The organism is Pseudoxanthomonas sp., assembly GCF_051953815.1.
Taxonomy (GTDB): Bacteria; Pseudomonadota; Gammaproteobacteria; order Xanthomonadales; family Xanthomonadaceae; genus Pseudoxanthomonas_A.
The window spans coordinates 1-111,784 of the sequence record NZ_JBQCIJ010000033.1 but is presented as its reverse complement, the minus strand read 5'-3'; the positions used below and the strand labels follow the sequence as shown (position 1 = coordinate 111,784).

The following is a 111,784-nucleotide window of genomic DNA, read 5'->3' as shown; positions in this document are numbered from 1 at the left end:
CGACAACCCCAAGCACCAGCAAGGGGAGCAGGAAGTAAATCAGGTAATCCGAGAAATAGGCGGCCATGCGGCTGATTCTAGCGCCTATTTTGCCTCCGCGTGGATTCGCTGCGCCACCGCCCTCCGCGCCTGCGGGGGTGCGAAGTGAGCGCGCACACGCCGGGGCCGTGGATGGCCGAAGGGGTGCTCGTATACGGAAAGCACGACGTCTGCACGATGCTGCCAGACAACGGGCGCACATCGCGAGTCAAGGAAGCCAACGCCCGCCTAATCGCAGCCGCGCCGGAAATGTTCGAAGCCCTGGACCACATAAGTGGTCTGTGTCGAGCGCTTCGCTCTGGCGGTCCCGACCCGATGGACTTGCAGGAATTGTCGGATGCGCTCCACGAAGCGGTCGATATGGCGAACGCCGCCATCTCCCGCGCAACCGGGGAGGGGGAGTGATGGACGCAAAGTTTCTGGGCAGCCAGTACGCAAATCCCATTCCTGCGGATGGCGTGTTCGACAGCGACAGCGCTGGCCTCACGAAGCGCGAACTGTTCGCCGCGATGGCGATGCAGGGAATCTGGGCAAATTCTGATGAGGTCCTCGTCAAGGAATGGAGCACCACTGACATCGCTCGCAATGCGGTGGAAGCAGCGGACGCTCTCCTTGCCGAACTGGCGAAGGAGCAGTCATGAGGCAAATCCCCTCCCTCCGCCCCCGCGAATCCACCGGCCCGAGCCTGTATGCGCCGGATGAGCCGAAGTCGGTTTACGACGACATCAACGACGTGGAGTCGATTCTGGCCGACAAGGCAGAGGACTTCATTCGTGAACGTGCAACCGAGGCCATCAGCGAGTACCTGTGTGGGCCGCGAGATAGCTACTCCAACGGAAAGCTGACGCGTCGGATGCTCGATGTCATCGGCCGGTGCGAAACCATCATCAACGAGGCCGTGGAGTTCCGCCGACTCCCGCCTGCGGATTTGGAGGATGCGGCGTGAACCCGAATCGCTATTACCTGCGAACCAATCCCATTACAGGAAACCGGTACATGGCCAGCGCTGCTGATGGGGCACTTAATCGTGACGCGCCCCTGTGGGTCCCGGACGGTGACTACAGGGCCCTCTGGGAACAGGTGACAGAGCTTGTCGATGCGGTTGAGAAAATTGCATGTGACTTTGTTCCCGATTGTGAAGCGGAGGCGCTGCTTGCACTCGAAGAAATGCGCGAGGCGCTTGTTGGCCTTGTCAACATCGCCCGCCTCGGAGGCGAGAAGGTATGAATGAGCTTGACGCATACGTCAGAGCGATGGTGTCCGGCACCCTGCATGAGTGTGTCCGCATCGAAAGAAAACACGGGCTTTACGGCCTTTCACCAGAAGCGGTCAGCGTCGGGCTCAAGGCTTTTGATGAAGGCCGCAATGTTGACGATGCGGTTGACCGCTATCTCAGCGGCGAGGGGAGCGACGATGCTGGCTAATCCCACCTTCACCCGCCGCCGCTTCACCGACCACGCACCCCTGCCGAAGCCGGTGAATCCGCTCCTGGCCTGCACGCACCGGACCAGCTACTGCTCGCAGTGCCTTACCGAAGGCACGGTCATCCACAACAGCCACGGCATCGAATTCAGCTCGTGGACGGACGCGGAGCCGACGCCGCAGACGGCAACGCTACAGGCGTTCTTCATCGCCGGCCTGTTCGCCTTCGGACTTGGCGTCCATGCCAAGCACGAATCCAACCCAAACCACTTCACCACCGACCGCATTGCCGCGAGTTCGGCTTCGAGGGATTGAACATGAAGTTCGAAATCAAGAACCGTTATACCGATGCCGTCATCTACACCTGGGAGACGGATGAGGAAGTCACTGGTTTGACGTACGGCGAGAAGCTGGGTCGTGCGGTGCAAGAGGCGATCAAAGCCCGTGCCAACCTGGCCGATGCCAACCTGGCCGATGCCAACCTGGCCGATGCCAACCTGGCCGGTGCCTACCTGGCCGGTGCCTACCTGGCCGATGCCTACCTGGCCGATGCCAACCTGGCCGGTGCCTACCTGGCCCGTGCCAACCTGGCCGATGCCAACCTGGCCGATGCCAACCTGGCCGGTGCCAACCTGGCCGGTGCCTACCTGGCCGATGCCAAGAACGCAGAGCTTGTGATCGCTCGGACTCGCATCATTCCCGAAGGCGACATCATCGGCTGGAAGAAATGCAACGCCAACGTCATCGTCAAACTGCGTATCCCGGCCGAGGCAAAGCGCAGCCACGCCTTTGGCCGGAAGTGCCGGGCTGAGTACGCCGATGTACTGGAAGTGTTCGGCGCCAATGAGGGCGTGACCAACAATCACGGCCCCGAGACGGTGTATCGCCCCGGCGAGCGCGCCATGCCGGATTCGTTCTGTGAGAACTGGCAGAACGAGTGCAGCAACGGAATCCACTTCTTCATCACCCGAGAAGAAGCGGAGGCGTACTGAGATGACCCTCTCCCACCTATCTCTCCAGCACGTCCCGCATCGGCAGCAGCCGGTGGCTTGGACGAATGAGGAACGCGCACGCCGGTTCCGCGCGACGTTCCCCGCGCCCCAATCGAACGGCTATCCGTGGCCGTTCAAATCCCATCTCCGCAGCCTGTCCGGCAACTCTCCCCTTCGTGCTGGGCAGGCTGCGGAACCTTCTGACTATGTGGCCGAGATGGCCGAAGTTTCTGGGTGGTGATATGAATGCAGTTGTTCAATTTCAGCCTGCCGTTGACAACTACGGCCAGCGCTCCCTGACCGCAGCCGACGTGCGCGCCCAGGTCAACCTCATGCAGGACGTGATGCAGGAGGTGATGAAGGACGGCACCCACTACGGGAAGATTCCCGGCACGCAATCCAGGAGCCTATATAAGGCCGGCGCCGAGAAGCTGATGGCGACCTTCCGCTTGGCGGCCAAGCCGGAAGTGGAGGACCTTTCCGAGGGCGGTGAAGTGGCCTACCGGGTCACGGTCAATCTGCTCACCGCTGGCGGCGTGTTCGTTGGCGCCGGCATCGGTGAGTGCAGCAGCGCCGAGGAAAAGTACAGCTGGCGCGCGGCCGTCCACAAGAAGGAGTGGGAGGCGACTCCGGAGAATCGCCGCCGCATCAAGTACTACCGCGACGGCAAGGAAGTGCAGCAGGTCCGCACGAATCCGGCCGACGTGGCGAACACCATCCTCAAGATGGCGAAGAAGCGCGCCCAGGTGGATGCGGTCATCACCGCCACGGCAGCTTCCGACATCTTCACGCAGGATATCGAGGATTTGCCTGACGAGGTGGTGGCGGAGATTGTTGGGCAGCGCGTGTCGCGCGGAACCGAAGCCGCACAGACCGCCGTTCGCCAGACCATTCCGGATGACAGCCCCGAGCGCGATTCCGCCATCAAGGAGGCGACCGATGTCGCGAGCCTGGGCGTGGACGCCTTCCGGGCCATGTGGGCTGGCTGGCCCAAAGATAAGCGGGCGCTCGTGGCGGACCGGCTGGGGGATTTCCAGCGAATCGCCGAGTCTGCTGACGCGGAGGATGTTCCGTGATTGAGCAGCGCTCTGCCGAATGGTTCGATGCCCGAGCGGGCCGTATCACAGCCTCCATGATGAACGTCGTCATGCTTGAGCGAGACCGCGCACCGTTCAAGACTGGCCCTCGCAAGGGGCAGCCGAAGCCGCCGCCGAAAGCGCTGAGCGATTACGCGCACCAACTGGCCGCCGAACGTCTCACCGGAAAGCCGCGCAAGCAGGCGCGCGGAGCGGCGCTGGATTGGGGGCGCGAGATGGAAGTGGCCGCCGTTGCTGCATATCAAGCGGAAACCGGCTACATCGTGACCCCGGCTGAGTTCATGCGGCATCCGGCATACGAGTTCATTGGCGCATCCCCTGATTTCCTTGTTGGGGATGATGGCGGCGGCGAGGTGAAGTGCCCGGAGTCGTCAGAAGTCCATCTGGAAACTCTGCTCACCGGACTGCCGTCCGAACACATCGAGCAGATTCAAGGCGGCCTGTGGGTCACGCATCGCAAGTGGTGGGACTTCATCTCGTTCCACCCCGACTTCTCGCCCGCCCTGCGCCTGTACGTGCAGCGGGTGCCGCGCGATGACGAGTACATCGCCCGTCTTGAAGCCGCCTGCCTCGAAATGGAGGCGGACGTGCAAGCCATTCTCACCGCAGTCAAACAAAGGGAAATCCAATGAGCAGCCCCAAGAAGCGTTACGACATTTGCGCCGGTCGCCCGTATGGCGATGACAAGAAGCACTGGATTCAGGTTGGCCGCCTGACCGAATGGGATGACGGTGGTATGAGCATCGAATTGCACACCGTCCCGGTAGGTTCGTGGTTCGACGGAAAGTTGTCCGTGTTCGAACAGAAGGAACGCGAACAGACCCAGCAACGCCGCCCCCAGCGCCAGGCGCCGCAGGATGACTTTCAACAGGACCCTGAGATTCCATTCTGACGAATACGGGGCGGAATGCGCAGTGGTGATGCGTACCCGGACAGAACCGGGCGCGGGTAATAGGTAGCAGCGGGTCTCTGATTCGCTGCATGAAATAACCGCAAGCCGGACTGACCACCGGCCCGCCCCACCCCAACAAACAAGGACAGAGATGGGCGCCTCAACCGTATACGCAGAAATCGAATCGGCCCGGAACGTGTGGGAGCTGTTCGTCGCACTGGAGAAGGTCCGACTCCTTCCCGAGTCGGGGCGCGAGTCTCTGGCCGAACTGATTTACCAACGGATGGCTGAGTTTTCTGAGGTGGAGCTGTGAACATCAAGCCAGAACAAATACCCGACGAGGTTGTGGAGGCGGCGGCCCGTGAATTGGCGCGCAGGCATGAGTTCGACCCTGATGAGACGTGGCAGGAGTTCGACCGAAATGCGCACCACTCATACGCGGCAATCGGCGAGACCTACGAGGACCCCACCGTTGTTCGCTGGCACCTCTACAAGGACAGTGCAAGAGCAGCCCTAGCCGCCGCGCTGCCGGTGCTGTTGGGGGAGCCGGTGGCTTGGGGAGTCCAATTCGTTTGGGAGGGCATGGGCAAATCGGAGATTCGCATGCTCGCGCTGTATCGCGACGAGGCGGAAGGCGTCGCGTACCTGGAGCAACAGAAGATTTCTCCCGGTATTCCGGTTTCCGTCAATGCCATTCCCCTCTACACCCCCCCCACCCCGGAGATCCCCAATGACCACCCCTGACCCGATTGCGCTGCCTGATTGTCCGCCCCTCCCTGCTTGGCTGGTCGATTCCTGCCAGAGCAAGGTCTGGGCTGCTGCGTGGGAGACGCTGAGTCGTCATATCACCGCCCTCACCCCCGCGCCGCAGGTTCCGGGTGACATGGCGGTGCTTCGCACCATCGAAAGCGTCACCTATAGGAAGGATGGCTCGTCCACCCCTCCCCTGAACGAACCCTTCGGAAGCGCCGAACAGTTGGCCTCGCTGGAGCAACGGGCGCGGGAGTTGCTTAAGGCCCAGTACCTTCGCAGTGGCATGGCCGATGCGACGGCGGAAACGCTGACGGCGCATGTAGAACGCACGCAGCCGGAAGCCCTCCGCGCCATCACCGCCGCCCTCTCCGCGCAGCCGCGTGGGGATGACTTCCCGGCCGGGGCAATTGAGAACGGACGCACTTTCGCCGACAGGCTCGAAAGCTATCCGTTTGAGTCGCTCGGCGGCGACCTTCGCCACTGTAGCGACTGGCAGGAGTTCCGCCGATGCTTTGAGTTTCTGGCGGATTGGGCGGTTGGAATGAATGCAGCACCCCAGCCGCGCGAGGTGCGGGCTATCCCCTCGCAAGAGCAATTGATTGAGTGGGCGGTGGGCTGGCGCGGCTCTGATTCCCGAGAAGGGTTGACGGGCGAAGCCGACATGATCGAGCGCATCACCTACGCGATTCGGGCCGGCCTGCTCGCCACCACCCCGCAGGACGCCGCCGGGGTGGTGCCGGAACAGCCTATTGGCAGCATTGACCCGCGACATTTGGTGTTGATGAAGGGCCGGAACGGAACGTTTAGCGGAAACATCATCCGTGTAGGCGATGCCATGCAACCCGGCGACACGCTGCTCTACACCACCCCTCCGCCGGGCGTCGATGTCGGGAAGTTGCGGGAGTTCGTGGTTGACCTGCGTGCAGCGGCCGCACTTGGCCGTGCAGTGACGCCATCGGAAGTTGAGCAACTGGCCGCCATCATCGACGCCGCCGCGCCGGGGGTGGGCAATGGCTGACGCAGTGGACAAGCCAATCCTGGACCCGTGTTGCGGAACCCGCATGTTCTGGTTCGACAAGGACGATGACCGCGTGGTGTTCGGTGACATCCGGCGCGAGACCGTCACCGTGACCGACCGGACGCATCGAGAGGACGGCACGCGCACGCTCGTGATTGACCCTGACCGCGCCATGGATTTCCGTGCTCTGCCGTTCCCGGACGCCTCGTTCAAGCTCGTGGTGTTCGACCCGCCTCATCTGCTCCGGGCCGGTGCCGATAGCTGGCTCCGGGCCAAGTATGGCGCTCTGGAGGTGGCCACCTGGCGCGACGACCTGCGTGCCGGTTTCGCCGAATGCTTCCGCGTCCTGGGGCCGCACGGAATCCTCATCTTCAAGTGGAACGAGGTGCAGGTGAAAGTCGGGGAAATCCTCGCGCTGACGCCAGCCAAGCCGCTGTTCGGGCACAAGTCCGGCAAGCGGGCTGACACCCACTGGATCACCTTCATGAAAGAAGCCAACCCACCCGACGGCACGAAGGGGGAGCGGTGATGGGCTGGTCAATCGGCAACAGCGAGCGTTACAAGCGCGATATCGGCTACGGGGTTCCGGCGTACTGCGACCATCCCGGATGCCGCGAGGAAATCGACCGTGGGCTGGGCTACAAGTGCGAAGAAGAGGAGTGCGGCTGCGAGAAGTTCTATTGCTTCGCTCACCGCTATGACACCGACGCGCACACGCATCAGCAGCCCACGTCCGGCGAACACCCGGACTGGATGAAGTGGAAACTGACCGATGAGAGCTGGCAGGTATGGAGAGATGAGAATCCAGACCTCGTTGAAGCCTACCGCGTTCAACTAAAAGGAATGGACCTGACATGACCACCCCCGACAGCCAGGCGGCGAGGCTGCCGGCCTGGGCGATTGCGCAGGCGTTCCAAGAGCTGGACGACTGCGGTACGCACTCATCTGCGGAATGCAAGGTTTACAACCGAATCTTCAATCGCGCACTTGAACTGTCGCGGTCTGAGAAGAGATTCCACTCAGTTGAGTCCGTGGCAGAGCACTACAAGCTGAAAGAGCCCGCCCACCCCCGCAAGCACGGCGCCCACATCGCCGAAACCTTCCCGGACGGCGTGGTGGATGAGTGGAGGCCGATTGAGACGGCCCCGAGGGATGGCACCAAGATCATCGGCTGCGCGATTCGCCAATCAGGCACGCCTGAACACGTTGGACTGTATTGGGCGAGCCACCCCACGCAGAAACGATGGACCGACGGTGAATGGAGCGTGTTCCTGACGCACTGGATTCCTGCACCGCCCGCCCTCGCCGCGGCGCTGGGGAGGTCGAATGGATAAGTTAAGTGAGAGGTTGGAGGCGCACGCCAAGAGAGCAGCCTCCCGCGCCCATTGGGCCGAAGTAGACGGCGAAGACAGCAACTCGTTCTGGAAGGCGTTCGCCGCCGACCTGGATGCCGCCGCCAAGCTCGCTCGGAGGGTGGAGGAGGCGCAGGCGTGTGAGGTGGTCAGCGTCCGTCCGACAAGCTCCCTGCCCATCTACGAGCTGGCGGCGCTGGATGGTCGTGGCCTGCCCGGAAAGTGCGGACAGCGCGTCCGGCTGGTGAGGGAGGCCTGAGATGAGTGCTGCTGAAAAGATACCGTGGGAGTTTCGCGCGATCGGCGCAGAGGAAGTCGGCGAGCTGCTGGGGCTGGCCCCACGGACGGTCCTGGAGAAGGTGGCCTGCCGGCCGGACTTCCCCGTCCGTCTGACCATGCGGCCCGCCACGTGGGTTGCTCGGGAGATCCTGGAGTGGCGTGACGCCAACCGAGTTGGCATCCCGAGGGGGCGATCCCGGGCCAAATAGCGCCGGGATTACGCCGATCTGGCCGGAAAGACCGCCAGACAAAGGGATTTGGTGCCGGAAATAGGAATCGAACCTACGACCTACGCATTACGAATGCGCCGCTCTACCAACTGAGCTATTCCGGCGGAACCGCGAATTTTAGGGAGAGGCCGGCACCCGGTCAATCAGCCCCCTGCAAGTGCTTGATGTGAAAGGGCTGAGGCTCCGAAGGCCCCCGACTGGACACAGCACGGCCCTGCCCATCGTCGCGGATTCCAAACCTTTCGCTGGCATCGATCGAGAAAGTATCGCGGTACAAACTCCCCGGTCCGACGGCGTCCCCGCTCTGCTCGCCCGTCATCGCAGTCAGGAAAGCGGCTCAGCCATTTGCGCCCACCGCGACCGCACCGCACCGCACTGAAACGATATACGAGCTTTGAATTGACCAAACACGTGTCGCGGGGACTTGCATATCCCCGCGACGATACGCAAAGGCTTGCGACGTTCAGAGCCCGCAGGGCGACGGCAGCACCGGGTTCTGTTCCTTCACGTTGTCGATGTGCGCCACTTTCCTGGCGCGCATGTCGGCGACCTGGGCTTCCACGTCCGCGGTGGACAGGGCCACGCCTTCCTGGAAGAACACCCAGTCGATGTCTTCCTGGTACTCGCGCATTTCCGGAGAGTCGACCGGACCCAGTGAACCGTCCGCGCCCTTGGGCATGAACCACAGGTTGAAGTTGATCGACATGAAATCTTCCGGATACACCTCGCTGCTGTGTTCGGAGAACAACTGGCCGTCGACGTAATAGGTGACCTTGTTGTCGGCGACGGTCAGCACCAGCGTGCGCCAGCCGGCGTAGCTGCCTTCCTTGCGGGAGAACTCGTTCACCTTGGTCCAGGGCTCCAGCTGGAAGGTTTCCCAGGTGGTGGTCCACATCGCCGGCTTGGTGTTCTCGCCCCAGCCGCCGTTAGGCAGGTATTCGAAGTCGGTCTCGCTATAGTCCTTGTCCATCGGCGCCTTCAGCGGGCTGATGGCGTAGAAGGTCTGGATGACTTCATCGCCGTCCGGGCCGTAGCTCGGTTCGTCGCGGAAGAAGATGCGCGCGGCATAGGTGCCTTCACGATACTTGCGGGAATGACAGAACTGGGTCTGGCGGGTTTTTTCGGGCGTGCCGTTGGTGACCGAACTCATTCGCACCGCACCGCCTTCGGTGCCAGGAATATCCGAATGGAAGGACAGTCCATCGCCCGACCAGGTAGCGCCCTTGATGCCGGGATGGCCGGTTTCGGTTCTGACCTTCCATCCGTTTTTCTGGAACGCGGCGAAATCCGCATAGCTGAAATCATCGAAGAAAACCGGCGCCGTGATGGCGGCCGGAGCAGCTGCGTTCGCCTCGGAATCCCCGGGCGCGGATGATTGCCCGGCAGCCGCGTCGGTTTTCGGATCACAGCCGACAATGGCGATCGATGCAGCCAGAACGCCTACGATGAAAATACGATTCCGCGCCATGTTCCCTACCCTCTCCTGGATGATGCGTGATTGATTGAAGGGGGCGAATCTCTCGCATCACGGACAACGTTGTCAAATGACCTCCGCAGTCTTGCATCACGCGTTGGAAGCAGCGCTTTCGCCCGCAAGTTCACTGGCACGATCCAAATTTCGCTCCGGCTCCGTGCATGCGGATCAACTTCGCAATCCAGATGTCTTTTCGTTTCCCGAATTGTCCATCCAATGGAAACGACATGACTCTTCTTGTCGCCAAGGCACGCATTCACCTGACTTTCGAGACAACCGACGGGCCAAGGCAGGAAACCGTTCGGGACGCCCTGCCGGCGGTCGGACCAGGGATCTTCGTGCAGGCGGACAAATGCCTCCGGAATCCTGCCGAACGCAGGCATCATGGATATCGGCCCAGGCAAAGGGAGCGCTGGCCGGCCACCACAGCGACCGCAAGCGTCGGGAAACGATTGCCGGAACTGCCCTCTCCCGCCTTCCGCAGCGGAGAAAGCCGGGATGAGGACAAGCAGAAAAATCGGCGAGCGCTGCGGGCGATCTCCGGAATACGAAATGCCCATGACGAATCCCTATGCCCCGCCTCGGTCCACCCATTCACCTCGCCGGGGCGCGGGCTGGCGCAGCGCGCTGCTGGTGCCGTTTCTGTCGTCGCTGCTCATGGTGCCTGCCAGCCTGGCGCTGTTGGGGGTGCTCAGGCGAGTGCCCGACCTGTTCACCCGCCTTGAATTCCTGCTACCCCTGATTGCCGGCTCGACCGTGGCGGCGGCCGTGCTCCATTGCTACCGCAGCGCCACTGGCCTCGTCCGCGCCCTTCTGGCGCCGCCTATTGGCTTTGTCGCCTACCTCATTATCCTGACCGTCCTGCGCCTGGCATTGGCCTGAAAACAAGAAAGGACACCCATACGTGAGCACCCGCCCCACCCTGATGCGCAGGCTCGGCCTGGGCAAGATGTCGACCGGCGAGTACGAGGCCAACCTCAACGGATTGAACATGTTTTTCGGCGCGGTGCTCGGACTGGTGCTGACCGGCACGGAAAAGCTGGATGCGTGGCAGTTCGGCGTCATGTTGTTCTGCCTGGCCGGAAACGTCATCACGATCCTGTTCATCTCGTCGAGCCGGAACCGGGTGAGCTACGCGATTTTCGCGCTGGTCAACGCACTCCTTTTCCCGTACGTGATGGGCTTTCTCCTGCATGGGCGCGATCTGGTACCGGACAAGGTCCAACCGACCCTGCTGGTCTGGACCGTGATGACGATCGTGGTGGAATTCTGGGCGCGGCAGAAAGCGCCGGAGGCAGCCGCGCAGGAAACCTGAGCGGCGGTCAGCTGACCAGTTGCAGCCGCAGTTCCTTGGGCAGGGCGAACACCATGTTCTCCGGCTCGCCGTCGAGTTCACCGACACTGGCGGCGCCCAGATCGCGCAGGCGCTGGATGACGCCATCGATCAGGATGTCCGGCGCGGAAGCGCCGGCGGTGACCCCGATGCGCTGCTTGCCCTGCACCCAGGCCGGGTTGATCTCGTGGGCGCCATCGATGAGGTAGGACTCGACGCCGTCGCGCTCGGCCAGTTCGCGCAGACGGTTGGAGTTGGAACTGTTGGGCGAACCGACCACCAGCACCAGATCGCACTGCTTGGCCAGATCACGCACGGCGTCCTGGCGGTTCTGGGTGGCGTAGCAGATGTCGTCGTTCTTCGGCCCCTGGATGGCCGGGAAGCGCGCCTGCAGGGCCTGGATAATGCCGATGGTGTCGTCCACCGACAGCGTGGTCTGGGTGGTGTAGAACAGGTTGTCGGGCTGGCCGACTTCCAGTTCCGCGACATCGTCGATGTCTTCGACCAGATAGATGCGGCCGGTACTGCCTTCGCGGTTCCACTGGCCCATGGTGCCTTCCACCTCGGGGTGGCCGGCGTGGCCGATCAGCACCACGTCGCGACCGGCGCGGCAGTGACGGGCCACTTCCAGATGGACCTTGGTCACCAGCGGGCAGGTCGCGTCGAACACCTTCAGGCCGCGGCGGTCGGCCTCGGCGCGTACCGCCTGCGAGACGCCATGCGCGCTGAAGATGACCGTGGCGTTGTCCGGCACTTCGTCCAGCTCCTCCACGAACACCGCGCCACGATTGCGCAGGTCGTCCACGACGAAACGGTTGTGCACGACTTCGTGGCGCACATAGATCGGCGCGCCGAGGGTCTCGATGGCGCGCTTGACGATTTCGATGGCGCGGTCGACGCCGGCGCAGAAGCCGCGGGGATTGGCGAGCAGGACATCCATGGCGGCGATTTTACCGGAGCCGGCGGCAGGAACGGTGAACCGGCGCATCCTGGCGTCGCAACGCCGCCACCCGGCCCTGGCTCACGCCTTGGCCGGCTTGTTGCGTTTGCCTTCGAACAGGCCGAACAGGGCGATGCCGACCGCGCCGGCGACAATCGCCGAGTCGGCCAGGTTGAATGCCGGCCAATAGTGGTCGCGCCAGTACCACTGGACGAAGTCGATGACATGGCCGTGGATCAGGCGGTCGACCACGTTGCCCAGCGCGCCGCCGATGACCAGCGAGTACGGCAGCGCCTGGCGCCAGTCACCGCGCGGGGTGCGGCCGAGCCAGAACGTCAGCAGGCCGCAGATGCCGATGGCCAGGGCGGTGAAGAACCAGATCTGCCAGCCGCCGGCGCCACTGAGGAAACTGAAGGCCGCGCCGGTGTTGTAGGTGCGGAACCAGTTCCAGAAGCCTTCGATGACCGGCACGGCGGTGTACTCGGGCAGCGAGGCCAGCACCCAGGCCTTGGTCCACTGGTCCAGGCCGATGACGATGGCCGACAGCAGCAGCCAGATCAGGGCATTGGGTTTGGCGGTGGTTGGGCTCATGGGATGGGTCGGTTTCCGGATGGGAGGAGTATGCGGGTAAAGCGGCTGGCTTCTGGCGTTTCAGGCCGCCGTGCCCGTGGGTGGAGATGGGTCGAGGAGCATTTCTGGTGGGAGCGGGTCGCCCGGCGGGCCAGGCTGATCGGCGGCAGGCATTCTGGAAAGGCGTAGCTTGAGGTGGGCTGACTGCATCGGTTGGCCTATGGAGGGACTTTCCGGGCCGCTGCCCGGTCCGGTCTTCCAGCCAGCCCGCTTCGATCGGCTTGCCCATCCGGCGCTGCGCGCCACCTCTCACCTTCCCCCGCGGGCGGGGGAAGGGCGCGAGCTGGCGTCAGAACCAGCGGCGGTCTTCGCCGGGGCCGTCGACGTTGCTGGCGCAGCGACCGCACAGCTCCGGGTGGGCCGGATTGGCGCCGATGTCGGCCCGATGGTGCCAGCAGCGCACGCATTTCTGCTTTTGGGTCGGCTGGGCCAGCACGAACACCTCGTCCGCCTCCACCGCGCCGACGGTCACGTCGCCGCTGATGAAGAAGAACCGCAGTTCATCGGCCAGCGGCCGCCACCTGGCGGCGATGGCGGCGTTCACCGACACCGCGATCTCCGCTTCCAGCGCCGCGCCGATCTGGCCATTGGCCCGCATCGGTTCCAGCACCTTGGCGACCTGCTCGCGCAGGGCCAGCAGCTGATCGAAATCGGCCGCCGACAGCACGGCGTCTTCCGGCAGCGGCGCCAGGCCGTCGTACCAGGTGGCGAACAGCACGTTGCCGGCATGCTCGCCGGGCAGGTAACCCCACATCTCGTCGGCGGTGAAGCTGAGCACCGGCGCGATCCAGCGCACGAAGGCCTCGGCGATGCGGTACATCGCGCTCTGCGCCGAACGGCGGCCGCGCGAGTCCTCGCGCATCGTGTACAGGCGGTCCTTGGTGACGTCCAGGTACAGCGAGCCCAGATCGACACTGCAGAAGTTCAGCAGCGCCTGCACGATCTCGGCGAAGTCATAACGCTCGTAGGCGGCCTTGATCTTCTCCTGCACTTCCCAGGCGCGATGCACGATCCAGCGATCCAGCGCGACCATGTCCTCCAGGGGGCGCAGGTCGCGCGCCGGATCGAAACCGTGCAGGTTGCCGAGCAGGAAGCGCGCGGTGTTGCGCAGGCGGCGGTAGGCGTCGGCGTTGCGCTTGAGGATCTCCTGCGACAGCGACATCTCGTTGCTGTAGTCGGCCGAGGCGATCCACAGGCGCAGGATGTCCGCACCCAGGTTCTTCATGATGTCCTGCGGTTCGATGCCGTTGCCCAGCGACTTGGACATCTTGCGGCCATGCTCGTCCACGGTGAAGCCGTGGGTCAGGCACTGCCGGTACGGCGCATGCCTGTCGATGGCCACGCCGGTGAGCAGCGAGGACTGGAACCAGCCGCGATGCTGATCCGACCCTTCCAGGTACAGATCCGCCGGCTTGCCCAGGCCACGCTCCAGCAGCACGCCCTCGTGGGTCACGCCGGAGTCGAACCAGACATCGAGGATATCGGTGATCTTCTCGTAGTCGCCCGCCTCGTCGCCCAGCAGCTCGGCCATGTCCAGGGTGTACCAGACATCCACGCCGCCCTGCTCGACGCGATCGGCGACCGCCCGCATCAGCTCGACGGTGCGCGGGTGCGGTTCGCCGGTTTCGCGATGCACGAACAGCGCGATCGGCACGCCCCAGGTGCGCTGGCGCGAGATGGTCCAGTCCGGACGACCTTCGACCATGCCGGCGATGCGGGCCTCGCCCCACTGCGGGAACCAACCGACCTGCGTGATCGCCGCCAGCGCGTCCCGGCGCAGATGCGCCTGATCCATCGAGATGAACCACTGCGGAGTGGCGCGGAAGGCGATCGGCGTTTTGTGTCGCCAGCAATGCGGATAGCTGTGGCTCAGTTTGGCGAAGGCCAGCAATGCCCCGCTGTCGCGCAGCACTTCGACCAGCGCGTCGTTTGCCTTCCAGATGTGCAGGCCGGCCAGCACGGTGTCGCCGGCCGGCGGCGTCGACGGCAGGTACACGCCGCGGCCATCGACCGGATTGAGTTGGGCGCTGGTGTACTTGTCGATCAGGCCATAGCGCTGGCCGACCACGAAGTCTTCCTGGCCGTGGCCGGGCGCGGTGTGCACGGCGCCGGTGCCGTCCTCGGCCGACACGTGATCACCCAGCAGCACCGGAATCTCGCGTTCGGCATAGAACGGATGCGACAGCAGCAGGCCTTCCAGCGAGGCGCCGGCGGTGCGTGCGTGCACGGTCAGATCGTTCACGCCATAGCGTTGCAGCGCGCGCGCGGCCAGCGCGTCGGCCAGCACCAGCCAGCGGCGTTTGCCGTCACGGGCCGGCCCCTCGACCAGCGCGTATTCCAGATCCGGTCCCAGCGACACGGCCAGCGAAGCCGGCAGCGTCCACGGCGTGGTGGTCCAGATCGGCAGCGCGACTTCCACGTCGTCGGGAACGTCGATGCCGAACGCCGCCGCGAGCGCCTTGCGATCGCGCACGGTGTAGGCCACGTCGATGGCCGGGGACTCCTTCTCCTGGTACTCGATTTCCGCTTCGGCCAGCGCCGAGCCGCAGTCGAAGCACCAGTGCACCGGCTTCACGCCACGGGTCAGGTGGCCGTTGGCGACGATCTTGGCCAGCGCGCGGATCTCGTTGGCCTCGAAGCGGAAATCCAGGGTCTTGTACGGATTGTCCCAGTCACCGATCACGCCCAGGCGCTTGAAGTCCTTGCGCTGCAGATCGATCTGCGATTCGGCGTACTCGCGGCACTTCTGCCGGAATTCGACCGCGTCCAGCTTCACCCCGACCTTGCCGTACTTTTTCTCGATGGCGATTTCGATCGGCAGGCCGTGGCAATCCCAACCCGGGATGTAGGGCGCGTCGAAACCGGCCAGGTACTTCGACTTGACGATGATGTCCTTGAGGATCTTGTTGACCGCATGGCCCAGGTGAATCGCGCCGTTGGCGTACGGGGGGCCGTCATGCAGCACGAACAGCGGGCGGCCTTTGGCGTTGGCGCGCAGCTGCGCGTACAGGCCGTCGGCTTCCCAGCGCGCCAGGGTGTCCGGCTCGCGCTTGGGCAGGTCGCCGCGCATCGGGAAATCCGTGGCCGGCAGATGGAGGGTGGCTTTGTAGTCCTGGCTCACGCCGTTGCTCGTTGGTTGTCGTTTGAAAGGAGGACGCGCGCCTGCTCGGCGTCGCGGTGCATCTGCTCGGTCAGGCTGGGCAGATCGGGGAATTTCAGTTCATCGCGCAGCTTGGCGACGAATTCGACTTCGATGTGGCGTCCGTACAGATCGCCGGCGAAGTCGAACAGGTGTGCTTCCAGCAGCGGCTCGACGCCGTCAACGGTGGGACGCGTGCCGAAGCTGGACACGGACGGCCACGGGTCCCCGGTCACGCCATGCACCCAGGTCGCATAGATGCCGGACAGCGCGGGCGTCTTCGGGAAGCGCAGGTTGGCGGTCGGGAAACCGAGCGTGCGGCCGAGCTGCTGCCCGCGCACCACCCGCCCGCCGATCGCGTAGGGACGGCCGAGCAGGCGCGCGGCGTCGGCGAAATCGCCCTGCTTCAAGGCTTCGCGGATGCGGGTGCTGGAAACGCGTTCCCCCTGCACCCGCACCGCTTCGATTTCGTTGGCGACGAAACCCAGTTCGGCGCCCATCGCCTGCAACAGCGCCAGGTCGCCACCGCGCCTGTGGCCGAAACGGAACTCCGGTCCGATCCAGACCTCGCGCGCGGACAGGCGCCCCACCAGCATCCGGCGAACGAAATCCTCCGCGCTCATCGCGGCCATCGCCGCATCGAACCGCAGCAGGCCGACCGCATCGGCCCCCAGATCGCGCAGCCCTTCGACCTTGGCGCGGGCCAGGGTCAATCGCGGCGGCGGGTTTTCGCGGGCGAAGAACTCGCGCGGCAGCGGCTCGAAAGTCAGCGCCACCGCGTCCACGCCCAGAACCCGGGCGCGCGCGGCCGTGTGGCGCACCAGCGCCCGGTGACCGCCGTGCAGGCCGTCGAAAGCGCCGATGCAGACCACGCTTCCCCGGGGACTCACCGGTCCGCCGTCGACGTCACGAAACAGCCTGCTCATAAATTCCTGGTTGGGGCGGCCACCCGGCACGGGCGGCCCGGCGCGAAACGCGCGAATTCCGAAGTATAGCCGCCCCGCTCCATCTCAATGTCCCCGCAGATCGCGGGGCCGGATGCCCTGCAGCCACAGCAGCGCCGCGTACAGCGTTCCGCCGCTGCCGACCAGCACCGCCAGCCGCCAGCCGCGCTCCCACCAGGCCCAGTGGGACCAGTCCGGCCAGACCCATCGCAGCGCCAGCACCACCACAGTCATCGCCAGCGAGGCCAGGCCAATCTGGCGCAGGAACCGCCCCCAGCCCGGCTGGCGCCGGTAGACGCCGGCCCGGCGCAGGTACCAGGCCAACTGCACGGCGTTGGTCCAGCCGGCAATGGCGATCGCCAGCGCCAGCAGCGCGTGCGCGCCGGGGACGTGGGCCAGCGCGTCCAGGTACTTGCCGTCGGCCTTGGCCAACGCAGCCTGGCCCACGTCGGTGAACATCAACAGGCCGGCGAACAACAGAATCGTGGCGCTCGCGTTCACCAGCACCGATACCACCGCCGACTTGACCGGCGTGCGGGTGTCCTGGCGCGAGTAGAACGCCGGCGCCAGCACCTTCACCAGCAGGAAGGCCGGCACCGCGGTGGACTGGGCCATCAGGCTCCAACTGCTCATCTGCGCATGGAAGGCGGTGAAGTTGTGGTACTGGAACAGCGTCGCCATCAACGGACCGGCGCACAGGACCAGGCCGATGCAGGCCGGCACGCCGATCAGCAGGCACAGGCGGAAGCCCCAATCCAGCCCCTTGGAGAAACCTTCCGGATCGGTCGCGGCGTGACGGCTGGACAGGTGCGGCAGGATGACCGTACCGATGGCCACGCCGAACATGCCCAGCGGAAACTCCAGCAGGCGATCGCTGTAATACAGCCAGCTCACGCTGCCGCTCACCAGGAACGCCGCGGCCCAGGTGTTGAACAGCAGGTTGAACTGCACCACCGAGGAACCGAACAGGGTCGGCACCATCAGTTTCATGATCTTGCGGACGCCCGCGTGGGCCAGCCCCAGCTTCGGGCGCGGCATCAGCCCGAGTTTCGCCAGCGCGGGCAGTTGGAAGACCAGTTGCAGGATGCCCGCGACGAACACCCCCCAGGCCAGCGCCATCACTGAGGCGCCGCTGACGAAGGCAAGCCAGGCCGCCGCGATCATCGACAGGTTCAGCAGGATCGGCGACAGCGCGGGAATCGCGAAACGCTGGTAGCTATTGAGCACACTGCCCACCAGCGATGCCAACGAGATGAACAGCGCATACGGGAAGGTGATGCGCAGCATTTCGGCGAGCATGTCGTGATGCTCGCCGGTGTACTTGGAGGCAATCAGGAAGGCCAGTTGCGGCGCCAGCAGCAGGACCAGCGCGGTCACCACCAGCAGGGCCGCCGCCAGGGTGCCGGTGACCCGATCGATCAGTTCCTTGACGGCCTCCTGTCCATGCTTTTCCTTGTACTCGGCCAGGACCGGCACGAAGGCCATCGAGAACGAGCCCTCGGCCGAAAGCCGGCGCATGAAATTCGGAATCCTGAACGCGATGAAGAAGATGTCCATTGCGGCGGTGGCGCCGAACACCGCCGCATAGACCTGGTCCCGGACCAGCCCCGAGAGGCGGGACAGGAAGGTCATGGCGCTGAAAACGGCGGTGGAACGCAGGAGCCGATTGCCGCTCATCGGGCGGTCTCCCCTGCCGGTTGACCCAGGTTGACGCAAGCCTCTGAATAGTCCATACTTTTTTGTCTATTTTCCCGTAACCCCATTATCCCAGCTTTCAGGAACCCATCGTGGCCAATATCAAGTCCGCCAAGAAGCGCGCCAAGCAGACCGTCGTGCGCAATGCGCGCAACTCTGCCCAGCGCTCCATGCTGCGCACCGCCGTCAAGAAAGTGCTCAAGGCGCTTGACGCCAACGACGCCCCCGGCGCGCAGGCCGCTTTCGCCGTGGCCCAGCCGATCCTGGACCGCTACAGCTCGCGCGGCCTGATCCACAAGAACAAGGCTGCCCGTCACAAGAGCCGCCTGACCGCCCGCATCAAGGCGCTCCAGGCCGCCTGAACAGGCGACCACGGGAAAGCAAAAAAACCCGGCTCCGGCCGGGTTTTTTGTTGCCCGGAATCCAGCCTGCTCCCCTGCTTGCGGGGCAGGATGGGGGTGGGGGCGGAACGGAATCGATTGGTTGGCTACCGACGGGGAACTACGAACGTCCGACGCCGGCTTCACTGGATAGCGTCTGCCCTGTGGGCCCACCCCGGATTCCGGCTTGCCCCCATCCCGGCCTTCCCCCGCATGCGGGGGAAGGAGCAAAGCGGCTAGCGTCGGCTCTGCCGCCTCAGCCGGCATTCCGGGCCTCTTCGGCCTCTTCGCGCTCGCGGTCGAAGAACGCCATCACGTCCTGCATGATCGGCCAGGTGCCTTCGCGGGAAATCGCGGAAATCTGGTACCAGGGATGCATCCAGTCCAGTTCGGCGACGATCTGTTCGGCGCGCTCGCGGGCCTCGTCCTCGAACATCAGATCGGCCTTGTTGAGCACCAGCCAGCGCGGCTTCTCCAGCAGCGCAGGATCGTGCTTCATCAGTTCCTGCTCGATGGCGCGGACCTGATCCGCCGGGGCGATGCCCTCGACGCCACCTTCCATCGGCGCCATGTCCACCAGGTGCAGCAGCAGGCGGGTGCGCTGCAGGTGACGCAGGAACTGCGCGCCCAGGCCGGCGCCGTCGGCGGCGCCCTCGATCAGGCCGGGAATGTCGGCGATGACGAAACTGCGGTGCGCCTCGACGCTGACCACGCCCAGGTTGGGATACAGGGTGGTGAACGGATAGTCGGCGACCTTCGGCGTGGCCGCCGAAACCGCGCGAATCAGGGTGCTCTTGCCTGCGTTGGGGAAGCCCAGCAGGCCGACGTCGGCCAGCAGTTTCAGTTCCAGCTTGAGCAGGCGCTGTTCGCCTTCCTCGCCCGGCGTGGCCTTGCGCGGCGCGCGGGTCACCGAGCTCTTGAAATGCATGTTGCCCAGGCCGCCCTTGCCGCCCTTGGCGACCAGCAGGCGATCCCCGTGGCGGGTCAGGTCGCCGATGACCTCATCGGTCTCGACGTTGGTGATGACGGTGCCGACCGGCACGGTGATGGTCAGATCCTCACCGGCCTTGCCGTACATCTGCCGGCCCATGCCGTTCTCGCCGCGCTGGGCGCGGAACGTCTTCTCATGGCGGAAGTCGACCAGGGTGTTGAGGTTTTCGTCGGCGACCAGCCAGACGCTGCCGCCGTTGCCACCGTCACCGCCGTCCGGTCCGCCCAGCGGAATGAACTTCTCGCGCCGGAAGCCGATGCAACCGTTGCCGCCGTTGCCGGCGATGACCTGGATTTCCGCTTCGTCTACGAGTTTCATGGGAATCGGGATTGGGAATCGGGATTGGAGATTCGGACAGGCGGCATCGCCGGTCCGGACAGGCCGCAAAGGGAACCACGGGAAGGAATCCGCTTTTTCACGAATCCCGAATCACCCCTCCCAATCCGGCCCCCAAACGAAAAGCCCCGCACGCGGCGGGGCCCTTCGCTACGTGTGTGCGGCGCCTCAGGCTTCCGCGACCACGCTCACGGTGCGGCGCTTCTTCGGGCCCTTGATCGAGAACTCGACCTTGCCGTCGACCAGCGCGAACAGGGTGTGATCGCGACCCAGGCCGACGCCAGAACCCGGATGGAACTGGGTGCCACGCTGACGGACGATGATGTTGCCGGCGTCGATCGCCTGGCCACCATAGACCTTCACGCCCAGCATCTTCGGATTGGAGTCGCGGCCGTTGCGCGAGGAGCCTACGCCCTTTTTATGTGCCATGACTGATTCTCCTTACTTGTTGATGCCGGTGATTTCGATTTCGGTGTAATGCTGCCGGTGACCCTGACGCTTCATGTGGTGCTTGCGGCGGCGGAACTTGATGATGCGGACCTTGTCGGCGCGGCCGTGGCCGACGATCTTGGCCGAGACGCTCGCGCTCTTCAGCGCGTCGCCCAGGGTGACGCTTTCGCCGTCGCCCAGCATCAGGATGTTGTCGAACGTGACTTCCTTACCGGCTTCCGCATCGAGCTTCTCGACGCGCAGAGTCTCGCCCTTCATCACGCGGTATTGCTTACCGCCAGTGACCAGAACTGCGTACATTGGTGAATCCTCTTCTGTAGTTATTCTCTTGACCCGACCACCATCGAGGGCGGTCAGAAGCGGAATTGTAGGGCTTTCAGCAGGTTAGGGTCAAGTCACCCCTCCCCTTCGTCCCGGGAGGCGCCCGCCGTTCCCCTCCTGCCGGCCCCTCCCGTGCCAGTCGCAGCGGCTGAGACAGCGATCAGGTCTGCTCGGCGGCGGTGGCAGAGGCCGGAAACCGGGTGAACGGTACCGGAGCGATGCCCGCGGGACAGCCCCGGCGGGCCTTTGCTCAAGGCGATTTGCCCCCAAATAACGGAATCGCTACGCTGGGCGATTCGCTGGCGCGACCGGGTCGCACCGGCGGATCCGGAGCCCTTCCCTCCCCCTTTTCTGAACAGGCCACCCCACGGCATGGACAGCATCCGCATCCGCGGCGCACGCACCCACAACCTCAAGAACATCGACCTCGACCTGCCCCGGGACAAGCTGATTGTCATCACCGGGTTGTCCGGCTCGGGCAAGTCCTCGCTGGCGTTCGACACCATCTACGCCGAGGGCCAGCGCCGCTATGTCGAGTCGCTGTCGGCCTACGCCCGGCAGTTCCTGTCGGTGATGGAAAAGCCGGACGTGGACCATATCGAGGGTCTGTCGCCGGCCATCTCGATCGAGCAGAAGTCGACCTCGCACAATCCGCGTTCGACGGTCGGCACGATCACCGAGATCTACGACTACCTGCGCCTGCTGTACGCCCGCGTCGGCACCCCGCGCTGCCCCGACCACGGCTATCCGCTGGAAGCACAGACGGTCAGCCAGATGGTCGACCAGGTACTCGGCCTGGACGGCGAACAGCGCTACATGCTGCTGGCGCCGGTCATCCGCGAGCGCAAGGGCGAGCATGCCCAGGTGTTCGACCAGTTGCGGGCGCAGGGTTTCGTGCGCGTGCGCGTGGACGGCCAACTGCACGAAATCGATTCGGTGCCGCCGCTGGCGCTGCGCCAGAAGCACACCATCGAAGCGGTCATCGACCGCTTCCGCCCGCGCGAGGACATCAAGCAGCGCCTGGCCGAGAGCTTCGAGACCGCGCTGAAGCTGGGCGACGGCATGGCCTCGGTGATGTCGCTGGACAAGCCGGAAACCGATCCGCTGCTGTTCTCCTCCAAGTATTCCTGTCCGGTCTGCGACTATTCGCTGCCGGAACTGGAACCGCGTCTGTTCTCGTTCAATTCGCCGGTTGGCGCCTGCCCGACCTGCGACGGCCTGGGCGTGGCGCAGTTCTTCGACCCGGCGCGTGTCGTGGTGCATCCGGAACTGTCGCTGGCCGCCGGCGCGGTGCGCGGCTGGGATCGCCGCAACGCGTATTACTTCCAGTTGATCGCGTCGCTCGCCAAGCACTACCGCTTCGATGTCGACGCGCCCTGGCAGTCGCTGCCGGAGAAGGCCCGCCAGGCCGTGCTGTACGGCAGCGGCGAGGATGTCATCACCTTCACCTACCTCACCGAATCGGGCGGCCGCACCCAGCGCAAGCACCGTTTCGAAGGGATCGTGCCGAACCTCGAACGCCGCTACCGCGAGACCGAATCGCCGGCAGTGCGCGAGGAGCTGGCCAAGTACATCAGCGAGCAGCCCTGCCCCGATTGCGGCGGCGCGCGCCTGAACAAGGCCGCGCGCAACGTGTTCGTCGCCGACCGGCCGCTGCCGGCGCTGGTGGTGATGCCGGTGGACGAGGCGCTGTCGTTCTTCCGCAGCCTGGTCCTGCCCGGCTGGCGTGGCGAAATCGCCGCCAAGATCGTCAAGGAAATCGGCGAACGGCTGGGCTTCCTGGTCGACGTCGGCCTGGATTACCTGACCCTGGAACGCAAGGCCGACACGCTGTCCGGCGGCGAGGCGCAACGCATCCGCCTGGCCTCGCAGATCGGCGCCGGCCTGGTCGGCGTGATGTACGTGCTGGACGAACCCAGCATCGGCCTGCACCAGCGCGACAACGAGCGCCTGCTCGGCACGCTCACCCGCCTGCGCGATCTGGGCAACACCGTGATCGTGGTCGAGCATGACGAGGATGCCATCCGCGCCGCCGACTACGTGCTGGACATCGGTCCCGGCGCGGGCGTGCACGGCGGCGAGATCGTCGGCGAAGGCAGCCTGCAGGACATCCTGAAGGCGCCGCGCTCGCTGACCGGCCAGTACCTGTCCGGCAAGCGCCGCATCGAGGTGCCCAAGGCGCGCCACAAGGCCAACCCGAAGATGATGCTGCATCTGCGCGGCGCCAGCGGGAACAACCTGAAGGACGTCGACCTGGACATCGCCTCCGGGCTGTTCACCTGCATCACCGGCGTGTCCGGATCGGGCAAGTCGACGCTGATCAACGACACCCTGTTCGCGCTGGCCGCCAACGAGATCAACGGGGCTTCGCACAAACCGGCGCCGTACCGCGAAGTGGTCGGCCTGGATCTGTTCGACAAGGTGGTCGACATCGACCAATCGCCGATCGGCCGTACGCCGCGCTCCAATCCGGCCACCTACACCGGCCTGTTCACGCCGCTGCGCGAACTGTTCGCGCAGGTGCCCGAGGCGCGCGCGCGCGGTTACTCGCCTGGCCGCTTCAGCTTCAACGTGCGCGGCGGCCGCTGCGAGGCCTGCCAGGGCGACGGCCTGATCAAGGTGGAGATGCACTTCCTGCCGGACGTGTACGTGCCCTGCGATGTCTGCCACGGCAAACGCTACAACCGCGAGACGCTGGAGATCCTGTACAAGGGTTTCAACATCAACGACGTGCTGGAAATGACCGTCGAGGATGCGCTGAAGCTGTTCGAGCCGGTGCCGGCCATCGCCCGCAAGCTGGAAACGCTGATGGACGTCGGCCTGAGCTACATCAAGCTCGGCCAGAGCGCGACCACCCTGTCCGGCGGCGAGGCGCAGCGCGTCAAGCTGTCGAAGGAACTGTCGCGCCGCGACACCGGCCGCACCCTGTATATCCTGGACGAGCCCACCACCGGCCTGCACTTCCACGACATCGAGCATCTGCTGGCCGTGCTGCACAAGCTGCGTGACGAAGGCAACACCATCGTCGTCATCGAGCACAACCTGGACGTGATCAAGACCGCGGACTGGGTGGTGGATCTGGGGCCGGAAGGCGGTCATCGCGGCGGGCGCATCCTTGCCGCCGGTACCCCCGAAGACATCGCCGCGCATCCGGAATCCCACACCGGACACTTCCTGGCCAAGCTGCTGCCCGCTAGCAAGACGCCCAAGGCGAGCAAGCCGGCCGCGGTCGCCAAGCCCGACGTGCTGCCGCCGCGCAAGTCCGACAAGAAGAAGGCCGCGAAAGCCAAATGAGCACGACGTCCGAGACCTCTTCTGAACGCAAGCGGCTGGCGGCGATTCCGATCAGCGTGCGCTGGCGCGACATGGACAGCATGGGCCATGTCAACAACGCCAAATACGTGTCCTACCTGGAAGAAGCGCGCGTGCGCTGGATACTGGATATCCCGGGCGTCTCGATGACCGATCGCATCGCGCCCGTGGTCGCCGCCAACAACATCAACTACCGGCGGCCGCTGACCTGGCCGAACGACATCCTGGTCGAACTGTACGTGGATCGCCTGGGCACCAGCAGCGTCACCATCGGCCATCGCATCGTCGACCAGGACGGCGTGTTGTACTGCGACGGCAACGTGGTGGTGGTGTGGATGGATACCCACACCGGCAAGAGCGCACCGCTGCCGGACGCGGTGCGCAACGCGTCTGTCTAGAAATCCGCAGGAGCGGCGCGGGTCGCGGCCGGAATCAGATCATCGATGGTCGCGACTCACGTCGCGCCTGCACACACCGTCATGCGATGTCATGGCGCTACGGCGCCGCCCTGCGCACCTCGAAGGTCACGGGAACGCTGCGGCCATCCTTCAATTTGAGCGTGATCACCGGCTTGTCGCCTTCCTTCACCGGCGTGTAGGGCTTGTACAGCATCAGGTGCAGGCCGCCGGGTTTGAACTCGACCGACTTGCCGGCGGCAATCGGCAAGGTTTCCAGTTCGCGCATCTTGTTGACGCCGTCGACCTGGCGGGATTCATGCAGTGAAACCTCGGAGAACGCCAGGCTGTCGGCCCCGGTGATTTCCACGGCCTTGGCGCAGGCGTTCTCGATGCGGAGAAAACCGGCCATCATCGGCATGGCCGGCGATGGCGGCAGGCGTATCCATGCCTGGCGGGCCGTGGGCAGGCATTCGGCGGCATGGACGGACGCGCTGCCGGCCAGCAGCAGCGCGACGGATACAAGGGCGGATACATGGCGGCGATTCATGGGCCTATCATAGGCCCACACGCCCTTGGAGCAGATGAATGTCCTCGCTGATCGAAACCCGGGACCATGGCAACGTCCGCGAGATCCGGCTGGCCAGGCCTCCGGTCAACGCCCTCAACACCGAGTTGTGCCGCGCGCTGATCCACGCGATCGATACCGCCATCGGTGAAGGCGCCCACGGCATCGTGCTGGCCGGCAACCCGAAGATCTTCTCCGCCGGCATGGACGTGCCCTATCTGCTTTCGCTGGGCGGGAACCGGCATGCGCTGATGGATGCCTGGCAGGCGTTCTTCGGCGCGGCGCGAGCGCTGGCGGACTCGCGGATACCGGTGGTCGCCGCCATTGGCGGCCACGCGCCGGCCGGTGGCTGCGTGCTGGCACTGTGTTGCGATTACCGGGTGATGGCGCGCAGCCCCGACCCGGCGCGGCCCTTCGGCATCGGCCTGAATGAAACCCAGGTGGGCCTGGTCGCTCCCGAGGGCATCCAGCGGCTGATGCGCCGGCTGGTCGGTCCGCACCGGGCCGAACGCCTGTTGGTGGCCGGCGAAATGGTGCCGTCCGAACGTGCGCTGGAACTGGGCCTGGTCGACGAACTGGCCGACCAGGATCAGGTCGATGCGCGCGCGCTGGCCTGGCTGGAGAACCTGCTGCGCCTGCCCCATCACCCGATGCTGCAGACCCGCGCGATCGCCCGCCGCGACGTGGTGGAGGCGATGTCGCCCGAGTTCATCCAACTGGATCGCTTCATCGACGCCTGGGATGCCCCCGACACCCAGGCCGCGTTGAAGGCGCTGGTGGACAAGCTCAAGAAATAACCTGCATCGGCGGCCATGCCGGTCGCCGCATGCACGCCATCTCAACGCACCCACACCTCCACCCGTTCGTTGCGGTAGCGCGCATCGGCATCATTGCCCTGCAGCAGCGGACGACTGGCGCCCATGCCGATGGAGCGTTGCACCGCGATGCCCTGCTTGACCAGTTGATCGGCCACCGCGTCGGCGCGCTGGTTGCTGCGCACGGTGGCGATCAGGCGATTGCTGCCGTCGTCGTGCGAGAAACCGACCACGGTCACCTGGCGGCCCCGATTCTGCGGCAGCCGCAGGTAGGCGGCCAGGCGGTCCATGTCGTTGGCGCCGCGGCTGTCGAAGAACGTCGTCAATGACGCTGGATTGAAACGCAGGCTCAGCGGCAGGCGCGCGGTGCCAGCCACCGCCTGTCCATACGGCTGCGCGGGATCCGGCGACCGCGCCTGCATCGCCGGACGCAGGGTCACCGCCAGGAACCCCGCCTGCGCCACCGCCCGCTGCGCATCGCGGCCGACCGCGTACTGGGCAAAGCTGCGGCCCAGCGCCGACATCAGCGGGCCGCCGTAGAGCCGGTAGCGCCGCACCAGCGGATAGTCCTCGCTCATCACGTTGATGCGGGTGGGCAGGACCGCGATGCCGCCATCGGCGATGGCGAGCGTGCGGGTGCCGCGCGGGATGGCGCTGGCCACGCCGACCACCGCGATCGCATCCGGATCCTCGGCCACCGCGCGCGCGGCCTGCGCGAGCGTCGCGTGGGTCCGCGCGGTGGCGGCCGCCGGCGCGGTTCCGAGCACGCGTTCGCGCAGGAAATCGCGGTTCCCGCTGGGCGCGCGGCCCAGATGCAGATGGATGGGCGCATTGCGCCCGCCGATCCCGGCCCAATCGCCGATGCGGCCGCTGACCAGATCGCGCAGTTGCGCGACCGTCAGCCCGCGGACCGGGTTGCGCTCGTTGACCACCACCGCCAACCCATCGACCGCGACCACGAATTCCTGTTCCGGCGACGCCAGATCACCCAACTGCCACGCCGCTTCGCGCTCCGCCGCCAGTGGCGCGCGCGACAGCATCGCGATCTCGGCATTGCCCTCGATCAGATCGTTGAATCCGGCGGCCGAGCCACGCTTGTCGACCTCGACGATCAGCGGCACGCCATCGCGCACCGCGCGGATGTCGGTGCGCAGCGGCGAAACCGTCTGCCGGCGGATGCCGGTGTAGCCGATATGGCGAAGCCAGGTTTCGACCAGCGCCGGCACCAGCGCGTCACCCAGCGTGTTGGAACCATGGATGCGCAGGCGCTCGGCGGAAGCATCGTCCTGCGCGGACGCCGGCAGGCAGGCCGGCAACAACAGGCACATCGCCAGCGCGAGGTGCGGCAAACGGTGCAGCATCGGTCATCCCCCTGTGAAGCGCGGGAGAGTGACCGGGGAGCGTTACAAGGCGATGACGAAGCGGGCCCGTGCGCGGATCAGGGTGCGCCGCGCTCGACCGGTCGCGCGGGATCGGTGATCCAGCCGCTCCAGGAACCCGCATAGACGCGCGCACCGGGCAAGCCCGCATGTTCGAACGCCAACAGCAGGTGGCAGGCGGTCACGCCCGAGCCACACATCAGCACCAGGTCGTCCGGCCGGCGTCCGGCCAGCATCGGCGCGAGTTCGGCATGCAGTTCGGCGGGCGGCTTGAAACGGCCGTCGCGCAGGTTGGCGCCGAACGGGCGATTGAGCGCGCCCGGCACGTGGCCGGCCACCGGATCGATGGGTTCCACCTCGCCGCGGAAGCGCTCGGGGGCGCGCGCATCGAATAGCCAGCCACTGTCTTCATCGAGCCGTTGGCGGACTTCCTCGGCGTCGGCGATGAGCCGCGCGTCGAACCTGGCCGGATATGCCGGCAGAGGAACGACCTGCGGTGTTTCGACCGCTTCCGGCAGGCCATGTGCGCGCCATGCCGCCAAGCCGCCGTCGAGCACCGCCACCCGCCGATGGCCCAGCAGCTTCAGCATCCACCAGAAACGCGCGGCGGCCATGCTGCCGTCGCCGGCGTCATAGACGACCACCTGGTGCTCCGGCCCGATGCCCCACTCGCCAAGCCGGCGTGCGAACGCCGCTTCATCGGGCAATGGATGGCGGCCAAGACCCGCGCGGGAAAGATCGGACAGATCCTGGTTGAGATCCGCATGCACCGCACCCGGCAGATGCGATTGCGAATGGGCCTGCCGGCCGGCCGAGGGATCCATCAAGGCGAACCGCGCATCGACGATCCGCAGTTCCGGATCGCCCAGCGCCCCGGCCAGCGCCTCCACGTCCACCAGCGTCGTCCAGTGCATCACGCGCCCTCCAGCCGTTGCCTCAGGTTGAACAGGATGGACGCGGTGGCTCCCCAGATGCGCTGGCCGGGCCAGCCGTATTCCAGCACCGCGCGACGGCGACCGCGGTAGTCGACTTCTACCCGGCGCAGATTGGCGGGCGCCATCAGGTAGTCCAGCGGAACTTCGAAAACATCGGCCACCTCGCCCGGCTCGGGCGTGGCGACGTAGGTCGGGTCGATCACCGCCACCACCGGCACCACCCGGAAACCACTGATGGTGGTGAACGGATCCAGGAAACCCAGCGGCGCGATCTGTCCGGCGGGAATGGCCAGTTCTTCCCAGGTCTCGCGCAGCGCGGCGGCGACCACGCCCGCGTCGGCCATCTCGATGCGGCCGCCCGGAAAGCTCACCTGCCCGGCATGATGGCGCAGGCCATCGGTGCGCTTGGTGAGGATGACCTGGGTTCCCTGCGGGCGCGGCACCAGTCCGGCCAGCACGGCGGCCTCGGCCGGTTCGCCCGGCGGCAGCAGGTCGACCAGTTCCTCATGGTTCCAGCCGCGCGCGGTGGGAATCCGATCCAGCGGATGCAGCACGTGCCGCAGGCGCGTGGCCTCGGGCAGGCGCTGTTCGAACGGCAGTCGGCCCTGCTCGCGCGCGGGCAGCACCGATTCCATCAGACGCAGGCGTTCGTCATCGTTCATTTGCGACCAGCGGGCGATCTCGGCGGTCGTTCGCAGACAGCCTTCGCACAGCCCGTCATCACCCAGGGTACAGACGCCGATGCACGGGCTAAGCACGGCGCGGAATGCGGAATTCATGAACCTTCATACCTGCGCAGCCTAGCGCGAAAATCGCGCCGGCGCCGCGCAAAACGCACTACGCCGGCCCAGGGGCCGGCGTAGCGGGACTGCGGGAAAAGCGAATTACTTGGTGCTGAGCAGCTTGATTTCGAACACCACCGCCACGTTCGGCGGGAAGCCAGTGCGCGGATCCGCGCCATAGGCCTTGTCCGGCGGCAGCGCGACTTCCCACTTGGCGCCCGACGGCATCTGCAGCAGCACTTCGCGCATGGCCTGCATTTCGATCTCGCTGACCTTCACGTTCGGCATCTGCTGCGCCGGACGGGCTTCGGCCGGCTTCTGGCCGAACGGATACGGACCGGCCACTTCCAGGCTCACGGTGCTGGCCTGGGTCGGCTTGGCGCCGGCGCCGGCTTCGATCACGCGGTACTGCACGCCGCTGGGCAGCGTCTGCACGCCGGCCTTGGCCTTGTTCTGGGCCAGGAACTGATCGCTCTTGGTCTTGTTTTCCGCGGCGACCTTGTCGTACTCGGCCTTGGCCTGCTGGGCGCGCGCCTGCTCACGCTTCTGGAAAGCTTCCAGCGCGGGCTTGAGCTGGTCGGCGGTCAGCGCCGGCTGCTTCTTGGCGTACGCATCCTGGAGGCCCTTGATGACGGTGTTGATGTCGAGCTGCTCGCCACGACCGGTCAGTTCCGCCAGGTTGTTGCCGTAGTCGTAGCCGAAGTAATAGCTCAACTTGCCCTTCTCGGACGTGGTGTCCTGAGCCAGGGCGCTACCGGCCATGGCGAATGCCGCGACAGCGACCACTAACGAACGCAACTTCATCAACGATTTCTCCAGGGTGGTGGTACACGGCGGACGTACCGCCTCGAATGGACGCGCTAGGATAGCGGTCAGGGCGCTTAACCGCCACTGACAACCGCCGGGTACGACCCAAGGGTCGGCCCAAGAGTTCAATTTCACTTAAAATTCACGAATTTACCGGGATCCCGCGCATGTCCGACACCCCCGTTTCCGTCACCCACCAGGGTGCCGTCCGACGCATCACGGTCAATCGCCCGGACAAGCTGAATGCCCTCAACGCGGCCACCCTAGACGCCCTGTTCGCCGCCTTCGAAGCGGCCGCCGGCGACCCGGCCGTGCGCGTGGTGGTGTTGACCGGGGCCGGTCCCAAGGCGTTCGTGGCCGGCGCGGACATCGCCGAGATGTCGTCCCTGTCCGCGACCCAGGGGCGCGATTTCTCCCTGCGGGGCCAGCGCCTGATGCGACGCATCGAAACCCTGCCCAAGCCGGTCATCGCGATGATCAATGGATTCGCCCTGGGCGGCGGTCTGGAACTGGCGATGGCCTGCCACCTGCGCATCGCCTCGGAGAACGCGAAGGTCGGCCAGCCGGAAATCAACCTGGGACTGATCCCGGGCTTCGGCGGCAGCCAGCGGCTGCTGCGCCTGGCCGGGCGCGCGGCGGCGCTGGAACTGTGCCTGCTCGGCGCGCCCATCGGCGCCGAGCGCGCGTATCAACTCGGCATCGTCAACAAGGTCGTCGCCGCCGACGCGCTCGAAGCCGAGACCGCGCAGTGGGCCGAACAGCTCGCGCAGGCCGCGCCGCTGGCCCTGCGCGGCAACCTGGACGTCATCCACATCGGTGGCGAGTGCGCGATCGAGGAAGGCCTGCAGTACGAATCGGCGCAGTTCGGCCTGATGTTCTCGACCGAGGACATGCGCGAAGGCACGCAGGCGTTCCTGGAGCGCCGCAAGCCGCAGTTCACGGGCCGCTGAACGCACCATGGGCGAAACGCCGCGCGCCGGTTGTCCCCAGGCCGCACGCATCGACGCCGTGCTGGCGTCGCTCGCACGCGACGATGTGGATGCGGCCATCGAGGCGGGGCTGATGGATCTCCTGCCTTGCCCGCCGGGCCACGCGTGCGAATGCGCGGCGCGCTGGACGACGATCCGGGAAACCCAGCAACGCCTGCGGGCGGCCTGGAACGCGCGTGATCGCCATCGCGCCCGCCAGCTCCGGTTGGCGCGGCGGGCCGCCGAACGCGATGCCCGGCGCGCTCCCGCGGTGGCCGCGCAACCGACCGCCCGCCCCGCGCTTCCTGCTTCCGCGGCCGCCATCCTGGCGCGCGTCAAGGCGCGCGCGGCCGGCCACAAGGCCTCCGAATAGACATCGCATGACCGAACGCCGCAAACGCCGCAGCCGCACCCTCAGCAAGGCCGAAGTGCACGAACTGTTCTCGCGCCTGCGCGAACTGAACCCCAAGCCCAGGACCGAACTGGAGTACAGCAGCCCGTTCGAGCTGCTGGTGGCGGTGACGTTGTCGGCGCAGGCCACCGATGTCGGCGTCAACAAGGCCACCCGGCGCCTGTTCCCGGTAGCCAACACGGCGGAGAGGATCCTCGCCCTCGGCGAGGAAGGGCTGAAGAAGTACATCGCCACCATCGGCCTGTTCAACGCCAAGGCGAAGAACGTGATCGCCACCTGCAGGATTCTCGTGGATCAGTACGGCGGCGAGGTCCCGCGCTCGCGCGAGGCGTTGGAGGCGCTGCCGGGCGTGGGCCGCAAGACCGCCAACGTGGTGCTGAACACCGCCTTCGGCGAGCCGACCATGGCGGTGGACACCCATATCTTCCGCGTCGCCAACCGCACGGGGCTGGCACCGGGCAAGAACGTGCGCGAAGTCGAGGACGGCCTGCTGAAGGCCGTGCCGCCCGAATTCCTGCTCGACGCCCATCACTGGCTGATCCTGCACGGCCGCTACGTCTGCAAGGCGCGCAAGCCGGATTGCCCGCAGTGCGTGATCCGGGATCTGTGCCGCTACCCGGACAAGACCGTGGCGGACTGAGTCGGCCGGGAACCGGGATCGTGAGGGTGCCGGTTTCCGCGACCCGGCGGACTACGGGGTGGCTGGCGGGAAAGGACGTGCGCTTCGGGCGCCACTGATCGCCTGATGTCAGCGCCAACAGCAAATCCCCCCTCGGTCCCCTTTAAAAAGGGGAGGCAAGGCGGGGATCTCGCGAGTTCCGGCGTTCAATGGCCGCGTGACCAATCATTCCGAATTCCGGCTTTCAACGGCCGCATGGCCGGTCATGCCGAATCCCCAATCCCCGTCCCTCTGCCATCGAACTGTCATCCCGACGAAATAAGACAGCGCTGTAACAATAACGCAACTTTCACCAATTAGCCTGCGCAGCGTCTTCCACACCTGCCCCAAGGGCTAACCCATGAAACTCTCCCGCAGCACCCTGACGCTCGCTCTGCTGGCCGCCGTCGCCGCGCCCGCCGCCCAGGCCGAGATTCCGATCGATGTGATTGGCGGTTCCGAAGTGTCGTTCGAAGGCCTGGTCCAGGCCGACTTCTACAAGTTCGATACCGACACCATCGATTACGGTGCCGATTCGGCCTCCGATCTGGATGGCAAGGACTATCTGAACGAGCTGCGCCGCGCCGAGCTGGTGCTCAAGGGCAAGGGCCCGGGCAACATCGAGTGGGTGCTGGGCTACGACGCCAAGGACGACAAGTTCCTGGACGCCAACGTCAAGTACAAGATCGGCGGCAACGCCAACCACTTCCTGCAGATCGGCCAGTTCAAGCAGCCGGGCGCCACCCTGGAAGAGCTGTCCAGCACCAAGAACAACGACTTCATCTCCAAGTCGTCGATCACCAACTCGCTGGGCACGCCGCGCCGCGTCGGCCTGCAGTACAACATCGGCGACGTCAACTGGGGCGTGACCGCCAGCTTCTTCGGTCGCGAGCTGACCCGCAACCGCGAGCACGGTGGCGGCTATTCGGCGCGCGGTTACTGGGCGCCGATCAACGAGACCGGCAACATCCTGCACCTGGGCGTGTCGTACACCGACAAGGACACCGATGGCGACGTGATCCGCCTGCGTGCCCGTCCGATGGCCGACATGGTCCCGACCCGCTTCATCGACACCGGCAGCAGCGGCCTGCGCGCCAGCGACCGCAACAGCGTGATCGGCGCCGAGGCCATGTGGGTCCACGGTCCGGTCAAGCTGCAGGGCGAATACATGAAGACGGACGTGAAGCGCTATGGCAGCTTCGACGACTTCAGCGGTGACGGCTTCTATGTGTCGGGCCTGTGGAACATCACCGGCGAGACCTGGGGCTACAAGGGCGGCGTGCCGACCACCGGCCTGCCCTCCGATCCGGTCAAGGGTCTGTGGCAGGTGGGCCTGCGCTACGACACGATCGATCTGACCGACGGCGCCGTCGTCGGTGGCGAGATGGACAGCTGGACCGCCGGCGTGAACTGGTACTGGCGTTCCAACTTCAAGTTCATGCTGAACTACGTCGCGGTCAAGCAGGAAAAGGGCCGCCTGAAGGACGACCCGAACGTGGTCGAAGCCCGCCTGCAGTTCTACTGGTAAGCGGGACGATCCATTCGTCCGGCGAGGGCGCGGCGCAAGCCGCGCCCTTCGCTTTTTTTGCATGCGGGAAAGACCCGCGCGTGGGCCGGCCCGCAGGCCCGCCCGCCTCCGGCCCGGCGCCGCCGGGGCCCCGCCAGGTCGCGGGACGCCCGGTCATCCGATTCCCTTCGGCCCCTGTCATCCGACTGTCATTAAGGCGACATGGGGCTGTCACGCAAACGTCGTGAAATGCACGCCGACGGCACACCGTGCCGCTACACCACTCCCAGGAGCCATCCGTGTTCAACTCGTTCAAGACCCGCGTCGCCGTGCTGGCCATCGCCGGCGCGATCTCGGCCCACGCCGCCGCCGCCGACGTCACCGGCGCCGGTGCGTCGTTCGTCTACCCGGTCATGACCAAGTGGTCGGCCGACTACGCCAAGGCCACCCAGAAGAAGGTCAACTACCAGTCCATCGGTTCCGGTGGCGGCATCGCCCAGATCAAGGCCGGCACGGTCGACTTCGGTTCGTCCGACGCCCCGTTGAAGCCGGACGAGCTGGCCAAGTTCAACCTCGCCCAGTTCCCGTCCGTGATCGGCGGCGTGGTGCCGGTGATCAATGTGCCGGGCGTGGCCTCGGGCGCGCTGAAGCTGGACGGCGACCTGCTGGCCGACATCTTCCTGGGCAAGGTCACCACCTGGAACGACCCGCGCATCGTCGCGCTCAACGGCGGCGTGCAGCTGCCCGCGCAGAAGATCACCGTGGTCCACCGCTCCGACGGTTCGGGCACCACCTTCAACTTCGTCAACTACCTGTCCAAGGTCAGCCCGGAGTGGAAGAGCAAGGTCGGTGAAGGCACCAGCGTGCAGTGGCCGACCGGCATCGGCGGCAAGGGCAACGAAGGCGTCGCCGCCTACGTGAAGCAGATCAAGGGCGGCATCGGCTACGTCGAACTGTCCTACGCGCTGCAGAACAAGATGGCCTATTCGCGCCTGAAGAACGCCGCCGGCAACTACGTGCTGCCCAGCGACGAGACCTTCTCGGCCGCCGCAGCCAGCGCCGAATGGGGCACCGCCAAGGATTTCTACCTGGTGATGACCAATGCTCCGGGCGCCAACTCGTGGCCGATCACCGCCACCAACTTCATCCTGGTCAGCAAGCAGCCGAAGAACCCGGCCGGCACCAAGTCGACCCAGGAGTTCTTCCGCTGGGTCTACGCCAACGGTGACGGCCAGGCCAAGGCGCTGGACTACGTGCCGCTGCCGGATCCGCTGGTCAAGCAGATCGAGACCTACTGGACCCAGAACCTGAAGTAACCCTCTCCCCGATCCCGACCGCGTACCCCTCTCTCTCCCGCGCGGCCGGGATCTCCTTCTCAAACCTCCTGGCATTTCTTGAAGCGGGCCGCACGGCCCGCTTTTTTTGTCCGTCGCGCAGGGCGATGGCGGGCCTGGGGCAACGCGTCACCGGGGCCGGCGGTCGGTGCCGGGGCCGATTCTTCCGCCTGGCCTGAAGCGCCGGAAATCCGACGCCGGCCACAGTGTCATCACGCTGTAACAAAAACATCATTTCATAGCCGCCATGACACAAACCGCCCACGTTATGGAGTCCACCATGTCCTTCGCCTCGCCGGTCCGCTTCGCGGCCCTCGCCGTCGCCGCCAGTCTGTTCATCGCCGGCTGCAAGCCCGCCTCCGATGCGCCGGCGACGACGGGCGCCACCCCGGCCGCCGAGGGCGCCGGTACCGGCGCCGCCAAGGTGACCGCCGAGATCACCGGCGCGGGCGCGTCGTTCATCTATCCGCTGATGGCGCGCTGGTCCAGCGACTACAACCAGAGCACCGGCGCGAAGATCAACTACCAGTCCATCGGTTCCGGCGGCGGCATCGCCCAGATCAAGGCGGCCACGGTCGACTTCGGTTCCTCGGACAAGCCGCTGTCGCCGGAAGAGTTGGCACAGGCCGGTCTGGGCCAGTTCCCTTCGGTGATTGGCGGCGTGGTGCCGGTCATCAACCTGGCCGGCGTCGAGTCCGGCCAGCTGAAACTGAGCGGTCCGGTGCTGGCCGACATCTTCCTGGGCAAGATCACCACCTGGAACGACCCGGCCATCGCCGCGCTCAATCCGGGCCTGAAGCTGCCGGCCGAGAAGATCAACAGCGTGCATCGCTCCGACGGTTCGGGCACCACCTTCAACTTCGTCAACTACCTGTCCAAGGTCAGCCCGGAGTGGAAGAGCAAGGTCGGTGAAGGCACCTCGGTGAATTGGGCAGGCGGGGTTGGCGGCAAGGGCAACGAAGGCGTGGCCGCCTATGTGCGCCAGCTGAAGAATTCCATCGGCTACGTCGAACTGGCCTACGCCGAACAGAACAAGATGGCCTACGCCTCGCTGCAGAACGCCGCCGGCAACTTCGTGCAGCCGACCGCGCAGAGCTTCGCCGCCGCCGCGGCCAGCGCCGACTGGGCCAGCGCCAAGGACTTCAACCTGGTGATCACCAACGCGCCGGGTCCGGAGGCCTGGCCGATCACCGCGACCAACTTCATCCTGGTCTACAAGCAGCCCAAGGATGCGGCGCGCGCGAAGAACACCCTGGACTTCTTCAAGTGGGCCTACGAGCAGGGCAAGCCGCAGGCCGAGCAGTTGGACTACGTGCCGCTGCCGCCGGAACTGGTGAAACAGGTCGAGGCGTACTGGGCCGCGGAAATCAAGCTCTGAGCCGTGCTCCGCGCGTGGCCGCCTGACCGCGGCCACGTCCCCCGCCCACGCAACGCCGGCCCGGACCCTCCGACCGCATGAATACCGCCACCCTCCCCGCTTCACTGACCGATCTGCGCACCGCCCGCGACGCGCGCGCCGATCGGCTGTTCCGCTGGACGCTGACCGCGGCCGGCCTGTTCGTCCTCATCTCGCTGATCGCCGCCGCCCTGTCGATGCTGTGGGGTGGCCGCGAAGCCCTGCAGACTTTCGGCCTGGGTTTCTTCACCAGCACCGAATGGAACGTCGGCACGCGCGAGTTCGGCGCGCTGGTGCCGATCTACGGCACCCTGGTCAGCGCCACCATCGCGATGGTGATCGCGGTGCCGGTCAGCTTCGGCATCGCGCTGTTCCTGACCGAGGTCGCGCCGACCTGGATGCGGGGTCCGGTCGGCATGGCGATCGAACTGCTGGCCGGCATCCCGTCGATCATCTACGGCATGTGGGGCCTGTTCGTGCTGGCGCCGCAGCTGAGCGAACACGTCTATCCGTGGATCGACGAGAACCTGGGCCAGATTCCCGGCATCGGCGTGCTGTTCTCCGGCCCGCCGCTGGGCATCGGCATGCTGACCGCCGGCCTGGTGCTGGCGATCATGGTCATCCCGTTCGTTTCCTCGGTGATGCGCGAGGTCTTCCTGACCGTGCCGGGCCGGTTGAAGGAATCGGCCTACGCGCTCGGTTCCACCCGCTGGGAAGTGATGTGGGACATCGTGCTGCCTTACACCCGCTCGGCGGTGATCGGCGGCGTGTTCCTGGGCCTGGGCCGCGCGCTCGGCGAGACGATGGCGGTGACCTTCGTCATCGGCAACGCCTACGCCATCAGCGCGGCGCTGCTGGAACCCGGCACCTCGATCGCCGCGACCATCGCCAACGAGTTCGCCGAAGCCACCGACCCGCTGCACCGCGGCTCGCTGCTGCTGCTCGGTTTCACCCTGTTCCTGCTGACCTTCGTCGTGCTGGCCGCCGCCCGCCTGATGCTGCGCCAGCTGGCCAAGCGCGAGGGCAACTGACATGTCCACTTCGTTGTACACCTGGCGCAAGGTCAAGAACGTCGTCGCGCTGACCCTGTCCATCGCCGCCGCCATCTTCGGCCTGATGTGGCTGGTGTGGATCCTGTGGACCACGATCACCAAGGGACTGGGCAGCCTCAACCTGGACCTGTTCACCATGATGACGCCGCCGCCGAATGAACCCGGCGGCCTGCTCAACGCCATCTTCGGCAGCGTGGTGATCAGCCTGCTGGCCATCGTGCTCGGTACGCCGATCGGCATCGCCGCCGGCACCTACCTGGCCGAATACGCCAACAAGCATTGGCTGGGCGAAACCATCCGCTTCGTCAACGACATCCTGCTGTCGGCGCCGTCCATCGTGCTGGGCCTGTTCATCTATACCGTCATGGTCGCGCAGATGGGCCACTGGTCCGCGCTGGCCGGCGCGGTGGCGCTGGCCTTCATCGCCCTGCCGGTGATCGTCCGCACCACCGACGAGATGCTGCGGCTGGTGCCCCAGCAGATGCGCGAGGCCGCGCTGTCGCTGGGCGTGCCGCAATGGAAGGTGACCACCCAGGTGCTGCTGCGCTCCGCTCTGCCGGGCGTGGTGACCGGCGTGCTGCTGGCGCTGGCGCGCATCAGCGGCGAAACCGCGCCGCTGCTGTTCACCGCCTTCAACAACCAGTTCTGGAGCACCGACCTGATGCAGCCGATGGCCAACCTGCCGATGGTCATCTACCAATACGCGATGAGCCCGTACGACTCCTGGAACTCGCTGGCCTGGGCCGGCGCGTTCCTGGTGACCGCGCTCGTCCTGCTGCTCAGTCTGTTGGCCCGGACCATCCTCCTGCGAAACAAGGTGACCCATGAATGACGTGGCCCGTATTTCGGTCGCGACCCCGCAGCGCGAACCCGACACCGGTATTCCGGCGCGGGTGAAGCTGGCGGCCAAGAACCTGGATTTCTACTACGGCGGGTTCCATGCCCTGAAGGGCATCAACCTGGAGATTCCGGAAAAGAAGGTCACCGCGCTGATCGGCCCCTCCGGCTGCGGCAAGTCGACCCTGCTGCGGATCTTCAATCGCATCTATTCGCTGTACCCGAAGCTGGAAGCCAAGGGCGAGGTGCTGCTGGACGGCCAGAACATCCTCGACCCGAAGTTCCCGATGAACCGGCTGCGCAGCAAGGTCGGCATGGTGTTCCAGAAGCCGGTGCCGTTCCCGATGACCATCTACGAAAACGTCGCCTATGGCATCCGCCACCACGAGCGCATCGGCAGGGCCGACATGGACGTGCGCGTGGAGCAGGCCCTGCGCCAGGCGGCGCTGTGGGACGAGGCCAAGGACAAGTTGAAGCAGAGCGCGCTGGGCCTGTCCGGCGGGCAGCAGCAGCGCCTGTGCATCGCGCGCGCCGTCGCCCTGCGCCCGGACGTGATCCTGCTGGACGAGCCGACCTCGGCGCTGGACCCCATCTCGACCAGCAAGATCGAACAGCTGATCGAGGAATTGAAGCAGGACTACACCATCGCGATCGTCACCCACAATATGCAGCAGGCCGCGCGCGTATCCGACTACACGGCCTTCATGTACCTGGGCGAGCTGATCGAGCACGACGCGACCGCGACGATCTTCTCCAAGCCCAGCAAGCAGCAGACCGAGGATTACATCACCGGACGTTTCGGATGAAACGCCCCGCGGAAAGGGGGAACCGCAAGCACGGATCCCGCACCCTCCGCGTTCCCGTCAATCCCGGATTCCCAATCCCCAATCCCGGCCTCTATCCATGAATACCCAACCGCACGAGCACATTGTGAAAAGTTACGACGAAGAGCAGCGCCGGCTGGTGACCGAAATCGTGCGCATGGGCGAGATCGCCGTGGCGCAGCTGGAAGCCGCCCTGGACGTGATCGAGCGCCGCGACGATCGCGCCGCCCAGCGCATCATCGCCAACGACGAGGCGATCGATACTCTGGAACAGCAGATCAGCCATGACGTGATGCATCTGGCCCTGCGCGGACCGATGGCCCGCGACCTGCGCGAGATCCTCGCCGGCCTGCGCATTCCCGCCGACATCGAGCGCATCGGCGACTACGCCGCCAACGTGGCCAAGCGCTCGATCGCCCTCAACGTGTCGCCGCCGATGCCGCAGATCACCGGCCTGCGCACGCTGGGCAAGCTGGCCGCGCAGCAGGTGCGTGAAGTATTGGTGGCCTACCAGAACAACGACGACGCCCGTGCCCTGCAGGTCCGCGAACGCGATGCCGAGCTGGACGCGCTGTACACCGCGCTGTTCCGCGAGCTCCTGACCTACATGATGGAGGACCCGCGCAACATCACCCCGTGCACGCACCTGCTGTTCATGGCCAAGAACCTGGAACGCATCGGCGATCACGCCACCAACATCGCCGAGAACGTGTGGTTCCTGATCCACGGCGACCAGCCGCTGCCGGCCCGCGACAAGCGCGACGAGACCAGCACCACCGGCGCGGTTTGACCCCGCTCCAGGGCTGAACGAAAACTGAGCCAAACCGGGGGCGGGCGAATCCTTTCGTCCGCCCCCGCGCTCTTTCTGGCTGGCGGACATGGCGCGGACGCGCGATGCTGGCCGACGGAGAGCAGGATGGGCGCAGCCGCAATCGCAACGACCGAGGACCTGATGGCCGCGCGCGACGGCGACGCGGCCGCGCTGCAGCGCGTGCTGATCGTCTCGCGGCAGAACCTGCGCCGATACGCCGAATACCACTGCGTGGTCAACGACGCCGAGGACGCGGTGCAGGAGAGCCTGCTGCTGGTGTCCCGGCGGATCGGCGATCTGCGCGCGGTCGAGGCCTTCACCTCCTGGCTGTTCCGCATCGTCAAGCGCGAATGCAACCGGCTCAAGCGCGGCCTGCGCCTGCTGACCGGCGAGGCGATCACCGAGGACCTGCTGCCGCCCACCCGCTTCGAACCGGTCGAACTGGGCCACGACGTCGCCCGCGTGCTGGAAACGCTTCCACCGCACTATCGCCGGATCCTGCTGCTGCGGGACCTGGAGGGCATGACCATCGACGAGCTCGCCGCGGAGCTGGAGCTGACTCCGCAGGCGGTCAAATCCCGCCTGCACCGGGCCCGCGCGCTGGCCCGCGAGTACCTCCGCGACGACCCCACACTTCCCTAACAACGCCGGATTACACTGGCGCCCCCTGCCGTGCGGACCCCCGCACCTCAACTGGAGAAACTGCAATGTCAAAGTCCAACCAGAAGCCCGTCGCCCTCGCCATGTGCACCGCGCTGGCCGGCGGCATCGTCCTCGCGGGTTCGGCTTTCGCGATGGAACCGCTCTCGCAGGGCTACCTGCTGGCCGCGCAGGACGCCAAGGCGGCCGACGCCAAGACCGCCGAGGGCAAGTGCGGTGAAGGCAAGTGCGGCATCGAGAAGGCCGACACCGACAAGGACGGCAAGGTCTCCAAGGCCGAGTTCGACACGGCGCATCCGGGCAAGAGCGACAAGTTCACCGCCATCGACACCAACAAGGACGGCTTCATCGACGCCGCCGAAGCCAAGGCGCACCACGAAGGCAAGTGCGGTGAAGGCAAGTGCGGCGGCGACACGAAGGATGACGCCAAGGCCGGCGACAAAGCCGCGCACGAAGGCAAGTGCGGCGAAGGCAAGTGCGGCGGCGCCGCCTGACGCCATCGGTGCACGGTCCATTCCCTCCCCCGCTTCCGGGGGAGGGTGATGGCCGGACCGCCACGTCCGCGATCCCGCCGGTGGAGCTTCCGTGAACCGCACGCCCGCTGCCGTTTCCGCCGGCCTCGGCCTGCGCCGCGCGCTGCTGGATCAATTGCTGGCCGCCGCGCCCGGCGATTTCGATTTCCTCGAATGCGCGCCGGACAACTGGATTGGTGTCGGCGGCCGCCTGGGCGAAACGCTGGCGCAGCTCGCGGCACGCACGCCGCTGACCTGCCATGGCCTGTCGCTGTCACTGGGAGGCGTGGAGCCGCTGGACGATACGTTCCTCGCGCGCACCCGCCGTTTCCTGGATCAACATCGCGTCGCGCTGTACAGCGAACACCTGAGCTATTGCGCCGACGATGGCCATCTCTACGATCTGATGCCCATCCCGTTCACCGGGGAAGCGGTGCGCCACGTCGCCGCCCGCATCCGCCAGGTCCAGGACGCGCTGGGCCGCCGCATCGCGGTGGAGAACGTCTCGTACTACGCCGCGCCGTACCAGGCCATGGACGAAGTCGACTTCGTCAACGCGGTGCTGGAGGAAGCGGACTGCGATCTTCTGCTGGACGTCAACAACATCTACGTCAACGCCATCAACCACGGGTATGAAGCGCACGAATTCCTGGCCCGCATGCCCACGCGGCGCATCGCGTCGTACCACGTCGCCGGGCACTACGACGAAGCCGACGATCTGAAAATCGATACCCACGGCGCCGCGGTGAAGGACGATGTCTGGGATCTGCTGGCCGCCGCCTACCGCCTGCACGGCGTGCGCCCGACCCTGCTGGAACGCGATTTCAACTTTCCGCCGATGGCCACGCTGCTGGCCGAGCTGGACCGCATCCGCGCGCTGCAGGCCCAGGCCGTGTCGCGGGACGCCGCGCATGGCTGACCGGCTGCGCGAACAGCAGTTCGCCTTCGCCCGGCATCTGCGCGATCCGGCGCGGTACCCGCCGCCGCCCGGCATCGAGGATCGCCGTCTGGCGGTGTACCGGGATCTGTTCTTCAACAACATCGAAGGGCTGCTGTCCGGCAATTTCCCGGTGATCCGCCAGACCCTGGGCGAAGCCGACTGGCGCGCGCTGGTACGCGCGTTCTATGCCGGACATCGCAGCCGCACGCCGCTGTTCCCGGAAGTGGCGCGCGAGTTCATCCGTTTCCTGCAGGAACAGCCGCCCCGGGACGACGCTCCCTGGCTGGCCGAACTGGCGCACTACGAATGGGTGGAACTGGCCCTGCAGATTTCCGATGACGCGCCCCCCCGCCACGACCCCGCCGGCGACCTGCTCGACGGGATCCCGTTGCCTTCGCCGCACGCGTGGGCCCTGGCCTACCGATGGCCCGTGTCCCGGATCGGCCCCGACCACCGGCCCACCACGCCGCCGGCCGCGCCTACGCTGCTGCTGGTCCGCCGCGATGCCGACCACACCATCCGTTTCGCCGCGCTGTCGCCGCTGATGTATCGCCTGTTCGAACTGGCCGGCGAGCGCCGCTTCACCGGCCGGCAACTGCTCCAGCAACTGGCCGGGGAAGCCGGTGTTGCGGCCGACGACGACTTCATGGCGCAGGGCGCCGCGATGCTGGCCCGGATGCTGCGTGAAGGCAGCCTCCTCGGCACCGCCCTTCCCGAAGGGGCGCATCCCTAGCGACGTCGGACCGCGCCGCGCGCGTCGCGCCATGACACGCCGCGTTCGCATTCATCCCGCGCTGCGAAAGCGTCGTCGCGCTCTGCTACCCTGTCGCGCATGAACGCCGCCGAGTTGCCCGCCACCACCCCCATGGCCCGCCGCTTCCGCGGTTATCTGCCGGTGGTGGTGGATGTGGAAACCGGCGGTTTCGACTGGAATCGCCATGCCCTGCTGGAACTGGCGGCGGTGCCCATCGAGCTCGACGAAAACGGCCTGTTCCTGCCCGGACAGACCGTGAGCGCGCATCTGCATCCCGCGCCGGGACTGGAGATCGATCCGAAGTCGCTCGAAGTCACCGGCATCGTCCTGGATCATCCCTTTCGTTTCGCCAAGCCCGAGCGCGAGGCGCTGGATCACGTGTTCGCCCCGATCCGCGCGGCGGTCAAGCGGCATGGTTGCCAGCGCGCGATCCTGGTCGGTCACAACGCGCACTTCGATCTCAATTTCCTCAATGCCGCCGTCGCCCGGGTGGCCCACAAGCGCAATCCGTTCCATCCCTTCAGCGTGTTCGACACGGTGACCCTGGCCGGCGTGGCCTACGGTCAGACCGTGCTGGCGCGCGCGGTGCAGGCCGCCGGGTTCGAATGGAGCGCCGAGGACGCGCACTCGGCGGTATACGACGCCGAGCAGACCGCGCGGCTGTTCTGCAAGATCGCCAACGCCTGGCCCTCGCCGGTCTGACCCCCGTCCGCGAGACAGCCGGCCCTTCCTTCCCAGCCGGAGCACGCGATGTACGAAGCAATCCTGAGTTGGCTGCACTCTCTGGCCTGGCTCGCCTTCCTGGTGTACTGGATCGTCAGCGCGCTCGGCACCAAGCGGGTCGCCCGCGCGGAACCCCTATGGCTGCGCCTGGGCGCCTACTGGCTGCCACTGGCGCTCGCGATGGTGTTGCTCGGGCCAGGCGAATGGTTCGGCGACAGCCCGCTGCAGGAGCGGTTCATCCCGAAGAGCCCCGGGGTCAAGACCCTCGGCCTGCTGTTGACGATTGCCGGCATCGCGCTGGCCTGCCATGCCCGGCAGTTGCTCGGACGCAACTGGAGCAGCGAGGTGCAGATCAAGCAGGACCACGAACTGATCCAGGCCGGCCCGTACCGCTACGTGCGCCATCCCATCTACAGTGGCCTGCTGCTGGCCATCCTGGGCACGGCCCTCAAGGTCGGCGACTGGCGCGGCCTGCTGGCCCTGGCCATCGTCACCGCATCCTTCTGGTACAAGCTGCGCCATGAGGAGCGCTGGCTGCGCGAGCAGTTCGGCGAGCCCTACGCCGCCTACCAGCGGCGCACATCGGCGCTGATTCCCGGCCTGCTCTGATGCGCACCCGCCTCGAGATCCGCGAGGCCGACATCACCACCCTGGCCGTGGATGCCATCGTCAACGCGGCGAACAGTTCATTGCTGGGCGGCGGTGGCGTGGACGGCGCGATCCATCGCGCCGCCGGACCGGACCTGGTCGCCGAATGCCGCCTGCTGGGAGGCTGCCGGACCGGTGACGCGAAAATCACCGGCGGCCATCGCCTGCCGGCGCGCCATGTCATCCACACGGTGGGTCCCGTCTGGCGTGGCGGTGACCATGAGGAGGCGGCATTGCTGGCCTCCTGCTACCAGCGCAGCCTGCAACTGGCACGGACGCATCGTCTGCGCAGCATCGCGTTTCCCTGCATCAGCACCGGCATCTTCGGATTTCCCGCCGAGCCGGCCGCGCGCATCGCGGTGGATACCGTCCACCGCGAGCTGGACCAGGACCCGGTGCTGGAGCGCGTCGTCTTCTGCTGCTTCTCGGCGGACGATGCGGCGATCTATCAACGCCTGCTTCCTTCCGGCTGAGACTCAGCCCTCGCCGCTTCCGGGCTCGCGCACCGGCGCCTGCGCGGTCATCGCGGTGCCGGCGGAGGCCAGGATGATCGCGCCGATCGCCAGCCACTGCAGTCCGCTCAGCTGCTCGTGCAGGAACAGCAGTCCGGACAACGCACCGAACGCCGGCTCCAGGCTCATCAGCATGCCGAAGGTGCGCGTCGGCAGGCGCGTCAGCGCGACCATCTCCAGGCTGTAGGGAATCGCCGTGGACAACAGCGCCACGCCCAACGCGATCGGCAGCAGCGCCGGTGACAGCAGATCGGTACCGGCGTGGGCGATGCCGAACGGCACCGCGACCGCAGCGGCGATGATCGAGCCCAAGGCCACCGTCTGCGGGCCGTGCTCGGCGCCGGCCTTCTGCCCGAACAGGATGTACAGCGCCCAGCACAGGCCCGCGCTCAGCGCATAGGCCATACCCAGCGGATCCAGTGTCTGGCCCTGCCCCTTCGGCAGCAGCAACAACAATCCGGCCACCGCCAGTCCGACCCAGGCGACATCACGCAGGCGGCGCGAGCCGAACAGCGCCACCGCCAGCGGGCCGGTGAACTCCAGCGAGATCGCGATGCCCAGCGGGATGGTTTCCAGCGCCTTGTAGAACAGCAGGTTCATCAGGCCCAGCGAAGCGCCGTAGACCAGCAGCGCCGGCCATTGCGCGCGCTCCACCCGCACCCGCCAGGGCCGGAACGCCACCGCCAGCAGCACGGTCGCCACGCCCAGGCGCAGCGCGGTCGCACCCGCGGCCCCCACCGCCGGGAACAGGCTCTTGGCCAGCGAAGCGCCGAGCTGGATCGAGGCCATCGCGATCAGCAGCAGGCCGATCGGCAGCCACAGGGGCGAATGGAAGGAGGAAGTACGAACGGTGTTCACGGCGGGACCTGCGTGCGACGCCGCGTCCTGCGGTGGACGCGCTTGAGGGGAGGAGTTTGGTGCACTATATTGCACAGTGGCAGCTTAACCGCTGTGCAATATAGTGCGCAATAGAACCGCATGAGCGTCCTGGAACACGTCGCCGAAAACGTCCGTCGCCTGCGCCAGGCCGCCGGCCTCAGCCAGCAGGCGCTGGCCGACGCCTCGGAGGTCAGCCGGCGCATGCTGGTCGGCATCGAATCCGGCGACGCCAACGTCAGCCTCAATACCCTGGACCGCATCGCCGAAGCGCTGGGAGTCAAGTTCGCCGATCTGGTGCAGGCGCCGAGCGGCGCCGGCCGCGACCGCATCGAGGCGCTGGCCTGGAGCGGCCAGGACCCCGCCTCGCAGGCGGTGCTCCTGGCCAGCGTCCCGGCCCGCGGCGAAGTCGAGTTCTGGTCGTGGATCCTGATGCCGGGCGAGCGCTACACCTCGTTCGCCGATCCCGCCGGCTGGCACGAGATGTTCTACGTCATCGAGGGTTGCCTGACCCTGGAGCTGCCCGAAGGCGAGCGCCGGATCGATGCCGGTGATTTCTTCGTGTTCCCCAGCGATCGCGACTATGCGTACCGCAACGACGGCGACGCCCCGCTGCGCTTCGTCCGCAACGTGGTGCACTGAGCCGGTCTGGACATCCGCGTCAGCGCGGACGGATGCCGTGTTTCGCCAGGATCGCGCGCACGCGATCCAGCGGAATCGCCTCGATCGTCCGGCCGTTGCCCTGCGTGGTGGTGGCCATGAACAGCGAGTTGTAGATCGCTTCCTCGACCGCCTCGGTGGTGGCCTGGAACACCGCGCTCATCTCGTCGTTCGCCAGTTCCGTGGTGGTACGGCGCGGTTCGCCGAACGGGCGGCGTACCGACTCGGCGGTGGAGAACGCCAACGCGTAGTCGCCGCTGCCGTTCGACGCCGAACTGCCGGTCCGGCCCAGGCCCATCATCGCGCGCGAGGCGACCCGGCCGAGGTTGCGATCGCCCAATGGCGCGTCGGTGGCGATGACGATGATGATCGAACCGTCGCCGCGATCGTCCGCCAGGCCCGGCCGGGACCGGTTCGACGCGACCGCCTCCTGGAAGGCGAAGCGCTCCAGCTCGCGGCCGACCGGCGCGCCCTGCACCTGCAGCACGCCGCCGAAGTTGCTCTGCACCAGCACGCCCACCGTCCAGCCGCCCAGCGACGCCGGCAACACCCGCGACGAGGTGCCGATGCCGCCCTTCCAGCCGAAGGCGACCGTACCGGTGCCGGCGCCCACGCTGCCTTCCCGCACGGGTCCGCCGCTGGCGCCGGTCAATGCCGCGCGCACCGCCTCGGCCGTCATCGGGCGGGCCCGGATGTCGTTCAGCCCGCCATCGTTGGTCTCGCCCACCACCGGATTGATCGACTGCACCTGCTGCATGTCCGGCTGTTCCAGCAACCACGCGGCCATCGCATCCGCCGCCTTCCACACGCACAGCGTGCAGGTCAGCAGGATCGGGGTTTCCAGTTCACCCAGTTCGTTGACCTGGGTGGCGCCGACGAACTTGCCGAAGCCGTTGCCGACATGCAGCGCCGCCGGCACCCGCGAACGGTAGGCGTTGCTGCCATGCGGCAGTATCGCGGTGACGCCCGTGCGCACGCGGTCGCCCTCGCTCAGGGTGACCTGCCCCACCCGCACGCCGGCCACGTCGGTGATCGCGTTGTGGGAACCGGTGGGGAAGATGCCAGGCGCCACGCCGAGTTCGCGGGCGCGGACACGCTCGCCGGATTGCGCCGATGCGAGACCGGCGACAATCGAGGAAAGAAGAACCGTGGCCACCAGCCACGGAAGCAGGGAATGGAAGGCGCGCAGTGATGTCGTCATGCGCGCCATCCTATGCCGTCCCCGGCGGTCGGGGCTACAGCCGCTGGCGAACCGCCTCGAACAGGGTGACGCCGGCGGCCACCGACACGTTGAGACTCTCGATGTCGCCCGGCATCGGAATCTTCACCAGGCCATCGCAATGCTCGCGGGTCAGGCGACGCAGACCATCGGCCTCGCCGCCGAGCACCAGCGCGACGTTGCCGCGCAGGTCGGTGGCATACAGGGACGCGTCGGCCTCGCCGGCCAGTCCGTAGATCCACACGCCCTGCTTCTGCAGGTCGCGCAGGCAGCGCGACAGGTTGGTCACGGCCACCACCGGGATGCGATCGGCCGCGCCCGCCGAGGTCTTGCGCACAGTCGCGTTGACGGTGGCCGACTTGTCCTTCGGGATCACCACCGCGGTGACGCCGGCCGCCGCCGCGCTGCGCAGGCACGCGCCCAGGTTGTGCGGGTCCTGCACGCCATCCAGCACCAGCAGCAACGCCTTGCCCTCGGCGGCTTCGACCAGCCCTTCCAGTTCGCCCTCGTCCCAGGTGCGCGCGGCCGCGTAGCGGGCGGCGACGCCCTGGTGGCGCACGCTGCCGCCCACGCCATCCAGCGCCTGCGCGGTCACCCGCCGCACTTCGATGCCCTTGCGGCGCGCGTTCTCTTCAATCTCGGTCAGGCGGGCATTCTTGCTGCCGCCCTCGACCAGGACTTCGCGCACGTGATCGGCATCGTTCTCGATGGCCGAAGCCACCGCGTTGACGCCGACGATCCATTGGTTCTGTTTGCTCATGGGTTGATTGCGATTCGGAATTGGGGATTGGAGATTCGGATTCGTCCTGGCGGATCCGTGGCAAGCCACCCGTCCCCCATCCCGAATCACGAATCCCGGTGGTTCAGTACGCCTGTTTCTTGCGCCGGGCGGGCTGGCCGCGCGACGGCGGCGCCGGCACGTCCTTCTCCGCCTTGTCCTCGACCAGGCGGAAGTCGATCTTGCGTTCCTCCAGGCTGGCCTTGAGCACGATGATGCGCACGCGATCGCCCAGCCGGTACTGCTTGCCGCGGCGTTCGCCGGACAGTGTCTTGCGGACCGGGTCGAAGTGGTAATAGTCGTGCGGCAACTGGGTGACGTGGACCAGGCCGTTGACCTTGGACTCGTCCAGCTCGACGAACAGCCCGAAGCTGGTCACGCCGCTGATCACGCCATCGAACTGGCCACCGATGTGCTTCTCCATCCACGCCGCGCGGTAGCGCTCGTCGACCTCGCGCTCGGCCTCGTCGGCGCGGCGCTCGCGCTCGGAGCACTGCAGGGCCAGCGCGGCCATCTCGTGTGGCGGGTACAGGTACTTGTCCGGCTTGCCGCCCTTGAGCGCGTACTTGATCGCACGGTGCACCAGCAGATCTGGATAGCGCCGGATCGGCGAGGTGAAATGCGCATATGCCTCCAGCGCCAGGCCGAAGTGGCCGACGTTGTCCGGCGAGTACACCGCCAGGCTCTGGCTGCGCAGCAGCACCGATTCCAGCAGCGCGGCATCGGGCCGCTCGCGGATCTTCTTCAGCAGGCGGGTGAAATCGCGCGGCTGCACCTTGCCCCACGGCGGCAGGCTCAGCTTGAATTCCTTGAGGAACTCCAGCAGGTCCTCGAACTTGGACTCCGGCGGCTTGTCGTGGATGCGGTACGGCGCGGGGATATGCTTCTGCAGCAGGTACTTCGCCGCTTCCACGTTGGCGGCGATCATGCATTCCTCGATCAGCTTGTGGGCGTCGTTGCGCTGGAGCATCCCGGCCTGGGTGACCTCGCCGCGATTGTCCAGCACGAACCGGACCTCGGACGATTCGAACTCGATCGCGCCGCGCTGCTGGCGCGCCTTCGCCAGCACCTGGTACAGCTGGTGCAGGCGTTCCACCTGCGGCAACTGCGCGCCGACCTGCCGCCTGGCTTCCTCATCGTCCAGGCCCACCGCGTTCCAGACCTGGGTATAGGTCAGGCGCGCGTGCGAATTCATCACCGCTTCGTAGAACTTGGAACGGGTGACCTGGCCGTCATGATCGATCTGCATGTCGCAGACGAAGCACATGCGGTCGACCTTCGGGTTCAGCGAGCAGATGCCGTTGGACAGCGTCTCCGGCAGCATCGGCACCACGAAACCGGGGAAGTACACCGAGGTGGCGCGCTTCTGCGCCTCGTCGTCCAGCGGCGTACCGGGACGGACGTAGTGCGAGACGTCGGCGATGGCAACGATCAGGCGGAAGCCGGTGCGGTTGGCTTCGCAGTAGACCGCATCGTCGAAATCCTTGGCGTCCTCGCCGTCGATGGTGACCAGCGGCACCGCGCGCAGATCCACGCGGCCGTCCAGCATGCCTTCTTCCACCACCAGCGGCACGGCGGTGGCCTCGGCCAGCACCTCCGGCGGGAACTCGTGGGGAATGTCATGGCCATGGATGGCCGCCTCCACCACCAGCGAAGGCGTCAGCTTGTCGCCCAGCACCGCCAGCACCCGGCCGATCGGAGGCCGGCGCGCGTCCGGCGGCTGGGTCAGCTCACAGACCACCAGCTGCCCGTCGCGCGCACCCTGGGTGGCGTCCGGCGGAATCTGCACGTTGCGCTGCACGCGCTTGTCGTCCGGGGCGACGTAGGCGATGCCGGCCTCGAAGCCGAAGCGTCCGATCAGGCGGGTGAGCCGGTGCTCCAGCACGCGGGCGATGCTGCCTTCGCGCCGGCCGCGGCGATCGATGCCGGTGACGTTGGCGAGCACGCGATCCCCGTGCATCACCTTGCGCATTTCATAGGGCGGCAGGAACAGATCGTCGCCGCCGGCATCCGGACGCAGGAAACCGAAGCCATCCGGATTGGCGATGACCACGCCCGGCACCAGATCGGTCTGCTGCACCGGGGCATAGCCGCCGCGACGGTTCTGCACGACCTGGCCGTCGCGCAGCATGGCCGACAGGCGCTTGCCCAGCGCTTCGAAGCGATCCGGCGCGGTCAGGCCCAGCCGGGCGGCGATGTCCTCGGCGATCTGCGGACCGTCCGAGGCCTCCAGCAGCCCCAGGATGGCCTCGCGGCTGGGAATCGGATTGTCGTAGCGCGCGGCTTCGCGCGCCGCGTGGGGATCGCTGAAGGAGGACGCACCACGCGCCGCGGGCCGCGGGCCGCGGGCGGGCGACGGTTTCGGCGCCCCGGCCTTGCCGCGCGACGGTGGCAGGTCCGGCATCCAGGGCGGCAGCGACGCCTTCTTGCGCGCACCGCCGGGGGCGCCTGCCGTACTTCCCCTGCCGCCTTTCGCGGACGCGGACTTGCCGCCTTTCTTGCTTATGTTTTTGCTCATGCGGTCATGGTACACCCCGCCTGAATGCCGGCCGTGAGAAAACAACCGTTGACAAAGTCCGGCATCCCCCCCAAAATTCGCGGCCTGCACACCTCGCCCAGGTGGCGGAATTGGTAGACGCACTAGTTTCAGGTACTAGCGGGTAAAACCGTGGAGGTTCGAGTCCTCTCCTGGGCACCACTGCAAAACGGCGGAATCCGCCGACACAAAACCCCGCTCCGGCGGGTTTTTTTGTGCCTGTAACCATGACTTCCGCCACTGTCGCGGAAACCCGCCGGCACGGGAATTTGCGCCTTCCTCATGGAGAGAAGGGCATGACCACAGCATCCGGCAAGAAGGCAGGCACGCTCGCTTCGGTTTTGGCGCTCCTGCTGGTGTCGTTCACCGCCACCGCCCAGCGCGCCGACGGCAACATCAACGGCGACGCCGCGCCCGGCGACAAGGTATATGTCAGCAACACCGGCACCGGCCTCAAGCGCGAAGCCGTGGCCGATGAAGAGGGCAAGTACCGATTCCGCTCGCTGCCCCTGGGCACTTATCAGGTGAAGATTGTCCGTGGCGAGGAAAACGTCCTCAACGCGACCGTGACCCTGCGTCCGGGCGGTACCGCGCGGCCGCCGACGCCGGAACCCGGTTCGCCCGAGGAAGGCGGCAGTCCGCCGGCCGCGGCAGCGCCCCCCGCAGGCGGCTGACGCGCCACGGTTTCCCGGAAGGCCCCGCATCGCGGGGCCTTTTCTTTGCGGCATGGAACGGGCCGTTGACCGGTAGAATTGCCGGATTGGAACAAACCGCAGACCGACGCAACCGATGAGCGACACCATCCGCACCTCCTTCCACGGCTTCGAACAGATCCCCCTGCGCGAGTACGCCGAGCGCGCCTATCTGGACTACTCGATGTACGTGGTGCTGGACCGCGCCCTGCCCTTCATCGGCGACGGACTCAAGCCCGTGCAGCGCCGGATCATCTATTCGATGAGCGAGCAGGGACTCAACGCCGCCTCCAAGCCGAAGAAGTCCGCGCGCACCGTCGGCGACGTCATCGGCAAGTACCATCCTCACGGCGACAGCGCCTGCTACGAGGCGATGGTGCTGATGGCGCAGCCGTTCTCCTACCGCTATCCGCTCATCGAAGGCCAGGGCAACTTCGGTTCGCCGGACGATCCCAAGTCGTTCGCGGCCATGCGCTACACCGAAGCCAAGCTGACCCCGATCGCCGAAGTCCTGCTCGGTGAGCTGGGCCAGGGCACCGTCGACTGGACGCCCAACTTCGACGGCACCCTGGAAGAGCCGACCTGGATGCCGGCACGCCTGCCGCATCTGCTGCTCAATGGCACCACCGGCATCGCGGTCGGCATGGCCACCGACGTGCCGCCGCACAACCTCAACGAAATCGTCAGCGCCTGCATCCGCCTGATCGACGACCCGGACGCCACCGTGGCCGATCTGTGCGAGCACGTGCGCGGTCCGGATTACCCCAGCACCGCCGAAATCATCACCCCGCTGGCGGATCTGCGCGCGATGTACGAAACCGGCAACGGCAGCGTGCGCGCCCGCGCAACCTACGCCAGGGAAAACGGCAACCTGGTCATCAACGCGCTGCCCTACCAGGTCTCGCCGTCCAAGGTGATCGAGCAGATCGCCACCCAGATGCGCGCCAAGAAGCTGCCCTGGCTGGAGGACATCCGCGACGAGTCCGACCACGCCAACCCGGTGCGGGTGGTGCTGATTCCGCGCTCCAACCGGGTCGACATCGAGCAGTTGATGGGCCACCTGTTCGCCACCACCGACCTGGAGAAAAGCTACCGGGTCAACCTCAACATCATCGGTCTGGACGGACGCCCGCAGGTCAAGAACCTGAAGACCCTGCTGACCGAGTGGCTGAGCTTCCGCTACGACACCGTCACCCGCCGCCTCAAGCACCGCCTGGAAAAGGTCGATCGCCGCCTGCACCTGTTGGAAGGCCTGCTGATCGCCTACCTCAACCTGGATGAGGTCATCCGCATCATCCGCACCGAGGACGAGCCCAAGGCCGCGTTGATTGCCCGGTTCAAGCTGACCGACGATCAGGCCGACTACATCCTCGACACCAAGCTGCGCCAGTTGGCGCGCCTGGAGGAAATGAAGATCCGCGGCGAACAGGATGAACTGGCCGCCGAGCGCGAGAAGCTGCAGTCGATCCTGGAATCCAAGACCCGGCTGAAGAAGCTGATCAAGGACGAACTGACCGCCGACGCCAAGAAGTTCGGCGACGCCCGGCGCTCGCCGCTGGTGCAGCGCGAAGCCGCGCAGGCGCTGGCCGAAACCGATCTGGTCGCCTCGGAGCCGATGACCGTGGTGTTGTCGGAAAAGGGCTGGATCCGCGCCGCCAAGGGCCACGACGTGGAGGCCGGTTCGCTGTCCTATCGCGAAGGCGATGGCCTGCTCGCCGCGGTGCGCTCGCGCAGCACCCAGCAGGTGGCGTTCCTGGATTCGGAGGGCCGCAGCTACTCCACCAGCGTGCACACCCTGCCCTCCGCGCGCGGCAACGGCGAGCCGTTGACCGGCCGCTTCTCGCCGGCGCCGGGTGCCTCGTTCCAGGCCCTGGCCAGCGGCGACAACGACAACCGGCTGGTGCTGGCGTCTTCGCACGGCTACGGCTTCGTCACCCGTTTCGAGAACCTGACCGGACGCCAGAAGGCCGGCAAGGCGATGTTCAACCTGACCGCCGGCGCGCGCGTGCTGCAACCGGCGCCGGTGTCCAATCCGGAGACCGACAGGATCGTCGCGGTCACCAGCGCCGGTCATCTGCTGGCGTTCCCGATCAGCGAACTGCCGGAGCTCGACAAGGGCAAGGGCAACAAGATCATCGACATCCCGAAGGCCAAGCTGGGCACCGAGCGGGTGGTCGCCATCACCGCGGTGTCGCCGGGCAACACCCTGCTGGTGCGCAGTGGCCAACGCACGATGTCGCTGTCGTTCAAGGATCTCGACGCCTACCTCGGCGCGCGCGCCACCCGTGGCGGCCTGCTGCCGCGCGGCTGGCAGAAGGTCGACGGCCTCGGGGTGGAGTGATGCGGCCGGAGTTCTGGCTGGAACGCTGGCGCGAGGGTCGCATCGGTTTCCACCGGGACGCGGTGATGCCGCTGCTGGTGCAGTACTGGCCGGCGGTCGCGGCGCCCGCGGGAAGCCGCGTGTTCGTGCCGCTGGCCGGCAAGTCGCTGGACATGATCTGGCTGGCGGCGCAGGGACATCCGGTGCTGGGCGCCGAACTGTCGTCGCTGGCCGTCGAACAGTTCTTCGCGGAAAACGGGCTGCATCCGCGGATCACCGAAACACCGGCGGGCCGCCTGCACGCCGCCGATGGCATCGAACTGATGCTGGGCGACGTGTTCGATCTGGACGCTGCCACGCTGGCCTCGTGCGAGGCGGTGTATGACCGTGCCGCGCTGATCGCGCTGCCCCCCGACCTGCGCGCCCGCTATGCGGACGAGGTCTATGGTCGCCTGCCGATCGGCTGCCTCGGCCTGCTGATCACGCTCGAATATCCGCAGCCGGAAAAGGACGGCCCGCCCTTCTCGGTCGAGGAAGCCGAAGTCCGGCGCCTGTTCTCGAAACGCTGGGACATCGAGCTGCTCGAGCGCCGCGACATCCTGCCCCACGAGCCCGGCTTCCGCGCCGAAGGCGTGACCGCGCTGCACACGGTGATCTATCGCCTGCGCAAGCACGCCTGAAAAACAGACACCCCGGCGTCACCGCCGGGGTGTCGGGTACTCTCCTCGCGGAAAACTCACTCCGAGGAGGATTTCTCGGCCAGGCGCGCGGTCAGGTAGTTCTCCAGTCCGATGCGCTTGATCAGGCCCAGCTGCTGTTCCAGCCAGTGCGCGTGATCTTCCTCGGTGTCCTTCAACTGCGTCTGCAGGATCCCGCGGCTGACGAAGTCGCCGTGCCGCTCGCACAGCGCCACGCCCTTGGCGAGGTTGGCGCGCACTTCGTACTCCACTTCCAGATCCCGCTGCAGCATCTCCTCGACGGTGCGCCCGGCCACGAAGGTGGTCGGGCTCATGTCCGGCTCGCCCTCCAGGAACAGGATGCGGCGCAGCAGGGCGTCGGCGTGTTCGGTTTCCTCCTGCATTTCGTGATCGATGCGCTGGTAAAGCGACATCAGTCCCATGTCCTCGTAGCGACGGGAATGGATGAAATACTGATCACGCGCGGACAGCTCGCCACGCAGCAACTGCTTGAGGTAATCGACGACTTCGGGATGGCCTTTCATGGGTTCAGCTCCTTGCAACTGCGCGCATGATGCCCGAACCCGGGCACCGGTGTTCTAATCGGAATCAGTCGCACTCGCAGCCGCCTTCGCGGCTCGTCACAGGGCCGCGTTGTGCACCCCCGCCACCGCCCGGCCGGACGGATCCGCCGCCGCCGCGAAGCTGGCGTCCCAGGCGATGGCCGCCGGCGAGGAACACGCGATCGACTTGCCGCCGGGAACCGTTTCCGCGCAGGCCTGGCCCGGATAGAAACGCTCGAACAGGCCGCGGTAGTAATACGCTTCCTTGGTCTGCGGCGGGTTGATCGGGAAGCGCTTGTCGGCCGCGGCCAGTTCGCGGTCGCTGACGTGCGCCTCGGCATGCGCCTTCAGGCCATCGATCCAGCCATAGCCCACGCCATCGCTGAACTGCTCCTTCTGCCGCCACAGGATCGAATCCGGCAGGTAGCCCTCGAACGCCTCGCGCAGCACCGCCTTCTCGATGCGGCCCTTGCCGGCCATCTTGTACTGCGCGTCCATCCGCATCGCCACGTCGAGGAACTCCACGTCCAGGAACGGCACGCGCGGCTCCACGCCCCAGGCCATCATCGACTTGTTGGCGCGCAGGCAGTCGTAGTTGTGGAGCGCATCCAGCTTGCGCACCAGCTCCTCATGGAATTCGCGCGCGTTCGGCGCCTTGTGGAAGTAGAGATAGCCACCGAAGATCTCGTCCGAGCCCTCGCCCGACAGCACCATCTTCACCCCCATCGCCTTGATCCGGCGCGCCAGCAGGAACATCGGCGTGGAGGCGCGGATGGTGGTGACGTCGTAGGTCTCGATGTGGCGGATCACTTCCGGCAACGCATCCAGGCCTTCCTCGAAGGTGTATTCGAAGCCGTGGTGCACGGTGCCCAGCGCCTGCGCCGCCACTTCCGCCGCGGCCAGATCCGGCGAGCCCTTAAGGCCGATGGCGAAGGAATGCAGGCGCGGCCACCAGGCCTCGGAGCTGTCGTCGTCCTCCACCCGGCGACGGGCGAAGCGCGCGGCCACCGCCGCCACCAGCGAGGAGTCCAGGCCGCCGGACAGCAGCACGCCGTACGGCACGTCGGTCATCAGCTGGCGATGCACGGCGCGCTCGAAGGCCTCGCGCAGTTCCTGGCGGGTGACTTCCACGCCCTGCACCGCGTCGTATCCGCGCCACTGCTTGCCGTAATACGGCTTCAGCTCGCCGGAGGCGCTGTCGTAGTAGTGTCCCGGCGGGAACTGCGCCACGTCCGCGCACAGATCCGCCAGCGCCTTCATCTCCGAAGCCACGCACAGGCGGCCTTCGCGATCGTGGCCCCAGTACAGCGGACACACGCCGATCGGATCGCGCGCGATCAGGAAGCGACGGGCCTCCACGTCCCACAGCGCGAACGCGAAGATGCCGTTGAGGCGGTTGAGGAACGACTCCGGGGTGTCTTCCCGGTACAGCGCGTTGATCACCTCGCAGTCCGAACCGGTCTGGAAAGCATACGGCTGGCGCAGTTCCTTCTTCAGTTCGCGGTGGTTGTAGATCTCGCCGTTCACCGCCAGCACCAGGCCGCCGTCGGCCGAGCGCAACGGCTGCGAACCACCGGCGGGATCGACGATGGCCAGGCGCTCGTGGACCAGGATGGCGCCGTCATCCAGGTGGACGCCGCTCCAGTCCGGGCCGCGGTGGCGCTGTCGCTGCGATAGTTCGAGCGCCTGCCGGCGCAGGGCGGTGCCGTCGTCACCGGCCTGCAGGCCGAAGATGCCGAAGATGGAACACATGGGAGACTCCTGGAAATGGGTGTATGGATGAGGGAGGACTGACAAGCGGGCGAAAAAAAACCCGCATCTCGCGATGCGGGTTTTCTGTGTCCGGCTGGTACTTCTATGCCTAGTCGCAGACCCGCAGCGTCCACGCACGATTATTCGCACGCGCATTGTTGCGGCGGTTCGAATTGTTCGCGGCGGCGGTGGTGGCGAGACGAGGCATGGAGGCGACCCTAACCGGTCCCGACCAGCTTTGGCAAGCCCCTGCCGCGCGGATTTTCACGGTTTCAATCGCAACCATTGCCGGACCACTCAACCGGCGGCCGGCAGCAGCAGCCGCTCCAGCAGCCGCTGGTACAGCCCCGGAAGCACTTCCAGATCGGCCAGCGCGATGTTCTCGTCGACCTTGTGGATGCTGGCGTTGACCGGGCCAATCTCGATGCATTCCGCGCCCAGCGGGGCGATGAAGCGCGCGTCGGAGGTGCCGCCGGCGGTGCTTTCCTCGGGCGGCTCGCCGGAGAACTCGGCCAGCACCTGGCGCGCGGTGGCGCGCAGATGGCCTTCCGGGGTGTAGAACGGCTCGCCGCCACGGTGCCAGTGGATGCCGTAGTCCAGCGCGTGCCGGCGCAGCACCGCTTCGATCTCCTCTTCCAGGCGCGCGGCGGTCCAGCTGGGATTGAAGCGCAGGTTGAACACCAGCTTCAGTTCGCCGGGAATGACGTTGCTGGCGCCGGTGCCCGCGTTGATGTTGGAAATCTGCAGGCTGGTCGGCGGGAAGGTTTCATAGCCGTCGTCCCAGGTCCGCGCCGCCAGTTCCGCCAGCGCCGGCAGCGCCTTGTGGATCGGATTGAGCGCCTTGTGCGGATAGGCCACGTGGCCCTGCACGCCGCGCACGCTGAGCGTGCCGGTCAGGGTGCCGCGACGGCCCACGCGCAGCAGATCGCCGAGCTTTTCCTTGGAAGACGGTTCGCCGGTGATGCACCAGTCGATGCGCTGGCCGCGCTCGCGGAAGGTCTCGGCCACCAGCTTCACGCCGTCCAGCGCATCGCCCTCCTCGTCCGAGGTCACCAGCAGCGCGACCGTGCCGGGATGATCGGGATGCGCGTCGACGAAACGCTCCAGCGCGATCGTGCAGGCGGCCACGCTGCATTTCATGTCGGCGGCGCCGCGACCGTACAGCACGCCGTCGCGCATGGTGGGAATGAAGGGATCGCTGGCCCAGGCCTCCAGCGGGCCGGGCGGCACCACATCGGTATGACCCAGCAGCACCAGTACCGGCGCCCCCTGCCCGTGCGTGGCCCACAGATTGTCGACATCGCCATAGCGCAGCGACTCGCAGCGGAACCCGGCGGCGGTCAGGCGCGTGGCCAGCACCTGCTGGCAGCCGGCGTCATCCGGGGTGACCGAGTGGCGGCGGATCAGTTCACTGGAAAGCTCGACGACATCGCTCACTTGCCGACTCCGAACAGCTTCTTGAAACCATTGTCACTGAAGCCCTGTGAAAACACGGTTCCACCGTCCTCCTCGCGCACCACCACCGGCCGGCGGATCAACTGCGGATACTCCTTGAGCAGCAGCTTCCACTCCGCTTCCGAGCCTGGCGATTTGCGGTTCTCCGGCAATTGCCGCCAGGTCGTGGAAGACTTGTTGATCAGGCTGTCCCAGCCTCCCGCCTGCTCCGCCCATCCCGTCAGCACTTCCGGCGCCTGGCGGTTGTCGCGGTAGTCGACGAAGGTGTGGGCGACGCCGAAGCGGTCCAGCCACCTGGTCGCCTTCTTGCAGGTATCGCAGTTCTTCAATCCATACAGGGTCGTGGTCATGCTCGGTCCTTGTCATCGCCGCGCAAGCGCAGGATTGCCTGCATGCCGTGCGCGGCGGAAAGGCGGGCGGGCGCCATCCGCGCCCGCCCGCAACGGAAGCTGGTCAGTCGGCCAGGCCGCGCAGCAGTTCGTTCACGCTGGTCTTGCTGCGGGTCTTCTCGTCGACCTGCTTGACGATCACCGCGCAGTACAGCGAGTGCGAACCGTCCGCGGCCGGCAGCGAACCGGACACCACCACGCTGCCCGGCGGCACGTAACCGTAGGTGATCTCCTTGGTCATGCGGTTGTAGATGCGGGTCGACTGGCCGATGAACACGCCCATGCCGATCACGCTGTGGTGGCCGACCACCACGCCTTCGACCACTTCCGAACGCGCGCCGATGAAGCAGTGGTCCTCGATGATCGTCGGCGAGGCCTGCAGCGGTTCCAGCACGCCGCCGATGCCGGCTCCGCCGGACAGATGGCAATGCTTGCCGACCTGCGCGCAGGAGCCGACCGTGGCCCAGGTATCGACCATGGTGCCCTCGCCCACGTAGGCGCCGATGTTGACGAAGCTGGGCATCAGCACCACGTCCTTGCCGAAATGGCTGCCACGGCGGGCGATCGCGCCCGGCACCACGCGCACGCCCAGCTTGCGGAAGTCGGCCTCGTCGAACGCGCCGAAGCGCGCTTCCACCTTGTCCCAGAACGGCGCGGGATAGGCCTCCACCAGTTCCATCTCGTTGACCCGGAAGTACAGCAGCACCGCTTTCTTCAGCCACTCGTTGACCTTCCAGCCGCCTTTGCCATCCGGTTCGGCGACGCGCAGCTTGCCGCTTTCCAGGCCATCGATGGCGCGCTCGACCGCGGCGCGGGTGGAGCCCTCGATCTCGACCGTGGTCAGCTCGGCGCGGCGTTCGAACGCGCTCTCGATGGTCGACTTCAGTTCTTCGGTGGCGGTGGCTTTCTTGGGGCTCATCAATCCGGATTCCTTGGGGGAAGTTTTCGTCAGTGGGTTTCCAGCCCGGCGCGCAATGCCTCGCGCAGGGCGTGTTGCTGTTCTTCCGACGCCAGCGGCATGTCGCCCTCGTCGGTGATCTGGAAAATGTCCTCGGCGCGTTCGCCGAAGGTCGCGATGCGGGCATCGTGCACGCGCAGTCGCTGCGCGCGCAGTACCTGGGCCATGTCCGAGAGCAGTCCGGGGCGATCCGGCGCGATCAGGCTGAGCACGGTGCGCCGCCCGTCCGGCGTGCGGCCGAACTCGATGCGTGGCGCGAAGCGGAAATGCCGGAGCTGGCGCGGCAGCGCCCGGCGCGAGGTGCGTACCTTTTCCAGATTGCCGGCCAGGGCGACGCTGAGGCCGTGTTCGACATCGGCCGGATCGCGGGTGGCGTAGCTGTCGGCAGGCAGCACCTCGAAGGTATCGAACACCGTGCCCTGCGGCCCCACCAGCACCCGCGCCTGGTGGATGGCGTAACCCATGCGATCGAGCGTGGCCAGGATCGCGGCGAACAGGCCGTCGCGATCCGGCGAATGCACGAACACCTCCATCGCATTGGCGTCCTCGGCGATCAGCCGCGCGCGCACGCGGGTCTCGCCCGGCCCCACCCCGCGCAGCGCCTCGGCCTGCCAGGCGAGCTGTTCCGGGCGGAAGCGCAGGAAACTCTCCTCCGGCATCGCCGCGAACAACGCATCCGCGTCGGCATCGTCGATGGCATGCAGGCGCAGCAGCACGCGCACCGACTCGCGCGCCTCGGCCAGGCGCGCGTCGACGTCGACCGGAAACTCCAGGCCCTCGCGCAGCACCCGCCGGGTGGCGAAATAGAGATCCGCCAGCAACCGATCCTTCCAGGCGTTCCACAATTTCGGACTGGTGCCGGCGATGTCGGCGCAAGTGAGCAGGTACAGATAATCCAGACGCTCGCGATCACCGATCAGGCGGGCGAACGCATGGATCACGTCCGGATCCGAAATGTCCTGCTTCTGCGCGGTCACCGACATGCGCAGGTGCTGCTCGACCAGCCAGGCCACCAGTTCGGTGTCGGATGCGCTGAGGCCATGCACGCCGCAGAACTCGCGCGCGTCCACCGCGCCCAGCTCGGAATGATCGCCGCCGCGTCCTTTTGCGATGTCATGGAACAGTCCGCCCAGCAGCAGCAATTCCGGCTTGCGCAGGCGCGGCCAGACTTCATGGGCGATGGAGAAACGCTCGTCGGCGCGTCCGGAGGCGAAGGTGGAGAGATTCTTCAGCACCATCAGGGTGTGCTGATCCACGGTGTAGACGTGGAAGAGATCGAACTGCATGCGCCCGGATACCCGCGCGAACGCCGGCAACCATTGCCCCAGCACGCCCAGGCGGGCCATCCGGGTCAGCGTTTCCACCGCGCGCGGCCCGCGCAGCAGGCCCATGAAGGCGTCACGTTGCGCGGCGGTCGCCGCCGGATACGCGGTCAGCTTCGGCAGCGCCTCGGCCAGGGCGCGCGCGGTCAGCGAATGCAGGCCACGCACCTGCGGCTGCGCGGCCCACATCGCGAACAGCGCGAACACCTGCGACACATCGCCCTGCGGCCAGGCCGGATCGCGCGCGGCCAGGTAGCCACGACGCAGCGCGAACGCGTCGTCCAGCGGTTCCGGCAACGCTTCGCCGTCGAACTGTTCCTCGAACCGCTGCAATAGGCGATCACCGATGCGGCGGACGATCGCGGCGCTGCGGTAGAAACCCTGCATCATCTTCTCGACGCCCAGGTTCTCGGCGTCATCGACGAAGCCCAGGCGCTGCGCGAGCGTCTTCTGGAAATCGAAGCGCAGGCGTTCCTCGGGGCGACCGGCGATCAGATGCAGGCCATAGCGCAGGCGGCCCAGCGCGCGGCGCTCGCGTGCCAGCGCCGCGGCTTCGTCCGGTCCCAACTGGCCCATGCCGACCAGCGGCTCCAGATCGCGCACGCCGAACGTCCGCAGCGCCATCCAGCCCAGCGTGTGCAGATCGCGCAATCCGCCGGGACCATCCTTGATGTTGGGTTCCAGGTTCTCCGAGGTGTCGCCGAAACGCGCGTGGCGGGCACTCATCTCCTCGCGCTTGGCGAGGAAGTAGTCCCGCGCCGGCCACACCCGCGCGGCCGACACCGCGTCGATCAGGCGCGCCTCGTCGACCGGCTCGGCCACCACCGGCCGCGCCTCGATGAGCGCGGTCAGCACGGTCTGGTCGGCCGCGGCTTCGGTGCATTCGACGGCCGAGCGCACCGCGTGGCTGATCGGCAGGCCGGCATCCCACAGCAACGCGAAGAAACGCGCCAGCGCGTCATGGTGGCGCGTCTGCTGGGGACCTTCGGCCAGCACCAGCAGGTCCACGTCCGATTGCGGAAACAGTTCACCGCGGCCATAGCCGCCCACGGCGAACAGCGCCATCAGGCTGTCGGCGGGGATGCAGCGCCGCCAGGCATCGATGAGCAGGTGATCCACGCCACGCGCGCGCAGCGCCAGGATCCGGTCCATGCCGTCGCCGTGATCGAAGCGCTTGCCCAGCCGCGCGTCGGTATGTCCAAGCGCGGCGCGCGCGGCGGCCGACCAGGCGCCATCTTCCGCGGCGCCAGGGCCGATTCCGGTCAGCCGCGCGGGAGAATCAATCGCGGCCTGCGGGATGCTCACAGGTCGTTGTCGTCGCCGGGCAGGCGGGTCAGGATCTCGACGCCGTTCTCGGTCACCGCCACGGTGTGTTCCCACTGCGCCGAGAGCTTGCGGTCCTTGGTGACCACGGTCCAGCCATCGGGCAGCACCTTGGAGAAGCGGGTGCCTTCGTTGATCATCGGTTCGATGGTGAAGGTCATGCCCGGCTTCAGCACCACGCCATCGCCGGGACGCCCGTAATGCAGCACCTGCGGCTCGTCGTGATAGACCTTGCCGATGCCGTGGCCGCAGTACTCGCGCACCACGCTGAAGCGCTCGGCTTCGGCGTACTGCTGGATGGCGTGACCGATGTCGCCCAGGGTCGCGCCCGGGCGCACCGCGCGGATGCCGCGGAACATCGCCTCGCGAGTGGTGTCCACCAGCCGCTTCGCCATCACCGAGGGGGTGCCGACGAAATACATGCGGCTGGTGTCGCCATGCCAACCGTCCTTGATGACGGTCACGTCGATGTTCAGGATGTCGCCGTCCTTCAGGACCTTGCCCTCGCTGGGCATGCCGTGGCAGATGACGTTGTTGACCGAAGTGCACACCGTCGACGGGAACGGGATCCGCCCGTGGCCGCCGCCATAGCCGATGTTGGCCGGAATGGCCTTCTGCACGTTGACGATATGATCGTGGCAGATGCGGTCCAGTTCGGCGGTGGTCACGCCCGGCTTCACATGCGGGGCGACGATCTGCAGGACCTCGGCGGCCAGCCGGCCGGCGACGCGCATCTGCTCGATTTCTTCGGGGGTCTTGAGGGTGATGGCCATGGCCGCGATTATCGCCGATTTCGCCCCCCTTTGAGCGCCCGGGCGGGGGTCTGTTGCCGGCAACTCATTGTTCCCGCTATACTTCCTCGGCTCGGCTGGACCCCGTCCATCCAGGCTGCCCACGCCGGGCGTCACCGGCGAATCCACACCTGCTGCCAACCTCCGTGCCGGGGTGCCTGAAAATTCCTTTGGGATCATTCCCTTAGGTGTCGAAGGTTCGGACACGGAAGCCGCAGGGAGGCCCAACCCCGGAACCCTGCCCTCGCGGGCAACCGCCTTCCCATTCCCGGCGGCCGGTTCCACGTTCATGGAGTTCATGCAATGCCCCAAGTCACCATGCGCCAGATGCTGGAAGCCGGCGTCCATTTCGGCCACCAGACCCGCTACTGGAACCCCAAGATGGCGCCGTACATCTTCGGTGCACGCGGCAAGATCCACATCATCAACCTCGAGAAGACCGTTCCGCTGTTCAACGACGCGATGAACTTCCTCTCGGGCGTGGCCCAGAAGCGCGGCACCGTGCTGTTCGTCGGCACCAAGCGCAGCGCGCGCGAAGCCATCAAGGAAGAAGCCGAGCGTTGCGGCATGCCGTACATGACCCAGCGCTGGCTGGGCGGCACCCTGACCAACTTCGCCACCGTGAAGAAGTCGGTCGCCCGCCTGAAGGAACTGGAAGCCGCCGAAACCGACGGCACCTTCGAGAAGCTGGTCAAGCACGAAGTGCTGGGCCTGCGCCGCGAGCGCGAGAAGCTGGAAGCCTCGCTGGGCGGCATCAAGGACATGAACCGCCTGCCGGACGCCCTGTTCGTCATCGACATCGGCCATGAAGACATCGCCATCAAGGAAGCCAAGAAGCTCGGCATCCCGGTGATCGCGGTGGTCGACTCGAACTACGACCCGGCCCTGGTCGACTACGCCATCCCCGGCAACGACGACGCCATCCGCGCCGTGCAGCTGTACGCCCGCGCCGCCGCCGACGCCGTGCTGGAAGGCAAGGCCGCTTCGCCGAACGCCGCGACCGTCCGCGAGGAAGAGTTCGCGGAATCGGACGAGGAAGGCAAGGGCCGCCGCGCCCCGGCCAAGAAGGCTGGCAAGAAGGCCGACGAAGCCGCCGCCGAGTAATCGCGCTGCAATGCCGCCGCGCCACAGTGCGCGGCGGCATCCGATGCCTGCAGGCGGGCGCTGACCCGCCTTTGTTCAATCCGTCGGCGGGCTCCGCCCGCCCAACGAAATCCGCAAATCTGAGGTAATCCCGTGGAAATCACCGCTTCCCTGGTCAAGGAACTGCGCGAGCGCACCGGCGCCGGCATGATGGAGTGCAAGAAGGCGCTCACCGAGAACAACGGCGACATCGACGTGGCCGCCGAGTGGCTGCGCAAGTCCGGCCTGGCCAAGGCCGACAAGAAGGCCGATCGCGTGGCCGCCGAAGGCCGCATCGCGGTCGCCCAGGACGGCAACAAGGCCGTGTTGGTGGAAATCAATTCCGAAACCGACTTCGTCGCCAAGGACGGTAACTTCGTCGGCTTCACCGACGCCGTCGCCAAGGCCGCTCTGGCCTCCGGCGCGGCCGACGCCGAAGCCCTGAAGGCCGCCAAGCTGCCTTCCGGCGAAACCGTCGAGGAAACCCGCGCCGCCGTCATCGCCAAGGTCGGCGAAAACGTGCAGGTCCGCCGCCTGGTCCGCGCCGACAGCAGCAACAACGTCGCGGCCTACGTGCACGGCGGCCGCATCGGCGTGCTGATCGAGGTCAAGGGCGGCGACGCCGAACTGGCCCGTGGCCTGGCGATGCACGTGGCGGCGATGAATCCGCCCTACATCAAGGCCTCCGACGTGCCGGCCGACTTCGTGGCCAAGGAAAAGGAAATCGAGCTGGCCAAGATGTCCGAGAAGGACAAGGCCAAGCCGGCCGAGATCCTGGAGAAGATCATCAGCGGCAAGATCGCCAAGATCGTCAACGAGGTCACCCTGTACGGCCAGCCGTACGTGCTGGACACCAACCAGACCGTCGAAGCCGTGCTGAAGGCCGCCGGCGCCGAAGTCGTCAGCAGCCAGCGCCTGGCCGTGGGCGAAGGCATCGAGAAGGTGGTGGAAGACTACGCCGCCGAAGTGATGAAGCAGGCCGGCCTGGCCTGATTTCCTCCTTCACGGAGCATCGGAAAAGCCGCGGGAAACCGCGGCTTTTCTGTTTTTTTCGACGGCAACGCCCCAGGCCGCTTCCGGCCGCGGATCGAAATCGCCTCTAAACTTCCGCGTCGCCCGGCCGATAGCGAGGCGAGGGTGGCAGGAACGCCACCACCATAAGACAAGGTCCAGCCGCGCGCGATGCGAGCCGAACTCGAAGCCAAGCTTTCCTGCTGCCGCGATCTGCCCTCCCCGCCCGGGGTGGCCCTGCGGATACTCGCGCTCGCGCGGGATCCGGACGTGGTGATGGCCACGGCCGCCGACACCATCGGCCTGGATCCGGCCCTGACCGCGCGCATGCTGCGCATCGCCAATTCGCCGTTGTACGCCAGTCGCCGCCGGATCGAGAACCTCAGCCAGGCGCTCACCCTGCTGGGCCTGAATGCCACGCTCACCCTCGCGCTCGGCTTCACCCTGGCGTCGGGCATGCGCTCCCGACAGCACGGCGACGAGCAACACGAGGAGAAGATCTGGCGCCGCAGCGTGATCGCGGCGCTGGCCAGCCGCCTGCTGGGCGAGCGGACCGGACAGCGCCGGCTGGAGGAACTGATGCTTGCCGGCCTGCTGCAGGACATCGGTGTCCTCGGCCTGCTGCAGCTCGATCGCAAGGGCTATGGCGCCCTGCTCGCGGACAGTCCCGACAATGCCGTCCTGCGCGAACGGGAACTGCAGAAGTTCGGCAGCGACCACGCCGAAGTCGGCCACTGGATGGCCCGTCACTGGAATCTGCCGCCGCTGCTGCAGGATGCCATCCGGGTCAGCGAATCGCCGGCTCCGCTGGAATCGCCGTTCGACGCCTGCGTGGCGGTATCCGGCTACCTGGCCGATCTCTGGATGCAGGAGGACGCGGACGCGGCCCGCCTGCGCGCCCTGGAGGCCGCGCGTCTCCATCTTTCCCTGGACGTGGCCGCGGTCGACGGGGTCATCGAGCAGATGGGCCAGATGCTGCCGGAGATCGCCACCATGTTCGAGGTGCGCATCACCCAGCCGCGCCGCATCGCCGCGCTGCTGCAGGAAGCCCGCGAACTGCTGGTGCTGCGCAATCTGCGCGAGATCCAGGACGCCGCGCGCGCGCGCAAGGACGCGGACGAGTTCGAACATCGCGCCCAGCGCCTGGCCGAGGAGGCGCGTCGGGATCCGCTCACCGGGGTCTACAACCGCACCCAGTTGGAAAGCGTGCTCGAGAAGGAGTTCGAAACCTCGTCCCGGCATGGCTGGCCGCTGTCGATCGCCTTCGTCGATCTCGACGATTTCAAGAAGATCAACGACGGCTGGGGCCACCTGGTCGGCGACCAGGTGCTGCGCAGCTTCGCCTCCACCCTGCAACAGCACCTGCGCAGCAGCGACATCGTCGCCCGCTACGGCGGCGAGGAATTCCTGATCGTCCTGCCCGGCACCGACGAACGCGCGGCCCTGGGGGTGATGCGCCGCATCCTGGCCGAGGTCGGCCAGGCGCCGATGACCCGGGTGGAGGGGCGCCCCCTTCACGTGACCTTCTCCGCGGGCTTGGCCACGCACGGCGCGCTGGAACAGTTCGCCCACGTCGACCAGCTCCTGCAGGCCGCCGACGAGGCCCTCTATGGCGCCAAGCGCGAAGGCCGCAACCGGGTCGTGGCGGGCCTGGTCGAGGACTGAACACCACGCGGCGCCCCGTCGAGCACGGCCGCCGGACCGGCAGCGCCTGACGGGTTGCGGTCCGCTCGGCTAGAATTGCTTCGTTTGCCCACTCGCCGAGAACTCCCCCATGTCCGCACCCCTCGCCTATCGCCGCATCCTGCTTAAACTTTCCGGCGAGGCGCTGATGGGATCCGAAGACTACGGCATCGATCCGGTGGTGATTGGCCGGATTGCGCGTGAAATCATCGAGGCACGCGACGCGGGCGCCGAAATCGGCCTGGTCATCGGCGGCGGCAACATCTTCCGCGGCGCCGGCCTGGCCGCCGGCGGCATGGACCGGGTGACCGGCGACCAGATGGGCATGCTGGCCACGGTCATCAACGCGCTGGCCATGCAGGACGCGCTGGAAAAACTCGGCGCCAAGGTCCGGGTGATGAGCGCGATCAAGATCAACGACGTATGCGAGGACTACATCCGCCGCCGCGCCGTCCGCCACCTGGAAAAGGGCCGCATCGCGATCTTCGCGGCAGGCACCGGCAACCCGTTCTTCACCACCGATTCGGGCGCGGCCCTGCGCGCGATCGAGATCGGCGCGGATCTGCTGCTGAAGGCCACCAAGGTCGACGGCGTCTACGACAAGGATCCGAGCAAGCACGCCGACGCCAAGCGCTATGACCAGCTGACCTATGACGAAGTCATCGCCCGCGATCTGCAGGTGATGGACACCGCCGCGTTCGCGCTTTGTCGCGACAGCGACGTGCCGCTGCGCATTTACGATCTGTCGGCTCCCGGCAACCTGATGCGCATCCTGCGCGGCGAGAACATCGGCACCCTGGTGAAGGGCCGCGGCTGACGCCGCGTCGCCGCTCCGCGCGGCCCCGATCCCGAATCCCGGATACCGAGTCCCTTCGCTGTAATAGTGTCCGCCGCGAGTGCGCGGCACCCTGTGCGGCATGGGACATTCACACGGCTCGCACGCACACGCGCATGGTTCGGCCACCCGGACCTTCGCGCTGGTCACCCTGATCAACCTGGCGTTCACCGCGCTGGAAGCGGGGTACGGTTTCTACACCAACTCCCTCGCGCTCCTGTCCGACGCCCTGCACAACCTGGGCGACGTGCTGGGCCTGGGACTGGCCTGGGCCGCCGCCGCGCTGGCGCGCCGGGCTCCCACCGAGATTCATACCTACGGCTGGCGGCGGGCGACCCTGCTGTCGCCGCTGGCCAATTCCATCCTGCTGATGGTGTTCTCCGGCGCGCTGGGCTGGGAAGCGGTGCGCCGTTTCAGCGCGCCCCCGCAGATTCCCGCCACCCCGGTCATCGTCGTGGCCGCCATCGGCATCGTCATCAACCTGGGCGCCGCCTGGCTGGTCAAGGATGGCCATGCCCATGACCTGAACAAGCGCGGCGCCTTTCTCCACCTGATGGCCGACGCGGCCGTATCGGCGGCGGCGGTGCTGGCCGGCTTCGGCATGCTGGGCTTCGGCTGGGCCTGGCTGGACCCGCTGACTGCGCTTCTGATCGGCGTGGTCATCGCCGTCGGCACCTTCGGCCTGCTGCGGGACAGCTTCAACGCCGCCATGGATGCGGTGCCGCCGAGCATCGACCAGGCCGAGGTCCAGGCTTTCCTGGCCGGCCAGCCCGGGGTGCATGCGGTGCACCATCTGCACATCTGGCCGCTGGGCGCGGGTGAAATCGCCCTGACCGCGCATCTGGTGCGACCTGAAGGCGAGGACCACGACGTCTTCATCGACGCCACCCTGCATGCGCTGGACGAACGGTTCGGCATCAACCATGCGACCCTGCAGATCGAGCGCGGCAGCCAATGCGGACATGATCTGCATGATGCCGCACCGCACCATTCGCACTGAACCGGCCCCCGCCCGGCCGCCACGGAGTCCGCAAAGGTGCCCGGAACGCCTATAATCGGGCGTTTAACGATTGCCACGGGACCCGTGATGCTCAACGACATCAAGAAAGACGCGCAGGCGCGCATGACCAAGAGCATCGAGGCCTTGCGTCACACTCTGATCAAGGTCCGCACCGGCCGCGCCTCGACCGCCCTGGTCGAGCACCTGAAGGTCAATTACTACGGTTCCGACGTGCCGCTGAGCCAGGTCGCCACCGTCGCCGTCTCCGACGCGCGCTCGCTCACGATCACGCCGTGGGAAAAGCAGATCGTCGGCGCCGTCGAGAAGGCCATCCTGGCCTCCGACCTGGGCCTGACCCCGAACACCGCGGGCACCACCATCCGCCTGAACCTGCCCGCCCTGACTGAAGAACGCCGCCGCGAACTGTCCAAGGTCGTACACGGCGAGGGCGAGGACACCAAGGTGGCGATTCGCAACATCCGCCGCGACGCCAACCAGCAGGTCAAGGATCTGCTGAAGGAAAAGCAGATCACGGAAGACGAAGAGCGGCGCGCGGAAGAAGAGATCCAGAAGCTGACCGACAAGTCGATCAAGGACGTCGACGACGTGGTCAAGGCCAAGGAACAGGAACTGATGGCGGTCTGAGGACTGCCATGTCCCCGGTCAGACCCGGAATTCCACGCCACCTGGCCGTCATCATGGACGGCAACGGGCGCTGGGCCGAGCGCCGCAAGCGCCCGCGCGTGATCGGCCATCGCGCCGGCGCCCGCGCCGTCAACGTGTGCATCGATTTCTGCCTGGAGCGCGGCATCGAGGCGCTCACCCTGTTCGCCTTTTCCAGCGAGAACTGGGGCCGGCCGGAAGAAGAGGTCGGCGCGCTGATGAAGCTGTTCCTCAACGCGCTGGATCGCGAGGTCGACGAACTCGACCGGCGCGGCGTGCGGGTGCGCTTCATCGGCGAGCGCGAGCGCTTCTCGCCGGCGATCCGCCAACGCATGGAAGCCGCCGAGGCGCAGACCGGCGCCAATGCCCGGCTGACCCTGGTCATCGCCGCCAGCTACGGCGGCCGCCAGGACATCGCCCAGGCCGCGCGCACCCTGGCGGCCGAAGTCGCCGCGGGCCGGCTGCGGCCCGAGGACATCGATGAAGCGGCGATGGGCCGCTGCGTCGCCCTGGCCGAGCTGCCGCCACCGGATCTGTTCATCCGCACCGGCGGCGATCGCCGGGTCAGCAACTTCCTGCTGTGGCAGCTGGCCTATACCGAACTGTGGTTCACCGAACTGCTGTGGCCGGACATGGACGCGGCGACCCTGCAACGCGCGCTGGACGACTATGCCGGGCGCGAGCGCCGCTTCGGTCTGACCAGCGCCCAGATCGCGCAGAGCGCGACGGAGAATACTTCCGCATGAGCCAATCCGGCGGCACCAAGGTCCGCGTGATCGCGGCATTGACGATGGCCCCGGTCGCCATCGCGGCCATTCTCCTGCTGCCCACCCCGTGGCTGGCGGCGCTGGCCGCGCTGGTGTTTCTGGTCGGCCTGTGGGAATGGTTCAAGCTGGCGGAAATCGACGACACCCTGCCGCGCACCCTGCTGCTGGTCGCCAACCTGCTGCTGATGGTGTTGCTGGTCTGGGCCTCGGCCGGTTCGCCCGATCTGGTGCCGCTGCGGCTGGTATCGCTGCTGGGCGTGTGCTGGTGGGTGTTGGCCCTGCTGTGGCTGCGCTTCTTCAATTTCGCATCCGACCACGAGACCTGGGCGCGCGGCTTCAAGCTGGCGGCTGGCACCCTGGCGATCGTGCCGGCCTGGTGCGCGCTCTGCCTCATCCATGCCAGCCAGCCCTATGGCCATCGCTGGCTGTTCGTGGCCCTGGCGATCGTGTGGGCCGCCGACAGCGGCGCGTACTTCGCCGGCCGCCATTTTGGCGGGCGCCTGTTCGGCAGCCGCAAGCTGGCCCCCCGGATCAGCCCGAACAAGACCATCGAGGGCGTGTTCGGCGGCGTCGCCGCCGGCCTGCTGGTGGCGCTGGGCGGCACGTTCTTCGCCGGTGCCGGGGTGGCCGAGCTGCCGTTCGTGTTGATCGTGGCGGTGGCGACGGTCCTGTTCTCGGTGGTGGGCGACCTGTTCGAAAGCCTGCTCAAACGCCACGTGGGCGCCAAGGACTCCGGCGACGTGATTCCCGGTCACGGCGGCGTGCTCGACCGCGTCGACGGCGTGCTGGCCGCGCTGCCGATCTTCGCGCTCGGCAAGGAACTGTTCGGGTTCTGACATGACCACCGGCAGCGGGCTCCAGCGGGTGGCCGTGTTCGGCGCCACCGGTTCCATCGGCGCTTCGGCGCTGGACGTCATCGCGCGCCATCCAGGGCGCCTGCAGGCCAGCGTGCTGGCCGCCGGCAGCCAAGTCGAAGCCCTGCTGGACCTCTGCCAGCGGCACCGCCCCCGGCATGCCGTCATCGCCCGCGATGAGCTCTACTCCGCCCTGCGCGACGGTCTGCGCGAGCGCGGCCTGGACACCGAGGCCCATGCCGGCATGGCCGCGCTGGATCGGCTCGCCGCGGGCGACGCCTGCGACACGGTGGTGGCCGCCATCGTGGGCGCCGCGGGCCTGGCCTCGACCCTGGCCGCGGCGCGCGCCGGCAAGCGCCTGTTGCTGGCCAACAAGGAATCGCTGGTGCTGGCCGGCGAACTGATGACCCGGGCCGCGGATGGCGCGGGCGCGGACATCGTTCCCATCGACAGCGAGCACAACGCCATCTTCCAGTGCCTGCGTTCACGCCAGGCTAAGGACGATGTTCGCCGCGTCGTGCTGACCGCCTCGGGCGGCCCGTTCCGCGGGCGCCGCCGGGCCGAACTGGAAGGCGTGACGCCCGAACAGGCGGTCGCCCACCCGAAATGGTCGATGGGGCCGAAGATCTCGGTCGATTCGGCCACCCTGATGAACAAGGGCCTGGAACTGATCGAGGCGCATCACCTGTTCGGCCTGTCCGGCGACAGGCTCGGCGTGCTGGTTCATCCGCAGAGCCTGGTCCATTCGCTGGTGGAATTCGTGGACGGCTCCACCCTTGCCCAGCTCGGCCTGCCGGACATGCGGACCGCGCTGGCGGTGGGATTGGGGTGGCCTGACCGGATCGACTCCGGGGTGGCCGGCCTGGACCTGCTCGCCCAGGGACGCCTGGACTTCGAGGCCCCGGATATGGACGCCTTTCCCTGCCTGCGGCTGGCCTGCGAGGCGCTGGACGCCGGGGGCACCGCGCCGGCGGTGCTGAATGCCGCCAATGAAGTGGCCGTTTCAGCCTTTCTTCAGGGCAAAATCCGTTTCCTATCCATTCCCGCGCTGGTCGAGGATGCCCTCGCCGCGCTGCCCGCCGCGCCGGCGGATTCACTGGAGGCGCTGCTGGACGCCGATGCACGGGCCAGACGGATCACCGAAACCACCATCGCAGGTCATGCCGCCCGTGCTTGAGCGTCCTTTCACAACGTGTGAGCGGTTCCGATGAGCGAGGTGCTGGGCTCCCTGCTGTGGATGATCGTCGCCATCGGCGTGCTGGTCACCTTCCATGAATTCGGCCACTACTGGGTCGCCCGCCGCTGTGGCGTGAAGGTGTTGCGCTTCTCGGTCGGCTTCGGCCGTCCGCTGTGGTCGCGCCGGGATCGTCACGGCACCGAATTCGCCATCGCCGCCATCCCGCTGGGCGGCTACGTGAAAATGCTGGACGAGGCCGAAGGCGAGGTTTCCGCCGCCGAGCAGCCGCAGGCCTTCAACCGCAAGCCGGTCCTGCAGCGCATCGCCATCGTCGCCGCCGGTCCGATCGCCAACCTGGTGCTGTGCGTCGCCCTGCTCTGGACGATGTTCGTCATCGGCCGTCCGGACTATTCCGCCACCCTTGGCCCGACCACCGGGATCGCCGCCGAATCCGGGCTGCATGGCGGCGACCGCATCGAAACCGTCGACGGTCGCGCCATCAATACCTGGATGGAGGCCCTGCAAACCCTGACGATGGCGGCGATGGACGGCCGCGACGCGCGCCTGCAGATCGTCGACGCCGACGGCAACGAACAGGACCGGACCCTGGCCCTGTCCCGGTTGCCGGTCGGCTTCAACCAGGAAAACATCAGCGCCGCCGCGGGGTTGTCCTGGCGGCATCTGCTGCTGCCGGCGACCGTCACCGCGATCAAGCCTGGCAGCGCCGCCGACGGCGTGCTCAAGCCCGGCGACACCATCACCGCGGTGGACGGCCAGCCGGTGCGCCAGTTCGGCGACCTATATCCGCTGGTCAACCAGTTGGGCCAGCGCGGCGGCGCGGCCATGATCGAAGTCGACCGCGACGGTGCGCGGCATGCCTTCGAACTGCAGCCGCGGCAGATCAAGGATCCGGAGACCGGCAAGGTCGCCTGGGCGCTGGGCCTGGAACCGCCGAAGTCGCTGCCCCCGGCCGAGTACGACGCCCTCCAGCAGTTCGGTCCCCTCGCCGCCTTCCCGGCGGCCCTGCGCGAAACCGGCAAGATGACCGCCGATTCGCTCGGCATGATCCGGCGCATGCTGACCGGACACGCCTCGGTCAAGAACGTCTCCGGCCCCATCACCATCGCCCGGGTCGCCAACAGCACCGCCAAGCGCGGGGTGGCCTGGTTCCTGTATTTCCTTGCGTTGGTGTCGCTGAGCCTGGCGATCCTCAACCTGCTGCCCATCCCCGTCTTGGACGGCGGACACCTGCTGTATTACCTTATTGAGTTGGTCAAGGGCAGTCCGTTGAGCGAACGCAGCATGGCTGCCGGGCAATATATCGGCCTGGCCTTGCTGGCGGGCCTGATGGGTCTGGCGTTCTACAACGACATCCTCCGTCTGGTGACTTGATGCTTTTGAACTTTTTTGTGCCGGTCTGCTCAAAGCCCGCCAGCCCCCAGCATGACTCTTCCCGGCAACCGCCTGCCGTGCAGGCCCGCCACCTATCGGATGTGATGATGACGCGACAGCCCACCCGCCGCCTGCTCGCCCTGGCCCTGGCCTCGGCCCTCACCGCCCCCGCCTGGGCGCAGACGGCTCTGCCTCCCATCGTCGCCCCCGCCGAAGCCGAGCCCGGCAGCTTCACCGCCAGCGACATCCGCATCGACGGCCTGCAGCGCATCTCCGCCGGTACGGTCCTGACCTATCTGCCGATCGAGCGCGGCGACACCGTCACCGCCACCCGCGTGGGCGACGCCATCCGCGCGCTGTACAAGACCGGCTTCTTCCAGGATGTCCGGCTGGATCGCCAGGACAACATCCTGGTGGTGACCGTGGTCGAGCGTCCCGCCATCAACAAGCTGACCGTCACCGGCAACAAGGACATCAAGACCGAGCAGTTGATGACCGGCCTGAAGGACATCGGCCTGGCCGAGGGCGACACCTTCGACCGCCTCAGCCTGGACCGCGTGACCCAGGAACTGATCAAGCAGTACAACAACCGCGGCAAGTACAACGTCGAGATCACCCCGACGGTCAGCCCGCTGGACCGCAACCGCGTCGACATCACCATCGCGGTCAAGGAAGGCAAGGCGGCCAAGATCCGCCACGTCAACGTCGTCGGCACCGAGAAGTTCCAGAACGAGGACATCCTCAAGTCCTGGGAATCGAAGGAGCACAACTGGCTCTCCTGGTACCGCCGCGACGATCAGTACTCCAAGGAAAAGCTCTCCGGCGACATGGAGAAGCTCAATTCCTGGTACCTGGATCGCGGCTACGTCGACTTCAGCATCGACTCCACCCAGGTGTCGATCAGCCCCGACAAGCGCGACATGTTCATCACCGCCGGCATCACCGAGGGCGAGCAGTACAAGGTCTCCGAGGTGAAGGTCAGCGGCGATACCGTGCTGCCGCAGGAGAACGTCGAGCGCATGGTGATCGTCAAGCCCGGCCAGATCTTCTCGCGCCGGCTGCTGGAAATCACCTCCGACAGCATCACCGCCACCCTGAGCAACATCGGCTACGCCTTTGCCCAGGTCAATCCGATTCCGTCGGTGGACCGCGACAAGCGCACCGTCTCGCTCAACTTCCAGGTCGTCCCGGGCCCCCGCGTCAACGTCCGCCGCATCGTCTTCAAGGGCAATGCGCGCACGTCCGACGAGGTCATGCGTCGCGAGATGCGCCAGTTCGAGGGTTCCTGGTACTCGCAGGCGGCCATCGACCGTTCCAAGATCCGCCTGCAGCGCCTGGGCTATTTCGAGACGGTGGATGTCGAAACCCCCGCGGTTCCCGGCACCAACGACCAGGTCGACGTCGTCTATACGGTCAAGGAAACCACTTCCGGCAGCTTCGTGTTCGGCCTGGGCTATTCGCAGCTGTCCGGCATGACCACCTCGATCCAGCTGTCGCAGAACAACTTCCTCGGCAGCGGCAACCGCGTGTCGGTCGAAGCGCAGCGCAGTGATTACCTGCAGCGCTATTCGTTCTCGTTCCTGAATCCGTTCTTCACCGACGAGGGCATGTCGCTCGGCTACAACCTGTGGTGGCGCGAGTACGACTACTCCGACTTCAACACCGCGCAGTACTCCAGCACGAGCGCCGCCGCGCAGGCGGTCCTGGGCCTGCCGCTGACCGAAACCGACAGCGTGTCGCTGCTGTTCGGCATCGATCGCAACCAGATCAACTACAACAGCGCGACCCCCAGCTCGATCGTGGACTACATCAACGCGATCGGCCAGCGTACCTTCCACGCCTGGCGCACCGAGCTCGGCTGGGCGCGCGACACCCGCAACGACTACTTCATGCCCACCGCCGGTACCTACCAGCGCGTGTCGGCGGAAATCACCCTTCCGGGTTCGACCGTCGAGTACTACAAGCTCAACTACGAGTTCTCCAAGTACTGGCCGCTCAGTCCTTCGCTGGTGCTGAACACCCGCTTCGACTTCGGCTACGGCGACAGCTGGGGCAGCGACACGTCCCGCTCCGTCTGCCGCATGCTGCCCACCGATCCGGCCATCCCCGGCCAGGCCAATCCGGCCGGCACCGGCGACAGCACCGGTCCGTGCGCGCCGGGCTCGGTGCTGGATCGCACGCTCACCGCCACCGGCCTGCCGTTCTTCGAGAACTTCTACGCCGGCGGCGTGCGTTCGGTCCGTGGTTTCAGCGACAACACCCTGGGTCCGCGCTCGGAAGCCAATGGCTATTACTACCGCGGCCAGCCGCTGGGCGGCTCGCTGAAGACGGTCGGTTCGCTGGAAATGTATTTCCCGCGCCTGTTCGACTCCAACGCGGCTCGCATTTCGGCGTTCTTCGATTTCGGCAACGTGTTCGATGGCTACGACAACTTCGATGCCGGCGAACTGCGTGCGTCCGCGGGCGTGGCGCTGCTGTGGCGCGCGCCGGTGGGCCCGATTTCGATCAGCTACGCCTTCCCGCTGAAGAAGAAGGACGGCGACGAAATCGAGCGCCTGCAGTTCACCTTCGGCGGCGGCTTCTGATCGCCGACCCCGGCATTGACGGGCTGCACCATCGCCCCCCGTATGGTGTAGCCCGCGTTTCCCGCGCCCTCCTGCCGGCGCGGCGATGAAGCGGAGCGAGGCGCTACAATTGCGCCCCATGACCGTGTCCCCCCTTACCGCCGCCGCGCTCGCCGAGCGCTTTTCGCTGGGCCTGCATGGCGATGGCGCCGTCGCCGTCGACGGTGTCGCCACCCTGGCCCGGGCCGGCCGCAACCAGCTGGCGTTCCTGGCCAACTCGCGCTATCGCTCCCAACTGGCGGAATCCGCCGCCGGCATCGTGGTCCTGCGCGAAGCCGACGCCGAGGCGGCGCCGGGCACCGCGTTGATCGCGCGGGATCCCTACACCGCCTTCGCCAAGATCGCGGCGCTCTTCGAGCACCGGCCGGCCCGTCCGCCGGGCATCCACCCCAGCGCGGTGATCGACCCGACCGCGCAGGTGTCGCCGGGCGCGCACATCGGGCCCTTCGCATGCATCGGTGCGCGCGCCGAAATCGGCGATGGCTGCATCATCGGTCCGCATTGCGTGATTGGCGACGACTGCGTGGTGGGTGCCGGCAGCGAGCTGATCGCCCGGGTCACCCTGGTCGTCCGCGTGCGCCTGGGCCAGCGCGTGCTGATCCACCCGGGCGCGGTGCTGGGCGCCGACGGTTTCGGACTGGCGATGGACGCCGGCCACTGGATCAAGGTGCCGCAGCAGGGCGGCGTGGTGGTGGGCGATGACTGCGAGATTGGCGCCAACACCACCATCGATCGCGGCGCGCTCGACGATACCGTGCTGGAAGAGGACGTCCGCCTCGACAACCAGATCCAGATCGGCCACAACGTCCGCATCGGCGCGCATACCGCGATGGCCGGCTGCAGCGCCGCGGCCGGCAGCGCCAGGATCGGCCGCTACTGCCTGATCGGCGGCGCCGCCGGCGTCCTCGGCCACCTGGAAATCTGCGATCGCGTGGTCATCACCGCCATGTCGCTGGTGACCAGTTCCATCCATGAGCCGGGCGAGTATTCGTCCGGCACGCCCCTCACCGACAACCGGACGTGGCGCAAGAACGCCGCCCGTTTCAAGCAACTCGACGCACTGGCACGACGCGTGCTGGCCGCGGACAAGGAATGAACATGACCGAACCCGAAGTGAAGCTGCCCATCGACGTCGTCGCCATCCAGAAGCTGTTGCCGCACCGCTATCCGTTCCTTCTGGTGGACCGGGTGGTGGAGTTCGAGGCGCACAAGCGCATCGTCGGCATCAAGAACGTGACCATCAACGAACCCTTCTTCCAGGGTCACTTCCCCGGCCATCCGGTGATGCCCGGCGTGCTGGTGATCGAGGCCCTGGCCCAGGCTGGCGGCGTGCTGACCCAGATCTCGCGTGGCCTGTGCGGCGGCGATCGGTTGTTCTACCTGGTCAAGGTCGACAACGTGCGGTTCTCGCGCATGGTGGTGCCGGGCGACGTGCTGGAGCTTCATGTGGAAATCAAGCGGGTGATCCGCAACATGACCCTGTACACCTGCGTGGCCAAGGTCGCCGGCAACGAGGTCGCCAGCGCCGAAGTGCTGTGCGCCGAGACCCCCGCATGAGCACCGACATCCATCCCAGCGCGGTCATCGACCCGAAGGCGCGACTGGGCGCCAACGTGCGCGTGGGTCCGTTCAGCCTGGTCGGCGCCGACGTCGAAATCGGCGACGGAACGGTCATCGGTCCTCATTGCAGCATCACCGGTCCGACCCGCATTGGCCATGACAACCATCTGGTCGGCCACGTCGCCGCCGGCGGCGATCCGCAGGACAAGAAATTCGCCGGCGAGCGCACCGAACTAGTCATTGGCGATCGCAACGTCATCCGCGAGTTCGTCACCCTCAACCGGGGTACCGGCAGCGGTGGCGGCATCACCCGCATCGGCGACGACAACCTGCTGCTGGCCTACACGCATGTCGCCCACGACTGCGTGATCGGCAACCACTGCGTGTTCTCCAACAATTCGACCCTGGCCGGACACGTCACCGTGGAGGACTGGGTGATCATGAGCGGCTTCTCCGGCGCCCACCAGTTCTGCCGCATCGGCGCGCACGCCTTCATCGGCATGGGCGCGCTGGTCAACGGCGACGTGCCGCCGTACACGATGGTCGGCAGCGACTCGCTCGGCCGGCCGCGCGGCATCAACAGCGAAGGCCTGAAGCGGCGCGGTTTCGACAGCGAACGCATCAGCGCGATCAAGCGCGCCTACCGCACCCTCTACGTCGCCGGCCTGCCACTGGCCGAGGCCAAGCAGCAGTTGGCCGAGCAGGCGCAGTCCAGCGATGACGTGCGCGCCCTGCTCGACTTCATCGAGCGCGGCGAGCGGCCGTTGCTGAGATGAGTTCCACCGCGCGGCGGCCGCGCATCGCGCTGGTGGCCGGCGAAGCGTCCGGCGATGGGCTGGGCGCCGGCCTCATCGCGGCGCTGCGCGAGCGTTGCCCCGACGCCGAGTTCGCCGGCATCGGCGGTGCCGGCATGCGTGGCGAAGGCTGCCAGACCTGGTTCGACGCCGGTGAATTGTCGGTCATGGGCCTGTCCGAAGTGCTGCGCCACCTGCCCCGCCTGCTGAAACTGCGGCGCGCCTTCCGCGAACGCGTGCTGGCCTGGCGGCCGGATGTATTCATCGGCATCGACGCACCGGATTTCAACCTGGGCGTCGAGCGCTGGCTCAAGCAGCGCGGCATCCGCACCGTGCATTACGTCAGCCCCTCGGTCTGGGCCTGGCGCGAGAAGCGCGCGCAGAAAATCGGCGCCAGCGCGGACCGCGTGCTGTGCCTGTTCCCGATGGAGCCGCCCATCTACGCGCGCCATGGCATCGACGCCCGTTTCGTCGGCCACCCCATGGCCGACGACATGCCGCTGCAGCCGGACCGTGCCGCCGCCCGGCAGGCGCTCGATCTGCCGACGGACGCACCGGTGCTGGCGCTGCTGCCCAGCAGCCGACTGGGCGAGATCCAGCGGCTCGCGCCGCCGTTCCTGGAAGCCGCCCGCCAGGTTGCCGCGCAAGTGCCGGGCCTGCAGGTCTGCGTGCCCGCCGCCAACGCCGCCTGCCGCGCGTTGCTAGAGACGTTGCTGGCCGATCCGCGCCTGGCGGTTCCCAATCTGCGCCTGCTGGACGGTCACGCCCGCACCGCGCTGTACGCCGCCGACGTGGTGCTGTTGGCCTCGGGCACCGCGACGCTGGAAACCATGCTGGCCAAGCGTCCGATGGTGGTCGGTTACAAGGTCGCACCGATGACCTACCGGATCGTCAAGACGCTCGGCCTGTTGAAGGTGCAGCGCTACGCCCTGCCCAACGTGCTGGCCGGCGAGGATCTGGCGCCGGAACTGATGCAGGACGACTGCACGCCGGACAAGCTGGCCGGCGCGGTGCTGCATTGGTTTCGTTCGCCGCGCGACGCGGCCGCCCTCCAGCCCAAGTACCTGGGTTTGCACGAGCAACTGCGCCAGGATGCCTCCGCGCGTGCAGCCGATGCCGTGATGGAACTGCTGGCGGCCGCGCCGCGCCGCGACGTCGGCTAGGATCACGCCATGCTGCCGGTCGCTTCCCTGTTCCCCGCTCCCGTGTTCCGCCTGATCGCCGGCGTGGACGAAGCCGGGCGTGGCCCGCTGGCCGGACCGGTCTCGGTGGCTGCGGTGATCCTGGATCCGGAGCGCCCCATCGACGGCCTCAACGATTCCAAGCAACTGACCGAGACGCAGCGCGAAGCGCTGTATCCGCTGATCATCGAACGCGCGCTCGCCTGGCGCGTCGAGTTCGTGCATCGCGAGGAAATCGATCAGCTCAACATCCTGCAGGCGACCATGGAAGGCATGCGCCGCGCGGTCCAAGCACTGCATCCCGCGGCCGAACTGGCGCGCATCGACGGCAATCGCGTCCCCACGCGCCTGCCCTGCCCCGCCGAAGCACTGGTGGGCGGGGATCGCCTGGACGCGGCGATCATGGCCGCCTCGATTCTCGCCAAGGTCACCCGTGATCGCGCCATGGTCGCGCTGCATGCGGAGTTTCCACAGTACGGTTTCGCCAACCACAAGGGCTATTCCACGCCGGAGCACCTGTCCGCGCTCAGCCGGCACGGCCCCTGCCCGCAGCATCGCCGCAGCTTCGCGCCGGTGCGGATCGCATTGGAAGCGCACGGCATGCGCTGAGCGCGGAGTTCCCGCGCGGGACCGCCGCCGGTCGGATGAACAGGTGGCCCTGTCCTTGGTCACGCCGACTTTCCGCAGTCGAAACCGGCGCCGCAACCCCGCACGCTGTCCGTGCATCTCCTCAAGGAGCAGCACCGCTGTCCCCGGATCACGGTGATGCGCACCGGCCCCCGACGGTCTCGCGAGAACTGCCATGAACCTGCATCGACACAACAACGCTCCGGATACCGGGTCGCCGGCGTGCGACCCGCAGTCACGTTCCTCCGCCGGCAACGGCGACACCCTTCACCAACGCCTGGATGCCCTCGTGCACGCGCTTTGCCCCGGCGCGCCGCCGGTGGACGCCGGCTGCCCGCAGCGGATCGCCGCATTGCTGGAAGACACCGCCTGGGAATGCGAACCCGCCACCCGCGCCGGACTGACCACCGTGCTGGCCCGGATTCGCGGCGTGGAGGCGGCGGCGACGCCGTTGCCCCAGGAGTTGTCCTGGCCCCACCTGTTCCGTGAAATCGAGGCCTACGGCGATTTCCTGCGCCTGCGTGACGTCGAATCCGGCCTGCGCCACGCGCCGGTCGGCGGTTTTCCATTCGATCGGCGCGACTGGGAGCATGCCCGCGACCAGGAAACGGCGCTGCGCGAGCATCAGCGCCACGTCCGCGAGGCCAGCTACGCGCCGACGCCAGCCGAGGTGTTCCGGGTGCATTGAACCGGCGGCGGGCGCTTCCCGCTCCGTCCACGCCGCCTGCGCCGGTCGGCCTCCTGCCGGCCGGCGCCCGATGGGCGATGTCAAGCCTTGCCCCTCCCCACCCCCACCGGTAACCTGCCCGGACAGTCTTCCGAGCCGGCATGTCCTCCCGCTTCGTTCATCTCCACCTGCACACCGAGTTCTCGATGGCGGATTCGATCATCCGCGTGCCCGAGAAACCGGATCAGGCCGACCCCAAGAAAGCCAAGCAGGCCAACCTGCTCAGCCGCGCGGTGGAACTGCGCATGCCGGCGCTGGCGGTCACCGATCGCAACAACCTGTTCGCCCTGGTCAAGTTCTACAAGGCCGCCGAGAGCGTCGGCATCAAGCCGATTGCCGGCGCCGACGTGCTGGTGGCCGAAGGCAACGAAACACCATGGCCGGTAACCCTGCTGTGCCGGGATCGCGAAGGCTATCTGTCGCTGTCCCGCCTGCTCACGCGGGCGTGGATGGAAGGCCACCGCACCGACGGCGTCGCCATCGATCCGCAGTGGCTGCATGAAGACCGCGAGGGTCTGTTCGCGCTGATGGGGCGGCAAAGCCATGCCGGCCGGCTCGCGCTCAGCGGGCGACACGAACTGGCCGAACAGCATCTAGCCGAGTGGCAGCGCAGCTTCGGCGAAGACCTGCACCTGGAGCTCACCCGCACCCAGCGCGATGGCGAGGAAGCCTTCAACGCGTTCGCGCTACACGCCTCGGCCAAGCGCGGCCTGCCGGTCGTCGCCAGCAACGACGTGCGCTTCCTGTCACCGGATGGCTTCGATGCGCACGAGGCGCGCGTGTGCATCGCCTCCGGACGCGTGCTGGACGATCCCAAGCGGCCGCGCGAATACAGCGCGGAGCAGTACATGAAGTCGGCCGAGGAAATGGCCGAGCTGTTCGCCGACATCCCCGACGCCATCGACAACACGCTGGCGCTGGCGCAGCGCTGCAACATCGAAATGCGGTTGGGCACCTACTTCCTGCCCGCCTATCCGGTGCCGGAAAACGAGACCCTGGACAGCTGGATCCGCAGCCAGGCCCGGGCCGGCCTGGAAGAACGGCTGGAGAAGAATCCGCTCGCTCCGGGCAAATCCCGCGAGGATTACTTCGAACGTCTGGAATTCGAGCTGGACACCATCATCAAGATGGGTTTCCCCGGCTACTTCCTGATCGTCGGCGACTTCATCCAGTGGGGCAAGAACCAAGGCATTCCGATCGGCCCGGGCCGTGGTTCGGGCGCCGGCTCGCTGGTGGCGTGGGCGCTGAAGATCACCGATCTGGATCCCCTGCCCTACAACCTGCTGTTCGAGCGATTCCTCAATCCGGAACGCGTGTCGATGCCCGACTTCGACATCGACTTCTGCATGGATCGGCGCGACGAGGTGATCGACTACGTCGCGCGCAAGTACGGTCGCGACCGGGTCAGCCAGATCATCACCTACGGCACCATGGCGGCGAAGGCGGTGGTGCGCGACGCCGGCCGCGTGCTGGGCTTTCCCTACGGTCTGGTCGACGGCGTCGCCAAGCTGATTCCCAACATCCTCGGCGTGACCCTGAAGGATGCGATGGGCGAAGGCAACAGCGAGATGTCCTCGCAGGAACTGATCGAGCGCTACAACAGCGAGGACGACGTCCGCGATCTCATCGACCTGGCGCGGCAGCTCGAGGACCTGACCCGCAACGCCGGCAAGCACGCCGGCGGCGTGGTCATCGCGCCGTCGCCGCTGTCGGACTTCTGCCCGCTGTTCGCCGAACACGACGAGGGCATGCTGGGCCGGAACCCGGTCACCCAGTTCGACAAGAACGACGTCGAGGAAGTGGGCCTGGTGAAGTTCGACTTCCTGGGCCTGCGCACGCTGACCATCATCGACTGGGCGGTCAAGGCCATCAATCGCCGCCACGAGCGCGCGGGCGTGCCGCCGGTCGACATCGCGACGATTCCGCTGGACGACGCCGCCACCTATCGCAAGGTCTTCGCCTCCGGCAACACCGGCGCGGTGTTCCAGTTCGAATCCTCCGGCATGCGCCGCCTGCTGAAGGACGCCAAACCCGACCGCTTCGAGGATCTGATCGCGCTGGTGTCGCTGTACCGACCCGGCCCGATGGACCTGATTCCCAGCTTCGTCGATCGCAAGCACGGCCGCGAGGAAGTCGAGTATCCCGATCCGCGCACCGAGGCCATCCTGAAAGACACCTACGGCATCATGGTGTACCAGGAGCAGGTGATGCAGATGGCGCAGATCGTCGGCGCCTACTCGCTCGGCGGCGCCGACCTGCTGCGCCGCGCGATGGGCAAGAAGGTGCCGGCGGAAATGGCCAAGCACCGCGAGATCTTCCGCGAAGGCGCCAGCAAGGGTGGTGTCGACGAGAAGAAGGCCGACGAAATCTTCGACCTGATGGAGAAGTTCGCCGGCTACGGCTTCAACAAGTCGCACGCCGCGGCCTACGCGCTGGTGTCGTACCAGACCGCCTGGCTGAAGTGCCACTATCCGGCCGAGTTCATGGCCGCGGTGCTGTCCTCGGACATGGACAACACCGACAAGGTGGTAGGCTTCCTGGACGAGGCGCGCGGCCTGGATCTGGAAGTGTTGCCGCCGGAGATCAATCACTCGGACTACATGTTCGAGGCGACCGACCCGCGCACCATCCGCTACGGCATCGGCGCGATCAAGGGCGTCGGCCAGGGCCTGTGCGAAGCCATCGTCGCCGAACGCCGCCAGGGCGGCCCGTTCCGGGATCTGCTGGATTTCTGCAAGCGGGTCGACTCCTCCAAGCTCAACCGGCGCGCGCTGGAAGCGATGGTCAACGCCGGCGCGCTCGACGCGCTGGGCCGCAACCGCGCCTCGCTGATGCTGCAGCTGCCGGAGGTGCTCAAGGCCACCGATCAGCTCGCCAAGGAACGCGCGGCGGGGCAGAGTTCGCTGTTCGGCGGCGGTGACGCCACGCCCGCGCTGGAAGTGGTGTTGACCGAGGTCGACGAATGGCCGCTCAGCCAGTTGCTGACCGGCGAACGCGAAACGCTGGGGCACTACCTCAGTGGTCACCCGATGGATCCCTATCGCGAGGATCTGCGGAACCTGGTCGGCAGCGATCTGGGTGATCTGGAGAAGCTCTGGAGCAACCAGTCGCCGGGCGAGAAGAAAGGCTGGCGCCCGGAAGTCAGCGCGCTGATCGCCGGCCAGGTGGTCGGTGTGCGCCGCAAGGGCGACAGCCAGGTGTTCGTGCAGCTGGAAGACGGTCGCGGCCGCATCGAGTGCAGCGCGTTCTCCGACGCCATGGCCGAGTTCGGGCCGCTGCTCACCCGCGATCGCATCCTCATTCTCAAGGGCGGCCTGCGCGAGGACGAGTTCAACGGCGGCTTCAGCCTGCGCATCCGCCAGTGCTGGGACTACTCGCAGCTGTGCGCGCAGCAGGCGCAGCGCCTGTCGCTGCGGCTGGACCTGCGCGAACCCGGCCTGTGGTCGCGGGTGGACGCCCTGCTCGCCCGCCATCGGCCCGGCAACACCCCGCTGCGGCTGGATCTGGTCCTGCCTTCCGGCAAATCCGCCACCGCCGGCATGCTCGACGTCAACGGCAGCCTGTCCGTGCGGGTCGACACCGAACTGGTCGACGCCCTGCGGGCCATGCCCGGCGTACGCGCGGTCAAGCTGGCCGTCGGCCGCCCCTGGACCCACTGAGCCCCGGCGGCCCTTCCGACGGCCCTTCCGGCGCTCCTCAGCACGGCTCGGTATGGAGCCCCCGGCTGGGATAAACTCCCCTCTTTCCGGCCCATGGCCCGCTTGATGAATCCGAACTACCTCGATTTCGAACAACCCATCGCCGATCTGGAAGCCAAGATCCAGGAGCTGCGCAACGCCAGCGCCGGGCCGGCGGTGAATGTGGATGCCGAAGTCCATGCCCTGCAGGACAAGCTGCGCGTCCGCACCGCCCAGATCTTCCGCGACCTGACCCCCTGGCAGGTATCGCAACTGGCCCGCCACCCGGCCCGCCCCTACACCTTGGATTACGTGCGCGTGATCTGCGACGAGTTCCAGGAGCTGGCCGGCGATCGCGCCTTCGCCGACGACAAGGCGATCGTGGGCGGGCTGGCCCGCATCAATGGCCGCTCGCTGGTCATCATCGGCCATCAGAAAGGCCGCGACACCAAGGAAAAGATCAAGCGCAACTTCGGCATGCCCAAGCCCGAGGGTTATCGCAAGGCGTTGCGCCTGATGAAGCTGGCCGAGCGCTTCCGCCTGCCGGTGCTGACCTTCATCGACACCGCCGGCGCCTGGCCGGGCATCGACGCCGAGGAACGCGGCCAGTCCGAGGCGATCGCCCGCAACCTGCTGGAAATGTCGGAACTGAAGGTGCCGGTGATCTGCACCGTGATCGGCGAAGGCGGTTCCGGCGGCGCGCTCGCCATCGGCGTGGGCGATCGCACCCTGATGCTGGAGTACAGCACCTATTCGGTGATCACTCCGGAAGGCTGCGCCTCGATCCTGTGGAAGTCGGCCGACAAGGCCAAGGACGCCGCCGAACAGCTCGGCCTGACCGCCAAGCGCCTGCATTCGCTGGGCCTGGTGGACAAGGTGGTGCGCGAACCGATCGGCGGCGCCCATCGCAACCCGCGCCAGATGGCGACCCGCCTGAAGGCGGTGCTGCTCAACGAGCTCGACACCCTGGAGCAGATTCCGGTCGAACAGCTCCTGCAACGCCGTTACGAACGCCTGCGCGGCTACGGGGCCTACGAGGCCGCCTGAGGGCAGCATGACGGGCTGGCAGAAATGGATGTCTGCCCTGCTGCTGGCGCCGGTGCTTGGCTACGTCCTGCTGTGCATCGGGCTGTATCTATGGGGCGCCGGGGCGCTTCCTGCGAACCGACAACCCAGCCAGCAAGTCCTCTCACCGCTGCTGCGGGCCCAGTACTTCGCCAGCGAAGGCATCGGGAGCGCGGACGGCGTCCGCCTGAATCCGCTGACGGTATGGCGGTATCTTTTTCGCGGGCGCTCCCCGGCGTCGAATGATCTGCAGCTTCCCACTCATGCGGGCCGGATTCTGCTGCAGCGTTCGGATCGCCCCGTCGGTGGCCGGCGGCGGGGCGCCGCCGACCTCGCCGCGGCGATATACGTCAGTCGCGCATGGTCGGTCGACGAGCAGATCGCCACCGTGCTGAGCGAAGGGTATTTCGGCCGCGACGCGCGTGGCCTGACCGCCGCCGCCGAAGCCTGGTACGGCCTCCCACCGGAGGCGCTGCGCCCGGAGGAATCACTGGCCCTGCTGGTGCTGGCGCGAAGTCCCTCCTACTACGACCCGCTCTGCCGGCCGGCCCGTTTCAACCAGCGCTTTCGTCTCCTGTCCTCGCGTCTCGGCATCGCGGACACGGACGCCGCGCTGGCGCGGGCACGCGAACGCCTGCGTCCCGTTGCCTGCGACAGCCCGTCCCTGCCCGCCGCAGCCCTCATTCCACTTCCAATCCATCACCTCGCCGCATGAGCCCCATCATCATCCTGTCGCTGCTCCTCCAGATCGCCTGCTGCGTGCACGTCGTGCGCACCGGACGACCGCTGTACTGGGTCTTCATCCTGCTGGTGTTCTCGTACCTCGCGGTGATCGTCTATTTCATCGCCGAAGTGCTGCCGGAACTGCGCCACAATCCCTCCGCGCGCCGCGCCGCGCGCAGCGTCCGCGCCCGCATCGATCCCGAACACGAGAAGCGCAAGGCGGATCGCAAGCTGGGCCTGTCGGATACGCCGGAGACCCGCCGCCAGCTCGCGGAAGAATGCCTGCGCAGCGGCGATTTCGCGCGCGCCGAGGATCTGTTCGCCAATGCCCTCAAGGGCCTGTACCGCACGGACCCGGATCTGATGCTCGGCCTCGCCAAGGCGCAGTACGGACAGGGCAAGGCGCGCGAAACCCGCGAGACCCTGGACACCCTGATCGCCGCCAATCCCGGTTTCCGTTCCACCGACGGGCACCTGCTGTACGCGCGCGCGGTGGAAGACCTTGGCGACCCGGCCGCCGCCCTGCACGAGTACGAAGCGGTGGTGCAGGGTTATCCGGGCGAAGAAGCGCGCGCGCGTTACGGCCTGCTGCTCAAGCGCCAGGGCGACCTCGCCAAGGCCAGGACGGTGTTCCAAGAAATCCTGACCCGTTCCGACGCCCTGCCCAGGTATTACCAGCGCGATCAGCGCGAGTGGATCGCGCTGGCCCGCAGCGAACTGGCGAGTCTTTCCTCGTCCTGATCTGCCGGCGACGTTCCGCCGCGGGTGCGTTCCGGCCCCCGATGAAACCCGAATCGCCACCGTCCGGAGTTCGACGCAACTTCGCCAGGCAATCATCGCGCCCGCAACGATTTTTCGACAAAAAATATTCATCGACGCGACAAAGTGTGTCACTCCCCATCCCGCAAGATGCGGTTATCCCGTCATCTCGTTCAACGCTCGCGGGAGATGACATGCGCCGATTCGGGTCGAACACCATGCGCCCGCAATTGAAGGAGCGCGGTGCGCCTGGCCTCCATGGGCATGTGAGAGGCCCCGGACATGTCTGACTTCGTGGCCCAGGTTCTTGGTCATCTGTTCGACGTCCTGGGCCAGGCGGGCCGCCCACGCGCCTGGTCCCTGCTCATCGGGCTGCTTGTCCTGATTTCAGTGGCGTGCGCGCTGCTGTTGTGGATGCGTCCCTGACCAACCAGCGCCACCTCGCGAGGCGCCCTCTCCCCACCGATTGATGGCTCCGCGGCGACGTCCACCGGCCGGGCCAGCCGCGACATTCCGACGCAGGCGCACCCCGGCCACCCGCGCTAGGATCCCGTTGCCGGCAGTGGCCGGCTCACCGGGGAATCGCGATGGACCTGCTGCATCCATGGTGGCTCGTACCGCTCTTCCTGTTCGTCCTGCCGATGATCGTCGGCCTGCTCTACAACCGCCTGCGCTGGCATCGGAGCGGCGTCAACCAGAACTGGGTTCTGGGGCTGTTCGTCAGCGTCTGCTGGCTGGCCGCCATCATCGTCATCCTGAACAAGCTGCGATAGCGCGTGGGCGGCGCGCCCGGCGCCGACGCGACCGCTAGACTGGCGGCATGTTCGCCCTGCCGCCCCTGCCCGCCGACGCGCCGTCGCTCCTGATCGGATTCAGCGGCGGCCTGGATTCGACCGTGCTGCTGCATCGTCTGCGACACGATCCTGCGTTCAATCGCGCCGGCCTGCGCGCGGTTCATGTGCATCACGGCCTGCAGGCCGCGGCCGACGACTGGGCCGCGCACTGCCGGCAGGTCTGCGATGCCTGGGAAATCCCCCTGGAAGTGGCGCGCGTCAAGGTTTCTCCTCCTCGCGGGCAGGGTCTGGAAGCGGCCGCGCGCCACGCGCGCTATGCCGCCTTCGCCGGGATCATCAGACCGGGCGAAGTGCTGGTGACCGCGCACCACCTGCAGGATCAGGCGGAAACCTTCCTGCTGCGCGCGCTGCGCGCCTCGGGCGTGGATGGGCTCGCGGCGATGCGGGATTGGCGCGCTTTCGCCGAAGGCTGGCACTGGCGTCCGCTGCTGGACATCCCGCGCGCCACCCTGGAAGCGCATGCCCGGCATCACGGTCTGGACTGGATCGAGGATCCCAGCAACCTGCATACCGCGCACTCGCGCAATTTCCTGCGCCTGCACGTCATGCCGCTGCTGGAACAGCACTGGCCACACGCCTCGGCCGCGCTCGCCCGCAGCGCCGCGCTGGCGGGCGAAAGCGCCAGCCTGCTCGAACAGGAAGACGCGGACGCACTGGCGATGACGCGCACGCTGGATCCGGCGGCGCTGTCGGCCACCGCACTGCTCGCGCTTCCCCCCGCGCGCCGGGCGCGCGTGTTGCGCCGCTGGCTGGAGGAATGCGGTTTGCCCCCACTTCCGGCCGAAGGCGTGCGCCGGATCGGACAGGATCTGCTGGCCGCCGCGGCGGATGGCGAAGCGGAGTTCGCCTGGCAGGGCGCGGTCGTCCGCCGCTGGCGCGACCTATTGCATGCCGAACGCGCGCGTGCACCCCTGTCCGCCGATTGGGAAACCAAATGGGATACGCGCTCCCCGTTGCGACTGCCGACCGGCGACACGCTGATCCTGGAAGGCGCCGTCTGGCCGACGCCGCTGCGGGTCGGCGCGCGCCACGGCGGCGAGCGCCTGCGCCTGCCGGGCCGCGCGCATACCCATGTCCTCAAGAAGCTGCTCCAGTCCGAAGGGATCCCGCCCTGGGAACGCCGCCTGCTGCCGTTGCTCTGGGATGCCGGAGGCGAACTGCTGGCCGCCGGCGACCTGCTGCCGGGGGCGCGTTTGGACGAGTGGCTGCGCCGGCACGGCGCGACCCTGCGCTGGGAGCGCACGGGCGCCTGAACGCCGCGCGTTGACCTTCCCGCGGCGGCTCCGCACACTTTCCCGCATGGCCAAGAAAAACACCCCCGACGCCTCCCCGGTGGCGAACTTCGAACAGTCGCTGGAAGAACTCGAGCGCCTGGTCGACCGCATGGAACACGGCGAGCTCAGCCTGGAGGACTCGCTGGCCGCCTATGAGCGCGGCGTCGGCCTGTACCGCCAGTGCCAGGCCGCGCTGGAACAGGCGGAACTGCGGGTCCGGCTGCTCAGCGATCCCGCCAATCCCGACGGCGCCGAGTCGTTCGCGCCCCTGCCCGATGGCAACTGAGGCCCGTTTCGCGGCCTGGGCCGCACGCACCGAAGCCACCCTCGATCAGGCCCTTCCGTCCCCGGAGCAGGCCCCCGCGCGCCTGCACGCGGCCATGCGCCACGCCGTGCTCGGCGGCGGCAAGCGCATGCGGCCGCTGCTGGTCTATGCCGCCGGCGCGGTGTCCGGCGCCCCGGAAACGCTGCTCGACGCGCCTGCGGCGGCGGTCGAGCTGATCCACGCCTATTCGCTGGTGCACGACGATCTGCCCGCCATGGACGATGACGAACTGCGTCGCGGGCGCCCGACCGTGCACGTCGCCTTCGACGAAGCCACCGCCATCCTCGCCGGCGACGCCCTGCAGACACGGGCGTTCGAGGTACTGGCGCAGGCGCCCGCCGATGCCGACATCCGCCTCGCCTGGGTACAGGCGCTGGCCGCCGCGTCCGGCGTCGCCGGCATGTGCGGCGGGCAGGCACTGGACATCGACGCGACCGGGCGCGAGCAGGGTCTGGACGAGCTGGCGCGCATGCATGCCTGGAAGACCGGTGCGCTGATCCGCGCCGCGGTAAGGCTGGGCGCCCTGGCCGGCCGCGCCGGCCCCGACGCGCTGGCGCGCCTGGACGGATTCGCCTCCTCGCTCGGCCTGGCCTTCCAGATCCGCGACGACATCCTGGACGTGGAAGGCAGCTCAGAACAGCTCGGCAAGACCGCGGGCAAGGATGCGGCGCAGGCCAAGTCGACCTATCCGGCCCTGCTCGGCATGGAAGGCGCCAAGGCGCGCCTGACGGAACTCGACGCGGCGATGCGCGATTCGCTGTCTGCGTTCGGCGAAGCCGCCGACGCCCTGCGCGCGCTCGGTGAACTGGCGGTGCGACGCAATCATTGATGCCGGGACGACGGCTTCATCGTCGCAATGAAAAAGGCCCGGTCAGACCGGGCCTTTTTCTTCGACTCGCGAACCCTGCTTACTTGATCAGCCGGATGGCGAACGGGTAGCGGTAGGCTTCGCCGTTGTTGGCCTTCACCGCGGCGATGATCGCCAGGATGAGACCGGCGAGGCCCGCCAGCATGTTGATGAACACGCCAATCACGATCACCGACAGAATGATGCCGACGATATAGACGAACACCAGGGTGATCTGGAAATTGAGCGCTTCCTTCGACTGATCGACCACGAACGAGTTCGGGGCCTTGTCCTTGTTGATCAGCCAGATGATCAGCGGACCGACGAAGCTGGTCAGAATGCCCAGCAGGTGCGCGACCAGCGCCATGGTGCGCTCTTCCTGTGGTGCCTGGCTCGAAGCCGGCGGCGGCGGCGGTGCGGTGACGTTTTCAAATTCGCTCATGCGTGTATCCCCAATCCTTGTTGACGTTGGTGGTATGGAACAACCCCGGGCGCCACTTTCGGGGCCCGGGCGATCCCTGTCAAGACACGTTAGTCGGTGCCGGCAACGGTCATGCGTCCCAGCAGGACGGATCCGCACGCCACGTGCGAGCGCGGATCCACGTCGCTGCCCACCGCTTCGATGCCCGCAAACATCTGCTTGAGATGGCCCGCAACCGTGATGCCGTCCACAGGATGGGTGATCTCGCCCTGCTCCACCCAGAAACCGGCCGCGCCCCGCGAGTAGTCGCCGGTCACCGGATTGACGCCCTGCCCCATGAGCTCGGTGATGACCAGGCCACGGCCCATGCCGCGGACCAGTTCGTCGAAACCGCCGGCATTGGCCGCGACTTCCAGGTTGTGCACGCCACCGGCGTTGCCGGTGCTGCGCAGGCCCAGCTTGCGCGCCGAGTAGCTGCCCAACAGATAGCGTTCAAGCACGCCGGCCCGTATCAACGGCGCCTCGCGGGTGGCGACGCCTTCCGCGTCGAACGCGGCCGAACGCCAGCCATGGCGCAGGAAGGGGCGCTCCTCGATGGAAAACCAGTCGGGAAAGATGCGCTGGCCCGCGTGGTCCAGCAGGAAGCTCGCGCGCCGGTACAGCGCCGAGCCGGACACCGCGCCGAGCAGGTGGCCAATCAGCGAGCGCGCGACTTCCGCGGCGAACAGCACCGGATATTCGCCGGTGGCGACGGTGCGCGGCTGCAATCGCGCCACCGTGCGTTCGGCCGCGCGCCGGCCCACCGCCTGCGCCGCTTCCAGCGCGGACGCATCCAGCGCCGTCGTATACCAGCCATCGCGCTGCATGCCATCGCCTTCGCCGGCGATCAGCGCGCAACCCAGGGTGTGCTGGGTGCTGCGCTCGCGACCGATGAAGCCATGCGAGTTGGCGTAGACCGACAGGCTCTCCGAGCTGCCCACCGAGGCGCCATCGGAATTGCCGATGCGGCGGTCGGCCTCGCGGCCTGCGTTTTCGCAGGCCAGGGCCAGATCCAGCGCTTCGTCGGCCTGCACCGGCCACGGATGCCAGAGATCGAAATCGGGGAACGTGTTCGCCATCCGGTCCGCGTCGGCCAGGCCGGCCGCGTCGTCATCCTCGGTATAGCGGGCGATGGCGCAGGCCTGCTCGACCGTGGCTTCCAGGCTCTCCTCGCGCAGGTCGGCGGTGCTGGCGCTGCCTTTGCGATGACCGAAATAGACGGTCACGCCGATGCCGCGGTCGCGGGTCGATTCGACCGTCTCGACCTCGCCCAGGCGCACGTTGACGTTCAGCCCGCGCTCCTCGCTGCAACTGACCTCGGCCTGGCTGGCGCCGCGCGCCCGGGCGGCCGCCAGCAGGCGCTGGGACAGGTCGGCAAGGGCGTCCAGCCGGGCCAGACTGTCGTCGGCGGAAACGGTGATGGCGTTCAATGGCTTATCCTTATGCAATGCAGGAAGCCGGAAAACCCGGCTTCCCCCGTGAAAGACGTCCCGGCGCGCCATGCAGGCGCCGCCGCGTGACCGGCAACCGAGATCGACCATGCGCGGACGCGACCCCGAAACCGGCGAATTCTATAGCCCCAGCCGCACCCAGCAGCGCGAAGACGCGCTGGAAGTGCGCAGCCTGGCCGAACAACTGGTGGCGTTGACGCCGGCACGGCTGGCCAAGCTGCCGATTCCCGAAGACCTGATGCCGCACATCCTGGAAACCCGGCGCATCACCTCGCACATCGCGCACAAGCGGCAGTTGCAATACCTGGCCAAGCAGATGCGCCGCGAGGACGACGAGGTCCTGGCCGCGATCCGCGACGCCATGGATGAAGGCGGCGACGCGGCCCGGCGCGAGGCGGCGCAGCTGCATCGCGCCGAGCACTGGCGCGAACGCCTGCTCGCCGAAGGCGATGGCGCGCTGGGCGAACTGCTGGAGGAGTTTCCGCAGGCCGATCGCCAGCGCCTGCGCCAGCTGATTCGCAACGCCGGCGACGAACGCGCGAAGAACAAGCCGCCGCATGCGTTCCGCGAACTGTTCCGCGAGATCCGGGAACTGCTCGCCGATGGCGACGAAGCCGCGGCGCGCGACGACGCGGACATCGACGAAGACTGAGCCGCGTGCCGGCGCCCGCGTGGCGCCGTCCACCCGCCCGCGGTTCACGCGCGGGTGCCGCCCACCGTCAGGCCCTCGATCAGCAGCGATGGCTGGCCGACGCCCACCGGCACGCTCTGCCCGTCCTTGCCGCACACGCCTACTCCGGCGTCCAATGCGAGGTCGTGGCCGATCATGCTCACCTTCTGCATGGTTTCCGGCCCGTTGCCGATCAGGGTGGCGCCCTTGACCGGCGCGGTGACCTTGCCATCCTCGATCAGATAGGCTTCGGTCGCCGAGAACACATACTTGCCGCTGGTGATGTCGACCTGGCCACCGCCGAAGTTCACCGCGTACAGGCCCTTCTTCACCGAGCGGATCATTTCTTCCGGATCGTGCTGTCCTGCGAGCATGTAGGTGTTGGTCATGCGCGGCATCGGCAGGTTCGCGAATGATTCGCGGCGACCGTTGCCGGTGGGCGCCATGCCCATCAGGCGCGCATTGAGCGTGTCCTGCATGTAACCGACCAGCACGCCATCCTCGATCAGCGTGGTGCAGTTCGTCGGCGTGCCTTCGTCGTCGATGTTGAGCGAACCGCGCCGGCCCGGCAGGGTGCCGTCGTCGACGATGGTCACGCCGGGCGAAGCGACCCGCTGGCCGATGCGGCCGGCGTAGACGCTGGTGCCCTTGCGGTTGAAGTCGCCTTCCAGACCATGCCCCACCGCCTCGTGCAGCAGCACGCCCGGCCAGCCGGCGCCCAGCACGACCGGCATCACGCCGGCCGGCGCGTCGATGGCGTCCAGGTTCACCAGCGCCTGCCGCAGCGCTTCGCGCGCCAGTTCTTCCGGCTGGCCGCCGCCCAGCAGTTCGGCGTAGGAATAACGGCCGCCCATGCCGGCATAGCCCGATTCGCGGCGACCGTTCTGCTCCACCAGCACCTGCACGTTCAGGCGCACCAGCGGGCGCACGTCGGCGGCGAGCACGCCGTCGCTGCGCGCCACCAGCACCGTGTCCAGGCCGCCGGACAGGCTCACCGTCACCTGCTGCACGCGCGGATCGGCGGCGCGCAGGAACCGGTCGACCGCGCGCAGCGCTTCGACCTTGGCGGCGTTGTCCATCGCATCGATGGGATCGTCCGCGCCGTACAGTGAGCGTCCGCCGCCACGCACCAGCGCGCGCGGCGTGTGCGTGGCGCCATCGCGGGCAATCGCGCGCGCCGAGCGCGCGGCGTCCAGCAGCGCCACCGCGTTGATGTCGTCGGAATAGGCGAAGCCGGTCTTCTCGCCGGAAATCGCGCGCACGCCGACGCCCTGTTCGATCGAATGCGCGCCGTCCTTGACGATGCCGTCCTCCACCGTCCAGCTCTCGCGCCGGGCGTGCTGGAAGTACAGATCACCGAAATCGATGCCCGGTCCCAGCAGCGCGCCGAAGGTACGGTCCAGGCCGTGCTGGTCGAGGCCGGCAGGCAGCAGAAGGCGGGTTTCGGCGAGAGTCAGGGAAGCAGTCATGGCAGGGACATGGGGGTGATGGCGAAGGGACGCAAGGCGTAGAGCACCCGGCTTCAGGGCAAGCCGGCATGCACGGGCGACGGTGCCACCTGTTCACGCGACTGTTCGCGCGAGACGGCTTCCACCTTCGGCTGTTTCCACGGACCGGTCACGCGATAGGTCTTGGCGCCCATCTCGCCCAGCGGCCGCTTGAGCACCGCGTTGGCGACCGCGCCGACCGCGGCGCCGATCGGACCGGCGGCGACGGCGCCGACCGCGGTCAGCACGTTGGCCGACTTGGGCAGCACGTCGACCACCTGATCGAACTGCTCCGCGCGCAGGTCGGTCGTGCCGCCGATGCGGATCTCCGCGGCGGGGCCATCGATCACCAGCGCGTCGGTGCGCGCCAGGCCGTTGCCCAGCATGACCTTGCCTTCCATCCGGTTGAAGGCGAAGCCCTTGGAGAAGAAGTCGCTGAAATCCAGGGTCAGGCGACGGCGCAGTTCGGCCACGCTGAGCAGGCCGAGCACGCGGCCGGCGCCGGGTTCGAGTTCCAGCAGGTGGCCGTCGCGCGCATCCACGCGGATGTCGCCTTCCAGCTCGCTGAGACGGAAGGCGCCGGGGCTGCCACGCCATCCGGCGCTCGCCTGCAGGGTGCCGTGGCCGCCGCGGATGCGGTCGCCGTATCCGGCGTCGGCCAGCAGCGCGCCGAAGTCGCGGCTGTCGATTTTGGCCTGCAGTTGGGTCCGCGCATGCGCGCCGCGTCCCAGCCAGGTGCCGGCCACGTCGATGCTCTGCTGCGGGGAACGCAACTGCAGCTGTTCGATCTGCATGCCGGCCGGCAATTGCCGTGTGCGCAGGCGCGCGTTGCCCAGCTTTGCGGCCCCCACGCGCAGCTCATCCACGTCCAGCGACAGCGGCGGGATCGCGGCGGGGTCGATGCCGTCGTCGGCGGGCGCAACCGAGGCAACCGTCCCCGCACCGGTGGTGGTGGCACCGGCGCGCGCGCTGGTCGATGCAGCCGTCGCGGTGGCGGGCGAAGCGTTCTGCCAGTGCAGTCGCGCGAGGCGTCCGACGATGGCGCCGCCGCGCGTGTCCGGAACCAGCAGGCCTCCGGACAGCGCCGGCCCTTCCAGGGTCACCGCCAGCGCGTTCGGCGCCGGCGCCAGTTGCAGGCGGGTATCGGGGAACACCGAGCCAATCAGCAGCAGGCGCGCGGCGGTGATGTCGACGTGACGCAGCGGCAGTCCGCCGTCGTCGCCCTCCCCGCCCTTGAACAGCGCGATCCAGTCCAGCGCATCCAGTTGCCGCGTGCGCCCGCTGACGATCAGGCCGGACGCGGGCGGCGCTTCGGCGACGGTGTCGCTGCCCAGCACCACGCGCACGCCGGTCTGCTGGCCGTTGTTGCGCGCGCGCAGCGCCAGACGCTGGCCGAACGCGACTTCGATCTGGCCACTGCCCAGCGGCATCGAAGTCCGCACGACCGTCGGCAATGCCGCAAACGCCGGCTTCTCCAGCGGCGCGGGCAGGTTTAGCGCGGTCCCAACCAGTTGCGAGCGCAGCTGCAACTGGCTCGGCGCATCGCTGGAGGCGCCGCGCGGAATGGTCACGCCGACATTCCAGTCCGAGCGACCGTCCACGTACGGTTTGAGCCATGCCATTTCCGGCGCGCGATCCAGCATCTCCCTCGCGTCCAGGCGCGCGGCCAGTTCGGCCTCGAACGCCTGCTGCGGATCCCGCACGCCACTGCCCGCGCGCAGCGACAGCAGGCCGGGTTGCCCCTGCAGCATCACCTTCATCGGCTCGGACGCGAAGCCGCCGTTGTCGTAGCGCGCCTTGCCCGCGACCTCGGTGAACGCGAGGTTCCAGCGCTTGTCGGCCAGCTTGGCGGCGGTCAATTCCACCTCGCCCTCCAATCGTTGGCGGGTGGGCGAATCCTTCTTCAGCGGCTGCAGCAGATGAAACGTCGCGCGGGTGCCGCCGGAAGCTTCCAGGTCGGCCAGCGTCTCGCCATAGGTCTTCTGCAACGGGCTCTGGCGCAGCATCGCCAGCAACCGGCCGGCATCGGTGCGGGTGGCGGCGTCGATCAGCAGGTTGGACTCGTGGAAATCGGCGATGCCGGCGCTGAACTTCTCGACCGGCACACCGCCCAGGTTGCCGCGTCCGCTCAGGGAGAAGCCGTTGCCGATGAAGGCGATGTCCGCGTCCACCTGCTCCAGCGCCGGCCAGTCCGGTTGGAACTTGAATTGTCCGCCGTTGATGCGAGCGACCGCCTCGAAGCGGCCGTTGTGCCCCGTGAAGGGCCAGTCGTCGAGATCGCCGGAGACGATCGCGCGACCGTTGTTGACCTGGCCGCCGACCAGCGCGGCGTTGAGCCAGTCGACCGCCGCCTTCGGCATCTGGTGATGAATCCAGAATCCCTTGGCGGCCGGCACCTGGGCCTGGTCGAGATCGGCGGCCAGATCGATCCACGGTCGGGTGCCGTCATTCTGGAACCACATGCCGCCGCGCACATGGGCGCCGTAGTCCTTGCCACGCACCCGCAGCGCGGGCGTGCCCACGCGCCAGCCCGCGCCTTCGCGCCAGCCGACGATTTCACCGTCCAGGGTGACGTCGTGGACCACGCCGAAGCCACTGGGCCAATCGAACTTCAACCGGGATGCCGGCTTCAGATGCAGGCGCATGCCGTCCGCATCGCCCTCGAATTCGCCCGCGAGCCCGCTCAAACCCGGCGCGTGGCCGACCGGCGCGAATCCGACCTCCAGCAGTTCGCCGCGGCCGCGCAGTCCTCCCTGGCGGTTGCCGGCGACTTCCAGCCGCGCCAGACGCGCGGTGGGATGCGCCTGGCCCAGCCAGCGCCGCATGTCGTCGTCGACCCGATCACTCAATCCCAGCACCGCGAACAACGGCGCGGCATCGAGCTGCCGGGCGACCACGGCAAAGTCGCGTCCCCCGGCGAGCAGCAGTCCATCCAGCGTCTGCGTGCGTCCATCGCTGCCGACCCGCAGCAGCGGCGCATCCAGGCGCCAACCGCCCGTCGTCAGGCGCCAGCGCGCCCGGCCGTCCAACTGTTCGAACGCCACGCGCGGCAACGGGCCGCCGCCCACCAGCGGCGCGCCGCGCAGGCCCAGCTTCTGCACATGCGCCTCGGCCGTGACCATCACCACCCGATGGCGGTGCAGCGACACCCAGCCCTGCAACTGGCCGTTGCCGCGATCCGCCACCACGCCCGCATACCGCAGCAGCGGCGACCACGCGCCGATGTCCGTCGCGGTGACTTCGGCGTAGGCCCGGCCATCGCCCTTGCGGCGATCGAAATCGACCGCGACGTTGAGCGGCGCACTGTCGGCGCGGATGCGCGCACGCGCGCCCACCCGCACCCGGTCGCCGTTCACCCGCAGGCGCAGATCGATGTCCGGTACCTGCAACTGCCAGCCGATCGAAGGCGCATCGACGGTCAGGCGGCCACCGATGATCTGCAGTTCGCCCAGGCCTTCCAGGCTGGACAGCGGATCGCCGCCCGGTTGCTGCTGCCCCGGCAGGCCACGCACCGACCACGCGCCGTCGTCGGCGCGCTGCAGGGTGAGCGACAGGCCGCGCAGGCGCAGTTCGGTGAACGAATGTCCCGGCAACAGTCCGCCGTACATCGAGACCAGCACTTCGGCCTGGCCGATGCGGACACCGCCATCGCCCTCGCCAATCCGCAGGCCATCCAGCTGCAGCAGCGGCCCGCGCCGGGTCCATTGGGTCTGCACGCGGTCGAACGCCACCGGCCGCCCGGCGCGCTCGGTCAACCACGCGGCCACGCGCTCCGGGTGGCGCTCGGCCAGCGGCAGCACCTGGCTGGCCACGCCCAGCACCACGGCCATGCACACCAGCACGATCGCGATGCCGTAAACGGCACCACGGCGGGCCAGACGCAGGCGACGGCGCAACGGAGTCGGCATCAGTGGCGAGTCGGGATGAGAGAGGGGGAATGGCGGACAGCAGGGCGAATCACCAATCCCCGATCCCGGCTTCCAACGGCCGCACGGCCGCTCATCCGCGCCTCAAAGCAGCACGACATCGAACTGCTCCTGCAGGTATTGCTCGTCGGCCTGGAAGCGGATCGACTTGCCGAGGAATTCCTCCAGTTCCGCCACCGACTGCGATTCCTCGTCGGTGATGCGCGCGACCACCTTGGGCGAGGCGATCACCAGCAGGCGGGCGGCTTCGAACTGGCGCACCGCGCGGGTGATCTCGCGGAAGATTTCGTAGGTGACCGTTTCGGCGGTCTTGATGCTGCCGCGTCCTCCGCACTCCGGGCACGGCTCGGACAACTGCCGCTCCAGGCTTTCCACGGTGCGCTTGCGGGTCATCTCCACCAGGCCCAGCGGCGAGAATTCGTACACCGTGGTCTTGGCGTGATCGCGCGAGAGCGCTTTCTCCAGTGTGCGCAACACCTGGCGGCGATGCTCGGGATCATCCATGTCGATGAAGTCGATGATGATGATGCCGCCCAGGTTGCGCAGGCGAAGCTGCCGCGCCACCGCCTGCGCCGCCTCCAGGTTGGTGCGGTAGACGGTCTCTTCCAGATTGCGCTGGCCGAGGAAGGAACCGGTGTTGACGTCGATGGTGGTCATCGCCTCGGTCTGGTCGATGACCAGGTAGCCACCGGATTTCAGCGGCACTTCCTTGTCCAGCGCGCGGCCGATTTCGTCCTCGACGCCATACAGATCGAAGATGGGGCGCTCGCCGCTGTAGTGTTCGATGCGCTCGGCCAGCACCGGCATGTATTTGGCCGCGAATGCCTGCAGCCGTTCGCTGGTCTCGCGCGAATCGACCCGCACCTTCTCGACGTCGCGGCGCATCAGATCGCGCACCGCGCGCAGCGGCAGGGTCAGGTCCTCGTAGATGCAGGTGCCCACCGCGGCGTCGCGGCTGCGCTGCTCCACCAGCGCCCAGACCCGCGCCAGGTAGGAAATATCCTCGGCCAGCGCCTCGGCCGGCTGGCCCTCGGCATTGGTGCGGATGATGTAGCCGTGGCCGCCGTGCGCGGCCGCCAGATCCGTCACCAGCGACTTCAGGCGCTGGCGTTCGGCCTCGTCCTCGATGCGCGCCGAAACGCCCACCACCTTGGACTGCGGCAGCAGCACCAGATAGCGCGAGGGAATGCTGATCTGGGTGGTCAGGCGCGCGCCCTTGCTGCCGATGGGGTCCTTGACCACCTGCACCACCACGTCCTGGCCGTCGCGCAGCAGATCCATGATCGGCACCGACGGCGGCGGCGGCAGCGGCGCCTCGACCGCTTCGCCGTTGGCGACCGGCGCCGGCCGCACGATGTCGTTGGCATGCAGGAACGCCGCGCGATCCAGGCCGACCTCGACGAACGCCGCCTGCATCCCCGGCATCACCCGCTGCACCTTGCCCTTGTACAGGTTGCCGACCACGCCGCGGCGCCAGCCACGCTCGATGTGCAGTTCCTGCAGCATGCCGTTCTCGATGACGGCGACACGGGTCTCGCGTGGCGTGACATTGACCAGGATTTCTTCGCTCATGTCACCGTCCGGCGGAAAGGAAAAGAACGGAAGCGGCCGCAGCGGCCGTTCCCACGATAGCGTTGCGGAAAGTCCGCGGGCGATGGTGGCGGGCGGCTCCGGCCGCGATGGCCGTCACGCCAGCACTCCGAAGGCCCGCAACAGGCCGGCGGTTTCGTGCAGCGGCAGTCCCATCACCCCGGAAAAACTGCCCGACAGCCGGGTCACGTATTGTTCGGCGCGCCCCTGGATGCCGTAGGCGCCGGCCTTGCCCATGGCTTCGCCGCTGGCGACATAGGCGGCGATGTCCGCATCCGACAGGTCGGCGAAGCTCACCTCGGAAACCGACACCGCCTGCGCTTCGCGGGCGGCGCTCACCACCGAGACGGCGGAGATCACCAGGTGGGTCCGCCCCGACAGGCGCCGCAGCATGCCCGCGGCGTCGGCGGCGTCGGCCGGCTTGCCGAACACCTCGTCGTCCAGGATCACCTCGGTATCCGCGCCCAGCACCACCGCGCCCGGCACAGTCATCACCTTCAGCAGGCCGGCCCCGGCCTTTTCCCGGGCCACCCGGCGGACGTACCCTTCGGCGGACTCGCCCGGCTGGCGGTGTTCGGGGATGTCCAGATCGATGCGGCCGAAATCCAGGCCCAGACGGGTCAGCAGTTCGGCGCGGCGGGGGGATTGGGAGGCCAGATGCAACATCGTGGAAGGATAACCTGAGGCAACTGACTGAACGCCGGTTGAGCGTTCCCGTGGACGGCAAAACCCGATTCGACTCACAACGCGTTCATCGTGTACTGAACACGCTTCACTCCCACTGGCCCCGGCCACCGACGCATACAAGGAGATCCCATGCGCCACCACCCGCTTCGCCCGCTGCTGCTTGCCCTGTCCCTGGCCCTAGGAACCGTCACGATGACCGCCCAAGCCCAGACCGCCCCCGGTTACGCCGTGCCCGCCGACGGCACCCTGCTCAATGTCTCGGCCCAGGCGGAAGCCTCGCGCGTGCCCGACGTCGCCACCCTGTCCGCGGGCGTGGTCACCCAGGCCGCCGACGGCAACGCCGCCATGCGCCAGAACGCCGAGCAGATGGCCAAGGTGGTCGCGGCGATCAAGGCCGCCGGCATTCCGGAGAAGGACGTGCAGACCAGTGGCATCAGCCTCAATCCGCAGTACCGCTACGCCGAGAACGAGCCGCCGAAGATCACCGGCTACCAGGCCAGCAACACGGTCAGCCTGAAGGTCCGCGACATCGCCAAGCTCGGCAAGGTGCTGGATGCGCTGGCCGCGGTCGGCGCCAACCAGATCAACGGTCCCAGCTTCGAGATCGACCAGCCCGAGCCGGTCTATGACGAAGCCCGCCTGGCCGCCCTCAAGAAGGCCCAGGCCCGCGCCGAGACCTACGCCAAGGCGCTGGGCCTGCGGGTCCGCCGCATCGTCAGCATCTCCGAGGGCGGCGGCGGCTTCCGCCCGGTGCCGATGATGGCGATGGCCATGGACGCCAAGGCCGGCCGGATGGAATCCACCCCCGTCTCCCCCGGCGAGACGACCCTCTCGGTCAGCCTGGACGTGGTGTTCGAACTGGGCCGCTGAGGCCTGTCATCCCCTCGCACGCGACGGCGCCTTCGGGCGCCGTCGCCGTTTTCAGTCCACGGTTCCGATCGCATTCGACCTTGGTCGCCCCCTCTTGCGGCCACCACACGGTGGAGTACAGTCTGGAGGTGCGGCGCGGGGGACGTTGCAACCCCACTCCTCGCGGCCGAGCGTTGTTCCTGTCACAGCCCTTCAGGAGGTGGACCATGGTTCGCGCACTACCCTTCCGCACCCCGACCCGTCTGGACCTCGGCCGCATCCTGGCCATCGCCGCGGCCATCGCCCTGCACGTCTTCGCCCTCCTCCTGCTGCTGATGCCGATGGCGGCGCCGCAGATTGCGCCGATGGTCGCCCCCAAACCCATCATCCGCTGGATCGAACGGGAGCAGCCGATCGACCCCATCCCGGTGCCGATCACCAAGAAGCAGCCGGTCAGCGAAACCAAGCCGCAACCAACTCCGCAGGTGCAGCCGAGGGAGACCACGCCGATCGCCGATGCCCCGGTCATCGTCGATGGTGGAACCGAACCGGCCATCGTCGCGCAGATCAGCGAGGGGATGACGGATGCGGTGGGCCCCGTGGTTCCCAGCGGCCCGATCGCGGCCAGCCATCTGGAATACATCAGTGCGCCCGCGCCCCGTTATCCACCCGAACTAGCCCGCGTCGGGGTCACCGGTACCGTGATGCTGCGCGTACTGGTGGACGTGGACGGTACGCCGCTGGATGTCAGCATCGAAAGCAGTAGCGGCAACCGCAAGCTGGACCGCGAAGCCAGCCAGCATGTACTGAAGAAATGGCGCTTCAAGCCTGCGATGCAGAACGGCGTCGCGGTGCAGGCCTACGGCATCGTACCGATTGCTTTCACGCTGCAGTAGCCGCTCCATCTCGAGCAACGAAAAAGGCCCGCTTCGGCGGGCCTTTTTCTTGTCGATTGAAAAGGGAGGTCAACGAAACGATGCGCCGCGCGGCCCCGGATGCGACGTCCGACCCAAAAACGCTGGACCAACGAGTCTCCGCACGCTTGCACCCAATGTTAGTTGACGACGGACATGCCCCGAAATAGAACCCATCGAGAGGCAATAAAGATGGATGTCATCTCATGACGAAAAGGGGAAGCAACCGTGAAAGAACATAGCCTCTGCAAAGAGTTCATGCTTGTCGCACTTACCGCCTTCACGATCGGATGCCATCGCGAATCTGCCGAATCCGGGAGAAATGACGCGGCATATCAGCAAGAATCCTTCCGACCCAACAGACAGGCCAGCACTTCGCCCTTTCAGATGGAGCCCGGGCCATCCACCGCCGCCGGCCCGGTTGGCGCCAAATTACAAGCGCCGCCTTCTACAAAGACTCCTTTTCCGGAAATCCCTAGAAGCCGGAAAAACCTCGACCTGGAAAGCGATCCCTTCGGACCGACAAGCGAAGCCGAGCAAGCGTGGCTGGACGCCCATGGATTTCCCAACGCGCGACAGTGGGAAATCTACACCACCGCTTCCGACCATCTATTGGAGCAAGCCGCGAACTCCGGTGACGACGTGGCAAGAACGATGCTCGACGCACGCCACCTCTCCAAGGATCCGGAGGCAAGGACAAGATTGTTCGCGGCCGGTTCGGAAGGAAATATCTTTGCCCTCAGCAGCCTCGCCGCTTACATGACGGGCAGCAGGAAAGGCGACCTTCAAGTGGGCTACGCGCTTTCGCGCGTTGCGGAGATGCGGGGCGATACTCGCATCGCGATGGCGCGTGACATCGGGATGCCACGAAAGCTGAGCGATCTCGAAAAAATGCAGGCGGAAGCCGAAGCCATCAGAATGAACAATCAACTGGACCGCATCTATCGGGAAAAACACGGTTCAGCTCCTCCTCCACCCGTTCGTAGACCCGTGACCGAACTCGAGAACTGAGCAGAACGAAAGCGCGGTCGGTGACGGTCCTGGCGCTGGCTTCGCCGTGACGGGGAGACGCTGTTGCGGGAGCGGCGGCGAAAGGACTCATGCCGTCCACGCTGGCGGCATCCAGAAAATGCGGGGGTCTCCGCTTGGTAAATCAGGCGCGGTGATACGGATGGTTCGCCAGCATCGCCGCCGCCCGGTAGATCTGTTCGGCGACCACCAGCCGCACCAGCATGTGTGGCAGGGTCAGCGGGCTCAGCGACCATTTCTCGTGCGCGGCGGCCAGCACGTCCGCCGCGTGGCCTTCGGGGCCGCCGATCAGGAGGGCCAGATCCCGTCCCTGTCCGCGCCAGTGCTCCAGGCGCTGCGCCAGTTGTTCGGATGAGTAGGGTTTTCCGGTGACTTCCAGGGCGACGATGTGGGCGTTCTTCGGCACCGCCGCCAGCACGCGCTTTCCTTCATCCTCGATGGCGCGTTGCGGGTCGCGCCCCTTGCCGCGCAGGCCGGGCTCGATTTCCACCAGTTCGAACGGCAGCCAGTGCGACAAGCGCTTCTGGTATTCGGCGAAGCCCTGCGCGACCCAGGCCGGGGCGCGTTCACCGGTGGCGATCAACCTGCTCTTCATGACGCAATGATACCGGCGCCACGCTTTCGTCGGGCCGCATGCAAGCGTCATGCCTTTGTCATCCAGCGGTTACACGGAATGCCTAGCGTCACCGACTCCCCGCCAGCTGGAGTCGTATGATGACCGTCTTCGATCCTGCCCGCCGCACCGTCCTCAAGGGCAGCGCCGCCGCCATGGCCATGGGCGCCATGGGCAGCCTGGGCGCGCTGTACTCGCGCCAGGCCCTTGCCGCCACCGAATCGGTGCGGCTGTCCCCCGTCGTCAGCCGCTACGGCCCGATCGCGCCGGTCGCCGACCGCACGACCGGCCTGCCGCTTTTGCAGCTGCCGCGTGGTTTCAGCTATCGCTCGTTCGGCTGGAGCGGCGACCGCATGGACGATGGCCAGCCCTGTCCGGATCGGCACGACGGCATGGCGGTGGTCGCCACCCGGATCGCGCAGCGGGGACGCGGTCATGGGCATGGACGCGGTCATGGTCATGGCCACGGCGGGCTCGAGTACGTGCTGATCCGCAACCATGAACGTGGCGCAGGCACGCCGATCCAGGCGCCCGGCATGTATGACACCGGCACCGTCGACGGCAGCCAGGTGGCCGGTGGCGGCACCACCACCCTCACCTATCGCGTCGGCGGAGGCTGGAACGCACTGGAGCCCAGTCTCGGCGGCACCCTGGTCAATTGCGCCGGCGGCCTGACGCCGTGGGGCACCTGGCTGAGCTGCGAGGAAATCAAGACCAACGCCACCTCCAGCGCCGGCCGCAAACATGGCTATGTGTTCGAAGTGGATCCCGACAACGAGCGCACCACGGGCCGCCCGCTGGTGGGCCTGGGCCGATTCAGCCACGAGGCGGTGGCGGTGGATCCGCGCACCGGCATCGTCTATCTGACCGAGGACGATCGCAACAAGGCCGGCCTCTATCGCTTCATTCCCAATGATCGCCGCGGTCGCAACGGTTCGCTGGAAAACGGTGGCCGCCTGCAGGCCGCGCGGGTGCGCGGCAAGCGCAACGCCGACCTCACCGTGGCCAGCATCGGCGATCGGTACCAGCTGGAATGGGTGGATGTCGCGGAACCGGATCTGGACACCATCGCCGCGCCCGCCGGCTTCCCGGACATTTCCACCGGTGAAACGCTCAGCGGGCCGTTCGCCCAGGCCTGGAGCGATGGCGCGCTGCGCATGAGCCGGGGCGAAGGCATCTGGTACAGCTACGGCAAGATGTTCATCGTCGATACCAGCACCGGCGTCGACGAGCGCGGCCGCAAGGGCCGTGGCAACGGCGCGGTCTGGGTGCTGGATCTGTTCACCCAGCAGTTGAAGGCGCTGTTCGTCAGCGGCCACCAGTTGGCCGCGCACAACCCCGACAACATCACGGTCAGCGCGCGCGGCGGCGTGGTGCTGTGCGAGGACGGCGGCGAGAGTCCCGACGCGTACGGCCCGGGCGCGCGCCTGATCGGCCTGACCCGCGCGGGCGAATCGTTCTACCTGTGCAAGAACAACGTGCAGGTCACCTCGACCCAGATCGCCAATGCCGGCAAGACGATCGCCGAGGGCGACTACCGCGACAGCGAGTTCTGCGGCGCCTGCTGGGATCCGCTGTCGCGCACGCTGTTCGTCAACATCCAGACTCCGGGCATCACCTTCGCCATCACCGGGCCCTGGGAGCGCGGGCCGCTGTAAACGCGCGCGCCCCGTCCTGAAACGACAACGGCGCCACCCGGCGCCGTTGTTTCATCCACGGGGCTGGAGGATTGATTACAGCCGATCCTCGGCGCCGGTTTCGACCTCGTCGCGTTCCGGCGGCTGGTCGCCCACGGTCCACAGGCGCTCCAGCGCATAGAACTCGCGCACGCGCGGCAGCATGATGTGGACGATCACGTCGCCCAGGTCCACCAGCACCCACTCGGCCTCGCGCTCGCCTTCCACGCCAAGCGGCATGACGTCGAGCTTCTTGGCGAACTTGACCACCTCGTCGGCGATCGACTTGACGTGGCGGGTGGAGGTGCCGGAGGCGATCACCAGGAAATCGGCGACGCTGGATTTTCCGCGCACGTCGATTTCGACGACATCCTTGGCTTTCAGTTCTTCGACCGCCGCGTGCACGTTGGCGAGCAGGACCGGCACGGCCGGCGGGGGGCTGGGAAGACGGGTCTTGATGACTTGCGCTTGGCTGGACAAAGGCGTGCTGACTCCGGGAACTCGGCAGCGATTATACCGGACCGTCCGCGGCCGCCGACGTGAAGTACAGCCGTTCGTCCGCGATATAGGCGGCCACGGCGGGCGGCACCAGCGCCTGCCACGGCGTTCCCCCGGCGATCCGCCGGCGCACGTCGCTGGCCGATTCCGGCTGCAGGGGCTGGTGCAGCCGGTGTATCCGGCCGGCCGGCGACGCGCGCAGATCCCCCGCATCCCGGGTCCAGCGCTCGGCGACGGCATCGGCGAGCTCCGCAGGCAGTTCGCCATCCAGCGGACTGCCGGGGCGCTCGGCCACCACGAAGTGGGCGAGCTCGAACAAGGCCCGCCATTCGTGCCAGGTGGGCAGGCCCACCAGGCTGTCGGCGCCCACCAGCCAGGCGATCGGCGTCCGTGGGCCCAGTTCGTCGCGCAGTTCGCGCAGGGTGTCGACGGTGTAGGAGCGGCGTTCCGGCTGGCGCAGGGCGCGCCGCAGTTCGCGCCGGTCCACGTGCAGGCCGGCCTCGCCTTCGATGGCCAGCTCCAGCATCCGCGCGCGTTGCGCGGCATTGGCGCCCGGTGGCGCGCGATGCGGGGGATCCGCCGCCGGCGTCAGCGCGACCAGCGTGTCGAGCTCGTCGCGCGCGGCGCGGGCGATCGCCAGGTGTCCGTTGTGGACGGGATCGAACGTGCCGCCGTAGAAAAGATGGAGCATGCGGTGTCTGGAGCCGCTCAGCGGGGACCGGGCTCCAGTGTGCGGGGATTGCCGTTGCCGGGAAAGACCCCGTCCGGAAACGCTCAGGCCACCAGCAGGCGCACCGCGCGCGCCTCGGCCACCGCCAGCAACAGGCGTTCCATCGCGACCCAGGCATCGCCGGGCGCGCGTCCCTTGGCGATGCGGTCGATGCGCGACGCCTCGGCGACGAAGCGTTCCCAACGCTGCGCCGAGGCATGTCGCTGCAGCGCGCGCTTGAACGGCGCCTGCTTGGATTCCCAGATGCCCTGGGCCTTCATTTCCGCGGCCAGGTTGCCGCCCGCGGCCTGCACCCGCGCCAGATGGGCGGTGCGCAGCAATTCCTTGACCACCATCGGCATCAGCCCGGCGACGACCTCGCCCTCGGCGCGCAGGCCGGCCAGCATCCGCGATACCTGCGGCCCCTGGCCCGCCAGCATCGCGTCGGTCAGGCGGAACACGTCGTAGCGCGCGGCGTCGGCGACCAGCGATTCCATCGTCTGCGCCGACAGGTTCTCGCCCCGCGCCAGCAGCGCCAGCTTGTCGATTTCCTGCGCGGCGGCCAGCAGATTGCCCTCGACGCGCTCGGCCAGCGTCTGCACCGCATCGCGGTCGGCCCGCAGGCCATGCGCGCGCAGGCGGCTTTCAATCCAGCCCGGCAACTCGTGCGGCTTGATCGCCCAGGCGACGGCGATGATGCCGATCTGCGCGATCGCATCGGCCCATTTGCCGTGGTGGGCCTTGCTCCACTCGCCGGCGGTGATCAGCAGGACGACATCGGGTGGCGGATTCGCGCAGAACCGGCTGATCACCTCGGCGCCCTCCTTGCCCGGCTTGCCGCCGGGCAGGCGCACCTCGACGAGGCGCCTCGCACTGAACAGGCTGGGCGCATTGAAACTGGCGTCCAGTTCGTTCCAGTCGAAATCGCGCCCGTCGGCGTCGAAGACCTCGCGTTCGCCGATGCCCTGCGCGCGCGCCTGCGCGCGCACCGCGTCGGCGGCTTCCAGCACCCGCAGCATTTCCGGCCCGGCGATCAGGTACGCCGGGCGCAACGGCTCGTCGGCGCGCCCGGCGATCTGTTCGGGCTTAAGTTCCATCAGCCGGCTTGACCATCTGCCCGGCGCGCACCACGCCATCGACGCGGCGCAGGATGGAGGCGGACATTTCGCGACGCAGTTCGTCGGCCAGGATCTCGCGCTCGGTGGTGGTGCCGGTGGCGTTCTCCGGCGGAGACACGTAGTCGCGCGACAGTTCGACGACCTGCTGCGGCACCAGATCGGTGCCATCGGCCTTGCGGAACGCGAACACCACCGCGTAGCGCAGGCTGAACTCCTGGGCGCGGCCCAGCGAATCCACCGCGATCGGCAGATCGCCCCAGCGCTCGGAGACGATCACCAGTTCGGCCTTCCTGGGCGCTGTTTCGCCGCGCGCGGCGGCGGCCTTCTCCGCGTCCACATCGGCCGTGGTCAGGGTGCGCGCGTCGGCGCCCGCCACCTGCAGGCCCCGCACCAGCTTGTAGGCCAGGTCGCTGTAGGTCGAGGAGGAGCGGACCAGCACCGGGCCCAGATCGGAGGGAAGCGCGATGCGGCTGCGCAGGTGGAAACCGCAGCCGGCCAGCAACAGGGCCAGGGCGGCGGCGGCGATGAGTCGGGTTCGGATCATGGGCGAAGTCTGGACGAGGCCGTGGAAGGCGGCAATAGCCTAGCCCGCCCGCAGGTGAATACCGGTGAGGATCCGGCCCGATCACGTCCGGGAATGGACCCGGGTCGCGCGTGATGCGTCCTGGCTGCCGTTGCCGCGAACGCTGGAACCCAGGCCTTGCGGAATCCCGGGGCGGCCCGGGACGCTTCATCCGTCCGTGCACCTGGATCCCGGCGTTCGCCGGGATGAGGGAACAGATGGCGCCGGAGGGCTCAAGCGAGGCCCCGCCGGATGCGCACGGATGCGGCGCGGGCGGCTGGCCCGTCGCCGGCGATCAGCCGGCGACGATGTTGACGATCTTGCCCGGAACGATGATGACCTTGCGGATGGTCGCGCCGTCGAGGAACTTGGCGGTGTTGGGCTCGGCCTTCGCCAACGCTTCGATGTGGTCGCGGGCGGCGTCGGCGGCGACCTCGATGGTGCCGCGCAGCTTGCCGTTGACCTGCACCGCCAGGGTCACCGAATCGCGCACCAGCGCGTCCGGATCGACCTGCGGGAAGGCGACGTCCTCCAGCAGGGTTTCCGGGTGGCCCAGCGCCTGCCACAGCGCGTGGCTGGCGTGCGGGGTGATCGGGTTGAGCAGCAGCACCGCCGCTTCCAGCGCCTCCTGGCGCACCGCGCGGCCATTGCCGCTGGCGTCGTCGAACTTCGACACCGCGTTGGACAGTTCCATCACCGCGGCGATCGCGGTGTTGAAGCTGTGCCGCTTGCCGTAGTCGTTGCCGACCTTGTCGATGGTCTCGTGGGTCTTGCGGCGCAGTGCCTTCTGCTCGGCGCTCAGCGCGGCCAGATCGGCCGCCGGCGCCGGGCCATCGGCGGCGTGCTTCTGCACCTGGGTCCACAGGCGGCGCAGGAACCGCGCCATGCCTTCCACGCCGGCTTCGTTCCATTCCAGCGACTGTTCCGGCGGCGCGGCGAACATCGAGAACAGGCGCACGGTGTCGGCGCCGAAGCGGTCGACCATCGCCTGCGGATCCACGCCGTTGTTCTTCGACTTGGACATCTTCTCGACCGCGCCGATGCGCACCGGCGCGCCGTCCGCGCGCAGGGTGGCGCCGGTGATGCGGCCGCGCTCGTCGCGCTGCACGTCCACGTCGGCGGGATTGATCCAGTCCTTGGAACCATCCGGATTGTCGCGATAGAAGGTTTCGGCGATGACCATGCCCTGGGTCAGCAGATTGGTCGCCGGCTCGTCGCTGTCCACCAGCCGCGCGTCGCGCAGCAGCTTGTGATAGAAGCGGAAATACATCAGGTGCAGGATCGCGTGCTCGATGCCGCCGATGTACTGATCGACCGGCAGCCAGTAGTTGCCGCGCTTGTCGACCATGTCCTTGGCGCCCGGCGAGGTATAGCGCGCGTAGTACCAGCTCGACTCCATGAAGGTGTCGAAGGTGTCGGTCTCGCGCTCGGCCGCGCCGCCGCACTCCGGGCAGGTGGTCTTGCGCCATTCCGGATCCGCCTTGATCGGCGACTTCACGCCGTCCAGGGTGACGTTCTCCGGCAGCACCACCGGCAGCTGCGAATCCGGCACCGGCACCGCGCCGCACTTGTCGCAGTAGATCACCGGAATCGGGCAGCCCCAGTAGCGCTGGCGGCTCACGCCCCAGTCGCGCAGGCGGTAGTTGACCCGGCGCTGGCCACGGCCCTGGCGTTCGAAACGCTCGGCCAGCGCCTCGAAGGCGCCCTGGTAGCCCAGGCCGTCGAACTCGCCGGAGTTGACCAGTTCCAGATCCTCGCGGGTCTTGTCGCCATACCAGTCGCGCCAGGTGGTGGCGTCGTAGCTGGCCTCTTCCTCGTTGCGCGGCGACTTCAACGCGATGACCTGCTGGATCGGCAGTCCGTACTTGGTGGCGAATTCAAAGTCGCGCTGGTCGTGGCCGGGCACCGCCATCACCGCGCCGGTGCCGTAGCCCATCAGCACGAAGTTGGCCACCCACACCGGCAGCTTCTCGCCGGTGATCGGATGCACGGCGCGCAGGCCGGTATCCATGCCGCGCTTTTCCTGGGTTTCCAGTTCGGCCTCGGACACGCCGCCCTGCTTCAGTTCGGCCAGGAAGGCCGCCAGTGCCGGATTGGACGCGGCGGCCTTCTGCGCCAGCGGATGCTCGCCGGCGATCGACACGAAGGTCACGCCCATCAGGGTGTCCGGGCGAGTGGTGAACACGGTCAGCGGATCGTTGCCTTCGACCGCGAACTGGATTTCCAGGCCCTCGGAACGGCCGATCCAGTTGCGCTGCATGGTCTTGACCGCGTCGGGCCAGCCCGGCAGTTCATCCAGGCCGTCCAGCAGTTCCTGGGCGTAGTCGGTGATGCGCAGGAACCACTGCGGAATCTCGCGCTTCTCGACCACCGCGCCGGAACGCCAGCCCCGGCCATCGATGACCTGCTCGTTGGCCAGCACGGTCTGGTCGACCGGATCCCAGTTCACCACCGAATTCTTGCGGTAGGCCAGGCCCTTGCGCAGCAGGCGGGTGAACATGCGCTGCTCGTGGACGTAGTACTCCGGGCGGCAGGTGGCGAATTCGCGCGACCAGTCGATGGCGTAGCCCAGCAGCTTCAGCTGGCTGCGCATGTGATCGATGTTGGCGTAGGTCCACTTGGCCGGCGCGGTACGGTTCTTGATGGCCGCGTTCTCGGCCGGCAGGCCGAACGCGTCCCAGCCCATCGGCTGCAGCACGTTGTGGCCGGTCATGCGCTTGTAGCGGCTGATCACGTCGCCGATGGTGTAGTTGCGCACGTGGCCCATGTGCAGCGCACCGGACGGATACGGCAGCATCGACAGGCAGTAGTACTTCGGCTTGTCCGACCGCTCGTCGACTTCGAAGGCGCGTCGGGCCTCCCAGAAGGCCTGGGCCTGGGACTCGACGGTTTTCGGATCGTAGGAAGCGGGTTCGGCGGCAGTGGACATGGTGGTGTGCGGCAACGGCGACGGCAAAGCGGCCAAGGGTACCGCAGCGCACCATGGCCCGCCATGCCAGCGGTTAGCATGGACGGGTCGAAACCGGGGAATCCAGATGAACAGAACCGCCCTTGCCCTCGCTCTGGCCGCCTGCGGCCTGCCCGCTGCCCCGGATGCCCTGGCCGCCGGGCCGGCAGCGCCCCGCACCCTGGCGCTGCACTGCGAACGGGTGTTCGATGCCCGCAGCGGCAAGGTCCTGGGCGAGCACACCGTGCTGGTCCGCGACGGCCGGATCGCCGAGGTCATCCCTGGCCGCGCCAAGCTGGCCGACGCCGAATCCATCGTCCTGGCAGATCACACCTGCACGCCGGGATGGACCGACCTGCACGTTCACCTGGACGGCGAATCCAGCCCGCAGAGCTATTCGGAGGGCTTCCGCCTGGATCCGGTGGACTTCGCCTACCGCTCGGTGGGTTATGCGGAGAAGACGCTGATGGCCGGCTTCACCAGCGTGCGCGACCTCGG

110 protein-coding genes, 2 tRNA genes and 2 pseudogenes (1 of these 114 cut by a window edge) are annotated in these 111,784 nt (G+C 67.3%); 75 read left to right on the top strand and 39 right to left on the bottom strand.

The window, feature by feature from the left end:
• A protein-coding gene (locus ACTHN1_RS08510) for a hypothetical protein (RefSeq protein ID WP_440470519.1) crosses the window boundary here: on the bottom strand, window positions 1–67 show its 5' end (the start). The gene continues 347 nt to the left of window position 1, outside the view; 67 of the gene's 414 nt are visible here — the first part of the coding sequence; the start codon lies at window positions 65–67; the stop codon falls past the left edge of the window.
• A gap of 376 nt (window positions 68–443) precedes the next feature.
• Here ACTHN1_RS08510 and ACTHN1_RS08505 point away from each other — a divergent pair, with 376 nt between their 5' ends.
• The 15 genes from ACTHN1_RS08505 to ACTHN1_RS08435 all read left to right on the top strand — a co-directional run bounded on the left by ACTHN1_RS08505 (window position 444) and on the right by ACTHN1_RS08435 (window position 7,824).
• Complete coding sequence (locus ACTHN1_RS08505) at window positions 444–680, top strand: hypothetical protein (RefSeq protein WP_440470518.1); 237 nt, start codon at window positions 444–446, stop codon at window positions 678–680.
• The gene (locus ACTHN1_RS08500) at window positions 677–985 is read left to right on the top strand and encodes a hypothetical protein (protein ID WP_440470517.1); all 309 of its coding nucleotides are present in this window, start codon (window positions 677–679) and stop codon (window positions 983–985) included. The genes ACTHN1_RS08505 and ACTHN1_RS08500 overlap by 4 nt, the downstream gene beginning before the upstream one ends.
• Complete coding sequence (locus tag ACTHN1_RS08495) at window positions 982–1,266, top strand: hypothetical protein (protein WP_440470516.1); 285 nt, start codon at window positions 982–984, stop codon at window positions 1,264–1,266. The genes ACTHN1_RS08500 and ACTHN1_RS08495 overlap by 4 nt, the downstream gene beginning before the upstream one ends.
• Entirely contained in the window at window positions 1,263–1,463 is a 201-nt protein-coding gene (locus tag ACTHN1_RS08490; RefSeq protein WP_440470515.1) for a hypothetical protein, read from the top strand. The genes ACTHN1_RS08495 and ACTHN1_RS08490 overlap by 4 nt, the downstream gene beginning before the upstream one ends.
• The gene (locus tag ACTHN1_RS08485) at window positions 1,453–1,776 is read left to right on the top strand and encodes a hypothetical protein (RefSeq protein WP_440470514.1); all 324 of its coding nucleotides are present in this window, start codon (window positions 1,453–1,455) and stop codon (window positions 1,774–1,776) included. The genes ACTHN1_RS08490 and ACTHN1_RS08485 overlap by 11 nt, the downstream gene beginning before the upstream one ends.
• A 2-nt stretch (window positions 1,777–1,778) precedes the next feature.
• Entirely contained in the window at window positions 1,779–2,453 is a 675-nt protein-coding gene (locus tag ACTHN1_RS08480) for a DUF5758 domain-containing protein (RefSeq protein ID WP_440470513.1), read from the top strand.
• A gap of 242 nt (window positions 2,454–2,695) precedes the next feature.
• On the top strand, window positions 2,696–3,529 hold the full coding sequence (locus ACTHN1_RS08475; RefSeq protein WP_440470512.1) for a hypothetical protein: 834 nt from the start codon (window positions 2,696–2,698) through the stop codon (window positions 3,527–3,529).
• A complete protein-coding gene (locus tag ACTHN1_RS08470; RefSeq protein ID WP_440470511.1) occupies window positions 3,526–4,182 on the top strand; it encodes a lambda exonuclease family protein in 657 nt (218 codons plus the stop codon). The genes ACTHN1_RS08475 and ACTHN1_RS08470 overlap by 4 nt, the downstream gene beginning before the upstream one ends.
• Window positions 4,179–4,442, top strand: a complete 264-nt coding sequence (locus ACTHN1_RS08465) for a hypothetical protein (protein ID WP_440470510.1) — start codon at window positions 4,179–4,181, stop codon at window positions 4,440–4,442. The genes ACTHN1_RS08470 and ACTHN1_RS08465 overlap by 4 nt, the downstream gene beginning before the upstream one ends.
• Window positions 4,443–4,751: 309 nt before the next feature.
• Window positions 4,752–5,186 carry a hypothetical protein gene (locus tag ACTHN1_RS08460; RefSeq protein ID WP_440470509.1) on the top strand — a complete coding sequence of 145 codons (435 nt, stop codon included), beginning with the start codon at window positions 4,752–4,754 and terminating at the stop codon, window positions 5,184–5,186.
• Complete coding sequence (locus ACTHN1_RS08455) at window positions 5,173–6,213, top strand: hypothetical protein (RefSeq protein WP_440470508.1); 1,041 nt, start codon at window positions 5,173–5,175, stop codon at window positions 6,211–6,213. Before ACTHN1_RS08460 ends, ACTHN1_RS08455 begins: the two co-directional genes overlap by 14 nt.
• Window positions 6,214–6,256: 43 nt before the next feature.
• The gene (locus ACTHN1_RS08450; RefSeq protein WP_440470507.1) at window positions 6,257–6,742 is read left to right on the top strand and encodes an SAM-dependent methyltransferase; all 486 of its coding nucleotides are present in this window, start codon (window positions 6,257–6,259) and stop codon (window positions 6,740–6,742) included.
• Window positions 6,742–7,071 (top strand): hypothetical protein, encoded by a 330-nt coding sequence (locus ACTHN1_RS08445; protein WP_440470506.1) that lies wholly within the window; start codon window positions 6,742–6,744, stop codon window positions 7,069–7,071. Before ACTHN1_RS08450 ends, ACTHN1_RS08445 begins: the two co-directional genes overlap by 1 nt.
• Window positions 7,068–7,547 (top strand): hypothetical protein, encoded by a 480-nt coding sequence (locus ACTHN1_RS08440; RefSeq protein ID WP_440470505.1) that lies wholly within the window; start codon window positions 7,068–7,070, stop codon window positions 7,545–7,547. The genes ACTHN1_RS08445 and ACTHN1_RS08440 overlap by 4 nt, the downstream gene beginning before the upstream one ends.
• Window positions 7,540–7,824, top strand: coding sequence for a hypothetical protein (locus ACTHN1_RS08435; RefSeq protein ID WP_440470504.1), 285 nt, complete (start codon window positions 7,540–7,542; stop codon window positions 7,822–7,824). The genes ACTHN1_RS08440 and ACTHN1_RS08435 overlap by 8 nt, the downstream gene beginning before the upstream one ends.
• Window positions 7,825–8,102: 278 nt before the next feature.
• Here ACTHN1_RS08435 and ACTHN1_RS08430 read toward each other — a convergent pair.
• Window positions 8,103–8,178, bottom strand: a tRNA-Thr gene (locus tag ACTHN1_RS08430).
• A 359-nt stretch (window positions 8,179–8,537) separates the two neighbouring features.
• Entirely contained in the window at window positions 8,538–9,224 is a 687-nt protein-coding gene (locus ACTHN1_RS08425; RefSeq protein ID WP_440470503.1) for a glycoside hydrolase family 16 protein, read from the bottom strand.
• An 882-nt stretch (window positions 9,225–10,106) separates the two neighbouring features.
• Between ACTHN1_RS08425 and ACTHN1_RS08420 the strand changes: the two genes are divergently transcribed.
• Entirely contained in the window at window positions 10,107–10,430 is a 324-nt protein-coding gene (locus ACTHN1_RS08420) for a hypothetical protein (protein ID WP_440470502.1), read from the top strand.
• Window positions 10,431–10,452: 22 nt separating this feature from the next.
• Window positions 10,453–10,863, top strand: a complete 411-nt coding sequence (locus tag ACTHN1_RS08415; protein ID WP_440470501.1) for a hypothetical protein — start codon at window positions 10,453–10,455, stop codon at window positions 10,861–10,863.
• Between the two features lie 7 nt (window positions 10,864–10,870).
• Here the strand turns inward: ACTHN1_RS08415 and ispH are convergent, their stop codons facing one another.
• The 5 genes from ispH to murJ all read right to left on the bottom strand — a co-directional run bounded on the left by ispH (window position 10,871) and on the right by murJ (window position 18,211).
• Window positions 10,871–11,821: a 4-hydroxy-3-methylbut-2-enyl diphosphate reductase gene (gene ispH / locus ACTHN1_RS08410; protein WP_440470500.1), complete on the bottom strand. Its 951-nt coding sequence runs from the start codon at window positions 11,819–11,821 to the stop codon at window positions 10,871–10,873.
• 81 nt (window positions 11,822–11,902) lie between these two features.
• Window positions 11,903–12,412: a signal peptidase II gene (gene lspA / locus ACTHN1_RS08405; protein WP_440470499.1), complete on the bottom strand. Its 510-nt coding sequence runs from the start codon at window positions 12,410–12,412 to the stop codon at window positions 11,903–11,905.
• Between the two features lie 328 nt (window positions 12,413–12,740).
• Complete coding sequence (ileS, locus tag ACTHN1_RS08400; protein ID WP_440470498.1) at window positions 12,741–15,572, bottom strand: isoleucine--tRNA ligase; 2,832 nt, start codon at window positions 15,570–15,572, stop codon at window positions 12,741–12,743.
• Window positions 15,569–16,516 carry a bifunctional riboflavin kinase/FAD synthetase gene (locus tag ACTHN1_RS08395; RefSeq protein WP_440470497.1) on the bottom strand — a complete coding sequence of 316 codons (948 nt, stop codon included), beginning with the start codon at window positions 16,514–16,516 and terminating at the stop codon, window positions 15,569–15,571. The genes ileS and ACTHN1_RS08395 overlap by 4 nt, the downstream gene beginning before the upstream one ends.
• An 84-nt stretch (window positions 16,517–16,600) precedes the next feature.
• Window positions 16,601–18,211, bottom strand: coding sequence for a murein biosynthesis integral membrane protein MurJ (murJ, locus tag ACTHN1_RS08390; protein WP_440470496.1), 1,611 nt, complete (start codon window positions 18,209–18,211; stop codon window positions 16,601–16,603).
• Between the two features lie 110 nt (window positions 18,212–18,321).
• Between murJ and rpsT the strand changes: the two genes are divergently transcribed.
• Window positions 18,322–18,591: a 30S ribosomal protein S20 gene (rpsT, locus tag ACTHN1_RS08385; protein ID WP_440470495.1), complete on the top strand. Its 270-nt coding sequence runs from the start codon at window positions 18,322–18,324 to the stop codon at window positions 18,589–18,591.
• A 274-nt stretch (window positions 18,592–18,865) separates the two neighbouring features.
• Here the strand turns inward: rpsT and cgtA are convergent, their stop codons facing one another.
• The 3 genes from cgtA to rplU form a co-directional block, all read right to left on the bottom strand.
• Entirely contained in the window at window positions 18,866–19,918 is a 1,053-nt protein-coding gene (gene cgtA, locus ACTHN1_RS08380) for an Obg family GTPase CgtA (protein ID WP_440470494.1), read from the bottom strand.
• Between the two features lie 186 nt (window positions 19,919–20,104).
• Window positions 20,105–20,365 carry a 50S ribosomal protein L27 gene (rpmA, locus tag ACTHN1_RS08375; RefSeq protein WP_141453508.1) on the bottom strand — a complete coding sequence of 87 codons (261 nt, stop codon included), beginning with the start codon at window positions 20,363–20,365 and terminating at the stop codon, window positions 20,105–20,107.
• A gap of 12 nt (window positions 20,366–20,377) precedes the next feature.
• On the bottom strand, window positions 20,378–20,686 hold the full coding sequence (gene rplU / locus ACTHN1_RS08370) for a 50S ribosomal protein L21 (protein WP_141453509.1): 309 nt from the start codon (window positions 20,684–20,686) through the stop codon (window positions 20,378–20,380).
• Between the two features lie 393 nt (window positions 20,687–21,079).
• Here rplU and uvrA point away from each other — a divergent pair, with 393 nt between their 5' ends.
• Window positions 21,080–24,001 (top strand): excinuclease ABC subunit UvrA, encoded by a 2,922-nt coding sequence (gene uvrA / locus ACTHN1_RS08365; protein ID WP_440470493.1) that lies wholly within the window; start codon window positions 21,080–21,082, stop codon window positions 23,999–24,001.
• Window positions 23,998–24,417: an acyl-CoA thioesterase gene (locus tag ACTHN1_RS08360; protein ID WP_440470492.1), complete on the top strand. Its 420-nt coding sequence runs from the start codon at window positions 23,998–24,000 to the stop codon at window positions 24,415–24,417. The genes uvrA and ACTHN1_RS08360 overlap by 4 nt, the downstream gene beginning before the upstream one ends.
• A 97-nt stretch (window positions 24,418–24,514) precedes the next feature.
• Here the strand turns inward: ACTHN1_RS08360 and ACTHN1_RS08355 are convergent, their stop codons facing one another.
• On the bottom strand, window positions 24,515–24,964 hold the full coding sequence (locus tag ACTHN1_RS08355) for a copper chaperone PCu(A)C (RefSeq protein ID WP_440470491.1): 450 nt from the start codon (window positions 24,962–24,964) through the stop codon (window positions 24,515–24,517).
• A gap of 38 nt (window positions 24,965–25,002) precedes the next feature.
• On the opposite strand from ACTHN1_RS08355, the gene ACTHN1_RS08350 reads away from it, so the two are divergent.
• Window positions 25,003–25,779 (top strand): enoyl-CoA hydratase/isomerase family protein, encoded by a 777-nt coding sequence (locus tag ACTHN1_RS08350; RefSeq protein WP_440470490.1) that lies wholly within the window; start codon window positions 25,003–25,005, stop codon window positions 25,777–25,779.
• Between the two features lie 41 nt (window positions 25,780–25,820).
• On the opposite strand, the gene ACTHN1_RS08345 is transcribed toward ACTHN1_RS08350, so the two are convergent.
• From ACTHN1_RS08345 to ACTHN1_RS08330, 4 genes are all read right to left on the bottom strand, one after another.
• Window positions 25,821–27,158 carry a substrate-binding domain-containing protein gene (locus ACTHN1_RS08345; protein WP_440470489.1) on the bottom strand — a complete coding sequence of 446 codons (1,338 nt, stop codon included), beginning with the start codon at window positions 27,156–27,158 and terminating at the stop codon, window positions 25,821–25,823.
• Between the two features lie 77 nt (window positions 27,159–27,235).
• On the bottom strand, window positions 27,236–28,090 hold the full coding sequence (locus ACTHN1_RS08340) for a sulfurtransferase (protein ID WP_440470488.1): 855 nt from the start codon (window positions 28,088–28,090) through the stop codon (window positions 27,236–27,238).
• Window positions 28,090–28,890, bottom strand: coding sequence for an NUDIX hydrolase (locus tag ACTHN1_RS08335; protein WP_440470487.1), 801 nt, complete (start codon window positions 28,888–28,890; stop codon window positions 28,090–28,092). The genes ACTHN1_RS08340 and ACTHN1_RS08335 overlap by 1 nt, the downstream gene beginning before the upstream one ends.
• A 105-nt stretch (window positions 28,891–28,995) precedes the next feature.
• Window positions 28,996–29,697: an FKBP-type peptidyl-prolyl cis-trans isomerase N-terminal domain-containing protein gene (locus ACTHN1_RS08330; protein WP_440470486.1), complete on the bottom strand. Its 702-nt coding sequence runs from the start codon at window positions 29,695–29,697 to the stop codon at window positions 28,996–28,998.
• Between the two features lie 170 nt (window positions 29,698–29,867).
• Between ACTHN1_RS08330 and ACTHN1_RS08325 the strand changes: the two genes are divergently transcribed.
• The 17 genes from ACTHN1_RS08325 to ACTHN1_RS08245 all read left to right on the top strand — a co-directional run bounded on the left by ACTHN1_RS08325 (window position 29,868) and on the right by ACTHN1_RS08245 (window position 44,209).
• The gene (locus ACTHN1_RS08325) at window positions 29,868–30,650 is read left to right on the top strand and encodes an enoyl-CoA hydratase/isomerase family protein (RefSeq protein WP_440470485.1); all 783 of its coding nucleotides are present in this window, start codon (window positions 29,868–29,870) and stop codon (window positions 30,648–30,650) included.
• A 7-nt stretch (window positions 30,651–30,657) separates the two neighbouring features.
• On the top strand, window positions 30,658–31,041 hold the full coding sequence (locus tag ACTHN1_RS08320) for a hypothetical protein (protein ID WP_440470484.1): 384 nt from the start codon (window positions 30,658–30,660) through the stop codon (window positions 31,039–31,041).
• A gap of 7 nt (window positions 31,042–31,048) precedes the next feature.
• Window positions 31,049–31,720: an endonuclease III gene (gene nth, locus ACTHN1_RS08315; protein ID WP_440470483.1), complete on the top strand. Its 672-nt coding sequence runs from the start codon at window positions 31,049–31,051 to the stop codon at window positions 31,718–31,720.
• 379 nt (window positions 31,721–32,099) lie between these two features.
• Entirely contained in the window at window positions 32,100–33,266 is a 1,167-nt protein-coding gene (locus ACTHN1_RS08310) for an OprO/OprP family phosphate-selective porin (protein WP_440470482.1), read from the top strand.
• Window positions 33,267–33,544: 278 nt separating this feature from the next.
• The gene (pstS, locus tag ACTHN1_RS08305) at window positions 33,545–34,561 is read left to right on the top strand and encodes a phosphate ABC transporter substrate-binding protein PstS (protein ID WP_440470481.1); all 1,017 of its coding nucleotides are present in this window, start codon (window positions 33,545–33,547) and stop codon (window positions 34,559–34,561) included.
• Window positions 34,562–34,859: 298 nt separating this feature from the next.
• Window positions 34,860–35,957, top strand: coding sequence for a phosphate ABC transporter substrate-binding protein PstS (gene pstS / locus ACTHN1_RS08300; protein WP_440470480.1), 1,098 nt, complete (start codon window positions 34,860–34,862; stop codon window positions 35,955–35,957).
• 77 nt (window positions 35,958–36,034) lie between these two features.
• Window positions 36,035–37,006, top strand: a complete 972-nt coding sequence (gene pstC / locus ACTHN1_RS08295; RefSeq protein ID WP_440470479.1) for a phosphate ABC transporter permease subunit PstC — start codon at window positions 36,035–36,037, stop codon at window positions 37,004–37,006.
• Between the two features lies 1 nt (window position 37,007).
• Window positions 37,008–37,859, top strand: a complete 852-nt coding sequence (gene pstA, locus ACTHN1_RS08290; protein WP_440470478.1) for a phosphate ABC transporter permease PstA — start codon at window positions 37,008–37,010, stop codon at window positions 37,857–37,859.
• A complete protein-coding gene (gene pstB / locus ACTHN1_RS08285) occupies window positions 37,852–38,670 on the top strand; it encodes a phosphate ABC transporter ATP-binding protein PstB (protein WP_440470477.1) in 819 nt (272 codons plus the stop codon). The genes pstA and pstB overlap by 8 nt, the downstream gene beginning before the upstream one ends.
• Before the next feature lie 97 nt (window positions 38,671–38,767).
• Window positions 38,768–39,478 (top strand): phosphate signaling complex protein PhoU, encoded by a 711-nt coding sequence (gene phoU / locus ACTHN1_RS08280; protein WP_440470476.1) that lies wholly within the window; start codon window positions 38,768–38,770, stop codon window positions 39,476–39,478.
• 126 nt (window positions 39,479–39,604) lie between these two features.
• Window positions 39,605–40,141 (top strand): RNA polymerase sigma factor, encoded by a 537-nt coding sequence (locus tag ACTHN1_RS08275; RefSeq protein ID WP_440470475.1) that lies wholly within the window; start codon window positions 39,605–39,607, stop codon window positions 40,139–40,141.
• A gap of 65 nt (window positions 40,142–40,206) precedes the next feature.
• The gene (locus ACTHN1_RS08270; RefSeq protein ID WP_440470474.1) at window positions 40,207–40,653 is read left to right on the top strand and encodes an HvfA family oxazolone/thioamide-modified RiPP metallophore; all 447 of its coding nucleotides are present in this window, start codon (window positions 40,207–40,209) and stop codon (window positions 40,651–40,653) included.
• A 91-nt stretch (window positions 40,654–40,744) separates the two neighbouring features.
• On the top strand, window positions 40,745–41,590 hold the full coding sequence (locus tag ACTHN1_RS08265) for an HvfB family MNIO-type RiPP peptide maturase (protein WP_440470473.1): 846 nt from the start codon (window positions 40,745–40,747) through the stop codon (window positions 41,588–41,590).
• Window positions 41,583–42,344, top strand: a complete 762-nt coding sequence (locus ACTHN1_RS08260; protein ID WP_440470472.1) for an HvfC family RiPP maturation protein — start codon at window positions 41,583–41,585, stop codon at window positions 42,342–42,344. The genes ACTHN1_RS08265 and ACTHN1_RS08260 overlap by 8 nt, the downstream gene beginning before the upstream one ends.
• Window positions 42,345–42,443: 99 nt before the next feature.
• Window positions 42,444–43,067: a ribonuclease T gene (gene rnt / locus ACTHN1_RS08255; RefSeq protein WP_440470471.1), complete on the top strand. Its 624-nt coding sequence runs from the start codon at window positions 42,444–42,446 to the stop codon at window positions 43,065–43,067.
• Window positions 43,068–43,115: 48 nt separating this feature from the next.
• Complete coding sequence (locus ACTHN1_RS08250) at window positions 43,116–43,697, top strand: methyltransferase family protein (RefSeq protein WP_440470470.1); 582 nt, start codon at window positions 43,116–43,118, stop codon at window positions 43,695–43,697.
• Window positions 43,697–44,209, top strand: a complete 513-nt coding sequence (locus ACTHN1_RS08245) for an O-acetyl-ADP-ribose deacetylase (protein ID WP_440470469.1) — start codon at window positions 43,697–43,699, stop codon at window positions 44,207–44,209. The genes ACTHN1_RS08250 and ACTHN1_RS08245 overlap by 1 nt, the downstream gene beginning before the upstream one ends.
• 3 nt (window positions 44,210–44,212) lie before the next feature.
• Here ACTHN1_RS08245 and rhtA read toward each other — a convergent pair whose 3' ends face one another.
• A complete protein-coding gene (rhtA, locus tag ACTHN1_RS08240; protein ID WP_440470468.1) occupies window positions 44,213–45,106 on the bottom strand; it encodes a threonine/homoserine exporter RhtA in 894 nt (297 codons plus the stop codon).
• 120 nt (window positions 45,107–45,226) lie between these two features.
• Between rhtA and ACTHN1_RS08235 the strand changes: the two genes are divergently transcribed.
• Complete coding sequence (locus ACTHN1_RS08235) at window positions 45,227–45,766, top strand: helix-turn-helix domain-containing protein (protein WP_440470467.1); 540 nt, start codon at window positions 45,227–45,229, stop codon at window positions 45,764–45,766.
• A gap of 19 nt (window positions 45,767–45,785) precedes the next feature.
• Here the strand turns inward: ACTHN1_RS08235 and ACTHN1_RS08230 are convergent, their stop codons facing one another.
• The 3 genes from ACTHN1_RS08230 to rnr all read right to left on the bottom strand — a co-directional run bounded on the left by ACTHN1_RS08230 (window position 45,786) and on the right by rnr (window position 50,299).
• Window positions 45,786–46,985 carry a DmpA family aminopeptidase gene (locus ACTHN1_RS08230; protein ID WP_440470466.1) on the bottom strand — a complete coding sequence of 400 codons (1,200 nt, stop codon included), beginning with the start codon at window positions 46,983–46,985 and terminating at the stop codon, window positions 45,786–45,788.
• A gap of 34 nt (window positions 46,986–47,019) precedes the next feature.
• Complete coding sequence (rlmB, locus tag ACTHN1_RS08225; RefSeq protein WP_440470465.1) at window positions 47,020–47,763, bottom strand: 23S rRNA (guanosine(2251)-2'-O)-methyltransferase RlmB; 744 nt, start codon at window positions 47,761–47,763, stop codon at window positions 47,020–47,022.
• Between the two features lie 103 nt (window positions 47,764–47,866).
• Window positions 47,867–50,299 (bottom strand): ribonuclease R, encoded by a 2,433-nt coding sequence (rnr, locus tag ACTHN1_RS08220; RefSeq protein ID WP_440470464.1) that lies wholly within the window; start codon window positions 50,297–50,299, stop codon window positions 47,867–47,869.
• A 95-nt stretch (window positions 50,300–50,394) separates the two neighbouring features.
• Between rnr and ACTHN1_RS08215 the strand changes: the two genes are divergently transcribed.
• The 4 genes from ACTHN1_RS08215 (at window position 50,395) to ACTHN1_RS08200 (ending at window position 54,009) form a co-directional block, all read left to right on the top strand.
• Window positions 50,395–50,479: transfer RNA gene (locus ACTHN1_RS08215), tRNA-Leu, on the top strand.
• A 134-nt stretch (window positions 50,480–50,613) separates the two neighbouring features.
• Complete coding sequence (locus ACTHN1_RS08210; protein ID WP_440470463.1) at window positions 50,614–50,991, top strand: carboxypeptidase-like regulatory domain-containing protein; 378 nt, start codon at window positions 50,614–50,616, stop codon at window positions 50,989–50,991.
• Window positions 50,992–51,106: 115 nt separating this feature from the next.
• Window positions 51,107–53,350, top strand: a complete 2,244-nt coding sequence (parC, locus tag ACTHN1_RS08205) for a DNA topoisomerase IV subunit A (protein WP_440470462.1) — start codon at window positions 51,107–51,109, stop codon at window positions 53,348–53,350.
• The gene (locus ACTHN1_RS08200) at window positions 53,350–54,009 is read left to right on the top strand and encodes a thiopurine S-methyltransferase (protein ID WP_440470461.1); all 660 of its coding nucleotides are present in this window, start codon (window positions 53,350–53,352) and stop codon (window positions 54,007–54,009) included. Before parC ends, ACTHN1_RS08200 begins: the two co-directional genes overlap by 1 nt.
• Before the next feature lie 56 nt (window positions 54,010–54,065).
• On the opposite strand, the gene bfr is transcribed toward ACTHN1_RS08200, so the two are convergent.
• The 7 genes and pseudogenes from bfr to map form a co-directional block, all read right to left on the bottom strand.
• On the bottom strand, window positions 54,066–54,551 hold the full coding sequence (gene bfr / locus ACTHN1_RS08195) for a bacterioferritin (protein WP_440470460.1): 486 nt from the start codon (window positions 54,549–54,551) through the stop codon (window positions 54,066–54,068).
• Between the two features lie 96 nt (window positions 54,552–54,647).
• Window positions 54,648–56,321, bottom strand: coding sequence for an asparagine synthase B (asnB, locus tag ACTHN1_RS08190; protein ID WP_440470459.1), 1,674 nt, complete (start codon window positions 56,319–56,321; stop codon window positions 54,648–54,650).
• A gap of 297 nt (window positions 56,322–56,618) precedes the next feature.
• On the bottom strand, window positions 56,619–57,758 hold the full coding sequence (dapE, locus tag ACTHN1_RS08185; protein ID WP_440470458.1) for a succinyl-diaminopimelate desuccinylase: 1,140 nt from the start codon (window positions 57,756–57,758) through the stop codon (window positions 56,619–56,621).
• Window positions 57,755–58,126: a Spx/MgsR family RNA polymerase-binding regulatory protein gene (locus tag ACTHN1_RS08180; protein ID WP_440470457.1), complete on the bottom strand. Its 372-nt coding sequence runs from the start codon at window positions 58,124–58,126 to the stop codon at window positions 57,755–57,757. Before ACTHN1_RS08180 ends, dapE begins: the two co-directional genes overlap by 4 nt.
• A gap of 103 nt (window positions 58,127–58,229) precedes the next feature.
• Window positions 58,230–59,057 (bottom strand): annotated as a pseudogene (gene dapD, locus ACTHN1_RS08175) (2,3,4,5-tetrahydropyridine-2,6-dicarboxylate N-succinyltransferase); the annotation flags it as partial.
• Between the two features lie 56 nt (window positions 59,058–59,113).
• Window positions 59,114–61,750 (bottom strand): [protein-PII] uridylyltransferase, encoded by a 2,637-nt coding sequence (gene glnD / locus ACTHN1_RS08170; RefSeq protein ID WP_440470456.1) that lies wholly within the window; start codon window positions 61,748–61,750, stop codon window positions 59,114–59,116.
• The gene (gene map / locus ACTHN1_RS08165) at window positions 61,747–62,541 is read right to left on the bottom strand and encodes a type I methionyl aminopeptidase (RefSeq protein WP_440470455.1); all 795 of its coding nucleotides are present in this window, start codon (window positions 62,539–62,541) and stop codon (window positions 61,747–61,749) included. Before map ends, glnD begins: the two co-directional genes overlap by 4 nt.
• A gap of 321 nt (window positions 62,542–62,862) precedes the next feature.
• Between map and rpsB the strand changes: the two genes are divergently transcribed.
• From rpsB to ACTHN1_RS08035, 26 genes are all read left to right on the top strand, one after another.
• Complete coding sequence (gene rpsB, locus ACTHN1_RS08160) at window positions 62,863–63,663, top strand: 30S ribosomal protein S2 (RefSeq protein ID WP_440470454.1); 801 nt, start codon at window positions 62,863–62,865, stop codon at window positions 63,661–63,663.
• Window positions 63,664–63,795: 132 nt separating this feature from the next.
• Window positions 63,796–64,674 (top strand): translation elongation factor Ts, encoded by an 879-nt coding sequence (gene tsf / locus ACTHN1_RS08155; protein ID WP_440470453.1) that lies wholly within the window; start codon window positions 63,796–63,798, stop codon window positions 64,672–64,674.
• Between the two features lie 189 nt (window positions 64,675–64,863).
• Window positions 64,864–66,357 carry a sensor domain-containing diguanylate cyclase gene (locus ACTHN1_RS08150; protein WP_440470452.1) on the top strand — a complete coding sequence of 498 codons (1,494 nt, stop codon included), beginning with the start codon at window positions 64,864–64,866 and terminating at the stop codon, window positions 66,355–66,357.
• Window positions 66,358–66,466: 109 nt separating this feature from the next.
• Window positions 66,467–67,192, top strand: a complete 726-nt coding sequence (pyrH, locus tag ACTHN1_RS08145; protein ID WP_440470451.1) for a UMP kinase — start codon at window positions 66,467–66,469, stop codon at window positions 67,190–67,192.
• A gap of 100 nt (window positions 67,193–67,292) precedes the next feature.
• Window positions 67,293–68,210 (top strand): cation diffusion facilitator family transporter, encoded by a 918-nt coding sequence (locus tag ACTHN1_RS08140; RefSeq protein WP_440470450.1) that lies wholly within the window; start codon window positions 67,293–67,295, stop codon window positions 68,208–68,210.
• Window positions 68,211–68,297: 87 nt separating this feature from the next.
• Window positions 68,298–68,855: a ribosome recycling factor gene (gene frr / locus ACTHN1_RS08135; protein WP_440470449.1), complete on the top strand. Its 558-nt coding sequence runs from the start codon at window positions 68,298–68,300 to the stop codon at window positions 68,853–68,855.
• Between the two features lie 8 nt (window positions 68,856–68,863).
• The gene (gene uppS, locus ACTHN1_RS08130; protein WP_440470448.1) at window positions 68,864–69,619 is read left to right on the top strand and encodes a polyprenyl diphosphate synthase; all 756 of its coding nucleotides are present in this window, start codon (window positions 68,864–68,866) and stop codon (window positions 69,617–69,619) included.
• Window positions 69,616–70,476: a phosphatidate cytidylyltransferase gene (locus ACTHN1_RS08125; RefSeq protein WP_440470447.1), complete on the top strand. Its 861-nt coding sequence runs from the start codon at window positions 69,616–69,618 to the stop codon at window positions 70,474–70,476. Before uppS ends, ACTHN1_RS08125 begins: the two co-directional genes overlap by 4 nt.
• A gap of 1 nt (window position 70,477) precedes the next feature.
• Complete coding sequence (dxr, locus tag ACTHN1_RS08120; protein WP_440470446.1) at window positions 70,478–71,671, top strand: 1-deoxy-D-xylulose-5-phosphate reductoisomerase; 1,194 nt, start codon at window positions 70,478–70,480, stop codon at window positions 71,669–71,671.
• Window positions 71,672–71,701: 30 nt separating this feature from the next.
• Window positions 71,702–73,063, top strand: coding sequence for an RIP metalloprotease RseP (rseP, locus tag ACTHN1_RS08115; protein WP_440470445.1), 1,362 nt, complete (start codon window positions 71,702–71,704; stop codon window positions 73,061–73,063).
• A gap of 107 nt (window positions 73,064–73,170) precedes the next feature.
• Window positions 73,171–75,648: an outer membrane protein assembly factor BamA gene (bamA, locus tag ACTHN1_RS08110; RefSeq protein WP_440470444.1), complete on the top strand. Its 2,478-nt coding sequence runs from the start codon at window positions 73,171–73,173 to the stop codon at window positions 75,646–75,648.
• Window positions 75,649–75,766: 118 nt separating this feature from the next.
• Window positions 75,767–76,783, top strand: a complete 1,017-nt coding sequence (gene lpxD, locus ACTHN1_RS08105) for a UDP-3-O-(3-hydroxymyristoyl)glucosamine N-acyltransferase (protein WP_440470443.1) — start codon at window positions 75,767–75,769, stop codon at window positions 76,781–76,783.
• 2 nt (window positions 76,784–76,785) lie between these two features.
• A complete protein-coding gene (gene fabZ / locus ACTHN1_RS08100) occupies window positions 76,786–77,244 on the top strand; it encodes a 3-hydroxyacyl-ACP dehydratase FabZ (RefSeq protein ID WP_440470442.1) in 459 nt (152 codons plus the stop codon).
• On the top strand, window positions 77,241–78,023 hold the full coding sequence (gene lpxA, locus ACTHN1_RS08095; protein ID WP_440470441.1) for an acyl-ACP--UDP-N-acetylglucosamine O-acyltransferase: 783 nt from the start codon (window positions 77,241–77,243) through the stop codon (window positions 78,021–78,023). The genes fabZ and lpxA overlap by 4 nt, the downstream gene beginning before the upstream one ends.
• Window positions 78,020–79,204 carry a lipid-A-disaccharide synthase gene (gene lpxB, locus ACTHN1_RS08090; RefSeq protein WP_440470440.1) on the top strand — a complete coding sequence of 395 codons (1,185 nt, stop codon included), beginning with the start codon at window positions 78,020–78,022 and terminating at the stop codon, window positions 79,202–79,204. Before lpxA ends, lpxB begins: the two co-directional genes overlap by 4 nt.
• 9 nt (window positions 79,205–79,213) lie before the next feature.
• On the top strand, window positions 79,214–79,831 hold the full coding sequence (gene rnhB / locus ACTHN1_RS08085) for a ribonuclease HII (RefSeq protein ID WP_440470439.1): 618 nt from the start codon (window positions 79,214–79,216) through the stop codon (window positions 79,829–79,831).
• A gap of 193 nt (window positions 79,832–80,024) precedes the next feature.
• Complete coding sequence (locus tag ACTHN1_RS08080) at window positions 80,025–80,537, top strand: hypothetical protein (RefSeq protein WP_440470438.1); 513 nt, start codon at window positions 80,025–80,027, stop codon at window positions 80,535–80,537.
• Window positions 80,538–80,677: 140 nt separating this feature from the next.
• The gene (gene dnaE / locus ACTHN1_RS08075) at window positions 80,678–84,235 is read left to right on the top strand and encodes a DNA polymerase III subunit alpha (protein ID WP_440470437.1); all 3,558 of its coding nucleotides are present in this window, start codon (window positions 80,678–80,680) and stop codon (window positions 84,233–84,235) included.
• Between the two features lie 105 nt (window positions 84,236–84,340).
• Window positions 84,341–85,300, top strand: coding sequence for an acetyl-CoA carboxylase carboxyltransferase subunit alpha (locus tag ACTHN1_RS08070; protein ID WP_440470436.1), 960 nt, complete (start codon window positions 84,341–84,343; stop codon window positions 85,298–85,300).
• 7 nt (window positions 85,301–85,307) lie between these two features.
• Window positions 85,308–86,033, top strand: a complete 726-nt coding sequence (locus ACTHN1_RS08065; protein WP_440470435.1) for a transglycosylase domain-containing protein — start codon at window positions 85,308–85,310, stop codon at window positions 86,031–86,033.
• Window positions 86,030–86,782 carry a tetratricopeptide repeat protein gene (locus tag ACTHN1_RS08060; RefSeq protein WP_440470434.1) on the top strand — a complete coding sequence of 251 codons (753 nt, stop codon included), beginning with the start codon at window positions 86,030–86,032 and terminating at the stop codon, window positions 86,780–86,782. The genes ACTHN1_RS08065 and ACTHN1_RS08060 overlap by 4 nt, the downstream gene beginning before the upstream one ends.
• A 300-nt stretch (window positions 86,783–87,082) precedes the next feature.
• Window positions 87,083–87,226, top strand: coding sequence for a hypothetical protein (locus tag ACTHN1_RS08055; protein ID WP_440470433.1), 144 nt, complete (start codon window positions 87,083–87,085; stop codon window positions 87,224–87,226).
• A 161-nt stretch (window positions 87,227–87,387) separates the two neighbouring features.
• Entirely contained in the window at window positions 87,388–87,573 is a 186-nt protein-coding gene (locus ACTHN1_RS08050) for a hypothetical protein (RefSeq protein WP_440470432.1), read from the top strand.
• Between the two features lie 47 nt (window positions 87,574–87,620).
• Window positions 87,621–88,907, top strand: coding sequence for a tRNA lysidine(34) synthetase TilS (tilS, locus tag ACTHN1_RS08045; RefSeq protein ID WP_440470431.1), 1,287 nt, complete (start codon window positions 87,621–87,623; stop codon window positions 88,905–88,907).
• A gap of 46 nt (window positions 88,908–88,953) precedes the next feature.
• Window positions 88,954–89,214, top strand: coding sequence for an exodeoxyribonuclease VII small subunit (locus ACTHN1_RS08040; RefSeq protein ID WP_440470430.1), 261 nt, complete (start codon window positions 88,954–88,956; stop codon window positions 89,212–89,214).
• Window positions 89,204–90,082: a polyprenyl synthetase family protein gene (locus tag ACTHN1_RS08035; protein WP_440470429.1), complete on the top strand. Its 879-nt coding sequence runs from the start codon at window positions 89,204–89,206 to the stop codon at window positions 90,080–90,082. The genes ACTHN1_RS08040 and ACTHN1_RS08035 overlap by 11 nt, the downstream gene beginning before the upstream one ends.
• Window positions 90,083–90,161: 79 nt before the next feature.
• Here the strand turns inward: ACTHN1_RS08035 and ACTHN1_RS08030 are convergent, their stop codons facing one another.
• Both ACTHN1_RS08030 and pmbA read right to left on the bottom strand, forming a co-directional pair.
• Entirely contained in the window at window positions 90,162–90,542 is a 381-nt protein-coding gene (locus ACTHN1_RS08030; protein ID WP_440470428.1) for a DUF4870 domain-containing protein, read from the bottom strand.
• Window positions 90,543–90,631: 89 nt separating this feature from the next.
• Window positions 90,632–91,990 carry a metalloprotease PmbA gene (pmbA, locus tag ACTHN1_RS08025; protein WP_440470427.1) on the bottom strand — a complete coding sequence of 453 codons (1,359 nt, stop codon included), beginning with the start codon at window positions 91,988–91,990 and terminating at the stop codon, window positions 90,632–90,634.
• Between the two features lie 109 nt (window positions 91,991–92,099).
• On the opposite strand from pmbA, the gene yjgA reads away from it, so the two are divergent.
• Window positions 92,100–92,663 carry a ribosome biogenesis factor YjgA gene (gene yjgA, locus ACTHN1_RS08020; RefSeq protein WP_440470426.1) on the top strand — a complete coding sequence of 188 codons (564 nt, stop codon included), beginning with the start codon at window positions 92,100–92,102 and terminating at the stop codon, window positions 92,661–92,663.
• A 44-nt stretch (window positions 92,664–92,707) separates the two neighbouring features.
• On the opposite strand, the gene tldD is transcribed toward yjgA, so the two are convergent.
• The 4 genes from tldD to ACTHN1_RS08000 form a co-directional block, all read right to left on the bottom strand.
• Window positions 92,708–94,150, bottom strand: a complete 1,443-nt coding sequence (tldD, locus tag ACTHN1_RS08015; RefSeq protein WP_440470425.1) for a metalloprotease TldD — start codon at window positions 94,148–94,150, stop codon at window positions 92,708–92,710.
• A gap of 53 nt (window positions 94,151–94,203) precedes the next feature.
• Window positions 94,204–98,076: a YhdP family protein gene (locus tag ACTHN1_RS08010; RefSeq protein ID WP_440470424.1), complete on the bottom strand. Its 3,873-nt coding sequence runs from the start codon at window positions 98,074–98,076 to the stop codon at window positions 94,204–94,206.
• A gap of 102 nt (window positions 98,077–98,178) precedes the next feature.
• Window positions 98,179–99,666 (bottom strand): ribonuclease G, encoded by a 1,488-nt coding sequence (gene rng / locus ACTHN1_RS08005; protein ID WP_440470423.1) that lies wholly within the window; start codon window positions 99,664–99,666, stop codon window positions 98,179–98,181.
• Between the two features lie 114 nt (window positions 99,667–99,780).
• A complete protein-coding gene (locus ACTHN1_RS08000) occupies window positions 99,781–100,350 on the bottom strand; it encodes a Maf family protein (RefSeq protein WP_440470422.1) in 570 nt (189 codons plus the stop codon).
• Window positions 100,351–100,500: 150 nt separating this feature from the next.
• Here ACTHN1_RS08000 and ACTHN1_RS07995 point away from each other — a divergent pair, with 150 nt between their 5' ends.
• The 3 genes from ACTHN1_RS07995 (at window position 100,501) to ACTHN1_RS07985 (ending at window position 103,145) form a co-directional block, all read left to right on the top strand.
• On the top strand, window positions 100,501–101,241 hold the full coding sequence (locus tag ACTHN1_RS07995) for an SIMPL domain-containing protein (RefSeq protein ID WP_440470421.1): 741 nt from the start codon (window positions 100,501–100,503) through the stop codon (window positions 101,239–101,241).
• Window positions 101,242–101,447: 206 nt separating this feature from the next.
• A complete protein-coding gene (locus ACTHN1_RS07990; RefSeq protein ID WP_440470420.1) occupies window positions 101,448–102,116 on the top strand; it encodes a TonB family protein in 669 nt (222 codons plus the stop codon).
• A 246-nt stretch (window positions 102,117–102,362) separates the two neighbouring features.
• Window positions 102,363–103,145 (top strand): hypothetical protein, encoded by a 783-nt coding sequence (locus ACTHN1_RS07985; RefSeq protein ID WP_440470419.1) that lies wholly within the window; start codon window positions 102,363–102,365, stop codon window positions 103,143–103,145.
• A 142-nt stretch (window positions 103,146–103,287) separates the two neighbouring features.
• Here ACTHN1_RS07985 and rlmH read toward each other — a convergent pair whose 3' ends face one another.
• On the bottom strand, window positions 103,288–103,758 hold the full coding sequence (rlmH, locus tag ACTHN1_RS07980; RefSeq protein ID WP_440470418.1) for a 23S rRNA (pseudouridine(1915)-N(3))-methyltransferase RlmH: 471 nt from the start codon (window positions 103,756–103,758) through the stop codon (window positions 103,288–103,290).
• A gap of 119 nt (window positions 103,759–103,877) precedes the next feature.
• Between rlmH and ACTHN1_RS07975 the strand changes: the two genes are divergently transcribed.
• Window positions 103,878–105,434 (top strand): alkaline phosphatase PhoX, encoded by a 1,557-nt coding sequence (locus ACTHN1_RS07975; protein WP_440470417.1) that lies wholly within the window; start codon window positions 103,878–103,880, stop codon window positions 105,432–105,434.
• A gap of 75 nt (window positions 105,435–105,509) precedes the next feature.
• Here the strand turns inward: ACTHN1_RS07975 and rsfS are convergent, their stop codons facing one another.
• From rsfS to leuS, 5 genes are all read right to left on the bottom strand, one after another.
• The gene (gene rsfS, locus ACTHN1_RS07970; RefSeq protein ID WP_440470416.1) at window positions 105,510–105,932 is read right to left on the bottom strand and encodes a ribosome silencing factor; all 423 of its coding nucleotides are present in this window, start codon (window positions 105,930–105,932) and stop codon (window positions 105,510–105,512) included.
• Between the two features lie 31 nt (window positions 105,933–105,963).
• Window positions 105,964–106,641: a nicotinate-nucleotide adenylyltransferase gene (gene nadD, locus ACTHN1_RS07965; protein ID WP_440470415.1), complete on the bottom strand. Its 678-nt coding sequence runs from the start codon at window positions 106,639–106,641 to the stop codon at window positions 105,964–105,966.
• An 83-nt stretch (window positions 106,642–106,724) separates the two neighbouring features.
• Window positions 106,725–107,756 (bottom strand): DNA polymerase III subunit delta, encoded by a 1,032-nt coding sequence (gene holA, locus ACTHN1_RS07960; RefSeq protein ID WP_440470414.1) that lies wholly within the window; start codon window positions 107,754–107,756, stop codon window positions 106,725–106,727.
• Entirely contained in the window at window positions 107,746–108,321 is a 576-nt protein-coding gene (locus ACTHN1_RS07955; RefSeq protein WP_440470413.1) for an LPS-assembly lipoprotein LptE, read from the bottom strand. The genes holA and ACTHN1_RS07955 overlap by 11 nt, the downstream gene beginning before the upstream one ends.
• Before the next feature lie 313 nt (window positions 108,322–108,634).
• The gene (leuS, locus tag ACTHN1_RS07950; RefSeq protein ID WP_440470412.1) at window positions 108,635–111,268 is read right to left on the bottom strand and encodes a leucine--tRNA ligase; all 2,634 of its coding nucleotides are present in this window, start codon (window positions 111,266–111,268) and stop codon (window positions 108,635–108,637) included.
• Window positions 111,269–111,374: 106 nt separating this feature from the next.
• On the opposite strand from leuS, the pseudogene ACTHN1_RS07945 reads away from it, so the two are divergent.
• Window positions 111,375–111,784: pseudogene (locus tag ACTHN1_RS07945) on the top strand (amidohydrolase family protein); the annotation flags it as partial.

Coding starts and splice junctions, on each gene's coding strand:
- ACTHN1_RS08505 (WP_440470518.1), top strand. CDS start 444: ATGGACGCAAAGTTTCTGGGCAGCCAGTACGCAAATCCCATTCCTGCG.
- ACTHN1_RS08500 (WP_440470517.1), top strand. CDS start 677: ATGAGGCAAATCCCCTCCCTCCGCCCCCGCGAATCCACCGGCCCGAGC.
- ACTHN1_RS08490 (WP_440470515.1), top strand. CDS start 1,263: ATGAATGAGCTTGACGCATACGTCAGAGCGATGGTGTCCGGCACCCTG.
- ACTHN1_RS08485 (WP_440470514.1), top strand. CDS start 1,453: ATGCTGGCTAATCCCACCTTCACCCGCCGCCGCTTCACCGACCACGCA.
- ACTHN1_RS08480 (WP_440470513.1), top strand. CDS start 1,779: ATGAAGTTCGAAATCAAGAACCGTTATACCGATGCCGTCATCTACACC.
- ACTHN1_RS08475 (WP_440470512.1), top strand. CDS start 2,696: ATGAATGCAGTTGTTCAATTTCAGCCTGCCGTTGACAACTACGGCCAG.
- ACTHN1_RS08465 (WP_440470510.1), top strand. CDS start 4,179: ATGAGCAGCCCCAAGAAGCGTTACGACATTTGCGCCGGTCGCCCGTAT.
- ACTHN1_RS08455 (WP_440470508.1), top strand. CDS start 5,173: ATGACCACCCCTGACCCGATTGCGCTGCCTGATTGTCCGCCCCTCCCT.
- ACTHN1_RS08450 (WP_440470507.1), top strand. CDS start 6,257: ATGTTCTGGTTCGACAAGGACGATGACCGCGTGGTGTTCGGTGACATC.
- ACTHN1_RS08445 (WP_440470506.1), top strand. CDS start 6,742: ATGGGCTGGTCAATCGGCAACAGCGAGCGTTACAAGCGCGATATCGGC.
- ACTHN1_RS08440 (WP_440470505.1), top strand. CDS start 7,068: ATGACCACCCCCGACAGCCAGGCGGCGAGGCTGCCGGCCTGGGCGATT.
- ACTHN1_RS08435 (WP_440470504.1), top strand. CDS start 7,540: ATGGATAAGTTAAGTGAGAGGTTGGAGGCGCACGCCAAGAGAGCAGCC.
- ACTHN1_RS08425 (WP_440470503.1), bottom strand. CDS start 9,224: ATGAGTTCGGTCACCAACGGCACGCCCGAAAAAACCCGCCAGACCCAG.
- ACTHN1_RS08420 (WP_440470502.1), top strand. CDS start 10,107: ATGACGAATCCCTATGCCCCGCCTCGGTCCACCCATTCACCTCGCCGG.
- ispH (WP_440470500.1), bottom strand. CDS start 11,821: ATGGATGTCCTGCTCGCCAATCCCCGCGGCTTCTGCGCCGGCGTCGAC.
- lspA (WP_440470499.1), bottom strand. CDS start 12,412: ATGAGCCCAACCACCGCCAAACCCAATGCCCTGATCTGGCTGCTGCTG.
- ACTHN1_RS08395 (WP_440470497.1), bottom strand. CDS start 16,516: ATGAGCAGGCTGTTTCGTGACGTCGACGGCGGACCGGTGAGTCCCCGG.
- murJ (WP_440470496.1), bottom strand. CDS start 18,211: ATGAGCGGCAATCGGCTCCTGCGTTCCACCGCCGTTTTCAGCGCCATG.
- cgtA (WP_440470494.1), bottom strand. CDS start 19,918: ATGAAACTCGTAGACGAAGCGGAAATCCAGGTCATCGCCGGCAACGGC.
- rpmA (WP_141453508.1), bottom strand. CDS start 20,365: ATGGCACATAAAAAGGGCGTAGGCTCCTCGCGCAACGGCCGCGACTCC.
- rplU (WP_141453509.1), bottom strand. CDS start 20,686: ATGTACGCAGTTCTGGTCACTGGCGGTAAGCAATACCGCGTGATGAAG.
- uvrA (WP_440470493.1), top strand. CDS start 21,080: ATGGACAGCATCCGCATCCGCGGCGCACGCACCCACAACCTCAAGAAC.
- ACTHN1_RS08360 (WP_440470492.1), top strand. CDS start 23,998: ATGAGCACGACGTCCGAGACCTCTTCTGAACGCAAGCGGCTGGCGGCG.
- ACTHN1_RS08355 (WP_440470491.1), bottom strand. CDS start 24,964: ATGAATCGCCGCCATGTATCCGCCCTTGTATCCGTCGCGCTGCTGCTG.
- ACTHN1_RS08350 (WP_440470490.1), top strand. CDS start 25,003: ATGTCCTCGCTGATCGAAACCCGGGACCATGGCAACGTCCGCGAGATC.
- ACTHN1_RS08345 (WP_440470489.1), bottom strand. CDS start 27,158: ATGCTGCACCGTTTGCCGCACCTCGCGCTGGCGATGTGCCTGTTGTTG.
- ACTHN1_RS08340 (WP_440470488.1), bottom strand. CDS start 28,090: ATGCACTGGACGACGCTGGTGGACGTGGAGGCGCTGGCCGGGGCGCTG.
- ACTHN1_RS08335 (WP_440470487.1), bottom strand. CDS start 28,890: ATGAATTCCGCATTCCGCGCCGTGCTTAGCCCGTGCATCGGCGTCTGT.
- ACTHN1_RS08330 (WP_440470486.1), bottom strand. CDS start 29,697: ATGAAGTTGCGTTCGTTAGTGGTCGCTGTCGCGGCATTCGCCATGGCC.
- ACTHN1_RS08325 (WP_440470485.1), top strand. CDS start 29,868: ATGTCCGACACCCCCGTTTCCGTCACCCACCAGGGTGCCGTCCGACGC.
- ACTHN1_RS08320 (WP_440470484.1), top strand. CDS start 30,658: ATGGGCGAAACGCCGCGCGCCGGTTGTCCCCAGGCCGCACGCATCGAC.
- nth (WP_440470483.1), top strand. CDS start 31,049: ATGACCGAACGCCGCAAACGCCGCAGCCGCACCCTCAGCAAGGCCGAA.
- ACTHN1_RS08310 (WP_440470482.1), top strand. CDS start 32,100: ATGAAACTCTCCCGCAGCACCCTGACGCTCGCTCTGCTGGCCGCCGTC.
- pstS (WP_440470480.1), top strand. CDS start 34,860: ATGTCCTTCGCCTCGCCGGTCCGCTTCGCGGCCCTCGCCGTCGCCGCC.
- pstC (WP_440470479.1), top strand. CDS start 36,035: ATGAATACCGCCACCCTCCCCGCTTCACTGACCGATCTGCGCACCGCC.
- pstA (WP_440470478.1), top strand. CDS start 37,008: ATGTCCACTTCGTTGTACACCTGGCGCAAGGTCAAGAACGTCGTCGCG.
- pstB (WP_440470477.1), top strand. CDS start 37,852: ATGAATGACGTGGCCCGTATTTCGGTCGCGACCCCGCAGCGCGAACCC.
- phoU (WP_440470476.1), top strand. CDS start 38,768: ATGAATACCCAACCGCACGAGCACATTGTGAAAAGTTACGACGAAGAG.
- ACTHN1_RS08275 (WP_440470475.1), top strand. CDS start 39,605: ATGGGCGCAGCCGCAATCGCAACGACCGAGGACCTGATGGCCGCGCGC.
- ACTHN1_RS08270 (WP_440470474.1), top strand. CDS start 40,207: ATGTCAAAGTCCAACCAGAAGCCCGTCGCCCTCGCCATGTGCACCGCG.
- ACTHN1_RS08260 (WP_440470472.1), top strand. CDS start 41,583: ATGGCTGACCGGCTGCGCGAACAGCAGTTCGCCTTCGCCCGGCATCTG.
- rnt (WP_440470471.1), top strand. CDS start 42,444: ATGAACGCCGCCGAGTTGCCCGCCACCACCCCCATGGCCCGCCGCTTC.
- ACTHN1_RS08250 (WP_440470470.1), top strand. CDS start 43,116: ATGTACGAAGCAATCCTGAGTTGGCTGCACTCTCTGGCCTGGCTCGCC.
- ACTHN1_RS08245 (WP_440470469.1), top strand. CDS start 43,697: ATGCGCACCCGCCTCGAGATCCGCGAGGCCGACATCACCACCCTGGCC.
- ACTHN1_RS08235 (WP_440470467.1), top strand. CDS start 45,227: ATGAGCGTCCTGGAACACGTCGCCGAAAACGTCCGTCGCCTGCGCCAG.
- ACTHN1_RS08230 (WP_440470466.1), bottom strand. CDS start 46,985: ATGACGACATCACTGCGCGCCTTCCATTCCCTGCTTCCGTGGCTGGTG.
- rlmB (WP_440470465.1), bottom strand. CDS start 47,763: ATGAGCAAACAGAACCAATGGATCGTCGGCGTCAACGCGGTGGCTTCG.
- rnr (WP_440470464.1), bottom strand. CDS start 50,299: ATGAGCAAAAACATAAGCAAGAAAGGCGGCAAGTCCGCGTCCGCGAAA.
- ACTHN1_RS08210 (WP_440470463.1), top strand. CDS start 50,614: ATGACCACAGCATCCGGCAAGAAGGCAGGCACGCTCGCTTCGGTTTTG.
- parC (WP_440470462.1), top strand. CDS start 51,107: ATGAGCGACACCATCCGCACCTCCTTCCACGGCTTCGAACAGATCCCC.
- ACTHN1_RS08200 (WP_440470461.1), top strand. CDS start 53,350: ATGCGGCCGGAGTTCTGGCTGGAACGCTGGCGCGAGGGTCGCATCGGT.
- bfr (WP_440470460.1), bottom strand. CDS start 54,551: ATGAAAGGCCATCCCGAAGTCGTCGATTACCTCAAGCAGTTGCTGCGT.
- asnB (WP_440470459.1), bottom strand. CDS start 56,321: ATGTGTTCCATCTTCGGCATCTTCGGCCTGCAGGCCGGTGACGACGGC.
- ACTHN1_RS08180 (WP_440470457.1), bottom strand. CDS start 58,126: ATGACCACGACCCTGTATGGATTGAAGAACTGCGATACCTGCAAGAAG.
- map (WP_440470455.1), bottom strand. CDS start 62,541: ATGGCCATCACCCTCAAGACCCCCGAAGAAATCGAGCAGATGCGCGTC.
- rpsB (WP_440470454.1), top strand. CDS start 62,863: ATGCCCCAAGTCACCATGCGCCAGATGCTGGAAGCCGGCGTCCATTTC.
- ACTHN1_RS08150 (WP_440470452.1), top strand. CDS start 64,864: ATGCGAGCCGAACTCGAAGCCAAGCTTTCCTGCTGCCGCGATCTGCCC.
- pyrH (WP_440470451.1), top strand. CDS start 66,467: ATGTCCGCACCCCTCGCCTATCGCCGCATCCTGCTTAAACTTTCCGGC.
- ACTHN1_RS08140 (WP_440470450.1), top strand. CDS start 67,293: ATGGGACATTCACACGGCTCGCACGCACACGCGCATGGTTCGGCCACC.
- frr (WP_440470449.1), top strand. CDS start 68,298: ATGCTCAACGACATCAAGAAAGACGCGCAGGCGCGCATGACCAAGAGC.
- uppS (WP_440470448.1), top strand. CDS start 68,864: ATGTCCCCGGTCAGACCCGGAATTCCACGCCACCTGGCCGTCATCATG.
- ACTHN1_RS08125 (WP_440470447.1), top strand. CDS start 69,616: ATGAGCCAATCCGGCGGCACCAAGGTCCGCGTGATCGCGGCATTGACG.
- dxr (WP_440470446.1), top strand. CDS start 70,478: ATGACCACCGGCAGCGGGCTCCAGCGGGTGGCCGTGTTCGGCGCCACC.
- rseP (WP_440470445.1), top strand. CDS start 71,702: ATGAGCGAGGTGCTGGGCTCCCTGCTGTGGATGATCGTCGCCATCGGC.
- bamA (WP_440470444.1), top strand. CDS start 73,171: ATGACGCGACAGCCCACCCGCCGCCTGCTCGCCCTGGCCCTGGCCTCG.
- lpxD (WP_440470443.1), top strand. CDS start 75,767: ATGACCGTGTCCCCCCTTACCGCCGCCGCGCTCGCCGAGCGCTTTTCG.
- fabZ (WP_440470442.1), top strand. CDS start 76,786: ATGACCGAACCCGAAGTGAAGCTGCCCATCGACGTCGTCGCCATCCAG.
- lpxA (WP_440470441.1), top strand. CDS start 77,241: ATGAGCACCGACATCCATCCCAGCGCGGTCATCGACCCGAAGGCGCGA.
- lpxB (WP_440470440.1), top strand. CDS start 78,020: ATGAGTTCCACCGCGCGGCGGCCGCGCATCGCGCTGGTGGCCGGCGAA.
- rnhB (WP_440470439.1), top strand. CDS start 79,214: ATGCTGCCGGTCGCTTCCCTGTTCCCCGCTCCCGTGTTCCGCCTGATC.
- ACTHN1_RS08080 (WP_440470438.1), top strand. CDS start 80,025: ATGAACCTGCATCGACACAACAACGCTCCGGATACCGGGTCGCCGGCG.
- dnaE (WP_440470437.1), top strand. CDS start 80,678: ATGTCCTCCCGCTTCGTTCATCTCCACCTGCACACCGAGTTCTCGATG.
- ACTHN1_RS08070 (WP_440470436.1), top strand. CDS start 84,341: ATGAATCCGAACTACCTCGATTTCGAACAACCCATCGCCGATCTGGAA.
- ACTHN1_RS08065 (WP_440470435.1), top strand. CDS start 85,308: ATGACGGGCTGGCAGAAATGGATGTCTGCCCTGCTGCTGGCGCCGGTG.
- ACTHN1_RS08060 (WP_440470434.1), top strand. CDS start 86,030: ATGAGCCCCATCATCATCCTGTCGCTGCTCCTCCAGATCGCCTGCTGC.
- ACTHN1_RS08055 (WP_440470433.1), top strand. CDS start 87,083: ATGTCTGACTTCGTGGCCCAGGTTCTTGGTCATCTGTTCGACGTCCTG.
- ACTHN1_RS08050 (WP_440470432.1), top strand. CDS start 87,388: ATGGACCTGCTGCATCCATGGTGGCTCGTACCGCTCTTCCTGTTCGTC.
- tilS (WP_440470431.1), top strand. CDS start 87,621: ATGTTCGCCCTGCCGCCCCTGCCCGCCGACGCGCCGTCGCTCCTGATC.
- ACTHN1_RS08040 (WP_440470430.1), top strand. CDS start 88,954: ATGGCCAAGAAAAACACCCCCGACGCCTCCCCGGTGGCGAACTTCGAA.
- ACTHN1_RS08035 (WP_440470429.1), top strand. CDS start 89,204: ATGGCAACTGAGGCCCGTTTCGCGGCCTGGGCCGCACGCACCGAAGCC.
- ACTHN1_RS08030 (WP_440470428.1), bottom strand. CDS start 90,542: ATGAGCGAATTTGAAAACGTCACCGCACCGCCGCCGCCGCCGGCTTCG.
- yjgA (WP_440470426.1), top strand. CDS start 92,100: ATGCGCGGACGCGACCCCGAAACCGGCGAATTCTATAGCCCCAGCCGC.
- tldD (WP_440470425.1), bottom strand. CDS start 94,150: ATGACTGCTTCCCTGACTCTCGCCGAAACCCGCCTTCTGCTGCCTGCC.
- ACTHN1_RS08010 (WP_440470424.1), bottom strand. CDS start 98,076: ATGCCGACTCCGTTGCGCCGTCGCCTGCGTCTGGCCCGCCGTGGTGCC.
- rng (WP_440470423.1), bottom strand. CDS start 99,666: ATGAGCGAAGAAATCCTGGTCAATGTCACGCCACGCGAGACCCGTGTC.
- ACTHN1_RS08000 (WP_440470422.1), bottom strand. CDS start 100,350: ATGTTGCATCTGGCCTCCCAATCCCCCCGCCGCGCCGAACTGCTGACC.
- ACTHN1_RS07995 (WP_440470421.1), top strand. CDS start 100,501: ATGCGCCACCACCCGCTTCGCCCGCTGCTGCTTGCCCTGTCCCTGGCC.
- ACTHN1_RS07990 (WP_440470420.1), top strand. CDS start 101,448: ATGGTTCGCGCACTACCCTTCCGCACCCCGACCCGTCTGGACCTCGGC.
- rlmH (WP_440470418.1), bottom strand. CDS start 103,758: ATGAAGAGCAGGTTGATCGCCACCGGTGAACGCGCCCCGGCCTGGGTC.
- ACTHN1_RS07975 (WP_440470417.1), top strand. CDS start 103,878: ATGACCGTCTTCGATCCTGCCCGCCGCACCGTCCTCAAGGGCAGCGCC.
- nadD (WP_440470415.1), bottom strand. CDS start 106,641: ATGCTCCATCTTTTCTACGGCGGCACGTTCGATCCCGTCCACAACGGA.
- holA (WP_440470414.1), bottom strand. CDS start 107,756: ATGGAACTTAAGCCCGAACAGATCGCCGGGCGCGCCGACGAGCCGTTG.
- ACTHN1_RS07955 (WP_440470413.1), bottom strand. CDS start 108,321: ATGATCCGAACCCGACTCATCGCCGCCGCCGCCCTGGCCCTGTTGCTG.
- leuS (WP_440470412.1), bottom strand. CDS start 111,268: ATGTCCACTGCCGCCGAACCCGCTTCCTACGATCCGAAAACCGTCGAG.